118 protein-coding genes and 3 tRNA genes (1 of these 121 cut by a window edge) are annotated in these 113,335 nt (G+C 48.8%); 66 read left to right on the top strand and 55 right to left on the bottom strand.

Annotated elements, in window-relative coordinates; all coding sequences use genetic code 11:
* The 9 genes from gspL to Q8K39_RS16855 form a co-directional block, all read left to right on the top strand.
* Positions 1-1,085, top strand: partial view of a type II secretion system protein GspL gene (gene gspL / locus Q8K39_RS16895; RefSeq protein ID WP_305261982.1) — the 3' portion only. 163 nt of this gene lie to the left of the window's left edge; 1,085 of the gene's 1,248 nt are visible here — the last part of the coding sequence; its start codon lies beyond the left edge, outside the window; it ends in the stop codon at positions 1,083-1,085.
* On the top strand, positions 1,085-1,585 hold the full coding sequence (gene gspM, locus Q8K39_RS16890) for a type II secretion system protein GspM (RefSeq protein ID WP_305261980.1): 501 nt from the start codon (positions 1,085-1,087) through the stop codon (positions 1,583-1,585). Before gspL ends, gspM begins: the two co-directional genes overlap by 1 nt.
* 15 nt (positions 1,586-1,600) lie before the next feature.
* Positions 1,601-2,380 (top strand): type II secretion system protein N, encoded by a 780-nt coding sequence (gene gspN / locus Q8K39_RS16885; protein WP_305261978.1) that lies wholly within the window; start codon positions 1,601-1,603, stop codon positions 2,378-2,380.
* Positions 2,377-4,545 carry a type II secretion system secretin GspD gene (gene gspD / locus Q8K39_RS16880; protein WP_305261976.1) on the top strand — a complete coding sequence of 723 codons (2,169 nt, stop codon included), beginning with the start codon at positions 2,377-2,379 and terminating at the stop codon, positions 4,543-4,545. Before gspN ends, gspD begins: the two co-directional genes overlap by 4 nt.
* A gap of 3 nt (positions 4,546-4,548) precedes the next feature.
* Positions 4,549-5,979, top strand: coding sequence for a type II secretion system ATPase GspE (gspE, locus tag Q8K39_RS16875; protein ID WP_305261974.1), 1,431 nt, complete (start codon positions 4,549-4,551; stop codon positions 5,977-5,979).
* Between the two features lie 4 nt (positions 5,980-5,983).
* Positions 5,984-7,204, top strand: a complete 1,221-nt coding sequence (gspF, locus tag Q8K39_RS16870; RefSeq protein ID WP_186954632.1) for a type II secretion system inner membrane protein GspF — start codon at positions 5,984-5,986, stop codon at positions 7,202-7,204.
* Positions 7,205-7,215: 11 nt separating this feature from the next.
* On the top strand, positions 7,216-7,812 hold the full coding sequence (locus tag Q8K39_RS16865; RefSeq protein ID WP_305261971.1) for a type II secretion system protein N: 597 nt from the start codon (positions 7,216-7,218) through the stop codon (positions 7,810-7,812).
* Between the two features lie 191 nt (positions 7,813-8,003).
* Positions 8,004-8,636 (top strand): uracil-DNA glycosylase, encoded by a 633-nt coding sequence (locus tag Q8K39_RS16860; RefSeq protein WP_370868630.1) that lies wholly within the window; start codon positions 8,004-8,006, stop codon positions 8,634-8,636.
* 99 nt (positions 8,637-8,735) lie between these two features.
* On the top strand, positions 8,736-9,986 hold the full coding sequence (locus Q8K39_RS16855) for an HD-GYP domain-containing protein (RefSeq protein WP_305261967.1): 1,251 nt from the start codon (positions 8,736-8,738) through the stop codon (positions 9,984-9,986).
* A 68-nt stretch (positions 9,987-10,054) separates the two neighbouring features.
* Here the strand turns inward: Q8K39_RS16855 and Q8K39_RS16850 are convergent, their stop codons facing one another.
* On the bottom strand, positions 10,055-11,035 hold the full coding sequence (locus Q8K39_RS16850) for an NADPH:quinone oxidoreductase family protein (RefSeq protein WP_305261965.1): 981 nt from the start codon (positions 11,033-11,035) through the stop codon (positions 10,055-10,057).
* A gap of 105 nt (positions 11,036-11,140) precedes the next feature.
* Here Q8K39_RS16850 and surE point away from each other — a divergent pair, with 105 nt between their 5' ends.
* From surE to Q8K39_RS16745, 21 genes are all read left to right on the top strand, one after another.
* Positions 11,141-11,878, top strand: a complete 738-nt coding sequence (gene surE / locus Q8K39_RS16845) for a 5'/3'-nucleotidase SurE (protein ID WP_305261963.1) — start codon at positions 11,141-11,143, stop codon at positions 11,876-11,878.
* Positions 11,875-12,738, top strand: coding sequence for a protein-L-isoaspartate(D-aspartate) O-methyltransferase (locus Q8K39_RS16840; RefSeq protein ID WP_305261961.1), 864 nt, complete (start codon positions 11,875-11,877; stop codon positions 12,736-12,738). Before surE ends, Q8K39_RS16840 begins: the two co-directional genes overlap by 4 nt.
* Positions 12,739-12,782: 44 nt before the next feature.
* Entirely contained in the window at positions 12,783-13,721 is a 939-nt protein-coding gene (locus Q8K39_RS16835; RefSeq protein ID WP_305261959.1) for a peptidoglycan DD-metalloendopeptidase family protein, read from the top strand.
* Positions 13,722-13,930: 209 nt separating this feature from the next.
* Entirely contained in the window at positions 13,931-14,944 is a 1,014-nt protein-coding gene (gene rpoS / locus Q8K39_RS16830) for an RNA polymerase sigma factor RpoS (protein ID WP_186954719.1), read from the top strand.
* A 118-nt stretch (positions 14,945-15,062) separates the two neighbouring features.
* Positions 15,063-16,397 (top strand): 23S rRNA (uracil(1939)-C(5))-methyltransferase RlmD, encoded by a 1,335-nt coding sequence (rlmD, locus tag Q8K39_RS16825; protein ID WP_305261957.1) that lies wholly within the window; start codon positions 15,063-15,065, stop codon positions 16,395-16,397.
* A gap of 224 nt (positions 16,398-16,621) precedes the next feature.
* Complete coding sequence (gene ndk / locus Q8K39_RS16820; RefSeq protein WP_110253161.1) at positions 16,622-17,047, top strand: nucleoside-diphosphate kinase; 426 nt, start codon at positions 16,622-16,624, stop codon at positions 17,045-17,047.
* Positions 17,048-17,133: 86 nt separating this feature from the next.
* Entirely contained in the window at positions 17,134-18,294 is a 1,161-nt protein-coding gene (rlmN, locus tag Q8K39_RS16815) for a 23S rRNA (adenine(2503)-C(2))-methyltransferase RlmN (protein WP_110254185.1), read from the top strand.
* Positions 18,291-19,097, top strand: coding sequence for a type IV pilus biogenesis/stability protein PilW (pilW, locus tag Q8K39_RS16810; RefSeq protein WP_305261955.1), 807 nt, complete (start codon positions 18,291-18,293; stop codon positions 19,095-19,097). The genes rlmN and pilW overlap by 4 nt, the downstream gene beginning before the upstream one ends.
* On the top strand, positions 19,090-20,103 hold the full coding sequence (locus Q8K39_RS16805) for a RodZ domain-containing protein (protein ID WP_305261953.1): 1,014 nt from the start codon (positions 19,090-19,092) through the stop codon (positions 20,101-20,103). Before pilW ends, Q8K39_RS16805 begins: the two co-directional genes overlap by 8 nt.
* 2 nt (positions 20,104-20,105) lie before the next feature.
* Positions 20,106-21,383 carry a flavodoxin-dependent (E)-4-hydroxy-3-methylbut-2-enyl-diphosphate synthase gene (ispG, locus tag Q8K39_RS16800; protein WP_305261951.1) on the top strand — a complete coding sequence of 426 codons (1,278 nt, stop codon included), beginning with the start codon at positions 20,106-20,108 and terminating at the stop codon, positions 21,381-21,383.
* Between the two features lie 14 nt (positions 21,384-21,397).
* A complete protein-coding gene (hisS, locus tag Q8K39_RS16795) occupies positions 21,398-22,756 on the top strand; it encodes a histidine--tRNA ligase (RefSeq protein ID WP_305261949.1) in 1,359 nt (452 codons plus the stop codon).
* Between the two features lie 42 nt (positions 22,757-22,798).
* The gene (locus Q8K39_RS16790) at positions 22,799-23,455 is read left to right on the top strand and encodes a tetratricopeptide repeat protein (protein WP_305261947.1); all 657 of its coding nucleotides are present in this window, start codon (positions 22,799-22,801) and stop codon (positions 23,453-23,455) included.
* 12 nt (positions 23,456-23,467) lie between these two features.
* On the top strand, positions 23,468-24,628 hold the full coding sequence (gene bamB / locus Q8K39_RS16785; protein ID WP_305261946.1) for an outer membrane protein assembly factor BamB: 1,161 nt from the start codon (positions 23,468-23,470) through the stop codon (positions 24,626-24,628).
* Positions 24,629-24,633: 5 nt separating this feature from the next.
* Positions 24,634-25,977, top strand: a complete 1,344-nt coding sequence (gene der, locus Q8K39_RS16780; RefSeq protein ID WP_186954646.1) for a ribosome biogenesis GTPase Der — start codon at positions 24,634-24,636, stop codon at positions 25,975-25,977.
* Positions 25,978-26,159: 182 nt separating this feature from the next.
* Positions 26,160-26,396: an RNA chaperone Hfq gene (hfq, locus tag Q8K39_RS16775; RefSeq protein WP_186946602.1), complete on the top strand. Its 237-nt coding sequence runs from the start codon at positions 26,160-26,162 to the stop codon at positions 26,394-26,396.
* A 34-nt stretch (positions 26,397-26,430) separates the two neighbouring features.
* Entirely contained in the window at positions 26,431-27,558 is a 1,128-nt protein-coding gene (hflX, locus tag Q8K39_RS16770; protein WP_305261941.1) for a GTPase HflX, read from the top strand.
* Positions 27,559-27,589: 31 nt separating this feature from the next.
* On the top strand, positions 27,590-28,864 hold the full coding sequence (gene hflK / locus Q8K39_RS16765; protein ID WP_186954648.1) for an FtsH protease activity modulator HflK: 1,275 nt from the start codon (positions 27,590-27,592) through the stop codon (positions 28,862-28,864).
* Positions 28,864-29,766 (top strand): protease modulator HflC, encoded by a 903-nt coding sequence (gene hflC / locus Q8K39_RS16760; protein ID WP_186954649.1) that lies wholly within the window; start codon positions 28,864-28,866, stop codon positions 29,764-29,766. The genes hflK and hflC overlap by 1 nt, the downstream gene beginning before the upstream one ends.
* A 114-nt stretch (positions 29,767-29,880) precedes the next feature.
* Positions 29,881-31,032 (top strand): ATP phosphoribosyltransferase regulatory subunit, encoded by a 1,152-nt coding sequence (locus Q8K39_RS16755; protein ID WP_305261937.1) that lies wholly within the window; start codon positions 29,881-29,883, stop codon positions 31,030-31,032.
* A 3-nt stretch (positions 31,033-31,035) separates the two neighbouring features.
* Positions 31,036-32,349, top strand: coding sequence for an adenylosuccinate synthase (locus tag Q8K39_RS16750; RefSeq protein ID WP_186954651.1), 1,314 nt, complete (start codon positions 31,036-31,038; stop codon positions 32,347-32,349).
* Between the two features lie 24 nt (positions 32,350-32,373).
* Positions 32,374-32,907, top strand: a complete 534-nt coding sequence (locus tag Q8K39_RS16745; protein WP_305262052.1) for a phosphoribosyltransferase — start codon at positions 32,374-32,376, stop codon at positions 32,905-32,907.
* A gap of 236 nt (positions 32,908-33,143) precedes the next feature.
* On the opposite strand, the gene Q8K39_RS16740 is transcribed toward Q8K39_RS16745, so the two are convergent.
* Together Q8K39_RS16740 and Q8K39_RS16735 are read right to left on the bottom strand one after the other, a co-directional pair.
* Positions 33,144-33,228: transfer RNA gene (locus Q8K39_RS16740), tRNA-Leu, on the bottom strand.
* Positions 33,229-33,431: 203 nt separating this feature from the next.
* Positions 33,432-33,516: transfer RNA gene (locus tag Q8K39_RS16735), tRNA-Leu, on the bottom strand.
* Positions 33,517-33,675: 159 nt separating this feature from the next.
* On the opposite strand from Q8K39_RS16735, the gene rnr reads away from it, so the two are divergent.
* From rnr to cysE, 3 genes are all read left to right on the top strand, one after another.
* The gene (gene rnr, locus Q8K39_RS16730; RefSeq protein WP_305261935.1) at positions 33,676-36,171 is read left to right on the top strand and encodes a ribonuclease R; all 2,496 of its coding nucleotides are present in this window, start codon (positions 33,676-33,678) and stop codon (positions 36,169-36,171) included.
* Between the two features lie 35 nt (positions 36,172-36,206).
* Positions 36,207-36,938: a 23S rRNA (guanosine(2251)-2'-O)-methyltransferase RlmB gene (gene rlmB, locus Q8K39_RS16725; protein WP_186954653.1), complete on the top strand. Its 732-nt coding sequence runs from the start codon at positions 36,207-36,209 to the stop codon at positions 36,936-36,938.
* A gap of 103 nt (positions 36,939-37,041) precedes the next feature.
* Positions 37,042-37,788, top strand: coding sequence for a serine O-acetyltransferase (cysE, locus tag Q8K39_RS16720; protein WP_186954654.1), 747 nt, complete (start codon positions 37,042-37,044; stop codon positions 37,786-37,788).
* A gap of 42 nt (positions 37,789-37,830) precedes the next feature.
* Here the strand turns inward: cysE and Q8K39_RS16715 are convergent, their stop codons facing one another.
* From Q8K39_RS16715 to fliF, 14 genes are all read right to left on the bottom strand, one after another.
* Positions 37,831-39,375, bottom strand: a complete 1,545-nt coding sequence (locus Q8K39_RS16715; protein WP_305261934.1) for an NAD(P)H-hydrate dehydratase — start codon at positions 39,373-39,375, stop codon at positions 37,831-37,833.
* Between the two features lie 3 nt (positions 39,376-39,378).
* Positions 39,379-40,182, bottom strand: a complete 804-nt coding sequence (fliR, locus tag Q8K39_RS16710) for a flagellar biosynthetic protein FliR (RefSeq protein WP_305261933.1) — start codon at positions 40,180-40,182, stop codon at positions 39,379-39,381.
* A 21-nt stretch (positions 40,183-40,203) separates the two neighbouring features.
* A complete protein-coding gene (gene fliQ / locus Q8K39_RS16705; RefSeq protein ID WP_162041086.1) occupies positions 40,204-40,473 on the bottom strand; it encodes a flagellar biosynthesis protein FliQ in 270 nt (89 codons plus the stop codon).
* An 8-nt stretch (positions 40,474-40,481) separates the two neighbouring features.
* Positions 40,482-41,186 carry a flagellar type III secretion system pore protein FliP gene (gene fliP / locus Q8K39_RS16700; protein ID WP_186954657.1) on the bottom strand — a complete coding sequence of 235 codons (705 nt, stop codon included), beginning with the start codon at positions 41,184-41,186 and terminating at the stop codon, positions 40,482-40,484.
* A 72-nt stretch (positions 41,187-41,258) separates the two neighbouring features.
* Entirely contained in the window at positions 41,259-41,699 is a 441-nt protein-coding gene (gene fliO, locus Q8K39_RS16695) for a flagellar biosynthetic protein FliO (protein WP_305261932.1), read from the bottom strand.
* Positions 41,696-42,121 carry a flagellar motor switch protein FliN gene (gene fliN, locus Q8K39_RS16690; protein WP_186954659.1) on the bottom strand — a complete coding sequence of 142 codons (426 nt, stop codon included), beginning with the start codon at positions 42,119-42,121 and terminating at the stop codon, positions 41,696-41,698. Before fliN ends, fliO begins: the two co-directional genes overlap by 4 nt.
* Positions 42,114-43,115, bottom strand: coding sequence for a flagellar motor switch protein FliM (fliM, locus tag Q8K39_RS16685; RefSeq protein WP_110253184.1), 1,002 nt, complete (start codon positions 43,113-43,115; stop codon positions 42,114-42,116). Before fliM ends, fliN begins: the two co-directional genes overlap by 8 nt.
* A gap of 4 nt (positions 43,116-43,119) precedes the next feature.
* Positions 43,120-43,626 (bottom strand): flagellar basal body-associated protein FliL, encoded by a 507-nt coding sequence (gene fliL / locus Q8K39_RS16680; RefSeq protein ID WP_186954660.1) that lies wholly within the window; start codon positions 43,624-43,626, stop codon positions 43,120-43,122.
* A 345-nt stretch (positions 43,627-43,971) separates the two neighbouring features.
* Positions 43,972-45,558 (bottom strand): flagellar hook-length control protein FliK, encoded by a 1,587-nt coding sequence (locus tag Q8K39_RS16675; RefSeq protein ID WP_305261930.1) that lies wholly within the window; start codon positions 45,556-45,558, stop codon positions 43,972-43,974.
* Between the two features lie 20 nt (positions 45,559-45,578).
* Positions 45,579-46,019 carry a flagellar export protein FliJ gene (gene fliJ, locus Q8K39_RS16670; protein WP_186954662.1) on the bottom strand — a complete coding sequence of 147 codons (441 nt, stop codon included), beginning with the start codon at positions 46,017-46,019 and terminating at the stop codon, positions 45,579-45,581.
* 32 nt (positions 46,020-46,051) lie between these two features.
* Entirely contained in the window at positions 46,052-47,446 is a 1,395-nt protein-coding gene (fliI, locus tag Q8K39_RS16665) for a flagellar protein export ATPase FliI (protein WP_268978065.1), read from the bottom strand.
* Positions 47,446-48,126 carry a flagellar assembly protein FliH gene (locus Q8K39_RS16660; RefSeq protein ID WP_305261927.1) on the bottom strand — a complete coding sequence of 227 codons (681 nt, stop codon included), beginning with the start codon at positions 48,124-48,126 and terminating at the stop codon, positions 47,446-47,448. Before Q8K39_RS16660 ends, fliI begins: the two co-directional genes overlap by 1 nt.
* Positions 48,119-49,114: a flagellar motor switch protein FliG gene (fliG, locus tag Q8K39_RS16655; RefSeq protein ID WP_186954664.1), complete on the bottom strand. Its 996-nt coding sequence runs from the start codon at positions 49,112-49,114 to the stop codon at positions 48,119-48,121. The genes Q8K39_RS16660 and fliG overlap by 8 nt, the downstream gene beginning before the upstream one ends.
* A complete protein-coding gene (fliF, locus tag Q8K39_RS16650) occupies positions 49,107-50,798 on the bottom strand; it encodes a flagellar basal-body MS-ring/collar protein FliF (protein ID WP_186954665.1) in 1,692 nt (563 codons plus the stop codon). The genes fliG and fliF overlap by 8 nt, the downstream gene beginning before the upstream one ends.
* Positions 50,799-50,998: 200 nt before the next feature.
* Between fliF and fliE the strand changes: the two genes are divergently transcribed.
* On the top strand, positions 50,999-51,349 hold the full coding sequence (gene fliE, locus Q8K39_RS16645; RefSeq protein ID WP_186954666.1) for a flagellar hook-basal body complex protein FliE: 351 nt from the start codon (positions 50,999-51,001) through the stop codon (positions 51,347-51,349).
* Positions 51,350-51,441: 92 nt separating this feature from the next.
* Here the strand turns inward: fliE and Q8K39_RS16640 are convergent, their stop codons facing one another.
* The 8 genes from Q8K39_RS16640 to Q8K39_RS16605 form a co-directional block, all read right to left on the bottom strand.
* Positions 51,442-52,203, bottom strand: a complete 762-nt coding sequence (locus Q8K39_RS16640) for a flagellar brake protein (RefSeq protein ID WP_186954667.1) — start codon at positions 52,201-52,203, stop codon at positions 51,442-51,444.
* A 38-nt stretch (positions 52,204-52,241) separates the two neighbouring features.
* The gene (locus Q8K39_RS16635; protein WP_186954668.1) at positions 52,242-52,553 is read right to left on the bottom strand and encodes an EscU/YscU/HrcU family type III secretion system export apparatus switch protein; all 312 of its coding nucleotides are present in this window, start codon (positions 52,551-52,553) and stop codon (positions 52,242-52,244) included.
* Positions 52,540-53,886, bottom strand: a complete 1,347-nt coding sequence (locus Q8K39_RS16630) for a flagellar hook-length control protein FliK (RefSeq protein ID WP_305261922.1) — start codon at positions 53,884-53,886, stop codon at positions 52,540-52,542. The genes Q8K39_RS16635 and Q8K39_RS16630 overlap by 14 nt, the downstream gene beginning before the upstream one ends.
* Positions 53,887-53,891: 5 nt before the next feature.
* Positions 53,892-54,227, bottom strand: coding sequence for a flagellar protein FliT (locus Q8K39_RS16625; RefSeq protein ID WP_186954670.1), 336 nt, complete (start codon positions 54,225-54,227; stop codon positions 53,892-53,894).
* Between the two features lie 6 nt (positions 54,228-54,233).
* On the bottom strand, positions 54,234-54,704 hold the full coding sequence (gene fliS, locus Q8K39_RS16620; RefSeq protein ID WP_305261920.1) for a flagellar export chaperone FliS: 471 nt from the start codon (positions 54,702-54,704) through the stop codon (positions 54,234-54,236).
* A gap of 46 nt (positions 54,705-54,750) precedes the next feature.
* A complete protein-coding gene (fliD, locus tag Q8K39_RS16615; protein WP_305261918.1) occupies positions 54,751-56,763 on the bottom strand; it encodes a flagellar filament capping protein FliD in 2,013 nt (670 codons plus the stop codon).
* Between the two features lie 107 nt (positions 56,764-56,870).
* Positions 56,871-57,248, bottom strand: a complete 378-nt coding sequence (locus Q8K39_RS16610; RefSeq protein ID WP_305261916.1) for a flagellar protein FlaG — start codon at positions 57,246-57,248, stop codon at positions 56,871-56,873.
* 88 nt (positions 57,249-57,336) lie between these two features.
* Complete coding sequence (locus tag Q8K39_RS16605) at positions 57,337-59,157, bottom strand: flagellin (protein ID WP_186954673.1); 1,821 nt, start codon at positions 59,155-59,157, stop codon at positions 57,337-57,339.
* A gap of 337 nt (positions 59,158-59,494) precedes the next feature.
* On the opposite strand from Q8K39_RS16605, the gene Q8K39_RS16600 reads away from it, so the two are divergent.
* From Q8K39_RS16600 to Q8K39_RS16585, 4 genes are all read left to right on the top strand, one after another.
* Entirely contained in the window at positions 59,495-62,068 is a 2,574-nt protein-coding gene (locus Q8K39_RS16600) for a tetratricopeptide repeat protein (RefSeq protein WP_370868629.1), read from the top strand.
* A 41-nt stretch (positions 62,069-62,109) separates the two neighbouring features.
* On the top strand, positions 62,110-63,228 hold the full coding sequence (locus Q8K39_RS16595; protein ID WP_305261913.1) for a DegT/DnrJ/EryC1/StrS aminotransferase family protein: 1,119 nt from the start codon (positions 62,110-62,112) through the stop codon (positions 63,226-63,228).
* Positions 63,229-63,343: 115 nt separating this feature from the next.
* Complete coding sequence (locus Q8K39_RS16590; protein ID WP_305261911.1) at positions 63,344-64,027, top strand: WbqC family protein; 684 nt, start codon at positions 63,344-63,346, stop codon at positions 64,025-64,027.
* Positions 64,028-64,040: 13 nt separating this feature from the next.
* Positions 64,041-65,003 (top strand): hypothetical protein, encoded by a 963-nt coding sequence (locus Q8K39_RS16585; protein ID WP_305261909.1) that lies wholly within the window; start codon positions 64,041-64,043, stop codon positions 65,001-65,003.
* Here the strand turns inward: Q8K39_RS16585 and Q8K39_RS16580 are convergent.
* From Q8K39_RS16580 to Q8K39_RS16570, 3 genes are read right to left on the bottom strand one after another with little or no spacing between them, the layout of a single operon-like run.
* Positions 64,992-66,101: an FkbM family methyltransferase gene (locus tag Q8K39_RS16580; RefSeq protein ID WP_305261908.1), complete on the bottom strand. Its 1,110-nt coding sequence runs from the start codon at positions 66,099-66,101 to the stop codon at positions 64,992-64,994. The two genes, Q8K39_RS16585 and Q8K39_RS16580, sit on opposite strands and share 12 nt — an antisense overlap.
* Positions 66,098-67,054, bottom strand: coding sequence for a hypothetical protein (locus tag Q8K39_RS16575; protein ID WP_305261906.1), 957 nt, complete (start codon positions 67,052-67,054; stop codon positions 66,098-66,100). The genes Q8K39_RS16580 and Q8K39_RS16575 overlap by 4 nt, the downstream gene beginning before the upstream one ends.
* A gap of 4 nt (positions 67,055-67,058) precedes the next feature.
* Complete coding sequence (locus Q8K39_RS16570) at positions 67,059-67,784, bottom strand: transferase (protein ID WP_305261904.1); 726 nt, start codon at positions 67,782-67,784, stop codon at positions 67,059-67,061.
* Between the two features lie 285 nt (positions 67,785-68,069).
* On the opposite strand from Q8K39_RS16570, the gene Q8K39_RS16565 reads away from it, so the two are divergent.
* From Q8K39_RS16565 to Q8K39_RS16525, 9 genes are all read left to right on the top strand, one after another.
* Positions 68,070-69,086 (top strand): class I SAM-dependent methyltransferase, encoded by a 1,017-nt coding sequence (locus tag Q8K39_RS16565; RefSeq protein ID WP_305261902.1) that lies wholly within the window; start codon positions 68,070-68,072, stop codon positions 69,084-69,086.
* Positions 69,087-69,099: 13 nt separating this feature from the next.
* Positions 69,100-70,185 (top strand): class I SAM-dependent methyltransferase, encoded by a 1,086-nt coding sequence (locus Q8K39_RS16560; protein WP_305261900.1) that lies wholly within the window; start codon positions 69,100-69,102, stop codon positions 70,183-70,185.
* An 8-nt stretch (positions 70,186-70,193) separates the two neighbouring features.
* On the top strand, positions 70,194-70,457 hold the full coding sequence (locus tag Q8K39_RS16555; RefSeq protein WP_305261898.1) for an acyl carrier protein: 264 nt from the start codon (positions 70,194-70,196) through the stop codon (positions 70,455-70,457).
* Positions 70,454-71,206 (top strand): SDR family NAD(P)-dependent oxidoreductase, encoded by a 753-nt coding sequence (locus tag Q8K39_RS16550; protein WP_305261896.1) that lies wholly within the window; start codon positions 70,454-70,456, stop codon positions 71,204-71,206. Before Q8K39_RS16555 ends, Q8K39_RS16550 begins: the two co-directional genes overlap by 4 nt.
* Before the next feature lie 18 nt (positions 71,207-71,224).
* The gene (locus Q8K39_RS16545) at positions 71,225-72,766 is read left to right on the top strand and encodes an AMP-binding protein (protein ID WP_305261894.1); all 1,542 of its coding nucleotides are present in this window, start codon (positions 71,225-71,227) and stop codon (positions 72,764-72,766) included.
* Positions 72,767-72,841: 75 nt separating this feature from the next.
* Positions 72,842-73,612 carry a glucose-1-phosphate cytidylyltransferase gene (gene rfbF, locus Q8K39_RS16540; RefSeq protein WP_186954685.1) on the top strand — a complete coding sequence of 257 codons (771 nt, stop codon included), beginning with the start codon at positions 72,842-72,844 and terminating at the stop codon, positions 73,610-73,612.
* Positions 73,576-74,661: a CDP-glucose 4,6-dehydratase gene (gene rfbG, locus Q8K39_RS16535; RefSeq protein WP_370868628.1), complete on the top strand. Its 1,086-nt coding sequence runs from the start codon at positions 73,576-73,578 to the stop codon at positions 74,659-74,661. The genes rfbF and rfbG overlap by 37 nt, the downstream gene beginning before the upstream one ends.
* A 30-nt stretch (positions 74,662-74,691) precedes the next feature.
* Entirely contained in the window at positions 74,692-75,255 is a 564-nt protein-coding gene (locus Q8K39_RS16530; RefSeq protein WP_305261892.1) for a dTDP-4-dehydrorhamnose 3,5-epimerase family protein, read from the top strand.
* Positions 75,252-76,478 (top strand): class I SAM-dependent methyltransferase, encoded by a 1,227-nt coding sequence (locus tag Q8K39_RS16525; RefSeq protein WP_305261890.1) that lies wholly within the window; start codon positions 75,252-75,254, stop codon positions 76,476-76,478. The genes Q8K39_RS16530 and Q8K39_RS16525 overlap by 4 nt, the downstream gene beginning before the upstream one ends.
* A 12-nt stretch (positions 76,479-76,490) precedes the next feature.
* On the opposite strand, the gene Q8K39_RS16520 is transcribed toward Q8K39_RS16525, so the two are convergent.
* Together Q8K39_RS16520 and Q8K39_RS16515 are read right to left on the bottom strand one after the other, a co-directional pair.
* Entirely contained in the window at positions 76,491-78,146 is a 1,656-nt protein-coding gene (locus Q8K39_RS16520; RefSeq protein WP_305261888.1) for a GGDEF domain-containing protein, read from the bottom strand.
* Positions 78,147-78,204: 58 nt separating this feature from the next.
* Complete coding sequence (locus Q8K39_RS16515; protein WP_186954689.1) at positions 78,205-78,852, bottom strand: response regulator transcription factor; 648 nt, start codon at positions 78,850-78,852, stop codon at positions 78,205-78,207.
* A gap of 166 nt (positions 78,853-79,018) precedes the next feature.
* Between Q8K39_RS16515 and greB the strand changes: the two genes are divergently transcribed.
* Both greB and Q8K39_RS16505 read left to right on the top strand, forming a co-directional pair.
* Positions 79,019-79,567 carry a transcription elongation factor GreB gene (gene greB, locus Q8K39_RS16510; RefSeq protein ID WP_305261885.1) on the top strand — a complete coding sequence of 183 codons (549 nt, stop codon included), beginning with the start codon at positions 79,019-79,021 and terminating at the stop codon, positions 79,565-79,567.
* Between the two features lie 25 nt (positions 79,568-79,592).
* Complete coding sequence (locus Q8K39_RS16505; protein ID WP_305261883.1) at positions 79,593-80,945, top strand: DUF3422 family protein; 1,353 nt, start codon at positions 79,593-79,595, stop codon at positions 80,943-80,945.
* Between the two features lie 9 nt (positions 80,946-80,954).
* Here Q8K39_RS16505 and Q8K39_RS16500 read toward each other — a convergent pair whose 3' ends face one another.
* The 4 genes from Q8K39_RS16500 to Q8K39_RS16485 form a co-directional block, all read right to left on the bottom strand.
* Complete coding sequence (locus Q8K39_RS16500; protein WP_230413792.1) at positions 80,955-83,057, bottom strand: bifunctional (p)ppGpp synthetase/guanosine-3',5'-bis(diphosphate) 3'-pyrophosphohydrolase; 2,103 nt, start codon at positions 83,055-83,057, stop codon at positions 80,955-80,957.
* Between the two features lie 264 nt (positions 83,058-83,321).
* A complete protein-coding gene (rpoZ, locus tag Q8K39_RS16495) occupies positions 83,322-83,525 on the bottom strand; it encodes a DNA-directed RNA polymerase subunit omega (protein WP_186954693.1) in 204 nt (67 codons plus the stop codon).
* 45 nt (positions 83,526-83,570) lie between these two features.
* The gene (gmk, locus tag Q8K39_RS16490; protein WP_305261881.1) at positions 83,571-84,215 is read right to left on the bottom strand and encodes a guanylate kinase; all 645 of its coding nucleotides are present in this window, start codon (positions 84,213-84,215) and stop codon (positions 83,571-83,573) included.
* A gap of 126 nt (positions 84,216-84,341) precedes the next feature.
* A complete protein-coding gene (locus Q8K39_RS16485) occupies positions 84,342-85,244 on the bottom strand; it encodes a YicC/YloC family endoribonuclease (RefSeq protein WP_305262045.1) in 903 nt (300 codons plus the stop codon).
* Positions 85,245-85,386: 142 nt separating this feature from the next.
* On the opposite strand from Q8K39_RS16485, the gene Q8K39_RS16480 reads away from it, so the two are divergent.
* From Q8K39_RS16480 to Q8K39_RS16445, 8 genes are all read left to right on the top strand, one after another.
* Positions 85,387-86,400 (top strand): serine/threonine-protein kinase, encoded by a 1,014-nt coding sequence (locus Q8K39_RS16480; RefSeq protein ID WP_305261879.1) that lies wholly within the window; start codon positions 85,387-85,389, stop codon positions 86,398-86,400.
* Between the two features lie 91 nt (positions 86,401-86,491).
* Positions 86,492-87,427 carry a PP2C family serine/threonine-protein phosphatase gene (locus tag Q8K39_RS16475; RefSeq protein ID WP_186954696.1) on the top strand — a complete coding sequence of 312 codons (936 nt, stop codon included), beginning with the start codon at positions 86,492-86,494 and terminating at the stop codon, positions 87,425-87,427.
* A gap of 3 nt (positions 87,428-87,430) precedes the next feature.
* Entirely contained in the window at positions 87,431-88,168 is a 738-nt protein-coding gene (gene rph, locus Q8K39_RS16470; protein ID WP_186954697.1) for a ribonuclease PH, read from the top strand.
* 26 nt (positions 88,169-88,194) lie between these two features.
* Positions 88,195-88,785, top strand: coding sequence for an RdgB/HAM1 family non-canonical purine NTP pyrophosphatase (rdgB, locus tag Q8K39_RS16465; RefSeq protein WP_305261876.1), 591 nt, complete (start codon positions 88,195-88,197; stop codon positions 88,783-88,785).
* Entirely contained in the window at positions 88,782-90,041 is a 1,260-nt protein-coding gene (gene hemW, locus Q8K39_RS16460) for a radical SAM family heme chaperone HemW (RefSeq protein ID WP_305261874.1), read from the top strand. The genes rdgB and hemW overlap by 4 nt, the downstream gene beginning before the upstream one ends.
* A gap of 336 nt (positions 90,042-90,377) precedes the next feature.
* The gene (locus Q8K39_RS16455; RefSeq protein ID WP_305261872.1) at positions 90,378-91,505 is read left to right on the top strand and encodes an EAL and HDOD domain-containing protein; all 1,128 of its coding nucleotides are present in this window, start codon (positions 90,378-90,380) and stop codon (positions 91,503-91,505) included.
* The gene (locus Q8K39_RS16450; protein ID WP_305261869.1) at positions 91,506-93,524 is read left to right on the top strand and encodes a bifunctional diguanylate cyclase/phosphodiesterase; all 2,019 of its coding nucleotides are present in this window, start codon (positions 91,506-91,508) and stop codon (positions 93,522-93,524) included.
* A gap of 41 nt (positions 93,525-93,565) precedes the next feature.
* Positions 93,566-93,655, top strand: a tRNA-Ser gene (locus tag Q8K39_RS16445).
* Between the two features lie 129 nt (positions 93,656-93,784).
* Here the strand turns inward: Q8K39_RS16445 and Q8K39_RS16440 are convergent.
* The 16 genes from Q8K39_RS16440 to Q8K39_RS16365 all read right to left on the bottom strand — a co-directional run bounded on the left by Q8K39_RS16440 (position 93,785) and on the right by Q8K39_RS16365 (position 101,341).
* Entirely contained in the window at positions 93,785-94,843 is a 1,059-nt protein-coding gene (locus Q8K39_RS16440; RefSeq protein ID WP_305261867.1) for a tyrosine-type recombinase/integrase, read from the bottom strand.
* Positions 94,844-94,849: 6 nt separating this feature from the next.
* On the bottom strand, positions 94,850-95,101 hold the full coding sequence (locus tag Q8K39_RS16435; RefSeq protein ID WP_305261865.1) for a DUF4224 domain-containing protein: 252 nt from the start codon (positions 95,099-95,101) through the stop codon (positions 94,850-94,852).
* 17 nt (positions 95,102-95,118) lie between these two features.
* The gene (locus Q8K39_RS16430; protein WP_305261863.1) at positions 95,119-96,108 is read right to left on the bottom strand and encodes a phosphoadenosine phosphosulfate reductase family protein; all 990 of its coding nucleotides are present in this window, start codon (positions 96,106-96,108) and stop codon (positions 95,119-95,121) included.
* Positions 96,109-96,127: 19 nt separating this feature from the next.
* Positions 96,128-96,316 carry a hypothetical protein gene (locus Q8K39_RS16425; protein WP_305261861.1) on the bottom strand — a complete coding sequence of 63 codons (189 nt, stop codon included), beginning with the start codon at positions 96,314-96,316 and terminating at the stop codon, positions 96,128-96,130.
* A gap of 1 nt (position 96,317) precedes the next feature.
* Positions 96,318-96,473: a hypothetical protein gene (locus Q8K39_RS16420; RefSeq protein ID WP_305261859.1), complete on the bottom strand. Its 156-nt coding sequence runs from the start codon at positions 96,471-96,473 to the stop codon at positions 96,318-96,320.
* A complete protein-coding gene (locus tag Q8K39_RS16415; protein WP_305261857.1) occupies positions 96,470-96,616 on the bottom strand; it encodes a hypothetical protein in 147 nt (48 codons plus the stop codon). The genes Q8K39_RS16420 and Q8K39_RS16415 overlap by 4 nt, the downstream gene beginning before the upstream one ends.
* 18 nt (positions 96,617-96,634) lie before the next feature.
* Complete coding sequence (locus Q8K39_RS16410) at positions 96,635-99,313, bottom strand: toprim domain-containing protein (protein ID WP_305261855.1); 2,679 nt, start codon at positions 99,311-99,313, stop codon at positions 96,635-96,637.
* Positions 99,313-99,558, bottom strand: a complete 246-nt coding sequence (locus Q8K39_RS16405) for a hypothetical protein (RefSeq protein ID WP_305261854.1) — start codon at positions 99,556-99,558, stop codon at positions 99,313-99,315. Before Q8K39_RS16405 ends, Q8K39_RS16410 begins: the two co-directional genes overlap by 1 nt.
* A 6-nt stretch (positions 99,559-99,564) precedes the next feature.
* Positions 99,565-99,828 carry a hypothetical protein gene (locus Q8K39_RS16400; RefSeq protein ID WP_305261853.1) on the bottom strand — a complete coding sequence of 88 codons (264 nt, stop codon included), beginning with the start codon at positions 99,826-99,828 and terminating at the stop codon, positions 99,565-99,567.
* On the bottom strand, positions 99,825-100,016 hold the full coding sequence (locus Q8K39_RS16395) for a hypothetical protein (protein WP_305261852.1): 192 nt from the start codon (positions 100,014-100,016) through the stop codon (positions 99,825-99,827). Before Q8K39_RS16395 ends, Q8K39_RS16400 begins: the two co-directional genes overlap by 4 nt.
* Entirely contained in the window at positions 100,003-100,173 is a 171-nt protein-coding gene (locus tag Q8K39_RS16390) for a hypothetical protein (protein ID WP_186957257.1), read from the bottom strand. Before Q8K39_RS16390 ends, Q8K39_RS16395 begins: the two co-directional genes overlap by 14 nt.
* A 2-nt stretch (positions 100,174-100,175) precedes the next feature.
* The gene (locus Q8K39_RS16385; RefSeq protein WP_186957116.1) at positions 100,176-100,331 is read right to left on the bottom strand and encodes a hypothetical protein; all 156 of its coding nucleotides are present in this window, start codon (positions 100,329-100,331) and stop codon (positions 100,176-100,178) included.
* A gap of 98 nt (positions 100,332-100,429) precedes the next feature.
* A complete protein-coding gene (locus Q8K39_RS16380; protein ID WP_305261851.1) occupies positions 100,430-100,690 on the bottom strand; it encodes an ogr/Delta-like zinc finger family protein in 261 nt (86 codons plus the stop codon).
* Complete coding sequence (locus Q8K39_RS16375; RefSeq protein WP_305261849.1) at positions 100,681-100,890, bottom strand: hypothetical protein; 210 nt, start codon at positions 100,888-100,890, stop codon at positions 100,681-100,683. Before Q8K39_RS16375 ends, Q8K39_RS16380 begins: the two co-directional genes overlap by 10 nt.
* A 50-nt stretch (positions 100,891-100,940) precedes the next feature.
* A complete protein-coding gene (locus Q8K39_RS16370; protein ID WP_305261848.1) occupies positions 100,941-101,132 on the bottom strand; it encodes a hypothetical protein in 192 nt (63 codons plus the stop codon).
* Positions 101,133-101,143: 11 nt separating this feature from the next.
* Entirely contained in the window at positions 101,144-101,341 is a 198-nt protein-coding gene (locus Q8K39_RS16365; RefSeq protein ID WP_305261846.1) for a hypothetical protein, read from the bottom strand.
* Between the two features lie 72 nt (positions 101,342-101,413).
* On the opposite strand from Q8K39_RS16365, the gene Q8K39_RS16360 reads away from it, so the two are divergent.
* The 9 genes from Q8K39_RS16360 to Q8K39_RS16320 all read left to right on the top strand — a co-directional run bounded on the left by Q8K39_RS16360 (position 101,414) and on the right by Q8K39_RS16320 (position 107,520).
* Positions 101,414-101,836, top strand: coding sequence for a helix-turn-helix domain-containing protein (locus Q8K39_RS16360; RefSeq protein ID WP_305261844.1), 423 nt, complete (start codon positions 101,414-101,416; stop codon positions 101,834-101,836).
* Between the two features lie 92 nt (positions 101,837-101,928).
* Positions 101,929-102,354 carry a hypothetical protein gene (locus Q8K39_RS16355; protein ID WP_305261842.1) on the top strand — a complete coding sequence of 142 codons (426 nt, stop codon included), beginning with the start codon at positions 101,929-101,931 and terminating at the stop codon, positions 102,352-102,354.
* 3 nt (positions 102,355-102,357) lie between these two features.
* Positions 102,358-102,765 carry a hypothetical protein gene (locus Q8K39_RS16350; RefSeq protein WP_305261840.1) on the top strand — a complete coding sequence of 136 codons (408 nt, stop codon included), beginning with the start codon at positions 102,358-102,360 and terminating at the stop codon, positions 102,763-102,765.
* Between the two features lie 233 nt (positions 102,766-102,998).
* A complete protein-coding gene (locus Q8K39_RS16345) occupies positions 102,999-103,376 on the top strand; it encodes a hypothetical protein (protein WP_305261838.1) in 378 nt (125 codons plus the stop codon).
* Between the two features lie 106 nt (positions 103,377-103,482).
* Positions 103,483-103,950: a hypothetical protein gene (locus Q8K39_RS16340; RefSeq protein ID WP_305261836.1), complete on the top strand. Its 468-nt coding sequence runs from the start codon at positions 103,483-103,485 to the stop codon at positions 103,948-103,950.
* Positions 103,951-104,062: 112 nt separating this feature from the next.
* Positions 104,063-104,758: a hypothetical protein gene (locus tag Q8K39_RS16335; protein ID WP_305261834.1), complete on the top strand. Its 696-nt coding sequence runs from the start codon at positions 104,063-104,065 to the stop codon at positions 104,756-104,758.
* A 171-nt stretch (positions 104,759-104,929) separates the two neighbouring features.
* Positions 104,930-105,565: a DUF4303 domain-containing protein gene (locus Q8K39_RS16330; protein WP_305261832.1), complete on the top strand. Its 636-nt coding sequence runs from the start codon at positions 104,930-104,932 to the stop codon at positions 105,563-105,565.
* A 94-nt stretch (positions 105,566-105,659) separates the two neighbouring features.
* Positions 105,660-106,241, top strand: coding sequence for a hypothetical protein (locus tag Q8K39_RS16325; RefSeq protein ID WP_305261830.1), 582 nt, complete (start codon positions 105,660-105,662; stop codon positions 106,239-106,241).
* A 445-nt stretch (positions 106,242-106,686) separates the two neighbouring features.
* Entirely contained in the window at positions 106,687-107,520 is an 834-nt protein-coding gene (locus tag Q8K39_RS16320; RefSeq protein ID WP_305261828.1) for an immunity 49 family protein, read from the top strand.
* A gap of 109 nt (positions 107,521-107,629) precedes the next feature.
* Here Q8K39_RS16320 and Q8K39_RS16315 read toward each other — a convergent pair whose 3' ends face one another.
* From Q8K39_RS16315 to Q8K39_RS16295, 5 genes are all read right to left on the bottom strand, one after another.
* Entirely contained in the window at positions 107,630-108,073 is a 444-nt protein-coding gene (locus Q8K39_RS16315; RefSeq protein WP_305261826.1) for an SMI1/KNR4 family protein, read from the bottom strand.
* Positions 108,074-108,180: 107 nt separating this feature from the next.
* The gene (locus Q8K39_RS16310) at positions 108,181-108,867 is read right to left on the bottom strand and encodes a hypothetical protein (protein ID WP_305261824.1); all 687 of its coding nucleotides are present in this window, start codon (positions 108,865-108,867) and stop codon (positions 108,181-108,183) included.
* Between the two features lie 70 nt (positions 108,868-108,937).
* Positions 108,938-109,966: a contractile injection system protein, VgrG/Pvc8 family gene (locus tag Q8K39_RS16305; protein WP_305261822.1), complete on the bottom strand. Its 1,029-nt coding sequence runs from the start codon at positions 109,964-109,966 to the stop codon at positions 108,938-108,940.
* Positions 109,963-110,418, bottom strand: coding sequence for a phage tail protein (locus Q8K39_RS16300; protein ID WP_305261820.1), 456 nt, complete (start codon positions 110,416-110,418; stop codon positions 109,963-109,965). The genes Q8K39_RS16305 and Q8K39_RS16300 overlap by 4 nt, the downstream gene beginning before the upstream one ends.
* Before the next feature lie 15 nt (positions 110,419-110,433).
* A complete protein-coding gene (locus tag Q8K39_RS16295) occupies positions 110,434-113,295 on the bottom strand; it encodes a hypothetical protein (protein WP_305261818.1) in 2,862 nt (953 codons plus the stop codon).
* Positions 113,296-113,335 lie beyond the last annotated feature (40 nt).

The following is a 113,335-nucleotide window of genomic DNA, read 5'->3' as shown; positions in this document are numbered from 1 at the left end:
CCAAGCAGGTAGCTTTCATTCTGGCTGCTAGCGATACCAGTTTGCTGACAACTAAAGTGCCGCCCATGTCGGCCGCCAAACTGAAGCAGGCTTTACCCAATTTGCTGGAAGATCAGCTGATTTCTGATCCCGCTGATCTGGTATTGGTCAGTAGCGATGTCCTCAATGGTGAAATTACTGTCGCTGTCACAGATAAATCCTGGCTGGAAGGACTGGCAAAACGGGTAAAAGACTGGCCACTGAAAAAATTCTCTGCCTACCCGGCACAATTGGCACTTGCTTTCGATGTGTCAAACCAGACCGCCTCGGCCCTGATCGATGAAAACGATGAGGGCTTGGAGTTAAGCCTGCGTGATGGCGTCCAGCATGGCCTGGGTTTAAGCCTGGAAAATACCAGTGTGGCAGCAGCCTTGTCAATGTTGGCGCAACTCAGCACCAATCCCAAAATTGCTGCCTATGTTCCTGCAAGTACAGTGGAAGCTTGTCAGCAGGCTTTGAAAACCGACGATCTCGAAGACAAGATAACTGTCATGTCTGTGAGCTGGATCAACAGAGTGGCGGGCGTCAGCCCGGCAACACCTGATTTGATGACCGGGGTTGCCGCTGAGCATATGAGCGGTTTTGATTGGGCCAAGTGGCGATGGCCATTGCGTTTGGGAGTAGGCTTGTTGGTCGTTAATTTGCTGGCACTGAATCTGGAATGGTTCAGTATGAAGCGTGAAGAAAAAGAACAGAAAAATGCGCTGAATCAGGTGTTCAGGAATACCTATCCAAAAGAGACGGTCATTTCTGACCCACTCAAGCAAATGCAGCAAAAGGTCAATATCGCCAAGCGTGCTGCTGGACAATTTGCAGTCAATGATTTTGCCGTCATGGTAGCGCAGTTTTCACAGGTATGGGACAGGGCAGGCGTGCCGGGCGGCATTGCTTCCATCGAATATAAGGACAGATCACTGTTCGTCAGGACGAAACCCAATGTACAAATTCCCATGGATGCCCTGCGTTCTGCGCTGGCAGAGCAATCCATGAAAATCAGCACCTCGACAGATGGGGCTTTGCGTATTACCACCGGAGGTAAGAACTGATGTTCAGCGCAATCAAAGAGCAGTTTAATTTATTCTGGCAAGGCCGCATTGAGCGCGAACGCAAAATGCTGGTGATTTGCGCCTTATTTATCATGGCCGCCATCACTTACGGTTTTTTTCTGTCTCCGGCCCTGAGCGGTCGAAAGCAGTTAAGCGAGTCCCTGCCAAATTTGAATCAGCAATTGGCAGAAATTAACGAGCTGAGTAAACAACAAACTGGTTTGACGGCAAATTTGTCTGAGTTCATCCCCCCTGTAAGCCGCGAGCAAGTTGAGGCTGTGTTGGGCAGGCGCGCTATCAAGGCGCAGACTGTCGCTGTCAGCGATGATTTGGTGCGCTTGCAAATTCCAGCGGCGGCCTATGCCAATTTGATGGAGAGCCTGGTGGAGATGCAAAAGGCATCCAGATTGACAGTGGAAGAAGCCAAACTCGTCGCCTTGCTGGAAAATGGCCAGGTGAGTGCGACTTTGACGTTGAGACAACAAAGAAATGCTCCCTGAGTCCAGGATCGAACGATGTTAATTTCAAAACGTCTGACATGGATTTTTGCTGCGATCTTGAGCGTTATCGTCACTGTGGTCATGTTTTTACCTGCCAGTTGGTTGGGTTTGGTGGTGGAGAAACAAAGCCAGGGCAGATTGAGCCTGGGTGATGTGCAAGGCAGTTTTTGGCAGGGGTCGGCATTTATTGGTGTGGCTGCTGGCAAGACTGGCCCGGTGACGCCCTTGTTTCCCGGGCGTTTTCAATGGCGAATTTCACCCATGCTGATGCTGGGGCAAATCAAGGCAGAATTGGAGAATCCCGCGGCCTTATCTGCACCTGTCAAGATTGCCGGAAACTTCAGTCAGTGGCAAGTCAGTCCATCGGTGTTGCTATTGCCGCCAGAGCGTCTGGAAGGGTTGGGAGCGCCATTGAATACTATAGGACCGACAGGCTCGTTGCATTTGTCCTGGAATGAGTTGCTTTTTTCGCGCAAGAATGCGCAACTGAGTATGACTGGGCATATGCAACTGGAAATGGCAGAAATGGCTTCGCGCCTGTCACCGATCAAGCCTTTGGGAAGTTACCAGATGGCTTTTGATTTGCGTGGAACAGATGCAGACATGCAGTTGTTAACGATGAAAGGCCCGATGATGCTGGCAGGAAGTGGAAAAATGACGAATGGTCGTTTCCAGTTTTCAGGCAAGGCATGGGCAGAAGCAGGACAAGAAGCAAGGCTGGCAAATTTATTGAATTTGCTTGGGCAGCGTCGTAATGACGGTGAAAAAGATGTAATTGCGTTAGAGTTCAAATGAAAACATTTCCATTAAAGCACAGGGTCGCCATGACAAGAAATTCGCTACGCCAACCTATCCAGCAATTGTCTGCATTGACTGGTGCAGCACTATTGACTGCGGGCTTTCTATTGGCACCCATGGCCATGGCTCAGGATCCGTCGAAGAATACGGTAGACATCAACCTGGTGGGTGCAGATATAGAATCGGCCATCAAGGCGATAGGTCACTATACGGGTGTGACTTTCATCATCGACCCCAGAGTCAAGGGGCAGATCAATCTGGTGTCAGAGACGCCGCTGACAAAGGATCAGGCTTTTAAATTGCTGACTTCCACTTTGCGGCTGCAAGGCTTTTCTGTTGTGACTGCAGATGGTTATTCCAAGGTAGTGCCAGAGTCAGATGCCAAGCTACAACCTGGTCCGACTCAAAATGCGGGATCTGCCAGATCGGAATCAGCCAAGGGTGACCAGGTCATCACGCAGATTTATAAATTGAATTATGAGTCTTCTGCGAATATTGTGACCATCTTGCGTCCCCTTATTTCACCCAATAATACGATTAATGGCAACCCCGGCAATAACACCGTGGTGATCACCGATTACGCCGATAACATCAAGCGTCTGAACAAGATCATCGCGGCACTGGATGTGCCAGCCACGACCGATATGGATGTCATCCTGGTCAAACATGCAATCGCTTCCGATATCACTGCCATGGTTTCCAAAGTGATCGATGCAGGCGCTAGTGGTGCTGATCCTACCAAGCCTGTATTGTTGGCTGACCCCCGTTCAAATGCCATACTGGTGCGTGCATCTTCAGTTGCCAAAGCAAACCAGATCAAGTCTCTGATTGCCAAACTCGATCAGCCAACATCGCAGCCTGGCAATGTGCATGTGGTTTATTTGAAGAACGCCGAGGCTGAGAAGCTGGCGCAAACCTTGCGGTCCATCGTTACGGGCGATACATCTTCCTCACGTGGTTCCAGCAGCAATATTTCTAATGCTGGCAGTGCTGCCAATGGTACGAACAGTCCGGTAGCTGCAAACACGTCTGGAGGCACACAGAGCAGCATGCCTTCGTTCAGCAATAGCAGCACTGGCAATAGTTCTGGCGGCGGTGGTGCTGCTGGTTACATCCAGTCTGATGCGGCCACGAATACGCTCATTATCACTGCCAGCGAACCCGTCTATCGCAATCTTCGTGCAGTGATTGAACAGCTTGATGCGCGCCGTGCCCAGGTCTATGTAGAGGCACTGATCGTGGAGATGAGTGCCGATAAGTCAAACGAACTGGGTGTGCAATGGATGGGTTTGTCAGGTGACAGCACCAGTAATTACCGCATAGGTGGCGGCACTTCATTCTCTACCAAGGGAAATAATTTGCTTAATCTAGCCGCTGGCAATGCCGCCACGGCAGGTTCTGTACTGCCAGGCGCTGGCTTGTCACTGGGTATTTTCAAACAGATCAATGGGCAATTGGGGCTAGGTGCGTTAGCACGGGTGTTGCAGACAGATGGCAATGCCAATGTCTTGTCGATACCAAATATAGTCACCCTGGATAATGAAGAGGCAAACATCATTGTTGGTAAAAATGTGCCTTTGATTACTGGTCAATTCACAACCGGCTCTGGTGGCTCGGCAGGTGTCAATCCGTTCCAGACCATAGAACGCAAACAGGTAGGTTTAAAGCTGAAGATCAAGCCGCAAATTTCTGAAGGTGGAACAGTCAAACTGGCTATTTATCAGGAAGTATCAAGTGTGGATGATACAACCAATGTCGCAGGTATTATTACCAAGGAGCGTTCCATCACGACTAATGTACTGGTGGATGACGGCCAGATTATTGCCTTGGGTGGCTTGATTGAAGATAGTACAACTGATGGCGGCGAAAAAGTCACTGGCCTGGGTGATTTGCCAATTATCGGCAACCTGTTCAAGTACCAGACCAGCAAGCGTTCCAAGACCAATCTGATGGTGTTTTTGCGTCCCACAGTGATACGCAATGCTGAACAAAGCAATAATATTTCCGTAGATCGCTATGATTACATGCGCACGCAGATAGTGCCCTCTAAAGATGGCGCTACTGATAATTTGCTGCCATATTCGGAAAAAGGAAGACTGTTGACCACCCCCCTGGTAATCTCGCCAGAAAAGGCAGCAACCTCAGGCAAGGAAGGCAAATAAGCCATGCTTGATCATCGTTTATTGCCTTATGGTTTTGCCAGAGATTTCTCTGTGCTGGCGGTGAGGGATAATGCCGTTGTCAATGGCGTTGTTGAAATCCAGATTTCGAAGATGACACCATCAGCAGCGATATCTGAAGTCGGGCGCAAGTTTGGTAAAGTCAAACTACAGATGCTGCCACATGCTGAATTGGCAGAGGCAATTGCCAAGGCCTACGCTGGTTCTGGTGGAGATGCAGCCGATGTAGTGGGTGAGGTGGAGTCTGATCTTGATCTGGCCAAGCTCATGCTGGATATGCCCGCTATTGAGGACTTGCTTGAATCAGCTGATGATGCACCCGTGATACGCATGATCAATGCACTGCTCACACAGGCATTGCGCGATGGCGCGTCGGACATCCATATTGAACCGTTTGAACAGATTTCTGTAGTACGCTTTCGCGTTGATGGTGCTTTGCGCGATGTCGTGCGTCCCAAGAAAGCCATACACGCATCCCTGATCTCGCGTATCAAAATCATGGCGCAACTGGATATCGCAGAGAAACGCTTGCCACAAGATGGACGTATTACCTTGCGCATAGGTGGCAAGCCCGTTGATGTGCGGGTCTCGACTTTACCAACAGGGCACGGCGAGCGCGCTGTGCTGCGCTTGCTTGATAAGGAAGCGGGGCGTTTGGACCTGGGGCATTTGGGTATGAGTACCGATGTGCTGACTCAATTCGACAAGTTGATTGCGCAACCGCACGGCATCGTGCTGGTGACGGGTCCAACGGGTTCTGGCAAGACCACGACCTTGTATGCGGCCCTGTCGCGGGTAAATGCCGGTACCACCAATATTTTGACAGTAGAAGATCCTATTGAATACGAGCTGGCTGGCGTTGGTCAGACGCAGGTCAATGCAAAAATAGAAATGACCTTCGCCAAAGCCTTGCGCGCAATTTTGCGGCAGGATCCTGATGTCATCATGATAGGTGAGATACGTGATCTGGAAACAGCGCAAATTGCAGTGCAGGCCTCACTGACAGGCCATCTGGTACTGGCGACGCTGCATACCAATGACTCTGCCGCAGCAGTTACACGCTTGCTGGATATGGGTATAGAACCCTTTCTGTTGTCTTCATCATTGCTGGGTGTCGTGGCGCAGCGGCTGGTACGTAAACTCTGTATTCACTGCCGTGTTGAAAAAGAAGGTACATGGCATGCAGTCGGTTGTGAACATTGTGGTCATACCGGTTATCAGGGACGTGTAGGTGTCTATGAGTTATTGCAAACTACCGATGCCATCCGTGCCCAGATACATCATGAGGCAGCCGAAGCAGAAATACGTATTGCGGCACAGGCAGACGGCATGAAAACCATGCGTGAAGACGGTCAGCGCTGGCTGAAAACTGGTGTGACTACACCAGAAGAGTTACTGCGCGTGACGAAGGAATAGAGGCATGCCAGCATTTCGATATGAGGCGGTTGATATTGCAGGTCATACCAGCAAAGGTGTGTTGAATGCAGACAGTGCCAGGTCGGCACGCAGTGATTTGCGTGCTCAGGGACTGGTGCCGGTCAGCGTTGAGTCTATCGCCAACCAGATGGATGCGGGTGGTAAGCGCAAGGCAGTCTTTTTTGGCGATCGTTTGTCAACAGTGGAAATCGCCTTATTTACACGACAGCTATCGAGCCTGCTGGAAGCGGGCCTTCCTCTGGAACAATCCTTGTCAGCCTTGCTGGAGCAGGCGGAGCGAACTTATGTACGCGACCTGGTTGGGTCAATACGTTCAGAAGTCATGGCCGGTAACTCACTATCTGATGCGCTGAAGCAACACCCCAACGACTTTGCTGACATTTATTGTGCGCTGGTGTCGTCGGGCGAGCATATCGGTCATTTGTCGCGTGTTTTGTCGCGGCTGGCAGATTACATAGAAAGACGTAATGCGCTGGTGCAAAAAGTCAGGCTGGCGTTTACCTATCCGGCGATTGTGACCGTGGTGGCTTTTGCGATTGTGATTTTCCTGCTGACTTACGTGGTGCCGCAAATAGTTTCCGTGTTTGCCAACACCAAGCAGAAATTGCCTTTCCTGACATTGGTGATGCTTGCTATCTCTGACTTTGTGCGAGCCTATGGCTGGATTGTGGCTTTGCTAGCAGTTGCTGCTTTTTCTCTGTGGCGGCTGGCGTTGCGTAATCCTGACTTTAAGATGCGTTGGCACCGGTGGCTGTTGAGTGCGCCCTTGTATGGCAAATTTGAACGTAGCCTGAATACAGCCAGGTTTGCCAGTACTCTGGCGATTACCACAGGATCTGGCGTACCCATCTTGCAGGCATTGCAAACCAGTCGCGAAACTCTCTCGAACGTTGCCATGCGCGCCCAGGTGGAAGAAGCAACGGCCAGCGTCAGGGAGGGTGTCAGTCTGGCGCGTGCCTTGTCAGCTCACAAGCATTTCCCTCCCATGTTAATACACATGATACGCGCAGGTGAGGTAACAGGTGAACTGCCTGCCATGCTGGAACGTGCCTCAAATACGCAAGAGCAGGATCTTGAGCGAAGGGCTCTCACCATGGCTGGTTTGCTGGAGCCTGTATTGATATTGACCATGGGCATCGTCGTCTTGCTCATCGTATTGGCTGTGTTGATGCCTATTATAGAAATAAATCAGTTGGTACGCTAAAAAGGATAAAAATGAAACGCTTACCTGTCCTTGTGACTTTTCTCATGTTTGTCGCACTTTGTGCGTCCCTGAGCTATTGGGGTTTGCGGCTGTTCAAGCCACAGGCCAGGGCAGTCGCTGCTGTTTTTCAGCAAGGCAGTTATGAGCCTGGAGCCGGGCAGTGGGGTGGCATATTTGGCGCCAGCCAGGTCATGCAAGCCAGTGCAACTAACTACCAGTTAAAAGGTATCGTCCTGGCGAAAAGAACTGAACAGAGTCTTGCTATCATCAGTGCCAATGGCAAGCCAGCATTGGCAGTTGCAATGAATAAGGAAGTTGCACCCGGTGTGATCCTGAAGGAAGTGCATGATCAATATGTCATGGTGTCCGAATCGGGTGCCATGCGCCGGGTAGATTTGCCACAGTTGCCCGAGTTGAGTCGTGGATCAGTGCAAATCCCGTCTTTGAATCCATCAGGTACGGTGCCGCCACAAGTCTCACCTGTTGCTTTTCCACCACCAAAACGTAATGATATTCCTGGTGGTCCTGTGAGTAGCCCAGCGCCGCCAATGGTGACCCCGGGTATGCCAACGGCTTCGCTGCCAGCAACCATGCCGGGTGGTCAGTAAAGATGGCGTGGCAAAACGATAGTCCTGAAGATGTGCTTCTCTCAATTGACAGGGCGCATCCGTCATGGCGACCTGTCTTGAAGGCTGGATTGCAACAAGTGCACGCAGCCAATCCGAGTTATTTTTCAGGCTTAAAGAACTCTGTCTGCCTGCCAAATCAAGCTAGATTATTTGCTGCATTTTCCATGCCCATGGATGAAGTGCGTTACATCTTGATGGGTGAGGGACCTTACCCCCGTTCTGAAAGCGCAACGGGTTACTGTTTTATGGATGGTGCGGTAAAAAGTTTGTGGTCGGAAGAAGAAGGTGGTGGCTTGTCAAAAAAAGTAAACCGCGCGACCTCTCTACGCAATTTCATGAAAATGCTACTGGTTGCGTCCGGCCATTTGCAGGAGGAAGCAACAGCTGGGCAGGCTATGGTTGCAGTTGCCAATCAGGCCCGCCAGCCAGGCAGTGGTTTCATACAGACTTTGGATGAATTGCAACAAAATCTGGCTGCTCAGGGATTTTTGCTGCTGAATGCCAGCCTGATTTTTCGTGAAGATACAGCCCCAGCAAAAGACGCCAAAGCATGGCAGCCATTTTTGCAAACAGTGTTATCTGCGTTATATCATCACCAGCTCGCACACATGAAGTCCCCTGCCGTGTTAGTCTTGTGGGGGAAAATAGCTGAACAAATACGGCCGCTGCCTGAAACTAAGCCGTATGAACAAATTTGTGCAGAGCATCCTTATAATTTAAGTTTCATTGCTAATCGTGTTATGCAGGGTTTATTTCGCCCAATGGAACTTTTGAAAAAATTGCCTGATAGAAAAATTTTGTAAGATACTGCTTTAAATTCTGGCTTGCTGAGCAGCTTTGTAGAATAATTGTCTGGCAGATCTCTCAGATCTGTTCACCTTATTCATAACCACATCCTGCCTATGTTGAAGAAAATTGAAATTACTCAGCTGAGGGTTGGCATGTATGTACAGGAGCTGTGTAGTTCGTGGATAGACACACCTTTCTGGCAAAAGTCTTTCATGTTGTCAGAAGCGGAAGAATTAAAGAAGATTCAAGCAACCCGTATTCGCCATGCCTGGATTGATGTCAGCAAGGGCCTGGATGTATTAGGTGAGCCTGATGTAAAACTTCAAGCTAAACCAGATCCTGAGCCTGTACCCGAGCCAGTTCCCGAAACTGTACCAGCACCTGCACCACGTCAAATTGCAGCTGTTTCCATGGATGATGAGCTGGGGCGTGCCTCTGCCATTGTCAGTAAATCCAAGCAGGCAGTGTTCTCCATGTTTAATGAAGCGCGCATGGGCAAGGCGGTTGATGTTGACAATGCGCAATCTATGGTGGAAGAAATTGCCGACTCCGTGATGCGCAATCCGGGTGCGTTAATCGGCCTGGCCAGATTGAAGACCAAGGATGACTACACCTATATGCATTCGGTCGCCGTATGCGCACTGATGGTGGCCTTGGCAAAGCAGCTAGGTTTGTCTGAGGAAGAAGCGAGAGAGGCCGGTCTGGCAGGATTGTTGCATGACATAGGTAAGATGATGGTGGCTGCCGACATCTTGAACAAGCCTGGCAAACTTACCGATGCTGAATTCGTCTCTGTCAAGGAGCATCCAGCTGCGGGCTATAAATTACTGAAAGATGCTAAGGGCATTAGTGCCGTTGCCCTTGATGTTTGCCTGCACCACCACGAAAAAATCGATGGTTCTGGTTACCCAAATCGTTTGAAGGGGGATGAAATCAGTTTGTATGCCCGCATGGGTGCAGTTTGTGACGTGTATGATGCCATAACTTCTGATCGTCCCTACAAGCAAGGCTGGTGTCCGGCAGAATCATTGCGCAAGATGGCAGAATGGAGTAAGGGGCATTTCGATGAAAAAATATTCCAGGCTTTTGTCAAAAGTATAGGTATTTTCCCTGTCGGTACCCTGGTCAGGCTGGAGTCTGGTCGTTTGGCTGTCGTGGTTGAGCAACAAGTGGGCAAGTCCCTGTTGCTTCCTAAAGTCAGAGTGTTTTTTTCTGTTAAATCCATGGCGTATGTTGCGCCTGAGCTCATCGATTTATCCAGGGCAGGCATGAATGACAAGATAGCTACACGTGAAGATGCAGCCAAATGGGGTATCAAGGATATTAACCGCTATTGGCTAGGTGAAGCAGCAAACAATCGCTAGCTGCTTCCCTGGCTTTGTTGTTAAGTATGACGCCCGCACAATTACGAGGTGTATGGCTATATGGAAAGTTACTTCTCGGGTTGTATGACGATTTTGCCCGTGACTTTGCGTGCTGCCAAATCATTAAGCGCTGTTGGCGTGTCTTTAAGCGCATACCGGCCAGAGATGTGCGGCGTGATTTTACCTTCATGCAGCCAGCCCATCAGTTCACGCATGGCAGCCAGGTTGGCTTTGGGCTCACGCTTGGCAAATTCACCCCAGAATACCCCAACCAGAGAAGCACCTTTGAGCAGAGTCAGGTTCAATGGCAGCTTAGGTATTTCACCATTGGCAAAGCCCACGACCAGATAACGACCCCGCCAGCCTATTGAGCGGAAGGCTGGCTCTGCATATATCCCACCCACAGGGTCGTAAATAACGTCCGGCCCTTTGCCATCTGTTGCGGCCTTGATGGCTTCACGCAAATCCTGATTGCTGTAATTGATGGTGGCATCGGCACCATGTTGTTTGCAAACTTCCAGCTTTTCATCAGTAGAGGCAGCTGCAATCACGCGTGCGCCCAGGGCTTTGCCAATTTCTATGGCTGCCAGGCCTACACCGCCCGCAGCGCCCAGCACCAGCATGGTTTCGCCAGCTTTTAATTGAGCGCGATCGACAACTGCATGGTGGGATGTGCCGTAAGTCAGGGTGATCGCTGCTGCAACATCAAAGTCCATGCCCGGTGGCATCGGCATGACGGCATTGGCAGGAGCAACTACTTGTTGTGCAAATGCACCATTGCCAATAAAAGCAATCACCTTGTCGCCGACTTTGACATGGCTGACATCTTCACCAACCGCGTACACGATTCCGGATAATTCACTGCCGGGGGTAAATGGTAATTCAGGCTTGAACTGGTATTTGTTTTGTATGATCAACACATCCGGGAAGTTGACGCCAGCCGCCTTGACATTGATGGCAACCTGGCCGAGGGCTGGTACCAGATCTGGTAAGTCTACTATCGCCAAAGTGTCTGGCAATCCCCACTCCTTGCAAACAACAGCTTTCATCTTGATGTCTCCATAAAATAGTACGACCGTTTGATTTTGTGATTATGCCGTAAAAATCTGTTCTCTGTAGAAATTTATATTTCAGCATCAGGTAGAATACAAAACATGAAAATTCTGATCAGTAATGATGATGGCTATCTGGCTCCAGGAATCGTGGCGCTGGCTGAGGCCATGGCGTCGATTGCCGAAATAACTGTGGTGGCACCTGATAGCAATCGCTCAGGCGCATCGAATGCTTTGACGCTGGACCGGCCTTTGAGTGTGCAGCGTGCCAGCAACGGGTTTTACTTTGTCAATGGTACACCTTCTGACTGTGTGCATATTGCCCTGACAGCCATCATGAAAGAGAAGCCTGATCTTATCGTCTCCGGCATCAATCAAGGGCAAAACATGGGCGACGATACCTTGTATTCCGGTACTGTTGCTGCTGCGACCGAGGGATATTTGTTTGGCATACCAGCAATTGCTTTTTCTCAAACTGAAAAGGGCTGGGCGCATCTCGATGCGGCAGCGCATGTCGCACTGGAAATGGTCAAGCGAGGTTTTCCTGAGCTTGTCAGGCCTTTTTTGCTGAATGTAAATATTCCAAATTTGCCGTTTGATCAAATTCTGGGAGTGCGCAAGTCGCGTCTGGGCAAGCGCCATACTTCCGAGCCTGTGATACACATGATAGACCCGCATGGCAGGGATATCTACTGGATAGGCCCTCCAGGGGCTGCAAGAGATGCCGGTTCCGGTACGGATTTTGATGCAACCACCAGGCATTTTGTGTCAGTGACCCCCCTACAGGTAGATTTGACCAATACCCGGCAATTGGCTGACTTGGATATGGATTTTGCATGACGGCCAAAGACAAACGTTTTCCTTTATCTTTGTCTTCTGTGGTCAATCAAAAAGACAAAACAAGTAACGGTACCAACAGGCCTACTGCCATGCCACAAACAGCGATGCGCAATGCAGCCCATCACATGAATGGTGTTGCTGCGGCGAAGCTGGCCAAGTCGCAAGAGTTGCATCTGCCTCAAGGCGCTGTTTCAGGTAGTTTGTCGCCATCCTTGTTGTCCGGTCCATTGGTTTCAGAAGGAGTAAGACGGGCGATGGTGGCACGTGTGGCGCAACAAGGTGTCAAGGACACCACTGTGCTGGCTGCCTTGCAGGCGGTGCCCCGGCATCTTTTTCTGGAGTCTGGCATGGCCAGCCAGGCGTATGTTGATGTCTCTCTTCCTATTGGGCATCATCAAACCATTTCGCAGCCATATATCGTTGCCCGCATGCTTGAGATTATGCGTAATGGTGGCAAACTTGAACGCGTACTTGAAATCGGTACTGGTTGTGGTTATCAGGCGGCCGTGCTTTCTGTCATTGCAAAAGAAGTCTATTCAATTGAGCGTATCAAGGCTTTGCATGAACTGGCAAAAAATAATCTGCGCCCTATGCGTATCGCTAATATCAGGCTGCATTATGGAGATGGTATGCTAGGTTTGCCTGATCAGGCACCGTTTGACGGTATCATACTGGCTGCAGCAGGAATGGAAGTGCCGCAAGCCTTGCTGAAACAATTGCGGGTGGGAGGCAGACTGGTTGCTCCGGTCGGTGGACGCAGCCAGGTTCTGCAACTCATTGAGCGGGTATCGACCTATGATTGGAATAGTTCAGTGCTGGAACATTGCCATTTTGTTCCTTTGCATTCTGGCGTAATTTAAGTTTATTCTCAAAGACAATGAACTTGATGGATTAAAAAAAAGAAATGAAGAAAATACAGCACATATTACAAACTGGTTTTGCAGTAACCGTACTGGCAGGCTTGACAGCCTGTAGCACCAACTTGCCGAACAGGGCGCCAGTAGTGGAGCGTGGGGTCGAGTCCCGGCCGGTTGAAACTGTTACCACCGAAGTGGCCAAGCCAGTTATCAAAGCAGCAGACAGTATACGTGGCACTTATGTCGTCAAGCGAGGTGATGGTTTGTACAGGATCGCGCTTGACCATGGTCAGAGCTATAGCGATCTGGTGGCTTGGAATGATTTAAAAAATCCGAATGACATCAAAGTGGGGCAGGTATTGCGTGTCGCTCCTCCGGATGGCAGTCAACCAGCACAAACTTCGAGTATTGCCTCCAATGCTGGGATAGAGGTTAGGCCATTGGCAGTCAACCCTGCAACCAACAAAACTTTGCCGCGTGGCGACAAACGCCCGTTTTCTGACGCCAATCTTGCTGAGTTGCAAAAGGGTGATGTTGTAGTAGCGGCCGCCGTGCCAGCCAGTAAAACAGAAACTATCACTCCAGTTAAAGTAGTAGAGTCGGCACCGACAGAATCTGAGACGGTTGAATGGATGTGGCCAGTAGACGGTAAAGTCCTCGCAACATTTGACGATGTTAAGAATAAAGGCTTCGACATCGGCGGCAAGTTGGGGCAGGATATATTGGCGGCAGGATCTGGCAAGGTCATGTATGCCGGTAGCGGCATCCGTGGATATGGTAATCTTGTTATCATTAAACACACCAGTAATTTGTTGTCTGCTTACGCGCATAACAAGGCCATTTTGGTAAAAGAAGGGCAGTCGATTAGCAAGGGGCAAAAAATTGCTGAGATGGGAAATTCGGATAGTGATACAGTGAAACTGCATTTTGAAATCAGGGTGCAGGGTAAGCCAGTTGATCCTGCCAGATATTTGCCTGCGCGCTAAGTATATTGACAGTGTGCAATGCGGTGTCGGTTCTGGTTTGTGCTGAAGGTTTGAGGGTAAGAGTAGTGTTGGTGAATTGATATTGGCGTTTTCAAAAACAATTTGTTCAGACTGAAATAAATACCGGACTCGTGAACTAAGCTCAGACTATGCAAAACACTTTAAGCACATATAAGCTGGAAAGCTCTTCCATCAGCGATGAGTCGGATATGTCTGCGGATGCGTCAGGTGAAGATGTGCACTCATCTTCTGATATTGGAGATGCGGCAGACTTGGCTGATGAAGCCAATGATCTGGCTCAGGAGGGGCAGGACGAGCAGGGTGAGGACCCGGCAGCACTTGTTGTTGCCCCCATAGATGAGTTAAAAAATGTATTGGCGGCAGAATTGTCCACCGATACCACTCAGTATTATCTGAACCAGATAGGTACGCGGCCCTTATTTGCTTTGGCTGAAGAACTACATTACGCCACATTGGCCAAGCAGGGTAATTTTGAAGCCAGACAAAAGATGATAGAACACAACCTGCGGTTGGTTGTGTCGATTGCCAAACACTATATTAATCGCGGCGTTGCCTTGCTTGATATGATAGAAGAGGGCAATCTCGGCTTGATGCATGCGATAGATAAATTCGAACCCGAACGCGGCTTCCGTTTTTCAACTTACGCAACCTGGTGGATACGCCAGAGTATAGAGCGCGCTATCATGAATCAGGCTAGGACCATACGCTTGCCGGTGCATATGGTGCGTGAATTGAATCAGATTTTAAGAGCCAAGTACCATCTTGAATCGCAAAGGCGTGATGGCAGGGATGCTGCGCTGGAAGATATTGCCTTGCTGGTCGACAGGCCAGTGGATGAGGTGCAGGATATTCTGACCTTGTCCGAGCACGCAACTTCGCTCGATACGCCACTGGATAATGATCCTCAATCCAGTCTCATGGATATGTTGCCTGGTGACAGCGACGATGCGCCTGACATACGCGCGGAGCAGCATGAAATGACCATCCTGGTCAGGGATTGGTTGTCAAAGTTGCCTGACAAGCAACGTATTGTTATAGTTCGCCGTTTTGGTCTCGATAATGATGATCCGGCAACCTTGGAAACCCTGGCAGATGAAATGGGGATAACCCGTGAGCGTGTGCGTCAGATACAGCAGGAGGCGCTGATCAAACTCAAGCGTTCGTTCGCTTCACGTGGCGTAGGGCGTGATTCTGTGCTTTAAGGCATATTCGCTCGTCAATTCGCATATTTCTTGGGTTGCGCATCCGCGCATCTCTTATAATTCCGTCTTTTAAATCTCAATTCCTATCGGCGCGATATGTCTCGCGCCGCCAATTTCCATGAATACAATAGAAATTCGCTCTTTAGATATGGACGCGCGTGGCGTCGGTAATTTGCAAAATGAAGATGGCACTGCAGGCAAGGTGGTCTTTGTCGATGGCGCGCTGCCGGGTGAATTGGTGGAATTCAGTACCTACAAAAAAAAGGCAAGTTGGGAGGCTGCGACCATGATGAGCCTGGTGCGCGAGTCTTCACAAAGGGTGGAGCCTAAGTGTGAATTTTTTGGCACCTGCGGCGGTTGCTCCATGCAGCACTTGGATGCCAGTGCCCAAGTGGCCATGAAGCAGCGTGTGCTGGAAGATAACCTCTGGCACATCAGTAAGGTCAAGTCCGAAATCATGCTGCGCCCCATCATCGGGCCGACCTGGGGTTATCGCTACCGTGCCCGCCTGTCAGTGCGTCACGTCATTAAAAAAGGCACAGTACTGGTCGGTTTCCATGAGAAAAAATCGCGTTATGTCGCGAATATGGAAACCTGTGAAATTTTGCCAGCACATGTCTCCGCCATGCTCATGCCCTTGCGAGGTCTGGTTGCATCTTTGTCTATCGTTGAGGCTTTGCCGCAGATCGAGTTGGCTATAGGTGAAGGTGTGACTGCCATGGTCTTGCGCATTATGGCGCCATTGACCGAGGATGATGAAATTAAATTGAAGGCATTTGCAGATCAGTATCAGGTCCAGTGGTGGTTGCAAACCAAGGGGCCGGAGACTGCCACGCCTTACTATCCTGCGACCAGTGAATTGCATTATCTATTGCCAGAATTTGGCGTAAAAATGCCTTTCAAGCCCACTGATTTTACCCAAGTAAATCATCATATTAACCGCGTACTGGTGGCGCGTGCCTTACGTATGCTGGATGTGCAAAAAGATGAGCGTATTGCTGATCTGTTCTGCGGTCTGGGTAACTTCACTCTGCCTATCGCCACACTTGCGAAAGAAGTGGTAGGTATAGAGGGTAGTGATGCCCTGACTGAGCGAGCACTGGAAAATGCCAAACATAATGGACTGGCTGATAAAATTTCATTTAGTACGCGCAATTTGTTTGAGATAACTGCGCAAGACTTCGTGAAGTTGGGTAAATTTGACCGCTTTTTGATCGATCCGCCACGTGACGGTGCCATGGCTGTGTGTCAGGCGTTGATTGATTTGGGTGAAATTGCACCTGATTTAAAACCCAAGCGTTTGGTCTATGTCTCATGCAGTCCGTCAACTCTGGCAAGGGATGCAGGCATGCTGATCAACCAGGCTGGTTACCGCCTTAGTAGTGCCGGCGTCATCAATATGTTTCCACATACGTCTCATGTGGAATCCATGGCAGTTTTTGATCTGATCTAGATTTTTTGCAGTGGCAAATCGAGCGTCATTGCTGGCAATTGGCAGTGGATTTGCCTTAATGCAATGAAATCCTTGTTTCAGATATTAAAAGCGCAATTGCTTCAGTCTGCGATCAATTGTATTTCTTGAAAGACATATCTGGGATGGTGGTTTCGTGGTAAAATCTAAGGTTAGATGAATTCTCGAAATTTTTCTTAACCCTTTCTTTTTATTGGAGTTTTTAGATGGCTATCGAACGTACATTGTCTATTATTAAGCCTGACGCAGTTGCAAAAAACGTCATCGGTCAAATTTACAGCCGCTTTGAAGGCGCTGGCCTGAAAGTAGTTGCTGCCCGTATGGCGCAGTTGTCCCGTGCTGAAGCTGAAGGCTTCTATGCTGTTCATAGTGCGCGTCCTTTCTTCAAGGATCTGGTTGACTTCATGATTTCCGGTCCTGTAATGATCCAGGTTCTGGAAGGTGAGGGCGCAATTTTGAAAAACCGTGACCTGATGGGCGCGACAGATCCTAAGAAGGCAGACGCTGGTACTATCCGCGCTGATTTCGCTGACTCTATCGATGCTAACGCTGTTCACGGTTCTGATGCTCCAGAAACAGCTGCTGTGGAAATCGCTTACTACTTCCCAGCGTTGAACGTTTATTCCCGTTAATTCAGACTTTGTCTGCATGTAACAGAATAAAGAATTAAGATATGCACCTCATACAGTCTGGTGCTGTATGAGGTGCGAAAGAGAAGATCATGACGGTACTCACAAATTTATTGGATCTGGATCCAGCGCAGCTCGTCGCATATTGCGGTGACTTGGGTGAGAAGCCGTTTCGTGCCAAGCAATTGCAACGCTGGATACATCAGTTTGGTGCTAGTTCGTTTGATGAAATGACAGACCTCGCGAAATCCCTGCGCGAGAAGCTCGCAACGCGAGCGATGATTGCCGCTCCCGCCGTGATCAGTGACCATACTTCTACAGATGGCACCAGAAAGTGGCTGGTTGATGTCGGCCAGGGTAATGCGGTAGAAACTGTATTTATCCCTGAAGAAAATCGCGGTACCCTTTGTATTTCTACTCAGGCTGGCTGTGCAGTGAATTGCCGCTTTTGTTCTACCGGCAAGCAGGGCTTTAACCGCAACCTGAGTGTGGGCGAAATTATAGGCCAGCTCTGGATGGCGGAATTTGAATTGCGCAAGACCAAAGGTATTGCTCCTGGCCCCAAGGGTGAGCGTCAGATCACCAACGTGGTCATGATGGGTATGGGGGAGCCTTTGCTGAATTTTGAACCAACCGTGACCGCTTTGCGTCTCATGCTTGATGACAATGCCTATGGTTTGTCGCGCCGTCGTGTGACGCTGTCTACCAGTGGTGTTGTCCCCATGATAGACAAGCTGTCGCAGGAGTGTCCTGTGGCGTTGGCAGTATCTCTGCATGCATCGAATGATGCTTTGCGAGACAGCCTGATCCCACTGAACAAGAAGCACCCACTGAAAGAGTTGATGGCGGCTTGCAAGCGCTATCTGGAATTTGCGCCTCGCGACTTTGTCACGTTTGAATATTGCATGCTGGATGGCGTCAATGACACTGATGCCCATGCGCGGGAATTGATAGAGCTGGTGCGGGACGTGCCGTGCAAGTTTAATTTGATTCCTTTTAATCCCTTCCCTGAATCTGGTCTGAAACGCTCAGCCAATCCGCGTATCAAGGCCTTTGCTCAGATTTTGCTGGATGCTGGCTTGGTGACAACCACGCGTAAAACTCGTGGTGATGATATAGATGCCGCCTGTGGGCAATTGGCAGGGGAAGTGCAGGACAGAACGCGTGTGCAAGAACGCATGCAAAAGATGGCGGAATATCAAAAGAAGTTTGGTGAAAATTTTGGCAAGATCGTGGAGATCACTCAGTGAAAATTTCTCAAATGCGTCAATACTTTTTGCGGGGTATGCTGCTGGCATTGGCATTAACCCTTTCCGCCTGTGCAAACAAGCGTCTGGAAGGTGAGCGGCAAGAGGAAAATGTTTCTGTCGAAAAGCAAGAAGCTCAAAAACGTGCTGCCATACGCATGCAGTTGGCGATAGGTTATTACCAGCAGGGGCAGCAAAAAGTAGCTCTGGAAGAAATTCGCCAGGCATTGCTAATTTCTTCTGATCTGGTTGATGCTTACAGTTTACGTGCGCTGATTTTTATGGATATGGGTGAAAAGCAATTGGCTGAAGATAATTTTCTCCATGCTTTAAAGCTCGCGCCGGGCAATAATGACATAGGAAATAACTATGGGCGTTTCTTGTGTTTGAATGGGCGTGAAAGTCAGGGACTAGTTTACCTGGATAAGGCAATCAAAGATCCCAACTACGTCACGCCAGGTAAAGCACTGAATAATGCTGGCCTGTGTAGTTTGCGCATGAAGGATTCGATGGGTGCTGAACGTTACTTCATGCAAGGTTTGCGTGAGGAGCCTGCCAATCCTGCAATTAATGCCAACCTCGCAAAGATCCTCTATGAGCGCGGTGAGTATAAGCAAGCGCAGTTTTACATGAGTCGCGTATTGAAGTTTGATGTGTTGGCTGCTGATGTTTTATGGTTGGCAATCAAAATTGAAAGGAAGTTGGGGGATGAGGCTGCTGTGAGTAATTTGGGTACCCAATTACGCCGCCGTCACCCTAACTCTAAAGAATTGTCTCAGTATCAACGTGGAGTTTTTGATGAGTGAAGCGGGAGCGAATTTACCTGTTGAACCCTTGCCTTCGGAGATGTCTGAGCACAAGACGGTATTGTGTGTTGTGCAGACTGCTGGTTCACAATTATCTGCTGCACGTAGTCAAATGGGGCTGAGTTTGCAGCAGGTTGCTGATCAGCTCAAACTATCTCAGCGTCAAATCAGCGCGCTGGAGAATAATCAGTTTGATGATTTGCCAAAAATGGTGATCGTGCGTGGTTTTGTGCGGTCGTATGCAAAACTCCTTAAGCTAGACCCTGCACCTATCATTAGTTGTTTGCCTGCAGAGGTGGGCTTGTCAGGGTTGGTGACAGATATGCGCCCAACTTTGGCCACGCCTTTTATGGAGTCGCGCACACCATTTCTTGGGCGGCAAGACAGCAATAACCGCAAATATCTTATTGGTGCAGGTTTGTTGGCAGCATGTGCTCTGATTTTCCTGGTAGTGCAAAAACTGGAGCAGAGCGACTATTTTAAAAATCTTCTGACTTCGCAAACTTCGGGAAAGTCAGTGGAAGTAGCGTCAGAAAAAATGCTTGAGAATGCAGAGCCGACACAAGTTAACACTGTCGTTGTAAAACCAGTTGCACCAGTGCTGCCTACTGTAGTGGCGACGGTCAATGATTTTAAGCCAGAGGCGCGTGATCAGGTCGCTAGTCAGTCTCAAGTGACGGAGAATGAGCAATCGGCTTCCAATGCAGTCATTGCTCCGCAAACTGTTGTGCCTCTGGTTCCATCGGTAACTCCGGTTGCGGATTCTGCTAATAACCAGTTGAAGTTGAAATTCAGGCAGGATTCCTGGATACAGGTCAAGCGTGAAAACGGCAGTATTGTGACCTCTCATTTGGCGAAGGCGGGTACTGAAGAAGTATTTGACATGAAAGAAGCCTTGCAATTGAGGATAGGTAATGCTGGTGGCGTGGATGGCTGGTTGCGCGGTAAGTCCATGGAAATAGCGCCCGGCAAGGATAGTAATGTCATTAATATGAATGTGAAGTAAAGATGACGGATTTTTTATCGGAAATCGGTTCTGGTCCCAAGCTGAGACGCGCATCCCGTTCTGCCAAGGTGGTATATGGCACCCGTGAAGTTCTTGTGGGTGGTGGTGCTCCTGTTGTCGTGCAATCCATGACGAACACCGATACTGCAGACGTGATTGGTACGGCAATACAGATCAAGGAACTGGCGAGAGCCGGTTCCGAGCTGGTGCGCATCACTGTCAATAATGCGGAAGCGGCGGCGGCTGTGCCAGCAATACGTGAGCAGCTGGACAGAATGGGCATAGAAGTGCCGCTGGTAGGTGATTTTCACTACAACGGCCATACACTGTTAAATGATTTTCCAGATTGCGCCAGGGCGTTATCCAAGTACAGAATTAATCCGGGTAATGTAGGGCAGGGCGCAAAACGTGATACTCAGTTTGCCCAAATGATAGAAATGGCCTGTCGCTACGATAAGCCGGTACGCATAGGTGTTAACTGGGGGAGTCTGGATCAGGCGTTGCTGGCACGCATCATGGATGATAATGCCAGGCGTCCGACTCCCTGGAGTGTGCAGGCGGTCATGTATCAGGCTCTGATCACCTCTGCCATTGAGAGTGCGCAAAAAGCCGAAGAACTGGGTCTGGCAGGTGACAAAATTATATTGTCTTGCAAAGTATCTGGCGTACAAGATTTGATCGCGGTTTACCGCGAACTGGCAGCGCGTTGCGATTATCCCTTGCATCTTGGTTTGACCGAAGCAGGTATGGGTAGTAAGGGCATTGTTGCCTCGACAGCGGCATTGTCCGTGCTGATGCAGGAAGGCATAGGCGACACCATACGCATATCCCTGACGCCAGAGCCAGGCGGTGATCGCTGCAAAGAGGTCATCGTTGGGCAGGAAATTTTGCAAACCATGGGCTTGCGAAAGTTCACTCCTATGGTGATCGCCTGCCCGGGCTGTGGCAGAACAACCTCAACGGTATTCCAGGAGCTGGCAGACGATATCCAGAGCTTCTTGCGCAATCAGATGCCAGTCTGGAAAAGCCAATACCCAGGCGTTGAGAATATGAACGTCGCCGTCATGGGCTGCATCGTCAATGGTCCTGGTGAATCCAAGCATGCCAATATTGGTATCAGTTTACCCGGAACGGGAGAGTCACCCGCTGCCCCGGTCTTTATTGATGGCGCCAAGGCGCTTACCTTGCGTGGCGATCGTATCGCAGAAGAGTTTCAGGACATCGTGCTGGAATATGTCAAGAGTCACTATGCACCAGTGCATGGCGTAATAAATAATTAAATCAGGTAGCAAGCATGTCGGAAATAAAAAAAGCAGAAAAAATAGCCGGTGTGAAAGGGATGAATGACCTTTTGCCGGATGACGCCCCGTTATGGGAGTTGTTTGAAAATACTGTGCAATCCGTATTGAAGAGTTATGGTTTCCAGCAAGTCCGTACTCCTATTGTTGAGCCTACCAATCTGTTTGCGCGTGGTTTGGGTGAGGTAACGGATGTCGTCGAAAAGGAAATGTATTCCTTTGAAGATTCCATGAATGGCGACAAGCTGACTTTGCGCCCGGAAGGCACTGCTGGAGTAGTGCGTTCTGCGATAGAACATAATCTTATCTATGATGGTCCAAGGCGCTTGTGGTACACCGGCCCTATGTTCCGTCACGAGAAGCCGCAGCGTGGCCGTTATCGTCAATTTCATCAGGTGGGTGCAGAAGCGTTGGGTTTTACTGGTCCTGATATCGACGCAGAACTAATCATGATGTGCCAGCGCTTCTGGGATGATCTGGGTTTGGATAATGTGCGCCTGGAATTGAATTCTATTGGTGATGCAGAAGAAAGAAATCAGCACAAGGCTGCACTGATCACTTATTTTGAACAACATCAGGACATTCTTGATGCCGAAGCAAAAAGACGTTTGCTGAGTAATCCTCTGCGTATTCTGGACACCAAGAATCCTGCAATGCAAGAGATGGTGAATGCTGCGCCTAAATTGCTGGATTACCTGGGGGCTGAATCCCTTGCGCACTTTGAGGGTGTGCAAAAGATTTTGCGTCATAACAGCATTCCATTCACCATCAATCCACGTCTGGTGCGCGGTCTTGATTACTACAATCGTACCGTGTTTGAATGGGTGACGGATGATTTGGGCTCTCAGGGCACGGTGTGTGCTGGCGGTCGTTATGATGCTTTGTTTGGTATTTTCGGCGGCAAGCCAACACCTGCATGTGGTTTTGCCATGGGTATAGAACGGTTGCTGGAATTGATGAAAGCCAATGGCGACGTACATCAACCCGCAATGTGTGATGTCTATCTAGTGCATCAGGGTGTAGAAGCGCAAATGCAAGCCATGGTCTTAAGTGAGCGTTTGCGTGATGCTGGTCTGGATGTTGTGTTACATTGCGCAACTGCCAATGGTGTAGGTAGCTTCAAGTCACAGATGAAGAAGGCAGATGGTAGTGGTGCTGCCTATGCTGTCATCATTGGTGAGGATGAGGCGAACGATAATACAGTGAGTATCAAGGAGTTGCGTGCTGGTGACGCTGAAAATAATCAGGTCAATGTCCCCTTTGATACAGCAGTGGATTACCTGGTAGATCAAATCGCTGGTAGCGCTGAGTCGGATTGCTGCGATGATCCAGACCACCATCACGTACACCATTAATTCATTTTGATTAAATTAATAGAATAGATAGACGAAGACGCTATGGCATACAATTTAGAAGAACAAGAGCAACTGGATAACCTCAAGTCGCTTTGGAAAAAGTACGGCAACCTGGCAACATGGGGTTTGATCATTATCCTGGGTGGCTATGCGGGTTGGAATGCTTGGACTTCGCGTCAAACAGGGCAGTCTGTGCAGGCATCGCAATTGTATGAAGAAATGCAAAAATTCATTGTTGCTAAAGATAGTGCCAAAGTACAGGCAGTTGCAGAAGATTTGAAAACCAAATTTGCATCTACCTCCTATGCGCCCATGGCAGCATTGCTTGCTGCCAAAAGTGCTTTTGAAGCCAATGATCTGAAACTGGCTAAATCCCAGTTGCAATGGGTCGCTGATACTTCCAAGGCAGAAGAGTACAAGGCCTTGGCCAGGATTCGACTGGCGGGTGTAGCTCTCGACGAGAAAGCCTACGAAGAGGGTATGAAGCAATTGTCAGGCACTTTCCCTGCTCAGTTTGAAGCGGATGTGTTGGATGCCAAGGGCGATATTTATGTAGCCCAAAACAAAATCGACGACGCACGGACTGCATACAAGGCAGCTTTGGAAAAAATGTCGGAAAAAAGTCCGGGTCGTCAGGCTTTGCAGATGAAGCTGGATGTGATCGGTGGTGCGACAGATACTAAAGTTGTTAGTAAATAAGGGGAATCATACATGCAATTTTCTGCCAAGCTACTCGTCGTATCGTCTGCATTTATCGTTTTGACAGGCTGTTCCACACTGTCGTCACTCAATCCTTTTTCTTCAAAAGCTGACGCAAAAAACCAGCCTGCTGTCTTGACGGACATCAAGGCAACAATGGCGATCAAATCTAGTTGGACTGTGGCGATTGGTACGGCAGGCAATTATGCTTTCTCGCCCGCAGCGTACGCACAAAATGTCTACGTGGCTGCTGCTGATGGTACGGTAGCACGTATAGAGGTGGCCACTGGTCGTACAGTTTGGCGTATCAATGCAGGCTCGCGCCTGACTGCTGGTGTCGGAGTTGATGCCACATCGGTTGTTGTTGCAGGTGAGAAGGGTCAGGTTTTTGCTTTTGATCTGGATGGTAAATTGCGCTGGAAGGTGCAGAGTACGAATGAGATATTGTCCGCCCCAGCCGTTGGTCAGGGTCTGGCGGTAGTGCGCAGCATAGACAACAAGGTCAGCGCTTATGACTTGGCAAGTGGTGATCGTAAATGGTCGGTGGAGCGCCCACTGCCGCCTTTGACTCTACGTTTGGCGCCTGGCATAGTAATGAATGGTCAGCAGGCAATTGTTGCCTTGCCTGGTGGTCGCATGGCTGCTCTGGCATTGACCAATGGCGGTTTACGCTGGGAGGCAACAGTAGGTGAGCCTAAAGGTGCAACTGAGCTGGAACGGGTTGCCGATGTCTCCGGTGTGCCTGTCATTATGGGTAATGACATTTGTGCCAGTTCTTATCAGGGCAGGGTTGCGTGCTTTGATGTGGGTTCAGGAGCCTTGCGCTGGGGCAAGGCATTGTCCAGCGAAGTAGGTGTAAGTGTTGACGAGCGTTTCGTTTTTGCCGCCGATGTCGCTGGTGCCGTCAATGCCTATGCGCGTAACGGTGGCGCCAGTGCGTGGCGCAATGATAAACTCGCTTATCGCCGCTTGTCGGCACCAATTTCATACGATCGCGCAGTAGCGGTTGGTGATTTCGCAGGTTATGTCCACTTCCTCTCAAGGGAAGATGGTTCTTTCATCGGACGTGTTACTACCGATGGTAGTCAGATTTTAGCAGCGCCTTTGGTGGTCGATGCTAAACTGATCGTTCAAACAAAATCAGGATCAGTGGTTGCTCTTGCAACCGAGTAATAATAATGAAGCCGGTTATCGCACTTATAGGCCGACCTAATGTCGGCAAATCCACGCTGTTCAATCGGCTCACCCGTTCACGCGATGCTTTAGTCGCAGATTTACCTGGCTTGACCAGGGACAGGCATTACGGCGAAGGCCGTGTTGGTGAACGCCCCTTTTTGGTGATTGATACAGGTGGTTTCGAACCTGTTGCCAAAGAAGGCATCATGCATGAAATGGCTAAGCAGACTAAACAGGCTGTGGCAGAGGCAGATGTAGTTGTTTTTATAGTCGATGGCCGTCAGGGTCTGACGCCACATGACAAAACCATTACGGATTTCTTGCGCAAATCAGGCCGTTCCGTCATGTTGGTCGTAAATAAAGCTGAAGGTATGAAATATACCTCAGTCACTGCAGATTTTTACGAGTTGGGCCTGGGTGATCCTTATGTGATCTCTGCTGCCCACGGTGATGGCGTAACGGATTTGGTCGAAGAAATGGTCGACATCGCCTTTGCACAGCGTCCGCCAGAAACAGAAGAGCCAGAGTCCAATGTTCGAGGCATCAAGATTGCCATCGTTGGTCGTCCGAATGTCGGTAAGTCGACTTTAGTGAATACCTTGCTGGGTGAAGAAAGAGTAATTGCCTTCGATATGCCTGGTACTACCCGTGACTCCATAGAAATACCATTTGAGCGCGATGGTGTGCACTACTCACTGATCGATACCGCAGGTATTCGTCGTCGTGGCAAGGTGTTTGAAGCGATAGAAAAATTTTCCGTTGTGAAGACCCTGCAGTCTGTGTCAGAAGCCAATGTTGTCTTGCTGCTACTGGATGCTCAACAAGATATTTCTGAGCAGGATGCCCATATTGCCGGTTTTATTCTGGAATCAGGGCGTGCGCTGGTTGTCGGCGTGAATAAATGGGATGGCTTGCAAAGCGACAGGCGCGATGAAATCAAGCTGGATATTGAGCGTAAGCTGAATTTCCTGACTTTTGCAAAATTTCATTTTATCTCTGCACTGAAATCAACAGGTATAGCTCCCTTGATGAAGTCCATTGATGCGGCTTATGCTGCAGCAATGGCTAACTTATCGACGCCTAAACTGACGCGCGCTCTGATCGAAGCGGTAGAGCATCAACAACCCAAGCGCAAGGGGTCGATACGTCCCAAGCTGCGTTACGCCCATCAAGGCGGACAAAATCCACCTATCATTGTTATCCATGGTAATGCGCTGGAAGCTGTGGGTGATGTTTATAAGCGTTATCTGGAAAAACATTTCCGCGAGACTTTCTCATTGACGGGAACTCCTTTGAGAATAGAAATGCGCTCAGGCAAGAATCCTTTCGACAAGTCGTCAAAGTAATTGGCTGGCAAGTATTAAAAAGTAAAAACAGCTTGGTTCATCTTCTTTTGCAGTGAAATTTAAGCAAGGATATGCAATTAAAGTGAAAATAGATTACATTACTTTGTAATCAACTTCTGGGAATACTTGTATTTTAATAAGTAGTCCCCAACTCCTAATCACAACAACACAATGGAGCTGTTATGAGCAATAAAGGGCAATTATTACAAGACCCATTTCTGAACGCCTTGCGTAAAGAACACATTCCTGTATCAATTTATCTGGTCAATGGCATCAAATTGCAAGGACACATCGAATCTTTCGATCAGTACGTCGTTTTGCTCCGTAATACCGTTACGCAAATGGTATACAAGCATGCAATTTCTACCGTTGTGCCAGCACGTGCAGTAAGCATTAACACTGAATCAGAGGCTGAGTAATTTTTTGAGTGCTGAATTTGGAAAACAGTCGACCATGCGCGCAGCGTTGGTTGGCGTTGATTTTGGCAAGGACGACTTTGCAGCCAGCCTGGAAGAGCTGTCTTTGCTCGCGCAATCTGCGGGGGCAGAGCCGGTTACAACTATTACTTGTAAACGCTCCAGTCCCGATGCTGCTCTTTTTGTAGGTAGTGGCAAGGCGGATGAAATTGCCCATGCTGTCGCCGATGAAGCGCTTGAAATCGTCATATTTAATCATGCACTTTCTCCGGCGCAGCAAAGAAATCTGGAGCGTCACTTGAAGGTGAGGGTGGTGGATAGAACCAGCTTGATACTGGATATTTTCGCCCAGCGCGCCCACAGTCATGAGGGTAAGGTGCAGGTTGAGTTGGCTCAGTTGCAGCATCTGGCAACAAGACTGATACGAGGCTGGACGCATCTGGAAAGGCAAAAGGGTGGTATCGGCTTGCGTGGTCCGGGTGAAACGCAGCTAGAAACTGACCGTCGTTTATTGGGTGAGCGTGTCAAAATGCTCAAGCAAAAGCTTGAGAAATTACATAAGCAACGGGAAACCCAGAGGCGTTCACGTGGACGTAGCAATACCTTATCGATTTCGCTGGTCGGCTATACCAATGCGGGCAAATCCAGTTTGTTCAATACGCTGACCAAGGCTGGCGCCTATGCCGCCAATCAGTTATTTGCAACATTGGATACGACTTCACGTCGCTTGTATCTCGGCGATGCCGGAAATGTCGTGATTTCTGATACGGTTGGCTTTATACGTGAATTGCCGCATCAATTGGTGGCTGCATTTAGAGCAACTTTGGAAGAAACGATACATGCAGACTTGTTATTGCATGTAGTGGACGCAAATAGTCCAGTGCGTTTTGACCAGATTCAGCAGGTCAACCATGTATTGAAGGAAATTGGTGCAGACCATATTCCACAGATGCTGGTGTGGAATAAGATAGACCTGGCAGGCTTGGAACCTTCGGTTGAAGTAGATGAGTGTGATAAAATTCAACGGGTTTTTTTGAGCGCTCGTTCCGGGGCAGGTATAGGTTTATTGCGCGAATCCATAGCAGAATTCGCTTTGGCAAAAAAAGCCGGTATTGCGCAATTGGCAATCCCGGAATTGATTGATGCCCGCTTTGATCTTCAGTAGTCCAACCCACTATTCATTGGATAGCGACAGAATGCTTGTTTCACTTCTCAAAAGAATTGGTTTAACCATGTCTATAAACGACCCGCAATGGGGGCGTGGTTCGCAAAATAATAACCAAAATAACAATAAGCCAGATAATAAAAAACCGCCTGAAGGTCCACCCGACCTAGATCAGTTGTGGAAGGACTTTACCCAAAAGTTAGGGCGTTTGCTTGGGCAAAATGGCGGTGATAACGGAGGCAATGGTGGTAATTTTTCACCAGACTCAGCAGGTGCTAAAATTGGCGCCTCGCTGATTGCTGCCGTAATAGCTCTGGTCTGGTTGTCCAGTGGTTTTTTCATAGTGCAGGAAGGTCAGACTGCCGTCATCACGACGTTTGGTAAATTCAGTCATCAGACTACAGCGGGTTTTAACTGGCGCTGGCCTTACCCAATACAGGGCCACGAGATAGTCAATCTATCTCAAGTCAGGACAGTAGAGATCGGTTATAAAAAGGGTTCCAAAGAACGTGAATCCCTGATGCTGACAGATGATGAAAATATCGTCGATATTCAATTTGCGGTTCAATATACATTGAATAATGCTGCTGACTGGCTATACAACAATCGCGATCAGGAAGAGATGATACGTCAGGTAGCCGAGGCAGTTGTGCGTGAAATTGTTGGTAAAAGCACTATGGATTTTGTTTTGTATGAAGGGCGCGAAAAAATAGCGCTTGACGTCAATGCTGGAATGCAAAAGATCCTCGATGCTTATCGCTCAGGTGTGCAAGTGGCACAGGTTACTATGCAAAATGTACAGGCGCCAGAGCAAGTTCAGGCTGTCTTTGAAGATGCGCAAAAAGCCAAGCAAGATAAAGAACGCCTGAAAAATGAAGGCATTGCCTACGCTAATGATGTGATTCCAAAAGCACGTGGTGAAGCTTCACGCATGATCCAGGAGGCAGAAGGTTATAAGGCCAGTATTGTGGCTAATGCACAGGGTAATGCATCACGTTTCCAGCAAGTGTTGGCCGAATATCAAAAAGCGCCTGCAATTACCAGAGACAGGATATATCTGGAAACCATGCAGCAAATATTCGCCAATACCAGCAAGTTGATGATGGACACCAAGACAGGCAATAACATGATTTATCTGCCGCTGGATAAAATGATTAATCAGGGAGATCAATCTGCGGTAAAGGCTGCTGCGCCAGCGCAAGTTGCTATACCTGCTGCGGACCAGATCCCCACAGTGGAAATGCGCTATGGCAAGGATGGAAGATCAAAAGATAATCGTGACACACGCGAAAGGGAGGGCAGATAATGAATAAGTTAGCCACCCTTATCATTGCACTTTGTGCAGTAATTCTAGTTGCATACTCGACTATTTTTGTCGTTGACCAGCGTTCGCACGCGATTGTATTTGCCCTGGGTGAAGTCAAGTCCGTGATTAGTGAACCAGGTTTGCATTTTAAGTTGCCACCGCCATTTCAAAACGTCTTGTTTTTGGATAAACGTATTCTGACTATTGATACCGATTCCGCCGACCGTTTTGTGACTTCTGAGAAAAAAAATATTCTGGTTGATTCTTATGTGAAATGGCGCATCAAGGATCCGCGTCTATACTTTGTCAGTTTCAATGGTGAAGAGCGCAGGGCGCAAAACAGAATGTCTCAAATCATCAAGGCTGCGTTGAATGATGAAATTACCAAACGTAAAGTAGGCGAAGTTATTTCGACTCAACGCGGTAAGGTCATGGACGCTATCAAGAAAAAAGTGTCTGACGAAACCAAGAACATAGGTGTTGAGATTATTGATGTACGCCTCAAGCGCGTTGATTATGTCGAGCAGATCAATACTTCGGTTTATGATCGTATGAAAGCTGAGCGTACCCGTGAGGCAAATGGCTTGCGTTCTACCGGTGCGGCCGAGTCCGAAGAGATTCGAGCGGATGCGGATAAGCAGAGGCTGGTTATCAAGGCTGAAGCTAACCGTGATGCGCAAAAGATACGCGGTGCGGGTGATGCGGAAGCATCGCAGATTTATGCTCAAGCCTTTAGTCAGAATCCAGAGTTTTACAAGTTTTATCGTAGTATGGAAGCGTATTCTGCCTCATTCAAGGGTAAGAATGATATTTTGATCGTGGATCCAAATTCTGAATTCTTTAAGTATTTCAAAAGCCCGTCTTCAATTGGTGGTGCTGCTCCTGCTGTAAAGACCAAGTAATACTCTGCTACATGTAGTAATAGTAGCGACAAACAGCGATCTGCACAATTTTTGTGCAGATCGCTGTTTGTCGGATAGACTAAACCAATTTCTTGTTTTTTTTGATTGTTCTTCATGCCAAATTGGCTTTTACCTGAAAATATTGCTGACATCTTGCCCTCGGAAGCGCGCAAGATAGAAGAGCTGCGCCGTGTATTGCTGGACAATTTTAGACTGTATGGTTACGAGCTGGTCATGCCGCCCATGCTGGAATACATAGAATCCTTGCTGACTGGCGCCGGTCAGGATATGGATTTGCGTACTTTCAAGCTGGTGGATCAACTCTCTGGCCGTACCATGGGGCTGCGTGCTGATATGACCACGCAAGTAGCCCGTATTGATGCGCACTTGTTGAACCGCCGTACGGTTACCCGTCTTTGCTATGCAGGCAGTGTCTTGCATACCAAACCGTCTGGCTTGCATGCCACGCGCGAGCCTTTGCAAATTGGTGCCGAGATTTATGGCCATGCTGGTCTGGAGGCTGATGCCGAGATCCAGGAATTGGTACTGGCTTGTCTGGCACTGGCGCACGTCAAAGATGTTAGGCTGGATATGTGCCATGTCGGCGTTTTGCGTGCCTTATTGGCTGCTGACCCATTGGCCAAGGCCGAAGAAAATGCACTATATGCCTTGCTGGAAGCAAAAGACTTGCCTAGCATAGACAAATTGAGCCAGAATTTTTCACCTGAAGTGCGTGCTGCATTGATGGCTTTGCCTGGTCTGTATGGCGATATCTCGATTATTCAAAAGGCGCGTGCCGTATTGCCTGCATTCACAGGCATACAAACCGCACTGGATGAGCTTGAGCATTTGGTGCGTCTGACAGGCACGGCCCATGTCACGATAGACCTCGCTGATTTGCGTGGCTACCACTATCATAGTGGGGTGATGTTCAATGTATTTGTTCCTGGTTTACCAAATGCGGTTGCACGTGGTGGGCGCTATGACCATGTGGGTGAGGCTTTTGGTCGTTCACGCCCGGCAACAGGATTTTCTCTGGATCTGCGTGAACTGGCACGTCTGCTGCCTTCCGCCGAGAGAAAAGACGCAATCCGTGCCCCTTGGGGTAGTGATCCTGCTTTGCGCGAGAAAATCACAACATTGCGTGGCGAGGGCGAAATCGTGATCCAAAGTCTGCCAGGGCACGAGAATGAACAAGACGAATTTGATTGCAATCGCGCACTCATTTTCGATGCAGGTAAATGGATTCTTCAAAATGTAGGTTGAGTGATGACACAAACTAAAATTGCAAAAAACGTAGTCGTAATCGGCACCCAGTGGGGCGATGAAGGCAAAGGAAAAATCGTTGACTGGTTGACGGACCACGCTCAGGGCGTCGTGCGTTTTCAAGGTGGACACAATGCCGGCCATACGCTGGTCATCGGTGGTCAGAAAACTGCCTTGCAACTGATACCATCCGGCATTATGCGTGCTGGCACGGCGTGCTACATCGGTAACGGCGTGGTGTTGTCCGTGCCTGACCTTTTGCGCGAAATCGACAAGCTACAGGCAAATGGTGTGGAAGTCGCTTCACGCCTGAAAATTTCAGAAGCTTGCCCTGTCATTTTGCCTTATCACACTGCGCTTGATGCGGCTCGTGAAATTGCCCGTGGCGCTGCCAAGATTGGCACTACAGGTAAGGGTATAGGCCCGGCTTATGAAGACAAAGTTGCTCGTCGCGCCATACGCGTCGCTGATTTACTCAACGAAGAGCGTTTTGCGGAAAAACTGCGTGATAATCTGGATTACCACAATTTTGTGTTGACCAATTATCTGAAAGCGCCAGCGGTGGAGTTCCAAAAAACGCTGGATGACACGCTGGCCAATGTACCGCGTATCCGTCCTATGGTGGCAGATGTTTCGAGTGCACTGTACGCAGCGCACAAAGCGGGTGCCAGCCTGTTATTTGAAGGTGCGCAAGGCAGTTTGCTGGATGTGGATCATGGTACTTATCCCTTCGTTACATCCAGTAATTGTGTGGCTGGCAATGCGGCGGCAGGTTCTGGCGTTGGCCCAAATATGTTGCATTACATCCTGGGCATCACCAAGGCTTACACAACCCGCGTAGGTTCTGGCCCATTCCCGTCTGAATTGCCAACTGATGCAGGCGTAGGCAAGCATTTGGCCAGTGTTGGCCATGAATTTGGTACAGTCACTGGCCGTGCCCGTCGTTGTGGCTGGTTTGATGCCGCCTTGTTGAAGCGTTCCGTACAAATCAATGGTGTTTCTGGCATGTGCCTGACCAAGCTTGATGTACTGGATGGCCTGGAAACATTGAAGCTGTGCACGGGTTACAAGATTGATGGCAAGGTCGTGGATATCTTTCCGGTTGGTGCTGAAGAAGCGGCACGCTGCGAAGCTATTTATGAAGAAATGCCAGGCTGGTCTGAAAGCACTGTTGGCGCACAAAGCATGGATGCTCTGCCAGTCAATGCCCGCAATTACATCATGCGAATTCAGGAGCTGGTTGGTGTTCCTGTCGATATGGTCTCTACCGGACCAGATCGCGAAGAAACCATCGTGTTAAGGCACCCGTTTATCTAAGAAGGAAAAATAAAAAATATGAATATGCCTGCATCTACAGACAAGGACTTATGGGTTTCCTGGGAAGCCTATCATCGTTCCATCGAGCAGCTTGCATTGAAAGTGCATGAGTCTGGCTGGAAGTTTGATCAAGTTTTGTGTCTTGCTCGTGGTGGCTTGCGCCCTGGTGATATTTTCTCCAGAATTTTTGATGTGCCTCTGGCGATTTTGTCGACCAGTTCATATCGTGAAGAGTCGGGCACAGTGCAGGGCACTCTGGATATAGGAAAGTATATTTCCATGACCAAGGGCGCGCTGCAAGGTAAGGTCCTGGTAGTGGATGATCTGGTGGACTCTGGTGTTACCCTGGAAAAAGTGCTCGTGCATTTGCGCGAGAATTTCCCAGCCGTGACGGAAGTAAAGTCAGCCGTTATCTGGTACAAGGCATGTTCATCAGTGGCTCCAGATTATTATCTGGATTACCTGGCGAACAATCCATGGATACATCAGCCTTTTGAAGAGTACGACAGTATCAGGCCGCATCAACTGAATGCCTGGTTGAAAAAGGGCGCTGTATAAATTGGCAAATAAAAAACGGAAGCAATTTGCTTCCGTTTTTTATTTGCGTAGACAAGGCATTACTCAAGTAATGAATATGCGCAGTAAGATATGGGCGCGTACCTTGCAGGAGGATACCGGCACACAGGCTTAATATGGAAATATTACCGAAGATATCGAGAGGGAGAAGTGCTTGAAGAAGCGAATTCAGGAATTGAAAAAGCCCGCTGATTTTCATCAGCGGGCTCTCAAACTTGTGGTGCCCACGGAGGGACTCGAACCCCCACACCCGAAGGCACATGGACCTGAACCATGCGCGTCTACCAATTCCGCCACGTGGGCAACGGAAGGCGTAATTATAGGGTATTTGCCTGGCTTTGGGGAAATATTTTGGAGAAAATTTTACACGAGGGCGCGGATCGGGAGTAGGTCGCCAGCATCATGGGTAGGAAGTGCGGAAGGAAGGGGATTTCTTGCTTATACTTACAAAGCAAATAGTGGAATTGAAAAAGCCCGCTGATTTTCATCAGCGGGCTCTCAAATTTTGGTGCCCACGGAGGGACTCGAACCCCCACACCCGAAGGCACATGGACCTGAACCATGCGCGTCTACCAATTCCGCCACGTGGGCAACGGAGAACAACATTATAAATTAATTGAAGCATTTGTCAAGGTGAGTCACCTGAGCAATACAAGAATTGTTAGGCGAAAAAGGTTAGCTACAGTAAACTATGGCCTGATAAGATTTTGGCGTAAGCCAAATTAACTTTTTTAAGAAAAAATACAAAATTTGAACAAGCATTCATACCCCATCCCCAGTCGCGAAGAGATACTGGGTGTTCTACGTACTAACACGGCAAAAATGACAACGTCTGCGATTGCAGAGGTGTTGTCAGTGAAACCTGAGGAGTTAGATGGCATGACACGACGATTAAACGCGATGGAAAGAGATGGGCAAGTCAAAGTAGATAAAGGTGGAAATTATTCCATCGCCAATCAAGATAATTTCATCAGCGGCAAAGTCAGCAGTCATCGCGAAGGATATGGTTTCCTCATCCCTGATGATGGCAGTGAAGACCTGTTTCTGCCAGAGCGCGAAATGCAAAAGGTCTTGCATGGCGACCGTGTCATGGCACGCGTGGTTGGTACTGACAGACGTGGCCGGCTAGAAGGCGGCATTCTTGAAATACTCGACAGAGCCAATACCCATGTCATCGGGCGCTTGCTAAATGAAAACGGGGTATGGATAGTGGCGCCTGAAGATAAACGCTTCAGCCAGGATATTTTGCTCACCGGTGCACCAGGTAAAGCCAAGGCTGGTCAGGTTGTTAGCGTCGAGTTGACCGAGCAGCCAACCCGCTATGCGCAACCAGTTGGTAAAATTGTCGAGATATTGGGTGATGTCGATGATCCAGGTATGGAAATCGAAATCGCTGTCAGAAAATTTGGTGTGCCGCATGAATTTTCTGAGGCAGTTAAAAAGGCTGCGGTCAAGTTACCTTCAGAAGTCAGAGATAGTGATCTCACAGACCGCGTGGATCTGCGTGATATCCCATTGGTGACGATTGATGGTGAAGACGCCCGCGATTTTGATGATGCAGTTTACTGTGAACCAGTCAAGATAGGTCGTAGCAAAGGTCACAGGCTCATCGTTGCGATTGCCGATGTCAGTCACTATGTCAATCCTAATGATGCTCTTGATGAGGAGGCTCTGCTGCGCAGCACGTCTGTATACTTCCCGCGCCGGGTAATACCGATGCTGCCGGAGCGCCTCTCAAATGGACTTTGCTCACTTAATCCTGATGTCGATCGACTGACGCTGGTTTGCGATATGGTGATTACTCAGGATGGAGAAGTCACGGCTTACCAGTTTTATCCGGCTGTCATCCATTCTGCAGCTCGCTTCACGTATACTGAAGTGGCGGCCATATTGGGTAACACCAAAGGCCCTGAGGCTGCCAAGCGCCAGACATTGGTGCCTCATCTTTTGCATCTGTATGAGGTCTTCCAGTCTTTATTGAAAGCCCGCCAGGTTCGTGGCGCTATCGACTTTGAAACGACAGAAACCTATATCGTTTGCAATCCTGCAGGCAAAATAGAAAAGATATTGCCGCGTACACGCAATGATGCGCATAAGCTGATTGAAGAGTGCATGCTGGCAGCCAATGTCTGCGCAGCAAATTTACTCGAAACTTATAAGCACCCAGGAACTTACCGCATCCATGCTGGCCCGACCAAAGAGAAACTGACTCAGGTTAGAAATTTCCTGAAGCAGGTGGGTTTGTTCCTTGGTGGCGGCGACAAACCTGCTGCATCGGACTATGCAGAGCTGATGAATAAAATTAAAGGCCGACCAGATGCGCCGCTCTTGCAAACCATGTTGCTACGCTCCATGCAACAGGCGGTTTACAGTCCAGATAATATTGGTCACTTCGGTTTGTCTTACGATGCCTATGCCCATTTCACTAGTCCGATACGCCGATATCCTGATTTGCTGACTCATAGGGCCATCAAAGCAATTTTGCAAGGTCGCAAGTATGAACCCAAGGGCATAGACTTGACGCTTTTGAATAGTTCAGTATCGAATGCGACAAGAAAACAGCAGATCGCTGACAAGGCCGCTGGCAAGAAGAAGGAAGAAAAAGAACAGACTATCTGGGATGCTCTGGGTGTCCATTGTTCTGCCAACGAGCGCCGGGCTGATGAAGCTTCGCGTGATGTCGAAGCCTGGCTCAAGTGTTACTTCATTCGCAATAAGGTAGGTGAAGAATTCACCGGCATGATTACTGGTGTGACCCAGTTTGGTATTTTTGTCCAGCTTGATGAGATCTTTATCGAAGGTCTGGTGCACGTGACTGAGTTGGGTGCCGATTACTTCCAATACGACGAGGCGCGCCATGAATTGCGTGGCGAACGTACTGGCAAGCGTTATCAGTTGACCGACAAAATCACGGTGCAAGTCAGCCGGGTTGACCTGGATGCACGCAAGATAGATCTGGCCATAGTCCAGGCCGTATCGCCACGCTCTGCAGGATTGGCAGATACTCGTGGTGCTGCTGCAAATGAAAAAAATCGCAAGGGTGTTGCCAGCTCTAAAAAAGCGCTGCTTGCCCCTGAAGAAAAAGTGGCTTCCACTTTTGGCAGAGGTGGTAAAACAGTTCCTGCCCAAAAAGTAAAAGAAGAAAATGTTTCTGGTGGGCGTCGCCAGAAATCCTCACCCGCTGTCGCTAGCGCCAAGAAAAAAGCGCCTGCTGCTGCAGGTAAGTCAGCGAAGAAAAGACGCTAGTACCTCAAAGAAAAGCATGTAAAGAAAAGAATGAAATGAAAAGTAAAATGATTTTTGGTTTCCACGCGGTGACCTCCCGGATCCGTCATGAAGCCTCCTCCGTCGAAGAAATCTATGTAGATTCTTCGCGCGTTGATGGCCGTATGAAAGACCTGTTGCAAGCGGCAAAAGCTGCTGGTGTGCGCATCATCCCGGCGGATGATCAGCGACTGAGCAATATTGTTGGTACGCGCCGCCATCAAGGTGTAGTGGCCAAAGCCAGTGAGTTGTCATTGGCACGTAACCTCGATGAATTGCTGGATGCGATTGATGGCCCACCTTTACTGCTGGTGCTGGACGGTATTACTGATCCGCATAATCTGGGTGCCTGCCTGCGTGTGGCAGACGGTGCCGGTGCTCATGCGGTTATCGCTCCCAAGGACAGGGCTGTGGGCTTGAATGCCACTGCCGCCAAGGTTGCCAGTGGTGCTGCTGAAACAGTGCCATACATTACCGTCACCAATCTGGCGCGTACCCTGCGTGAGTTGAAAGAGCGTGATATCTGGCTGGTCGGTACGACCGATGATGTCGAAAAAAATATCTATGATGTGGATTTCAAATCCGGCTGCGCCCTGGTTATGGGTTCGGAAGGTGAGGGCATGCGCCGCCTGACTCGCGAAACCTGCGATGTGTTGGTCAGTGTCCCCATGTTCGGTTCTGTCGAAAGCCTGAATGTCTCCGTGGCTTCAGGTGTTTGTCTCTACGAAGCACGTCGCCAGCGCCTGTAAGGCCATCGTGCCAGATAGTGCCCGGCGATTTTGAGCGCCGGGCGCAGCGTTTGCAGAAATACGCTACTATCTTATTCCCTTCCGTCATATCCATATAAATTTCATGTTTAACAGCCTGAGAGAAGATATAGCCAGCATTATTAAGAAAGATCCTGCCGCCCGTAATGCGTGGGAGGTGATCACTTGTTATCCTGGTTTTCAAGCTATCCTCATGCACGGTTGGGCGCAATGGTGCTGGAAACGTGGGCTGAAGTGGTTGGGGCGTTTTATTTCTCATATTGCCCGTGTACTGACTGGTATAGAAATCCATCCAGGTGCAACGATAGGCCGAAGGGTATTTATTGACCATGGATTTGGTGTGGTTATTGGTGAGACTGCAGAAATTGGCGATGATTGCACGATCTACCAGGGAGTGACTCTGGGCGGGACTTCTTTGTCGCGCGGTGCCAAGCGCCATCCTACTCTTGAAGCAGGTGTCATTGTTGGTGCTGGGGCCAAGGTGCTGGGTGGCTTTACCATTGGTGCCGGTGCCAAGATAGGCTCCAACTCTGTGGTACTCAAGCCTGTGCCTGCCGGTGGTACTGCAGTTGGCAATCCTGCTCACGTCATCAAAAAAGAAGTGGCTTCTGCAGATTCAGAAACTGCGCATCTGTTCACGGCCTATGGTGTGACCCAAAATAGTGATGACCCAATCTCCAAAGTCTTGCATAAGCTGATCGATCACGCTGCTGCACAGCAAGAGCAGATAGAAAAACTGTCTGCAGCATTGGCGCATTCAGGCATCGCCTGTGATGCGACATCAGAAGTAGAAAAATTGATTCCAGAGCAGATTAATAGTCTGGTTGATTGAGCCTCAAGCTGAACCTTATTTTAGCCTTGAGCCTGTCGCGATTTAATGGCAGGCTTTAGTCTGATAGACCAACTGATTAATAATGGATCTGATCTCTGGCAGTAACTCGCTGGCGGTCAGGCCTATAGGCCCTGTTCCGCGTGCGACCAGTGCGTCGGCTGCATGGCCATGTACCCAAGTGGCGATTCTCGCCGCATCTATGCTGCTGCATGCCTGTGCCAGCAAGGCACCTGCTATACCTGCCAATACATCACCGGTGCCACCGCTTGCCAGCGCGGGATTGCCAGTCGTATTGATGAGCAAATCTCCATCTGGATGACAAATGACACTGCCAGAACCCTTTAGTATGACAACGGCGTTGAATTGCCTTGCCAATGCTTGAGCAGCTTGCAGTCGATTACTTTGGATGTCTGCCACTTTCTTGTTGAGTAATCTAGCCGCCTCCAGTGGATGTGGCGTGAGTATGCATGAGTTATTTCTATTGCTTAGCATTGCCTGCAACTTCGTGTCTGCAGCGATCAGATTCAAGGCATCGGCATCAATGATCAATGCCTTTGCAGTTAGAATCGCGCCAGTGAGTAAGCCATAGGCACTGGTCGATGTTCCCAGGCCTGGGCCTATGACAACCGTGGTATTTGTCAGTGCAATTTCCCCGATCTTGCGAAACATGATTTCAGGATGCAGACTGTCGTACGCTGGTGCTTCTGCCAGCATGCCGCAGTAAATCCGTCCTGCACCAGAATACTGAGCTGCCCTGGCAGCAAGTATGGCTGCTCCTGCCATTCCCTTGGCACCACCAAGTATCGCGACATCGCCAAAACTACCTTTGTGACTGTTTTGTTGGCGCGGTGCCATGGCGTGTAACAGGGAAGTGCGCTCATTCAAATGGCAGTGGCATTCTGGAAAGAAATTTTCAGAAATATCCAATTTATTGACGGTGACATGACCAGCATAATCTTTGCCTGATGCCGTATGCAAGCCGATTTTATTGGCGATATACGTTATAGTGTGACTGGCTTGAATAACAGCACTGCTAGTGCTTGCAGGCTGTCCGGTATCAGCATTCAAGCCACTAGGCACATCAATCGCCAGAACAGGAATTGCCAGTTCAGCGGCTAGCTGATTGACGAATTCGATGAGCCTGGCAATATCAGCTTCAGGGGCTCGTTTCAAACCTATCCCGAATAAGCCATCAATGACCATGCTCCAGTTTTGTTGCGGGCCATGGAGTAGTGCGTCTAATTCTACAAATTCCAGACCTGCATTCTTGGCTCTTTGCAGCGCTGCTTGCGCATCTTGAGAGTAATTCTCAAGTTCTCCGCACATGATACAAACTACTTTATATCCCTGTCTGGACAATTGATTCCCGGCTTCATAAGCATCCCCCCCATTATTGCCGGGCCCTGCCAAAATAAGTAGAGGGTCTTGCTTGATTGCGCCTATTTTGATTGCCAGTCCGGCAGCCGCCTGCCCGGCTTTTTGCATGAGCGTGACTTCACCCTGATGGGCCAATGCGCGGGTTTCTATATCTCGTATTTGTTCTACGCTATACAGTCTGGCTTCATGTGTCAATGTCTGAAGCGACATGATTTATCTCTTTACCGGGATGGGTATTGACGCAGGCTGCCCCAGTGATTGCATCATTTCTATGCCACTCTGAAACAGATTTTGTAGGGGGATGAGTAGGTAGGGCATTATCAGTGCCAACATCAAGAAACCTACACCTATGGTAATTGGAAAGCCGATACCAAATATATTCAGTTGTGGTGCTGCACGCGTCAATATCCCCAGGGCGACATTGGTTACCAGCAGGGCTGCGACGATAGGTAAGGATAGGTGCATACCGACACTGAAAATCTGCTCACCCCAGATGGCCAGTTTTTGATAATTGAGGCCTGATTGATAGGTGGTCGCAATCGGGATGGTATGAAAACTTTCGACCAAGGCCTCCAGCATGGAGAGATGCACGTTCAACGTCAGCATGAGCAATGTGGCTGTCAGTACCAGGAATTGTGCAATGGCAGAAGAGCGCCCCTGAGTTTGCGGATCAAAAAAAGTAGCGAAACCCAGGCCCATGGTAAGACCTGAAATCTCGCCAGCCATTTCTATAGCCGAAAAGATCACTCGCATGACAAAACCCATCCCCAAACCGATGATGAGCTGCTGCGCCAGCACCAGGATGCCGTTCAACGAAATTGGATCGAGATCAGACATAGCAGGTAACGTAGGTGCGACGATGAGAGACAGCACCACGCCCAGGATGATTTTGATACGCACTGGTACAGAATTATTTCCAAACGGTGGTGCCACTGCAATCAATCCCAAAATCCTGGTCAAGGGCCAGATGAAGGAATTGATCAGCGCAATCAGCTCATTGCTGGAATAGGAAATCATTGGTAGACGACGGCATGCAAATCAGGCCGCCATGGTGGCTATGCTGGAAAACATTTGGCGCATATAGTCCATCAGGACAGAAAGCATCCACGGCCCGGCAATAATGAGGGTGACAAAGATACCTATCAGCTTGGGGATGAAGGACAAGGTTGTTTCATTGATCTGAGTTGCCGCCTGAAAAATACTGACGATAAGACCTATACCCAACGCCACCAGTAATAAGGGTGCGGAGACCATCAAGGTGACTTCCATGGCCTGGCGGCCCAGTGTCATTACGCTATCGGGTGTCATGGTGGTCCTTAGTAAAAACTTTGCGCAAGTGAGCCTATCAACAGTTGCCAGCCATCTACCAGCACAAACAGCATGAGCTTGAAGGGGAGCGACACAATCGCAGGTGAAACCATCATCATACCCATGGACATCAGCACACTGGCGACTACCATATCTATGATGAGAAAGGGAATGAAAATGGCGAAACTGATCTGAAAAGCAGTTTTTAATTCACTGGTAATAAAAGCTGGTATCAAAATCCGCAAGGACACCTCTTCTGGCCCCTGCAACTGGGGAGAATTGGACAATTTTACGTAAAGGGCAAGATCAGTTTGCCGGGTTTGCTTCATCATGAATTGTTTCAGGGGAGTTGCCCCTTTATCCATGGCGTCTTGCATTGTGATTTTATTTTCAGTAAACGGTTGATAGGCATCAACGTAAATTTTGTCAAAAACCGGCCCCATGACAAACAAGGTCAGAAACAGGGATAAGCCCACCAGTACCTGATTCGGTGGCGCCGATTGTGTGCCCAGCGCTTGCCTGAGTAGAGACAAAACGATAATGATCCGGGTAAAGCTGGTCATCATCAACAGGGCCGCTGGCAAGAAACTAAGTGCCGTCAGAAATAACAGCGTTTGTATGCTGAGAGAATAGTTCTGTCCGCCACCGGGTGCTGGTGTGCTGGTGATTGCTTGCAGGCCACCATTGGCTTGGGCTATGGCCGCTTCAGGCATAGCGAGTCCACATAGCAAAAGGGGCAACCATAAAAGTGGCAGATGAGAGCGCAAAATATTCATGCAATGTATTTAGCTGTTGTCAGATCGCTCGGTCGTTCGCTTATCTAGTGTGCGCTTGAGCCAGGTAGAAAAAGGGTCGCTTGCGGCTGTTTGCGCTGACTGATTCAGCAATTCGTCTTGTTTTGGCATGCTACCGAGCTTATTGATATTGTTTGCAGTTACTCCCAGGATCAGCCACTGATCGCCGACTTCAACCACCATTACCCGCTCGCGATTACCGACATTGATACCGCCGATGATCTTGACCGGGATTTTATTGCCGGCGTTCATGGGCCCCAGACGACGCATTAGCCAGGCGGCCACAAAAACCAGTCCCAACACGAACAGCAGTGCAGTAGCAATTTGCAATAAACCACCACTTGGCGATATAGGGGCAGGTTCGGCTGCAAATGTCGCATTGCTCAGCAAAACGATCAACGCCAATGCAAGATAACGCACTTGCTTCCTCATTTGTTGAGCTTGCGTATACGTTCGGCAGGCGTGACGATATCGGTCAAACGTATACCAAACTTGTCGTTAACCACCACCACTTCGCCTTGTGCAATAAGGCAGCCATTGACCAATACGTCCATAGGTTCACCCGCCAGGCCGTCAAGTTCGACAACAGAACCCTGTGCCAGTTGTAGCAGGTTTTTGATGGCGATCTTGGTACGGCCCAGTTCGACAGTCAGTTGTACTGGGATGTCCAGAATGAAGTCGATGTCATTATGAGTTTCAGTCGTTGTACCCTTGCCGCTGAATTCCTTGAAAATAGCAGCGCTGGCAGGCGGTGCTTCAGCTTTTTCTGCTGCGGCGGCTTCTGCTCTTTCCTGCTCTGCAATTGCTGCACCCCAGTCGTCTTCACTGATGGGGGATTCGCCGTTATCATCCATGATTTTCTCCTTGTGCTACTTCCTGTACGCTGGAACTGATCAACTTTTCCACACGCAAGGCATACTGTCCGTTAAATACACCGTATTTGCACTCCATCACGGGAGTGCCATCAACTTTTGCAGAAATAATTTCTGGAATGGAAAGAGGGATGATATCGCCTTCTTTCATATTCAGTATATCGCCCAGAGTGACACGTGTGGTCCCCAGATCGGCAACTATTTCGACTTCTGCAATTTGTATCTGTTGCGTCATCAGACGCACCCAGCGTTTATCCACTTCCAGGGTTTCCCCCTGCAGGCTACTGGTGAGGATGTCGCGTATGGGTTCTATGGTGGAGTAGGGCATGCATAAATGCATTTCACCACTGACTGGTCCTAGTTCTATCGTGAATGTGGTGGAAACCACGACCTCATTCGGTGTCGCAATATTGGCAAACTGGGTGTTCATTTCTGAACGTATATATTCAAATTCTATGGGGTAAACTGGCTCCCATGATTTGGAATAAGTCTCAAAAATGATTTCAAGGATGCGGTGAATGATACGCTGTTCAGTCTGAGTAAAATCACGACCTTCAACACGGGTATGAAAACGACCATCACCACCAAAAAGATTATCCACCAGCAAGAACACCAGGCCAGGGTCAAGCACAATCAATGAGGTGCCACGCAAGGGCTTCATGTGAACCAGATTAAGATTGGTTGGCACCACCAGATTACGGATGAATTCGCTGTATTTCGATACTCTGACAGTTCCAACTGACACTTCGGCACTGCGACGCAGGAAGTTGAATAAGCCTATGCGCAACAGTCGGGCAAAACGCTCATTGATAATTTCCAGTGTCGGCATGCGGCCACGGACGATACGTTCTTGCGTAGCAAGATTGTAGGGCCTGACACCAGAGGTATCCTCCAGTGATTGTGAATCGTCCTGATCCCCAGTGACGCCCTTTAAGAGAGCATCAACTTCTTCCTGGGAGAGAAAATTATCTGACATTGATTTATTGAACTACAAAAGACGTGAAGAAGACACTACTGATTTTTTGCGGATCACCTTTGGCCGTGAAAGGCAGAGCAACTTTCTCTATGATTTCACTCACCAATTTTTCCTTGCCTTCAGACGACAAAATTTCAGTCGCATCCTTGCTGGACAACAGCAATAACAGGCGGCTGCGTACTTGCGGCATATTAGCCTTGATGAGAGTAACCTGTTCTTCGTCCTGTACCTGCAGCGTCATGCTGATTTGCAAGTATTTGTCGCCATTATCTGACTGAAGATTGACCGTAAATGGGTCCAGTGCAAGGAAGACGGGCGCTTTTGCAGGTTCAGTTTTAGTTTCTTTATCTTTTGGCGTAGAGCTTTTCTTGGATAGAAAAAAAGCAGCGCCACCGCCTGCAGCGACCAATAGGAATACGACCGCAGCGATGATGATCAAGAGTTTCTTCTTTGATTTTCCTGCTACCGGTGCATCACCTGCATCTGCTGCTTTGGCTGGTGCTTTCGCCATGGTTTTCCTCTCTGTAGGCATTGAATGCCATGATTTTTAAGTATTATGCTTGATAGCTGGAATGTAATATCCAAGAAAAAGAGGGCGTATTTCAGCTTATCTCTACTAATTGCAAAGTGAAGTGATCTTGCTTTGCTGCATGGACTAGCCTTTCATGGCCATTCTACATGTATGTACAGGCTTTTTTCCAGAGACTAGCGACCTATCATGCTAGTGACAGGTAAAAGTTATGTGTCAGATAGTGAAATCGACAGGTATTGCAATCGCGACTGGCGGCGTGCATGGTCGCGATTGTAGTTGGGCGAGGTATGAAGTGAGGAGTCTTAGCAGCAACTGACACGTGTTTCAGGCGAAAGTATCTACCAGACCGTTATTTGATTGTATCCTGACGGGGTTGGTAGCTGCTGGGCTAATGGTATTATCAGTAAGACCTCTGGTGGTTCTGGAAGGATTCATGTCTCTGGCTTGTTGTTGGGTGAAATTTTGCCCCTGGCCAGGCGCCTGCGAATTGACAGAAAAACCTGTCAGTTGAACCCCGGCATCACTAAGCATCTGCTTCAAACGGGGTAAGGCAGCTTCCAGTGCCTCCCTGACTTCAGGTTGGGCTGAGCTAAAGCTTGCATTGGCTTGATCATTGCTGACACTAAGCACGACTTGTAAAGGCCCGAGATCAGGTGGATTCAATGTTAATTCTGCTGATTGCAAACCTGAACCTACCATCCAGACAACTTTTTGACCTACTGCCTTGTCCCAGCCATTGCTACCTACTCGTGGCGCGATTTGTTCTGCAGCAATCACCGCCGCATTGAATTGTGTGCTGTTGACGTTATTTGCTGCGACAACTGGAGGGGCAATGACTTGCTGACTGTCTTTGCCGGAAGGTGTGGCTTTTATTTCAGCCATGCGTTCAGCAAGGACATCTTTTGCCAGTGCAATATCGTTTGTAAATGCTTTGGGCGTGTCAGTTGCTAAGGTTTGTGGGCGTGTATCACCACTCTTGTCGTTGACAGTTTTACCCACGTCGAGATTGTTGAGCTTGACCGCATTGAGTTTCTCTTCGGCAGTGTCAATCTGGTCAGTTTTGGCTGACGTGCTAGTAGCACCTTTTGTGAGGCTCTGATTGACTGATATCAATACAGTTGGAGGCGATGCGGTCAAATTACTTGCGCCATTATTTTCTGTCGCAATCGTAGATGCTACGGTGCTCAAGCCATTTTCAGACAATTTCCCCATTGATTTGTCGTCGATTTTTACGGCCATAATTTGTGCAGCAATGGCGGCTACTCCAGACTTACTCGCGTCTTCTGCCTGACTTTGTTGAGTAATTGATGTGAGCTGACTAGATGCTTGTGGGGCTACCGGAATCAGCGCATTAGTTTCTGCCTGTGTCAATGTAGCAAGGGGGTTTTCACCGGGTAGTTTGGCTATTGCGGCTACATCTGTATTGGACATGCTGTTCAGGCTTTCAGCTTTAACAGCATCCAAGCCAGGGGACATATTGGTTTTGTTTACATCCGCTACAACTGGAGGGGTTGCCAGGTTACCTACCAGGGCTAGGATTTGAGCGCTAAGATCATCTTCTTTCATCGTGTCAAGTTCATCATCCTTGACAGTTGTGCCATCGGTCGTGGAACTATCGGTTTTCTCTGTTTTGCCAGTGGCAGGGGCGCTATTGTCATTGTTTGCCATTTTGTTGGCAGAGTTGCTATTGCTATTGCTATTGTTATTGTTGACGTTGTTATTATTCTTGGCTGGAGTGGGTGTTTTATTGACAGGGCGAGTGACATCCATCTCCGGCTTTTTTGTGCTGGAGATCTCTTTATTGAGCACTTGATTGAAACTGACTTCGGGAGTGGCTGATGAAGCATTTTTGCCCGCTTTGACGCCTGTACCCTGTTTATCTATCGCTGTGAGTATGTTATTCGCTTGCATTTGAGGTACCTGTCAATAAATTAGCGCTTATAGAAGAGGGCGCGAGCTGCCATTTCGTCTGTTTGCTTCTGATCTCGTTTTGCTTCTTTTTTTTGTAGTGCCGTTTGTGCGCGGTTTTGCAAGGTGTCATAGGAAAGGCGTTTTTTTTCGCTGGCTTGCCATTCGGTTTTTGCCATGGTGATACGATGTGCTGCATCCATGACGACTTGCCTTTGCCCGTCTATAGCTGTATCAAGTTTTGCCAGGAAGGACAGAAAATTCGTATATTGCGACACGCTCAGACCTTTTGCTGCACCATCCTGCAATCTTTGTGCATAGTCGTTTCGGTATTGCTGTAATAAATTCAGTTTTTTTTCGGTATCTTCATGCGCACGTATGGCCCTACCCAGAAGTTTGGCGGCATCGTCAACTTCTTTTTCTGTCATTTCTATCAGTGTGGTAATCGGTGATTTCAACGCCATGATGAATTAAGTATAGTCGCTGATCAGGTTTTCTATCCGTTGAATAGAGCCTGAAGTTGCCCCAAGCTTTCAGGAATGCTGCATTTTTCAGTGATGTCTTGTTGTAAAAATGAAACTATTCTTCCATTCAGGCGGATTGCTTCATCCAGTAATGGATCGGAACCGGGAGAATATGCACCAACGCTAATCAAATCGCGACTGCGTTCGTAACGAGAATACAATTGTTTCAGTTTTCTAGCCAGGGCCTGGTGTTCTGGCGTGGTGATGCTATGCATGGCGCGGCTGATCGACTGTTCTATGTCAATGGCAGGGTAGTGACCACTTTCTGCCAAAGCTCTGTTCAGAACGATATGGCCATCGAGAATGGCCCTGGCAGCATCTGCGATTGGATCTTGCTGATCATCACCCTCAGTCAGGACAGTATAAAATGCAGTAATTGAACCACCACCAGATTTACCATTACCAGCTCTTTCCACTAATATAGGCAGCTTGGCAAACACAGATGGTGGGTAACCTTTGGTGGCAGGCGGCTCGCCAATGGCCAGGGCAATTTCCCTTTGCGCCATGGCATAACGCGTCAGCGAATCCATGATCAGTAATACGCTACGGCCCTGATCCCTGAAGTATTCTGCAATGGTGGTCGCATAGGCCGCTCCTTGCAAGCGCATCAGGGGTGGGGCATCAGCAGGGGCAGCAACCACGACAGAACGGGCCAGGCCTTCAGTGCCGAGAATTTGCTCAATAAATTCTTTAACTTCACGCCCCCGCTCACCAATCAGGCCAACCACAATAATGTCTGCAGCGGTATAGCGCGCCATCATGCCCAGTAAGACACTTTTGCCTACGCCTGAACCGGCGAACAGACCCAGGCGCTGGCCCTTGCCTACGCTCAGCATGCTGTTGATGGCACGGACACCCACATCCAGAGTCTCAACGATGGGGGCGCGTTCCAGCGGGTTATAAATACGCGCACCTAAAGGGGCTGACTCATGGGTGCCCAGCGGGCCAAGAGTATCGAGTGGGCGACCATTGCCGTCCAGAACACGTCCCAATAGCTCATAGCCTACTGGCAAATGACGGCTTCTGTCACTGGGGCGACGGCGTGGGTGATTGGCGATTTCATGGGCTTCTGGTTCGGCCGGGAAAACCGGCGCTCCTGGTGTGACACCATCCAGATCACTGTGTGGCATCAGGAATAGTCTGTCGCCATCGAAGCCAACTACTTCGGCGTCTATTTTCGCGCCGCTTTGCAAATGGATGGTGCAGGCACTGCCTACTGGCAAGCGTAAGCCTACAGCTTCCATGACCAGGCCAGTGACACGGGTCACTCTGCCGGACATGGATGTGGTTTGCACATGGGAAATCTGCTCTCGGCTCAGCTTGAGTTTGGATTTCCAGTCGTCGATGAAGGTGTCCTGCATGAGCATCAATCTGCAGTCTTGTTACTGATTTGCATGCTATCCAGTAGCTTTTTCCAGCGTGTTGAGTAACTGGCATCGACCAGATTATGCTGGGTTTCAAGCTTGCAACCACCGCGTTCTATTTGGGTATCAGGCACAATACGCCAGCCATCAGCACTCAGTGTTTCACCTAATTGATTTTTTACCATCGCCACATCTTCCGGGTTCAGCATGATTTGCGCAGGCTGCTGCACATTTGCCAATTGAGCGATTGCATCTTCAACGATAGGTAGTATCGCGCTTGGGTCAGTATCGAGCTTTGCTTTCAGCATGGCTTGTGCAATGTCCAGCGCCAGATGCATAAGTTCATTGCCCATTTGTTGTGATGCAGTATGCAATTGTTCGGAAAATGCGACAGCTATTTGTTGTAATGATTGTATTTCTACCTGTACCTTTTCCATGGTTTCTGCATAAGCAGTTTCTTGTCCATCTTTCAGACCACGTTCATAGGCCTCTTTGTAGCCAGCTGCAAATCCTTCCTGCTTTGCAGCTTCGCGAACAATTTCTGTTTCCTTGTGCTGCTGGGCCGCCACTTGGGCGCTTGCGGCCCTGATTTCTTCGACCTGGGCGGGACGACTGTCACCAAATGAAGCCATTTCCCAGCGTTGGAAAGCAGTCATGTCGCCACCACGCATGGCATTAGACATATGCGTCCTCGCCTTTGGCACCTAACATAATCTGGCCTTCATCTGCCAGGCGTCTGACGATGAGCAGTATTTGTTTTTGCTGTGCTTCCACTTCGGACAAGCGTACCGGCCCCTTGGAATCCAGGTCTTCGCGCATCATTTCAGCAGCGCGCTGCGACATATTTTTGAAGATTTTTTCGCGCATGTCCTGATTTGCGCCCTTGAGTGCGACGATCAGGGAATCAGACTGCACTTCCCTCAGCAATAACTGTATGCCTTTGTCATCGATTTCCAGAATGTTATCGAAGACAAACATCTCATCCATGATTTTTTCCGCCATGTCGCCATCATATTTACGCAGATTATCCATCACGGAGGCTTCGTTTTCTCCGCTCATAAAGTTCAGGATTTCTGCCGCTGCGCGTACACCGCCTATGGATTTTTTCTTCAGGCTTTCATTGCCTGTCAGCAGTTTGGTCAACACATCATTCAGTTCGCGCAAGGCAGTAGGCTGGATACCGTCCAGTGTGGCAATCCGCAGGACGATGTCATTGCGCAGGCGCTCTGTAAATTGATTCAGAATTTCACAGGCCTGATCACTTTCCAGATGGACCAATATGGTGGCAATAATTTGCGGATGTTCATTCTTAATCAGTTCAGCAACTGAAGGGGAATCCATCCATTTCAGGCTTTCTATACCGCTGGCATCCTTGCCGCCAAGGATGCGATTTAACAACGAGGCTGCCTTGTCATCGCCCAGGGCTTTGGTCAGTACGTTGCGTATATATTCATCAGAATCCAGGCCAACCGACGAGCTCAAATCAGCTGCAGACTTGAATTCCTCCAGCACTTTAGCGATGGATTCATGAGGGATGGCTCCGATCGCTGCCATAGCAGCACCGATTTTTTGCACTTCGCGCGGGCCAAGATACTTCATGACCTCTGCAGCGCCGTCTTCACCCAGTGCCAACATCAGGGTGGCGGCTTTTTGGACTCCATCATCACTCATTGCTGACCCATGCCTTTACTACGTTAGCCACAATACGTGGATCGTCTTTTGCCAATTGTTTTGCCATTTCCAAATTCGTTTCATAGCTTGAACCGTGACGGGTGTTTTGTAGTTCTGCTTCTCTCGACAGATTCACAATGGCAGCATCTTCCTCCTCTTTCTCTACTTCCTCTTGCTCTCGTTTTTCAGCTTCCAGTGCTTCCAGAGTTTCTTTGTCTTTCCCCATTATTTTAAGTAACATGGGTTTGAGGAATCCAAAAAACAAGTAAGCCAGGACGATAGCAACGCCTATATATTTGGCGACTTCCTTCGCCATTTGCAAGACATCCGGCTGTTTCCAAAGCGGTAAGTCCACTATAGGCTCTTTTTCAGGGCTGGCAAAGGGACTATTGACGACATTCAATGTATCACCCCTGTCCTTGTTGAAACCCATGGCTTCCCGGGTCAAATCGGTAATCTGGGTTTTTTCTATGTCTGTCAAAGGGCGGGTCGTGGTTTTGCCATTTTTATCAGTTTCGGTTCTGTAATTGATGACAACAGCGACAGAAAGACGCTTGACGCCGCCCATGGGTTGTTGAGTGTAGCGAATGGTCTTGTCGACTTCAAAGTTCATAGTCGAATCTTTTTGCATCAGGCCTGCGTTAGAAGCGGCGCTTTGCGTATTGGCTGCACCGCTGGCGACGATGGGCGCAGTGGCAGGCACAGGGGGTTGATTGCTCAAAGCCCCAGGTATGCCTGATGGATTGGTTCCCTTATTATAGGACTCACTGGTTTGCTGGCTGCGGATGGCTGAAGCCTCAGGTGGTGAATTTGGCTTGTAGCTTTCTGCCGCCTGCTCTGTACGGGAAAAATCGATATCTGCAGTTGCCTCGGCGCGGACATTTGCAGCACCAACAATAGGTGAAATAATCGATTCTATGCGCTTGATAATGCTTTGTTGATATTCTTGCACATACTTGAGCTGTGAAGGATCAAGCGTGTTGTTTGCCATTTGCTTACTGGGATCAGAAAGCAAATTACCATTCTGATCAATAATGGCCACATTTTTTGCTGACAACTCCGGCACACTGCTGGCTACCAGGTGAATAATGGCGCTGACCTGTTGTTGATCCAGTATGCGGCTGGGATAGAGGTTCAACAAGACCGAGGCGGTTGGTTTTTGCTGGTCACGGATGAAAACTTGTGACTTTGGGATGGCCAGATGCACGCGTGCGGTCTGCACCGCCGATACGGCCTGAATCGAGCGTGCCAGCTCACCTTCCAGTGCGCGCTGGAAGTTGACTTGTTCCAAAAACTGGGAAATGCCCAGTTTTTGATTTTCCATGAGTTCGAATCCAACATTGCCGCCCTTGGGCAAGCCCTGGGCCGCCAGTTTCAGACGCACATCATGAACCTGATTGGCAGGAACCAAAATGGCACTGCCGCCATCAGAATATTTGTAAGGGATGTTTAATTGTTGTAATGAGGCAACAATGGCGCCACCATCCCTGTCATTGAAGTTGGAAAACAAGACTTTGTAGTCAGGAGTCTGGCTCCACAGCCACACGCCAACCATGATGGCAATCGTGATGGCAGCACCTACTGACAACATGATGTTGCGGGTGACCGGGGTTTGTGGCAAGCCAAATAGGCCCGGAAGGGCTGGTCCAGGTGGGGCAATTGCTATATTTTCTGCGGTTGCCATAATTCACCTTGTACGATTAATGTGTCTGTGGATTGCATTCTTGCTATTCCAGATATGGTTTTTTCCTTGTAGCGATTGTCCACTTAAATACCAAAATCAAACTTGGGAAAAACGATGTTTTTACTGCTCTTTTCGAAGTTCCGGTTTGCCTTGCGACTGTTAATGTAGCAATTGTGAAAGTCCATATTAGAGGTGATCAGATGAAAATGGGAGGCATAGACGCCAGTCGCATCGAAGCCATGGTTGCGCAGTTAAAGGCGACAGCGGCCAAAATGGAGGCGAGTGCTGGCCTGGGTGTGAGCCAGACAGAAAATCCAGCGCCTGGCAAGCTGGACTTTTCGGAAGCTTTGAAGGCTTCTCTGGATAGTGTGAATCAGGCGCAAGCAAAATCACAGCAACTAGGGCAGAAATTTGCCATGGGGGATGATAAGGTTAGCTTATCTGATGTCATGATTTCCATGCAAAAATCCAGTATCGCATTCCAGACGACAGTGCAGGTGAGGAACAAGCTGGTGTCGGCCTATCACGACATCATGAATATGCAGATTTGATTCATTGGGGCGAGCGGAGGAAAGCTTTGGTTCGGTAAAACCAATGGTATGAAACGAAAGCCCGATTGCTTGAAGATCGGGCTTTTGTGTTTTCAGCGTATGCCAGTCAGCTTGGCATTGCGCTCTCGTTCCAGCTTCATGATGTAGCGCTGTATGCTGGCTAGTACACTATTTGACATGTTGATGAATTGGCAGCCAAGGCGGCGATTCGACTTGCCGTTCAACAAAACCAGGTCTTGAGAGTTCCTGACCTGTAAAACAACATCTACCAGACCTATGGTGGGCAATTCAAGTTTGCAATGCTCATAGATGACCCCCATAGTGCTGTCGAGCACTTTTTTTTCATCCAGAATGGCAATTCCTCCGCAACTGATGTCAACCAGGGCCAGTTTCAAGGTTTCTTGCCTGTCATCTAGTTGTACAGGAATCATTGCCCGTATGGGATTTGATAGTGGTGTATTGATACGATAATATTCGCGTCTTTGCAGACGTATCATATTCGCTGGTATTGCGAACTGCAGAGCAGGGCGATCTTCAAAGGCGATACGTTCCAGATTTGATGAGGAAAACTGTATGCTGATTCTATCCAGCAGCCCCTCAAATGACACCCTCGGTGCGTCAATAATGCGTTGATTGGCCAGTTGACCCGGTGCACTATCGATAATCACCATATTACTGCTGTCATCGACGTCAAGTATGGACGTGATAAAGACTTCTGACCCGCTATTGATCAACATGCTGATCAATTGCTTGCTTTCTTTGAGGCCGCGCAATAATCCTATGATTTCCCTGCGGGAATCAACTTGAAAAGGGCTCTGATTTTCCGTACCCAGACTCGGAGGTGTGGATGGCATATTTTTATAATCACATTCAAAAATTGGGGCTGTTCAACTTATTCGTGCCCTGAAGTCTCCGACATTGTTTCAGACTTTTCCGTATCAATATGGTAAAGCCAAGCGAGTAGTTCTGCAACTGCCCGATACAAGGCAGGAGGAATATCACGGTCAAGATCGACTTTCATCAGCAATGAAACCAATTCTTTGGACTGATGTACATGTACCCCGTGTTCTTTGGCTCTGGCAATGATTTCCTCGGCAATCAGGCCCTTACCTTTGGCAACAACTTTTGGCGCAGCATCCCCTGTCTGGTAGGCCAATGCAACAGCATTTTGTGCAGGTTTAAAGGGCGGCTCAGCTGCGCTCATTTTTATTTACCACAAAAGACATGAGTGGCGCGCCGGCAATCTGCATGGCAGTAGCCAGTTCGCCAGCATGGTTCTTCAAGGCAGATACGGTATTACTTTGCTCAGCCCGCAGGGATAGGCCCAGAACATTCGATTGCAGATTGATAATGGCTGTAACTGGTCCTAAATTGGGCAGGTCAAAACGAACCACCGATTGCCAATTTGTAGCATCCTCCATTTCTTGTGGATTGTGCTTGCTCTGGCTTTCTTTTTTTATTTCCCATTCGATTTTTTGTCCCGGGAAAAGCTCCCCTTGCCATCGTACAATGTTTTGCTCCAGAACATTTAATTGCTGATGAATTATTTGTCCCATTTCCTTGTTGATGGTGGTGAGCGTAGTACTTTGATTGCCTGGGACGCTGTCTGTCTGACTTCTGGCTCCAATATGTGACTGTGGCTCAGCTTTGATATCAGCGATGGGACGCTTGCCTTGTGCCCATTCTGCAACATGCGATTCATAAAACAGGCCGCTGGTGCTGATTTGCTGTTGTAGTTTGACAGCGGTTGTTGCGGTATCTTTTAATTCGACAGGTGTAGCCATGATTGGAGTCGGGCTGGCAATGTTGGCTTTGTCAGCCTGGGCTGGTGCTGTTTGCAGAATTTGTGTGATGAGCTTGCCTGTACTGCTTAAGGAAGTGGGAGTGCTACTCAGGCGATCTGGTAAGGTGTCGGCAGCATTGGTATTGGCGAGATTATTTTTTGCAGTGATTTCTGTTGGCCGGGCAGTGGCAATTTGCTGTGATCCAAGTTTCCCTGGGCTCAGGCCTGTTTCATCGGCGTTTTGCTGGCCAACGTCTTGCGTTGACAAATTGACGATGCTTGAGGCATTGGTTTGCTTGTTGCCTTCCGCCAGGATTTTGGCCGAACCTGGTATTGGCTGCGTAGCGGTGGCGACTTCCTCAGATGCCGGGCCAAGATATGTGCTTAAATTTGGGGGCTGACGCCTGTCTGTGCCAGCCGCATAATTTTGCGGGAGAGGGGCAGGGAAGTGAGCGTCTCCATCATGCTCCAGCAGGAATGTGGGGCGGGGTTCAGTGGAAATCAGGCGCAAAGGAATCTGGTCGCCTGTTTTGCTACCTTCTGGCAACATCATTTTGGCAGTGATTCCTGCCACCCTGACGGTGAAGCTGCCGTCCATTAATTTGGATAGAATCTCACCCTTAAGTAATTGCCCGGTGACAAGCTGGGCAAGTTTTGGTGTTATGTCCTGCTTGGTTCCACTAACAGGAATTGCAGCGGCTGGTGCCTCGATATTGGCAACTGGTTTGGGCAAAATATCGAGTCGGGTAGCCATAAAAATCAGGCCGTATTACCTGCACCATAAGCATTGGATAATTTTCTACTGGTACTGGAGTTTTTCATCAAATCAGATAGCTCTGCCATCCAGGGTTCGGTGATGTCGCGAATTTCCTTGTCATCTGCCAGGATTTTTTTGATGATGCGTACTTTCTTGTCCCGCATCTCAGCAGGCAGGTCGAAAGGGATTTCACTCTCACGTATGATTTGTACGCGACTGGAGCAATCATTCTCCAGTTGTTCCAATAATTCCCAGTTGCCTGAACGTGCGGCTTCCAGCATGTTGCTCGTTATGTTGGCAACATTTTCGTACAATGAGATTAATTCGAGACTATTCATCTTGATTCAAGCCTCAACAAAGTTGGCAGGACGAGGGGATAATGGGTCAATACTAAGTTTTGGGGCTTCATTGACGACTTCTTTTGTAGGGGAGATGGCTTCCCAGGAGGTCTTTAAATCACGCAATAAATTCTGTACTTCAGTGAGCATGACTACACTGTTTTCCAGATTGGCTTGCAATAGCCTGGCAGTCATGTACTCATACAGCGAGTCAAGGCTGACAGCGATTTCGCCGCCTGCTTTTTTATCCAGGCTGGCACGCAAGCCATTTTCTATAATGGCAATGGCCTTGGAGATTGCTTGTCCTTTAGATGCTACTTCACCTGTGCCCAAGTGATGCACGGCATTTGATATGGCAACAATTGCCCCGTCAAACAGCATGACTATCAATTTGTGTGGACTGGCGGCGACTACGCCAGTCTCAATGCCAACTTTTGCATAGGCATTGGCGCCGCGTGCTTGTGAAGAGCCAAACATAATCTCGTTTCCTTATATTTTCTTGCGTGCATAACAAATGATTGGATTACTTATTACTACCGGTTAATGCTGCCAATTGCTGAGTTAAGAAGGTGCTGGTGTTGTTGAGGCCGCTTACTATCCTGTCGAGGGCAGTAAATTGCGCCCTATAACGTGCTTCTACATCAAATAATCGACTATTCAAAGTAATGCGCTGTTTGCCTATTTCTTTGATGCTGGCGGTTACTCCAGAGGTCGTGCTAGTGATTGTCCCTGAACTGCCTGTGAATCCACTGATCAAACTACTTAACTGGGTGGCATAACCAACTGAAAAATTGACGGTGCCCCGTGCACCAAGTGACCCGCCTGCAATCAATAGTTTGAGACCCTCTGCAGGGCTTCCTGCCGCTCCTGTTAATGATTGGCCGTTGCCTGTTGCCGTGATGCCGTTCAAGGTCCCTGCGACATCCTTGCCAACACTGCCTGTTACTACTGTGCCAGTAAGCGACGCAACACCAGTTCCAGTATTGCTGGCGATGTTAATAGCCGAGGTAGATCCGTATTTGTTTGATTCCAGTGCCAAAACGCCACCAACCACGCTGGCTTTTGCTGTTGCGCCTACGGCGGTAAAGGCGGAAGTGCTATTGATTGATGTTTGAACTAAGGTTGCCAGCTCTGTCGCAGTGTAGCTACCTGCCGCCAGGCTGACATCTGCAACAACTCCATCTAGCGTGACGCTGATCTTGGTATTGGGGTCGATGGTTGTTGACGGTGGTAGCGTCAAATCACCCGTAAGGCTGGATTTGGTGGCGATTTGTGTAATGGCCAGTTCATAACTGCCAGCTTTGGTGGCAGAAGATGAACCAGTAATATTTGCCAGGCTGTCAGTGGCGGAGCCTAGTGAGGCGAACAAACCGCCAACATCACTAAATTTGGTTGCAAGTGCCGTGGATAATTTGGAAGCATCAAGTGAAATGGAACCATCTTTTTGAAAGCTGACACCAATTTGTGACAAAGTCGTCAATCCGCCGCCCAAACCATTTACAGACGACGACAAAGTTTTTCTGATTTGGTTTTGTATGCTTTGCGTGGTTGAGTCACCTAAAAGCAAGCCCCCTTTCTTGGTATTGGGATCATAAGATGTCAGGCTTTTTATGGTCGTATTGAGATCATTGTAGGCTTTAACGAAACTATTTACGCCAGCCGTAATGCCAGTCGTATTTGCGGAAACCGATATAGAGGTTGTGCCAACCTTGGATACGGTCAAAGATACCCCCTGCATGGCACCCAGAACAGTATTGGATGCGCTGGAAATGGCAATGCCATTCACGGTCAGGTTAGCGTTTTGGGCTGTGCTGACTTCAGTAAAGTTTTGTGTCGCGGTTGGATCGTATGCCAGCAGGGATGTTACTGCGGCATCTCCACCTGAAGATGTTATTTTGAGGCTGGATGCTGCCCCAGTCTTACTTGAATTAAGTACCAAATGGTAGGGCGTGGCACTGCCATCACCGACTATGGAGGCAGAAACGCCAACATTTGCTGCATTGATCGCATCACGAATCCCTTGCAAGGAATTGTTTGTGCTATTGATTTTTACAGTGCCAACGGTTTGATTGGCATCTTGCTGGAATGTGGTTCCGGGTGGATATATGCCGCTAACAGCCGTTCCGGTAATGGTGCCGAAAGCGAAGCTGATAGTGGTTTCTGTGCCTGTGCCTATTGCGTCAGTAGAGCTAACCTGTCCCGCACTTGATATACCTTGAGCTTGTGCCAGTTTGCTGATTGCAACACTATAGCTACCAGCAGTTGCTGCACTATTAGCTGTCGCAAAGGCGATAGTGGAATCGCCAGCACTTGCGTTCAGTGATTGAAAAGTTGATGGTGTATTAAGTGATGTCAATGCATTCTGAAATGCACTGACCGCACCGTTAAGAGATCCATAGGCGGATAGTTTGGCCTGGTAGCTCGCTTCTTTTTTTGCGAGCGATGTCAAGGGCTGGCTCTCCACCTGCATTAGCTTGGAGACGATATCGTTCACATTGAGATTTGAACCAATGCCTGTTGATTGAATTCCTGCCACGTGATTCCCCTTTTGTTAGTGGTACTTTACTTTATTAACGGCAAGGGTAAATCAGACTTTAGAAGGGAATTTACCTGCTTGTTTTCAATATAGACATAAATTTAATCTTATGCGGTCTGTTTTATCAGGAGACCCTGCAATTTATCCAGCGACTTGGCAATTTCTAGCGCTTCTTCGGTAGGAATTTGCCTGATAACCTGCTTGGTTTGCTGATCAACGATCTTGACCACCACTTCTTTGGCGTCGTTATCTACGCTGAATTCCAGGTTTTGAGAGCTCACTTGAACAGATTTATTAATTTCGGCAACAGCCTTATTAATTTCATCCGCAGAGGCGGCTTTGGGGCTTTGACTGGTGGCTCTGACCGGATTGGCAGTCTGCAGCGGCGCGGCGCTTTGCGCGATCTGAGGAGCGGTCGTCGCGGTGCTCAACCGATCTGAAACAGGTGCTCCTGACGATGAACTGGTAATCGATAGGACGTCCATGATGTTTCCTTAAAGTAAAATTCCCCTGATCATAAAATTGACCAGGGGACCACTCATTTTCAATGAAAAACTAAACTTATTTCATTGATTAGCCACGCAGCAGAGCCAAGACGCCTTGTGGTAACGCGTTCGCCTGAGCCAAGATTGCTGTACCAGCTTGTTGCAATACTTGACCACGTGTCAATGTTGCTGTTTCTTGAGCAAAGTCAGCATCACGGATACGGCTACGGGAAGCTGTCAAGTTCTCAGAAGTTGTATTCAAGCTGCTAACTGCTGAGGAGAAACGGTTTTGGTAAGCACCCAAAGAAGCACGTGAACTATTGACAGAAGCCAAGGCTGCATCGATAGTAGTCAGAGCCGCTGTGGCACCAGCCGCTGTAGTCAGGTCTAGTGATGAAACACCTGCACCAACCGTTGCAGTTGCTGAAGTGGCGCCAGCAGTCAAGCCGGCTGCTGTTGCACCTGCACCAGCAACTGTCGTTGTTGTAGCTGCCAAGCCAGTATTTGCCAGTGTTGCTGTACCTTTTACAGTAAAGGTGTAGCCAGCATTTTGCGAACTTGTCAATGTCAGTACGCCAGCAGCGTTAGATGCAGTAATGCCGGTTTCTCTAGTTTTTTGGTTAATTGCATCGCGAATGGCATCGCCTTGCAATGTTGCTGTAGCACCACCAGTAATTGCGCCAATGTCCACACCATTGATCTGAATGTCGCCAGCAGAGATATTGGAGTTAGTACCTGTGATGGTCGTACCAGTTGTTGCTGCACCTGTTCCGCCGTTCGCCAACACGATACCGGCAGAGCTGGTAGATGTCAGTTTGACAGTACCTGCTGTAGTTGTAGTTGCAGCAGCTGTGCCGATTGCTGTTGCAGCACCAGTAGTTGCACTACCCAGGCCAGTAACAGTTGCTGCCAAGCCAGTGGATGCATTGGTTTTGGAAACAGTAATGTTTCTGCCGTCAGCTGCTGTCAGAGCAACTGCACCTGTAGTAGTGTCAAATGCTGCAGTTACGCCAGTTTGTGAGGATTTTGCATTGATTGCGGCTGTAACTTGAGCACCACGTTCCGCAGCAGTGCCTGCAGCAGCAAGTGCCCCGATATCAACGCCGTTGATCAGAACATCGCCAGCAACGATGGCAGTAGCAAAACCAGTTGCAGCAGTGCCGCTGGTCGTTGTTGCCTGAGCTGTTGCTGTTACGCCAGTGGTACCGTTTGAAGCGTTGATTGCGGCAGCTTTGGCAATCGCACTACCTTTGCTATCAGCATAAGATACGCCGTCGCCGCTGGTTGCACCAATGTTGAAACCGTTGATCACCAGATCACCAGACTGGAAGCCGCCTACACCATTCACACCACCAGAGATATTGGTGGCATAGCTTGAGCTGGCACCAACACCCAGGCTGGATGATTTAGCACTGGCGATGGAAGAAATGGCAATTTGGTCATTTGATGTTGCATTTGCACCAACTTGGAAAGTTTGTGCTGTGAAGCTACCGTCCAGCAGATTCACGCCGTTAAAGTTGGAAGAGCTGGCAACACGGTTGATCTCAGAGATCAGTTGTGAAGCTTCGTTGTTCAGCGCAGCGCGGTCGCTGGCGCTATTGGACGCGTTAGCCGATTGAACCGCCAGATCACGGATACGTTGCAAGTTGGAGCCAATTTGTGTCAAATCGCCCTCAGCGGTTTGCGCAAGAGAGATACCGTCATTCGCATTACGAACAGCTTGATTCAAGCCGCCGATTTGTGAAGACAGACGTTCGGAAATCGCCAGGCCAGCCGCATCGTCTTTAGCACTATTAATGCGCAGACCAGAAGACAGACGTTGCAAGGAAGTGTTCAGGGACGACTGAGATGTAGTCAGATTGCGCTGAGCATTCAAAGACGAGATATTGGTATTAATAAATGAAGCCATGTTAGTTCTCCTTACCCAAGTTATGTAAATATGGCCGGTGGCCTTAAACTTTGGTCTGTGCTACCAATAATATTGGACCGCCGTTGCAATCAGGTATCGGACGCTTATTTCAAAAGTTTAATGGGTTGCTCAAAGTAAATATTTTATTTTGAGGGTAAAGTTGCTCTCAATACTCCGTTAAACGGCAGCATTTCAAAATACTTGAGACCATATATACGTTTATTTTCGGCTTTGACTTAACATTTTTTTGCTATTGTCGATGGTGAAAATTACTCTTTTTTATCTACATTAGAAATAATGGGGTGCAGTATTCGACCCGTTTTATTAAGGTTTTACTATGAGTCAATCCGCATTCCCCGCCGAGACGAATGAAAAAAATGCACAAATGACAGCGAAGGAGGCATTTGAGCAAGCCATACAGCAATTGTTGCATTTAGCGCAAGCAGCAACGGCAGCCGGAGATGTGCCTCATGCAATAGCGAACTACAAATTAATTTTGGACAATGCGCCAGAGCGGCCAGATGCAAATTTTGGGCTGGGGAAATTACTGGCTGTATCAGATTCTCCTGATACAGCGCTCATTTATCTGGAAACCGCAATCCAAGGGGCGCCACAGTGCGAAGAATACTGGGAGGCCTATATAGCAGTGCTGAATTTATTTGGCGATACAGAAATAGTACGTCAGGCCATGGAGTTGCGCGCAACGGTCTTTCATTCTGCCGTACCTGCACAAAAAGAACAGGAAGCGCTTGCCCTTGTTGAGCTTGCTCCTCCTGCGAAAGAAAGCACACAAGCCAAAACCTCTGCTGCGGCTACCGCTGCAGAAATGAGCAAACTGTCTTCATTATATGATAGGGGCAATTTTCAGGATGTAGAGCGTCTTGCACGCAAGCTGATACAGAAAAATGCTCCCAATGGCATTGTCTGGCGATTTTTGGGATTGGCTTTATTGAACTCGTCTCGCTTCGACGATGCTGAGCAAGCCATGTTGAAATCGCTGGAGCTATTGCCGGATGATGCCGTGGCGCACTTTAATTTTGCACTGGTGTCCGGCAAGAATAACAAGTTAACCATAGCCGAAGCCCATTACAGGAAGGCTCTGGAAATCGATGACAAGATGCTGGCTGCTTATAATAATTTGGCTAACCTGTTGCGGGTAGCGGGAAAGTTGATTGAGTCAGAAAGCTTTGTGCGCAAGTTGTTGGTACTTGCCCCCGATTTTGCCTTTGCCCACATTAATCTGGTCGGGATATTGCGGCAAAGAAAAATGCTTCCCCAGGCCCTGGAACTGGCGAAGCAGGCTGTGTCAAGATTTCCTGCCATGGCGGAGGCGCATCATGCTCTTGGTTCTGTCTTGTCGTTGATGGGTCAGGATGATCAAGCTTTGCCTTATTTGTTGCGCGCCATAGAGTTAAATCCCAAATTAGCCGACGCCTATAATAATGTAGGCAGTATTTACCTGGATAAAAAAGATTTTGTAGTTGCCAGGCCGTATTTTGAAAAAGCGCTAGAGAACGATCCCAAATTAAGTAATGCCCATCGCTGTCTTGGGCAAATCAGCATCTCGCTGGATTCTGAAATTGACATGGCAGAGCAACATTTTCGTCGCGCCATTCAGTATGGAAAGAACGAGAGCGAGGCTAATACTTGTCTGCTATTTTGTTTAAGTGAAACTGGCAAGCTAAACCCGCAGGAGTTATTTCAGGAGCATTTAAATTACAGTGCGAGATTTGAGTCTCCCTTGATACCAGGTTGGCCCAAGCATGCCAATGTGAAACAAAAAGACCGTGTGTTGAGAGTCGGCTTTGTATCTGGAGATTTTCATAATCACGCGGTGGCCACTTTTGCTATTCCCGTTCTTGACTATTTGTCCCGCTTTGCTACGTTGGACTTATATGCTTACGATAACAATGATGTCGAGGATGAAGTAAGCAAAGAGTTACGTACTTATTTCAAGCATTGGCGAAAAATACACAAAAGTGATGATGAGAACGTCGTTGGGCAAATTCTGGGCGACCAGATAGACATTCTGTGCGACCTGTCCGGACATACCGCAAAAAACAGGCTGATGGTGTTTGCGCATAAGCCAGCCCCCATTCAATTTAGCTGGATTGGCTATCCGGGAACGACCGGCTTGCAGGCCATGGATTACTACATAGGTGACCAGTTCTACCTGCCACCTGGTCAATTCGATCATTTGTTTACTGAAAAAATTGCCAATTTGCCTTGCGCAGCACCGTTCTTGCCCAGCCCCTTGGCACCAGAAGTACAAGCACTGCCAGCAATGAGCAAGGGCTATATCAGCTTTGGCAGCTTTAATCGCTTGAGTAAAATCAATACCCAGACCCTGGACGCGTGGTCTCAACTGCTTTCAGTGGTGGAGAATTCAAGAATTCTGATCGGGGCTATGCCCACCGGATTTGATACGTCCGCTCTCATTTCAGCCTTTGCAGCAAATGGAATATCTTTTGAACGCATTAGTTTTTATGGACGGACCAGTGTTGAGGAATATCTGAATCTCTACAACAAAATAGATATTTGCCTGGATTCATTCCCATTCAATGGCGGAACCACGACGCATCATGGCCTGTGGATGGGGGTGCCGACTTTATCTATAGATGGAAATTTGTTAGCATCCAGAAGTGCTGCAGCGATTTTAGGACAGGTCGGTATGCAGGGTTTCCTGGCTAAGGATGTAGACGATTTTGTGGTGAGAGGTAAATACTGGTGTGATAATCTGGACAAGCTATCTGAAGTCAGAATGTCGCTGAGATCAGTTTGTCAGGATTCCATTAAATGCAAGCCAGAATTAATTGCCACTGCCTTACATCAGGCGATGCGCAAGATGTGGGCTAATTGGTGTGATGGTGAGAGGCCCGAAGCTTTCTCAATAAACAAGTCCAATCTTTAATGAATTAAAGCAGTTCTGGCGCACCCTTCCTGGAAAAGAATATGAAAAAAACGGACGGTAGTTCATCTATTTATGTCACGCAGCCAGTGCTGCCAGCTTTGGAAGAGTTCATGCCCTATCTGGAAAAGATCTGGGCAAATAAAATTCTGACGAATAGTGGCCCATTTCATCATGAGCTGGAACAGGCGCTTTGCGATTATCTAGGGGTAAAGCATCTCTGCTTGTTTGCCAATGCCACCATCGCCTTGATTACGGCGCTGCAATCCCTGCGTATCAATGGCGAGGTAATTACCACACCATATTCTTTTGTCGCAACTGCGCATTCGCTTTTATGGAATGGCATCAAACCGGTATTTGTTGACATTGATCCTGTCACTTTCAATCTGGATGCAGAAAAAATCGAAGCGGCTATCACACCGCAAACATCGGCCATCATGCCTGTCCATTGTTATGGCCGGCCTTGCGATGTTGACCGCATACAAAAAATTGCCGACAACTATGGACTAAAGCTGATTTACGACGCTGCCCATGCCTTTGGTGTGCAATATCATGGCAACAGCCTGCTCAATTTTGGCGATTTGTCGATACTGAGTTTTCATGCAACCAAGGTCTTCAATACCTTTGAGGGGGGCGCAATTGTCTGCCCTGATGCCAAAACCAAGCAGCACATCGATCATCTCAAGAACTTTGGATTTGTTGACGAAGTCACCGTAGTAGCACCGGGTATCAATGGAAAAATGAGCGAATTCAATGCTGCACTGGGTTTGCTGCAACTGAAAGGGATCGATGCGGTGCTGGATGCGCGCCAAAAAATCGCCGCACAGTATCGCTCCAGACTGGGAAATGTCACCGGTATCACTTGTGTGAAAGATATTGCAGACAGCAAGCCCAATCACTCTTATTTTCCTATTCTTGTGGAAGCTGACTATGGCATGTCGCGAGATGCCTTGTTCCAGAAACTGCGTGAGCATGAGATCTATGCACGCCGCTATTTCTATCCACTGATTAGTGACTTCCCCATGTACCGCGGCCTGGCTTCAGCTTCACATCAAAATTTGCCAGTTGCCCGGGACATCGCCAGCAAGGTCATTTGTTTACCGATTTATCCAGGATTGAGCGAAACAGAAGTGGACAGGATTGCTGATCTGGTTTCGCATTGATACTGGACTGGTGTGCTGAAGAGATGTTGAAAAATAAATGTTAGCGACAAATGCAATGAGCTTAAATAATAGACCACACGTGGTGCCTGAATCAGCTCAAAAAAAAGTTGCGATCATGCAGCCATATTTTTTTCCTTACATCGCTTACTTTCAATTGATCTCGGCGGTCGATATATTTGTTATTTACGACAATATCAAGTATACAAAAAAAGGCTGGATTAACAGGAATCGTATTTTGCAGGACGGTAGCGATAAACTGATTTCTTTGCCGCTGAAAACCGCATCGGATTATCTGGACGTTGTCGAGCGGGAGTTGGCAGATGGTTTTGATGCAAAAAAACTGCTCAATCAAATCAGGGCAGCTTATTTGCATGCGCCTTACTTTACGCAGGTTTTCCCCTTGATGGAAGTGATATTGCACTACCATGAGCATAATCTGTTCAGGTTCTTACATCACTCTATTGTGAAAATTTGTAGCTACCTGAATATATCGACAAAAATATTACCGTCCTCCAAACTGAATATTGATCATGAATTGAAAAGTCAGGAAAAAGTTCTGGCGATATGCCAGAGCGTAGGCGCTACGCATTATGTGAACGCGATCGGCGGCCAGGAATTGTATTCCAAAGCGGATTTTTTATCACGCAATATTGCTTTGCATTTCATTCAGTCAGAGTTGCGCGTATATCAACAATTTGGGGCAGAGTTCGTACCCTGGCTGTCTATCATTGATCTGATGATGTTCAATTCGGTCGATGAAATCAGCGATGATTTGAAAAATGGCTACACCTTGCTATGAAAGCGCTAATTGCATGATGAAATGGGAAAAGTTGGGGCAAATATTTGACCCCACTGAGCATCAGCTACCCAATAATTGTCAGTCTTTTGCACAAGCACCGCAAGTGCTATTGTTTGGGGATTTTGCCCGTATTTATTTTTCTACACGTAGACTCGATGAAAACAATGGCAAATATCTGAGCCATGTCGCTTACGTAGATATGGCGTTGAATTTCAAGGATGTCCTTGCTGTTTCCACCCATGAAGTGATTTCACTGGGAAAGCCGGGCTGTTTTGACGAACACGGTATTTTCCCTTTGAATGTTATGCGCCATGCAGGCCAGATCTATGGCTATATAGGTGGCGTCAACCGGCGTAGTTCGGTACCGGTAGATAGTGCCATAGGCATAGCTCTCAGTTATGATGAGGGGAAGACCTTCCAGCGGCTGGGTGATGGCCCGGTTTTGTCAGCTTCTTTGCACGAACCCTGTCTGATTGCTGACCCCTTTGTGCAAGTGTATGGTGGACATTTTCATATGTGGTATATCTTCGGCAAAGGCTGGCAGCATTTTGATGCGCAAGCCGAACACGACAGGGTGTACAAGATTGGTCATGCAATTTCTGCAGATGGCATAGACTGGAAAAAAAATGACGGGCGAGAGATCATCGCATCCAGATTAGGTCCAGATGAATGCCAGGCACTGCCAACTGTCATAGAAATAGCTGGCGTTTACCATATGTTTTTTTGTTATCGTGAAGCCAGTGATTTTCGTCATAATCGCGAACGCTCTTATCGCATTGGTCATGCCAGTTCTACAGATTTGCAGAACTGGCAGCGTGACGATAATGAACTGAGCCTGGGTTTATCTGATGCTGGCTGGGATTCGGGCATGACTTGCTATCCGCACGTGTTTGCCTGCCAGGGCCAGATTTACTTGCTCTATAACGGCAATGAATTTGGCCGCCATGGCTTCGGATTAGCCAGATTACTGATGTAGATCAAAAATCCCATACAGGATCAGCATCATGGACATGTAATTGCGCTGCCGCAGGTATAGTTTCATGTCTGGCGCAATCTCCTTGAGCAAGATGGGCAGGCGGTAAAAGTCTTCTTTCTTGTGTAGCCGGACGACGATATTTGGCCTGTACTTGTAAATACTCAGGCGTGCGCCGCTCAGTGCATTATATTCAGCGCCATTAATGTCAAGTTTGATAAGGCTGACCCCGCTGCCCAATTGCTGCAAAATCGCATCTATCTTGTCCACCTGGATTTTGCTAGCTCCAGTCTCACTGATTTCATTATCGATGTGCATGGCTTTGGTCGTGAAGCGCAATACGGTTTTCTCATGCCAGGCACCGACTTTAATGGCTGTTACTCTGGGGATATGCAGATCAGCCACGGTTTGTTGTAATTCCAAAAAATTCTTATCGCCCGGTTCCAGCGATATGATTTTGTCATAAGCGCCATGTTTGATCTCGTGAAATTCCTTGATGGTGTCACCAGTAAAACCGCCCACATCAAGAAAACTTTCATGATCGCCAGGTGAAAATTCCGAGCTGGGGAAATAGAGATTATCCAGCCTGACCCAGGGAGCAATATTAGCGAGATTTTCACTGATCTTGGTGTTGATGGCAGCGACATAGGTTTGCCGGGATAATTCATCTTCAAACAAACCATATGCCTCGTCAAAATTATCGCTATTTTGTATGACAAATTGCCTGTCCATGAACGCCTGCGGCATATTCAAATAGTCAGGAATATCAATCACATGGATATCACTGGCACCAAGTCGCCTGAGTTTTTCAAGCATGGGCGGGTAATTGGTAATGCCGACGATAATGTGGCAGTTTCCTAATTGCGCTGTGTAATCCTCGGTACTGACGACGGACAGATCGGCAAATGCCTGCTGCGCCAGATATTCTGCATCTACCATTGCTGCCTGGATTTTGATGTCATTCAATTCAAGAAAGCGCTTCAGTACATAGGCATAGACACCTGCGCCATAGATGATGACGGGCTTGCTACTGGCTTTTAGCTGAGCCAGTAATACTCTTTGCTGATTTGGTTCATCCAGCAATTTCTCAATGATAGTCATGGTTCATCTTCCGAAATCAGTTCTGCAACACCAAAACCTTCCTTGCCGAAGGAATTGCCACAATAGAACATGAAAATGCGGCCATCGATTTCCTTGATGTTCGGGTAGCAAATCATTTGCGCATCCCAGCCGCTGTCCGAGGTGGATATGCCAGCTTGTGCATCTCCTCTTATCCAGGTTTTCAGATCGGTCGAAGAAGCATAGCCCATACGGTAAGCGCCACCCGAAGTGGATGGATGGCGCCAGGCGAAAACGGCATGCCATTTACCATTCAGGAAAAAGGGCGAAAAAATATCCTGGCATTCATCTTCACTCAGGCGTGGAACCACGGGCTGGCCATCATGCTGCCAATTGATACCATCTGAGGATGTTGCCAGTGCTACCTGGTAGACGGGTTCATGCTTTCCTTCAGTAAATAACCATTTTTTGCCACTCAGATACCACATATACCATTCATCCCCAACTTTCAAGACGCTGGGGCCGGTGACAAAATAAGCTTCTTTAAGGCTCAATCCCAGGACGGGACCCTGGCCCAGTTTGCCAAAGCTGGTGCCGCCATCTTTGCTGGTCGCCAAGCCGATAGCCAGGGTGTACGGGACAGAAGACATCCGCGTCCAGCCTGTGTAATAGGCATGAATACTATCACCCGTTTTGATAAAGCTGCTGGGCATGATGCCAAATTCGTCGAATGCGCCAGAGCCGCCCAAAGCTAGTAATGGAGATTCTGCAATCGCTACGACTTTTGACAAGTCACGACGGTCAAGATCGACATAACCGGGATAGGACACATATTTTAGGTCGGAGTCTGGCCTGGGCCGGGATGCGATGAAAACCCGGACGGTGCTTTCATTCAAAATGAAGGCGGTCGGGCATTGTGCATATTCTTGCATCCATGGACGCGGCTGGCTGGCGCAGGGATTGAATATCTGACCCAGTTTTTTCCATTTCAGCATGCCATTAATCCTTTTTTTGCCCGTTTCCCATGGCGGGCAAGGACGTCATCCTGAGGAAAGTAGGGCTGTCGAGCCTGAATTTTTCTGTGCCTGCAGCGATGAATACACTTTTGTCTGCAGTGTTTTTCAGTATCAGGCTTGCTCCACCTAGCAGGTTATCAGCACCAACCGTGATTTCACCACCTAAAGTCGCGTTTAGGCCGACGAAGCAGCGCTCTCCCAGAGTCGTGCTGCCACCTATGGTGACACCGGCGGCAATCCAGCAATCGTCCTTGATGGTGGAGTGATGCCCAATCAGTGAATTGTTCCAGATAAAGACATCATTACCTATGCTGGCACCAGGCTGTATGCCGACACCGTCAAGAATGACGCAATTTTCACCTATATCAAGCCAGTGCCCATGATCTGCTTTGGGGCTGACATAACTGACCAAGTGATATCCACGGGCTTTAGCCTCAGCACATTTCTGCTGACGGCTGGCATTCAGATTTTGATAACCCATCGCAATAATCAGATCTACCGTCTCTGGTGGATATGTTTTTTCCAGGTCTTCAAATGCGATGACAGGCAAGCCTTGATGCGTACCCTTGTCTATGCTTGCCTGATCCAGCCACTGTCTGTCGCAAGCAAATGCCAGAACCTGGAAGCTCTGATCACGTACTATGTGTTGATAGACGACATCAGAAATTTTGCCTAAACCAAAAATCACTATGGGTTTCATGTTTTTCATAAGAGAGCCTGCTGGTCTTCAGGTCGATTTCGAGAGATTTTCTCACTATACTGTATAAGCTTTTTATTATCTTTTGATTGCATAAAAGAATGATTTGAAACTGCGCTATTTTCTGCTCAGGCTGGTCATTTCCCTCAAAATCGTTGTTATAAAACATCTGGATAGGCTTGCAGCGCTTGATTATGAGAAATAAGTGGGTCTTCCCCTTGAATTCGGGGCTAAGAAATTGCTTAAATGCACATACACTGTGGCATAAGCCTATTTAACACTACACTTGGAGCGAATATGCGTTTTGGCGAAGAGAATTTCTATGTTGATCCCATCACACTGGAGCCCCTGGTTTTGTCAAATGAGGTCAAGGATGAGACTGGAATAGTGTCGGGTACACTGAGCAGCGCCTCAGGCAATCGTTTTGATATCGTCAATGGCGTCCCCAATTTTGTCTACCCCTTTGAATTGCCTGTGGCAGATAAAAAAGCCTTGCAGCAATATGAAGACAGGGCAGATGCGTATGACCGTTTCTTGCCTCTGACTTTCAGTACCTATGGTGAAGACGAGCAAGTGGTACGTAATGCCATGGTCGACAAGCTCAATCTCACGCCTGACAGTATCGTGCTGGAAACTGGCGCAGGTACGGGGCGTGATTCTGAGATCATCGCTAAAAGGCTGGGGCCGGATGGCAAATTGTATATCCAGGACCTGTCACCTTCATTTTTGAACAAGAATCTTGAGCGCATGCATGGCGTGGATAGCCATGTCGAACCTGCTCTCGCCAACGGCTACTATCTGCCGTTTGCCGATAACAGCTTTGATGCCTGTTTCCATTTTGGCGGCATCAATGCATTTGGTGATATCAAGCGGGCCTTTTCTGAAATGGCCAGGGTCACCAAACCTGGGGGCAAGGTGGTGGTTGGTGATGAAAGCATGCCGCCCTGGCTGAGAGAAACCGAGTTTGGCAAGATATTGATGAATTCAAATCCTGAATTTGTCTACACACTGCCGCTGGACAAGTTGCCAGTCGAAGCGCGCAAAACCCGCCTGGAATGGATCATAGGCGGGGTATTTTATTTGATCGACTTTGTCGTGGGAGAAGGCGAACCAGGCGCTGACCTTGATTTCGACATCCCCGGTGCACGTGGCGGCACTCACAGAACCCGTCTGTATGGACAACTTGAAGGCGTGAGCGCAGAAGCCAAACGTATGGCTTATGAGGCGCGCGCAAAAACTGGCAAAAGCATGCATCAATGGCTGGACGAAGTAGTGCGCGAAGCAGCCAGGCGCGACCTAGGTCGGAAAGACTGAACGGACCCCGGCCATGGACAATGCTAAACAAGGCGATGTGACTCTGATATTCCCGGCAGTAGACCAGTCGGCACTGGATTATCTGACTGCAGCACAGCACCGTGCAGAAAGCACCTTGTGTGCAGCCTCGGTAAAGAGTGATCTGCTGGCCAGTCATGGCGCTGATGTATTGCATTTGCCCTCAATTTACGCTGTGGACTTTAGCCATCACTTCCTGAATTTGCTGCAAACTTATGCTGTGCGGCGATTGTATAGCCCAGTGTCCAGTGTCTATGACTTCATGCAGCGTTTTATCCATACCCATCAACTGCAAATAGAAATGGTCGGACAATCACCGATACGGCAACAGGTGCAGCAGCACCGACAGTTGATGGTACGAGCCAATCGCTTATTGGAATTTGTCGAATTGTGTGCAGCTGGAAACCAGGCTTTATCTTTAATCGAAGTGGCTGGGGTGTTGCGGCAGGTGAGCTTGATTTATGGCGAATCCAATGACGACAAGCTGGCTGCACTGATGGGGATTGCCTCTACCGTTGTGGACGGCGATGTCATAGAGATAGGTTCCTTGATGGGACGCTCTGCTTTTGTCTTGTCTTACCTGGCAATGAAATACAATATAGGCCCACTCTTGACTGTGGACCCCTGGGGGCGGGAGCAGGCAATACAAACCGACTCGACTACCTCATTCCAGGCACTGGTAGATGACTGGGATTTCAAGGTTTTGAGTGAGGGCTTTTATGTCAATATGGTGCCATTTAACCGGGGCCAGCATGCGCATTTGCAATTGCCATCGGTCACCGCCTTTACAGAATATGCAAACAAGAGAGATTTTTCATCACCATCCAATGCACCAGTCAATTTTTCAGGAAAGATTTCGCTGATACATATAGATGGTAACCATGACTTTGCGCGAGTACAAGAAGATTGCGCGCATTGGCTAACTTTATTAAAGCCTGGTGCGTGGCTGATACTCGATGATTACATCTGGGCACACGGTGATGGCCCGTACCGTATTGGCAACCAGTTATTGGTGGATAGAGCAAAAGACATCGCTTTATCATTCGTCTGTGGCAAGGCCTTATTTGTACAATTTAATTGATGCTTTCCGTGGCATTAAATTTCGCAGCAAAAGTAAAAATAGATATGACGATAGAAAAAATATTCTCTGAAGTTTTCGGTATGCCAGAATCCAGCATTGTCGATACCTTGATATTGACCGAGATAGGGAGTTGGGATTCTCTGGCGCACATGATTTTGATCACTCGCCTTGAGGATACTTACCAGGTCCAGTTTAGCGGTGACCAGATTGCCGACATGAAGTCAGTTGGTGATGCGCGTAAAGCCTTGCTGGCGCAAGGTGCAAATATATGAAGGTTACAGGCACCAATGTACTTGTTACAGGCGGTGGGCGTGGTATAGGCCGGTATCTGGTTGAACAGCTTGATGAGGCAGGTGCCAATGTATTTGTGCTTGAATACGATGAAAACCTATGTGAGGAATTGAATCAGCTTGCTTCTGGCCGTGTTCGCGCCGTGCAGTGTGATGTGGCGAATGCTGATGCCGTTGATATCGCCATACAGACAGTGACAGAAACGGGCTTTGATATTGATGTCCTCATCAATAATGCAGGCATTATTCATAGTGAACCGCTGGTGAATATGCTGTCACGGACCGAGCGTACGCATTCACGCGATAATTGGCGCAAAGTCATGGCGACAGATCTTGATTCTGTATTTTTTGTGACTAGCCGTGTGGTCGACCACATGCTGGCCAAGCGCAAAAAAGGTGTGGTGATTTCCATTAGTTCTATTGCTGCCAATGGCAACGCTGGTCAGTCGGCCTATTCTGCTGCCAAGGCAGGGGTCAATGCGCTGACGCATACCTGGGCCAAGGAATTGGGGCCGTTGGGCCTGCGCTTTATCGCAATTGCTCCTGGATTTATCGATACACCGTCCACCCGTGCAGCATTAAGCGAAACCATGCTGGCGAAATTGCAACAGCAAGTGCCTTTGCGGCGTCTTGGTGGCATGCAAGCTGTTTCTCAAGCAGTCCACTACGCAATAGAAAACGATTACCTGACAGGCAGCATACTTGAAGTAGATGGCGGCCTGGTGCTTTAATTTGTCCTTGCTTGGCATATGACTTATATCTCAAATCTGGCTCTGGCTTTTAATGACATAGCCTGTCGCTTTGCTAACAGGCGAGCACTGTATTATGCGGCCGCTGACGAGGCGATCAGCTATCGCAGTCTGAACGACAAGGCTGAACAACTGGCGCGCGCTCTTCATGCGCAAGGCTTGCGGCAGGGGCAGGTAGTAGCCTTGTTCAATGACAAGTCAGCCGATGCATTTGCCTGCATGCTGGCTTGCTTGCGACTGGGTTTGATTTATACCAATCTTGACCCCGCCAGCCCCTGGGAACGTTTGCGCAAAATCCTGCGCACTTGCGAACCAGCATTGTTGGTCAACAGTTTTTCGGATTTGCCATTCACTGATGCGCAATTTGAGGAAGTCAACGTCCGACACATAAGCCTGGCTGAATTGCAGGTGTCTGCCAGGGATGGTGAACTGCCTGACTGCCGGACAGTGTCGGGCAGCTCACCTGCCTATATCATGTTCACCTCAGGTTCCACCGGCTCGCCCAAAGGCGCTGTGATGTCTCACGCAAATCTATTGTGGTTCATACAGTGGGCGCGGGACAGGTTCAATGTGACTGAGCAGGACGTGCTGACCAATGTGAATCCCAGCTATTTTGATAATTCCGTTTTCGATTTTTATATCGCTTTGTTTTCCGGCGCAACCTTGCTGCCATTCACGGTAAAGCAAGTGCATGACACCCGTGCACTGGTGCGCTTGCTGAATCAGTCGGCTTGTACTATCTGGTTTTCTGTACCATCCATGCTGGTGTATTTATTGACGACGCGTGCTTTGAGCAAAACTGATTTGCCCAATATACGAAAAATCATTTTCGGTGGAGAGGGTTTCCCGAAGCCCAAACTTAAGCAACTGTTTGATCTGTTTGCTGACCGGGCCGAGCTGGAAAATGTGTATGGTCCGACCGAATGTACTTGCATCTGTTCTGCTTATCAGGTCCAGGCTACAGATTTTGATGATATGAACGGTCTTGCCCCTTTGGGTAAGCTGGCTCAAAATTTTGATTACGAGATATTGGCGTTGGATGAACAAAATCCAGACAAAGGCGAATTGTTCTTGCGCGGGCCTCAAGTTGGTCTGGCTTATTACGCTGATGTCCAGCGTAGTGAGCTGGCCTTCGTGCAAAACCCTTTGCATACACGCTATACCGATGTGGGTTACCGTACTGGTGACATCGTCATGCGCGATGCTGAAGGTAATTTGCATTTCCAGGGCAGGGCAGATTTCCAGATCAAGCACATGGGATATCGCATAGAACTCGAAGAGATCGAAGCTGCAATCAATACTCTGGGCGAAGTGACTGAATGTGCAGTGATTTACAAAAAATTTGATAACGGCCTGGGGCAGATCATTGCCTATGCCGCCGTCAATGTAAAGAGCCAGTCAGCGGATCTGCTTGTCAGGGTTGCCGCTATAGTGCCTGCCTATATGGTGCCCAGACATCTGTGCTTTCTGGATAGCTTGCCAAAAAATGCCAATGGCAAAATTGACAGAGTAAAGTTGAGTGAATTTGAAGTCAAAAATTGAGATTCTTGCGTCCTTACGGGGTCTGGAGCAGACCTGTCGTAAAATGTCGGAAATTTATAGTAAGGAGCAATACGCATGAAAGCGGTAATTCTGGCTGGTGGACTGGGAACGCGGATTTCTGAAGAAACCCATCTCAAACCCAAGCCCATGGTAGAAATAGGCGGGCGTCCCATACTCTGGCATATCATGAAGTCGTATTCTGCTCACGGCGTGAATGACTTTGTGATTTGTTGCGGCTATAAGGGCTATCTGATTAAAGAGTATTTCGCCAACTATTTTCTGCACATGTCGGACGTGACCATAGACATGCAAAAGAACCACATGGAAGTTCATGAGCGCCATGCCGAACCCTGGAAAGTCACCCTGGTAGATACTGGCGAAGAGACCATGACGGGCGGGCGACTCAAAAGAGTCGCACCTTATATTCAGGACGAAGAAGCGTTTTGTTTTACCTACGGTGATGGTGTATCGGATGTGGATATTACAGCATCAATCAATTTCCACCGCAATCATGGCAAACTCGCTACCGTTACGGCAGTTTTGCCGCCGGGCCGATATGGGGTATTGCAGCGTAATGGTGACGAAGTCCTGGGTTTCGTTGAAAAACCCAGGGGCGATGGAGGCTGGATTAATGGTGGATTCTTTGTCTTGTCACCCAAGGTGCTTGATCTTATTGATCACGATGGTATCACTTGGGAGCAGGGACCTTTGACTGAACTGGCGAGCGGACAGCAATTAATGGCATTTGAACATGCCGGATTCTGGCAGCCCATGGATACTTTGCGCGAGAAAAACCTGCTGGAAGAATTGTGGCAATCCGGCAGTGCGCCCTGGCGGAAATGGTAGACCGTATGCAGATGGACACCGATTTTTGGCGTGGCCGCAGGGTATTGCTGACGGGTCATACTGGTTTTAAAGGCGCCTGGTTATCTTTCTTGCTCAAAAATCTTGGCGCAGAGCTGACAGGATTATCCCTAGCACCAAATACTACGCCCAGCCTGTTTGCTGCATTGAAGCTGGATCAGGAGATGCGCAGCCATATTGGCGACATCAGGGATGCTGCCCTGGTCAGGCAGGTTGTGCAAGCTTGTCAGCCCGAGGTGGTTCTGCATCTGGCTGCACAAGCCCTGGTCAGGCCGAGTTACCGTGAACCACTGGCAACATTCGCGACCAATATCATGGGTAGTGCCCATGTATTGGAGGCTTTACGCGGACAGGACAGTGCCAGGGTCGCCGTGATGGTGACAACGGATAAAGTTTACCGCAATCTTGAGCAACCAGATCCCTATCCTGAAACTGCAGAATTGGGTGGCCATGATCCTTATAGCGCCAGCAAGGCGGCTTCAGAATTGTTGATTGCCAGCTATCGCGATTCATTTTTGGCAGAACAAGGATTGACGGTGGCTGTTGCCCGGGCTGGCAATGTGATTGGCGGTGGCGACTGGTCTGAGGACAGGCTGCTGCCAGACGCGATACGCGCATGGGAAAGTGGTCAGACTCTGCAAGTACGGCGACCACAATCAGTGCGCCCCTGGCAGCATGTGCTGGAGCCTTTGGCTGCCTATCTGTCACTGGCGCAAGCCGGGTATCAAAATGCCCATCTAGCCCAGGCCTGGAATTTTGGCCCCGATGGTGCTGCAACAGTGCGTGAAGTGGTGGACTTGGCCAGGCAAGAGTTTGGCCGTGGCGATGTCGATTTTGCCGTCAATGTTGAAGGTGTACACGAGGCTGGATTATTGTCACTCGATGCCAGCAAGGCCAGGGAACAATTATCTATAGAGCCGCGCTGGGATTTATCCGTAGCGGTATCGCGCAGTGTGCGCTGGTATGCAGACTTTTTGGCCGGCACGTCTGCACATGAACTGTGTCAGCGCGACATTGATGCTTACTTTTGAAGCTAATGCAAAGATTTTTGATGAAATACCATGTCTGAACGCTTCGACTTAATACCAACGCCACTCGCAGACTTGCATGTCTTGAAACGCAAACCTTTGGGTGATGAACGTGGTTATCTGGAACGCATGTTTTGCGCCGATGAGTTGGCGCAATTCGGATGGGTGCAAGCCATTAGACAAATTAATCGTACCTTGACCGTAAAAAAAGGCACGTTCCGTGGCTTGCATATGCAGCGCTCCCCCTATGCCGAGATGAAGCTGATTACCTGCCTCAAAGGTGAGGTATGGGATGTAGCTGTTGATGTTAGAAAAAATTCACTTACTTTCTTGCAATGGTATGCTGTCATCTTGTCGGCAGAAAATAAGTGCAGTTACTTGTTACCTGAAGGCTTTGCGCATGGATTTCAAACTCTTACCGACGATGTTGAAATGATGTACTGCCATAGTCAACGCTATATGCCTACACATGAGCTGGGCTTGAACATATTGGATGAGAAATTGAGAATCAATCTGCCTTTGGCAATATCTGAAATATCCGGGAAAGATCGTGCCTTCCCTATGCTTGACAATGAGTTTGATGGAGTAAGCGTATGAAATGCCGGCATTGTGATCATGAGCTGACAAAACCGTTTCTTGATCTTGGTAGTGCGCCACCTTCAAATGCTTATTTGCGCACCGATACGCTGGAGAATCCGGAAGTCTGGCTACCTTTGAAGTTGATGGTTTGCGATGCTTGCTGGCTGGCTCAGACTCTGGATTTTACTGGTCGCGAAAACCTGTTTGATGCAGATTATGCATACTTCAGTTCGTTTTCTTCAAGCTGGTTGAAGCATGCTGAGCAATTCGTGGTAGCCATGCGACAAGAATTGGCTTTGAACGAACATAGCCTGGTAGTAGAAGTGGCTGCCAATGATGGTTACCTATTGCAGTATGTGAAAGCAGCAGGCATTCCTTGTTTAGGAGTGGAGCCTACCACCAGTACGGCCAACGCTGCACGTGCCAAGGGCATTCCTGTCATTGAAAATTTTTTTGGTACCAATCTCGCGCAAGAGTTAAAGGCAAATCAGCAATCTGCTGATCTCACCGTTGCCAATAATGTGCTGGCACATGTACCTGATATTAATGACTTTGTTGCTGGCTTTTCAGCCTTGCTTAAGCCTCAGGGGGTGGCGAGTTTTGAATTTCCGCATTTACTGAATATGGTGCAGGAGAATCAATTCGATACGGCCTACCACGAGCATTACTCTTACCTTTCTTTGCATGCAGTTCAGGCTATTTTTGAAAAAAATGGTCTGCAGGTTTTTGATGTGCAGGAATGGCCTACTCATGGCGGCAGCTTGCGTGTTCTTGCGCAGCGTAGCGATACAGGACTGCGCAACCAGAGCGATAGCGTCGTCGCCATGCTGAAAAAAGAGAGCGCGGCAGGAATTACAGATGTCTCTTTTTATCAAAGCGCGCAAAAACAGGCGGAAAAAGCCAAATTTGAACTGCTGGAATTTTTATTGAATTGCAAGAAGGAGGAGAAGACGGTGGTGGGCTACGGAGCAGCAGCAAAGGGTAACACTTTGCTCAATTTTTCCGGCATCAGACCCGACCTTTTAACCTATGTTGTCGACATTAATGTTCATAAGCAAGGCAAATATATGCCGGGTAGCCGTATACCTATTTTGACTGACGCTGAAATTGCTGCAGACAAGCCGGACTATGTCTTGATCTTGCCTTGGAATTTACGCCAGGAAATCGAGGGGCAATTAAGCTATATCCGAGCATGGGGTGGAAAGTTTGTTACTGCCATCCCCACGCTGTCTATTTTTTAGTTGCCGGTGGACTTAGCTGGCCTTGATAACCCGGTTTTTCCCGGATTGCTTGGCTTCATACATGGCTTTGTCCGCACGTTTGATGGTGGCATCCTGAGCTTCGTGCGGATTGCGCAAGGCGACGCCAGCACTAAATGTGATGAATAGTCTTTGCTCGTTTGCTGTAAAGAAATGCTTGGTTAGTTCTCTCTGTACACGCATCATTGCCTGGGCCGCTTCATCTAGTTGCGTCTCGGGCATAATGATGACAAATTCCTCGCCGCCATAACGGGCCACTACGTCAATGGACCTCAAAGTTTGCTTGACGATGCGCACCAGATGCACCAGGGCTTCATCACCCGCTGCATGGCCATGGGTGTCATTGAGCTTCTTGAAATTATCCAGATCCAGCAGAGCGACGCATAGTGGAGTATTGCGACGGTCTGCACGATCGGCTTCGCGTTCAAATACGTCATCCATGCCACGGCGGTTCAAGCTGCCAGTGAGCTGATCTTCCCTGACCAGTTCGCTCATATGGGCAAGCTTGTTTTCCAGTTCCTTGATGCGCGCTTCTGCTTCGCTGACTTCTTTTTGTGCGGCGACTATCATGTCGCGTGAACGCAGGGTTTCTGACTGTACCTCTTTGGTTTCACTGAGTATGCTGGCAATCAAGGCACTGACTTCAGAGACCTCCTTGGCAGAGCTCAATTGCTGTGAATAAGCTCCCATTTTGTTCTGATAAGCACCAGTGCTATCTGCCATGGCATTTAATCTGTCGATAAACGCTGTCATCATGTTTTTGACAGAGGTTTTCGATTCGGCAATGCTGTTTTTCAGTACGCCTTGTTTGTAGATGACATCCTTCAGGCTACGCGTGGCTTCTTGCAGTGCGCGGTGATCAATCGGACCAGCAATCAAATTTTGTACGACTTCAATTTGGCCACGCAGCCAGTTATCATTGTCCAGCAAATCATGGATATTGGTCAGCAGCAGATCAAACAAGCGTAGCAGCAATTCCTGCTGTTCGGCACTATCCCCGCTTTGTAATTCAATTTGAAAGCATAATTGCTTGAGGCGGCCAGCAATTTGGTTAAGTTCCGCTTCATTGACTGCTGTTTTCACCGACATGCCCAGGCTTTCTGATTCACCAGCAAGCTGCGGTGTCGGCTTCAGCAAAGAAGTGAGGGCGAGAGTCAAAGTCCGGTACAGCAGATCCTTGAGTATGCGCAGGCGTGGGTCTTCAACCGGACCATCATCAACCAGGGAGATATTTTTACTGCTGACAGGCGCGGGCACTGGATCGTCAACCAGGCTGATATTGTTGCTCGGTGCTACTGGCGGTGCCGTAATACGCTCTGCCAGTAGTGTCAACCCGCGGCCATAGTCTTGCCAGTTGCCAGTCTTGATCGCGCGGCTGAAGCGTTGACCAAAGCTGGACATGTCACCAGTCGAAAGTTGTAGATTGTTGGCAAAATTGGCCAGTAAAATTTCTGCTTCTGAAATTTGTGGTGTTGTTTCTGGTGGAGGCGTGGCCTCTACCGGCGCGTCCGGGACGCCAGCGATGTCATTATAAAGCTTGCGATAGGCTTCTGGCGTTGGCGCAATTCTCTGTATCGCCAATTGTCGGAATGTCTCGCGTGCAATGTCAGTAGGGCTTTTGAATTGCGTATTATTTGGAGTTTTTGACATTTTGCTTTGCCAATGACCTTGCTAACAAGAGTATTGCTGACGACATCAATGTTGCCGTTTAATCTACAAGCTGATTTTTAATGGCGTAGTGCGTTAATTCAGCATTGTGCCGCAATTTCATCTTCAATAGAATTCTGGAGCGGTATTCGCTGATGGTTTTTACAGAAAGTGACAATTCTTTTGCAATATCGCTGACAGACTTTCCCGATGCGATCAAGGTCATGGTCTGGAACTCACGGTCAGACAGGGTTTTGTGCAGCGCATCTTCATGTTCTTGATTCAGGTTATTGGCCAGTTCTTGCGCAAGTTGCGTGCTGATGTATTTCAATCCGCGGGCTACCTGGCGTATGGCGTCCAAAATCTGCGTACTGCTGCATTGCTTGTTCAGAAAGCCAGAAGCACCTGCCTTCAGCGCACGTACGGCATATTGATCTTCTCTGTGTATAGAAAACATAAGTATAGCTAAACCCGGCTTCTCAGATTTGATTTGCTTTAATACTTCAATGCCGTTTTTGTCTGGCAAGGCAATATCGAGAAGCATGACTTCGAAATCGAGTTGGCGGCTCAGACGTATTGCTTCTAATCCAGCCTCTGCTTCTGCAATAACGGCGATATCTGTTGTGGTTGAGATAATGCTTTTTATCCCCTCCCTGACGACGGCATGATCATCGACGATGAGTACATTAATTGATGCTTTTTCTGTCATGCAAAATCCATTTTCTTAATCAGTCGACCTGACATTAGCTAGCAAGCTATCAATAGTGGTATTGAACGCTAATGGCAAGCACAGTATTCGTCTATTTTATAAGCTAAGTGTGGGCTTTCGGTGCCACAAAGAAAATTATTTTGGTCAACTCCATTACAATGTAGAAATGAGCAAAGCATTTATCAAAGAACCAGATTCTGACGACGAAGAGGAATTCGGCGCGCCAGCTATTCCTGCCGGTGTTAAAAACTATATGACGCCCCAGGGGCATCAGCGCATGAAGGATGAGTTTTTGCAACTCATGGATGTAGAGCGTCCAGAGGTCGTTAACATCGTCCACTGGGCCGCCTCTAATGGCGACCGTTCAGAAAATGGGGACTATATCTACGGTAAGAAGCGCTTGCGCGAGATCGACAGGCGCATCCGTTTTTTGACCAAGCGCCTTGATCTTGCAGAAGTATTTGACCCGCGCATACACCATGGGTCTGAGCAGATTTATTTTGGGGCTACTGTCACTTATGAAAATCAGCATGGTGAAATGCATACCGTCACTATTGTTGGCGTAGATGAATTTGATCCCCTGCAAGGCAAGATCAGCTGGATTTCCCCTGTCGCCAGAGCACTCATCAAGGCCAGGGTTGACGATACAGTGACGCTGCGGACGCCAGGAGGAATCGAGGAGTTGACCATACTTGAGGTCAATTATCCGGCATAAGATTTCTAATTTCCCGATTAATCCCATGTCCATTGCTTATTCCAAACTCAATCATCCCTTGCGCGTGCCGCTGGCGGCAGAAGTCCATTCCAGACCCTCGTTGCGGCTGCATGCCCCTGAGACATTAACACATCTGGCCATTTTTGCCCGGAGCGATGCCCATCTCGGTGGTGATAATCTGCTGACGCAGCAAGTCATACTGGGTGATTTTTGCCGGCACTTTGCCGTCGCCAGTCCCTCAGGGGATGCCAAGTATTTTTTCCATGATTTTGGTCGTTTCCGCCTTAAATGGGAATGCCATACAGAATTTGCCACCTATACCTTTGTAGAAAACCAGGCCGAGCAGCAAAACGAGGTCTCGCCAGAAATCGAGTTGGCGCAGGTGTTTGCGAATGCACCAATTCGTCATTTGCCGCAACAATGGTTGTTTGAGTTGCAAGAAAAAGTCATGGTGGCGACCCATGTGGCACTTATTCCTGCCGCACAGGCATTTAATCCTCCTTTGCCGGTAAAGCAGATATTTGAGGGTGGAGTGGTGGTGGGGTGTGAAGTTTTGAGTCGTGGCGAAGTATGGACTGATTTCCTGATCCAGGCTGACGGTTTCAGCCGCTTCGTCGTCAAGGACAATGGCTTTCTGGATCAGCAAGCCGGTCGTACTGTGCAGCGACTACTGGAGATAGAAACATATCGAATGATGGCCTTGCTGGGCCTGCCGCATGCGCAAAATGCTTCTCCCGTGTTGAATGACATAGAAAGTGAACTGGTTACCCTGACTGCAGCCATGACCATGACAGCTAATTGTCACGGTGAGGTTAATTCCACCGATGCTGAGCAAAGCTTGTTGCGGCAAATTATAGACCTGGCCGCCCGTACTGAAAAACTGGCTCTGGAAAACAGTTATCGTTTTGCTGCATCCAAGGCTTATTTCAAGCTGGTGCAGTCACGCATAGCCGAGTTGCGCGAATTCAGGATAGAAGGGGTGCCTACCATAGGTGAATTCATGGACCGGCGCCTGGCCCCCGCCATGAATACCTGTGAAGCTATCGTACGTCGTCAGGAGACGCTGGCAGAGCGTATCGCCAATACCAATGATTTGTTGCGCACCAGAGTGGGCATCGTTCAGGAACAGCAAAACCGCAAGATACTGCAAAGCATGAACGCCCGCGCTGGCCAGCAATTGCGCTTGCAGCAAGCGGTAGAGGGCTTGTCGGTCGTGGCGATCAGTTATTACGTGACAGGTTTGGTCTATTATGCAGGCAAGGGTCTCAAGGCCATGGATCTGCCCATCAATCCGGATATTCTGGCTGGCTTATCGCTGCCGGTGATTGCCGGTGCGGTCTGGTGGGGTTTGCGCAAAATGCACAAGACCATACACTAGCAGCCTTCTTTAACCGTGCTCTCGGACTATCCGCGTAACACCAGTCAAATGCTTGATGTTGCGCATGATTTTCGCCAGGTGAGTGCGGTCTTCTATCTGTATCGTGAAGTGAATATTGGTCATGTCATTGGCATCGCCGTCTTCCATGTTGACATGGCTGATATTCGCGTCTGATTCGCCAATTTCTGCGGCGATGCGGGCGAGGGCGCCGCGTTCATTCGTCACTGTCACAGCAATGCGGCAATCGAAGCGACGGTTGAGGTCTTCACCCCAGTTCACGTCGATCCAGCGGTCTGGCTCCTTGATATGCAGGCGCTTGGCGTGCTCACAGTCATCCGTATGTACGACCAGGCCCTGATCGCGCTTGAGCTGGCCGACGATGCCATCGCCAGGTATGGGTAGGCAACATGCTGCCAATTGCACGGACAAGCCTTCACTGCCATAAATGATGACTGGATCGCGCTTGTTGCTGATCTTGTCGCCATATTGCTGGAAAGGGATGGATGGTGAATCATCTTCCACCAGGTCGAGGATATGCCTGGCTACCAGTGCAGCCATCCGTTTTCCTATACCGATGTCGGTATGGATTTCATCCAGAGACTTGGCGCTGGATTCATTGAGCAATTTATCGACCAGGCTCTCTGGCAAATCTGGATTCAGATTCACCGACACTAGTGCTTGTGCCAGCAATTGTTTGCCCAATTCTGTTGATTCGTTCAGGTTGATCGTGCGCAGGTAATGGCGTATTGCTGACCTGGCCTTGCCTGTGCGCACATAAGTCAGCCAGTTTGGTGTCGGGCGCGAATTAGGGGAAGTGATGATCTCGACGATATCGCCATTTTTCAATTCAGAGCGCAAAGGTACTGGCTCATGATTGATGCGAGTGGCAATCGCCTGGTCACCAATATCTGTATGGATGGTGTAAGCAAAGTCCAAAGCTGTTGCTCCGCGTGGCAGGGCAATAATTTTGGATTTTGGTGTGAAGACGTACACAGAATCGGGGAATAGGTCAATCTTGACATGTTCCAGAAACTCGGCAGAATCACCAGTCTGTTTTTGTATGTCCAGCAAAGACTGCAGCCAGGCGTGAGTCCGCTGTTGCAAATCAGTCAGGCTGCCTTCTTCATTCTTGTACAACCAGTGTGCTGCGACGCCAGATTCAGCCACATGGTGCATATCACGCGTGCGTATCTGGAATTCCACTGGCGTACCATAAGGGCCAATCAATGTGGTGTGCAGGGATTGGTAACCATTGGTCTTGGGTATGGCAATATAATCCTTGAATTTGCCCGGCATGGGTTTGTACAAGGCATGCAAACTACCCAGGGCATAATAACTGTCACGAAAATCGCCGACCACGATGCGGAAGCCATACACATCCAGCACCTGGGAAAAACTCAGGTGCTTGTCATGCATTTTGCGGTAAATGCCGTACAGGGTTTTTTCGCGGCCATATACTTCTGCTTTCAGGCCAGCTTCTGCCAGCGCGGTCTTTACCGCGTCCATGATCTTGTTAACGACTTCTCGACGATTGCCTCGGGCAGCTTTAACTGCTTTAGACAGCGTACGGTAACGCATGGGGTAAAGGTGCGAAAACGCCAGATCCTGCAACTCGCGATAGATATTATTCAGGCCCAGCCTATGTGCTATAGGCACATACACGTCCATGGTCTCGCGTGAGATGCGGCGCTTCTTTTCTGACGACATGAAATCGAGGGTGCGCATATTGTGCAGCCGGTCTGCCAGTTTTACCAAAATCACGCGCACGTCTCTCGCCATGGCGAGCAACATCTTGCGGAAATTTTCTGCCTGGGCTTCTATCTGGCTCTGGAATTCTATCTTTTCCAGTTTGGAGAGGCCGTCGACCAGTGTGGCAACAGGTGCGCCGAAGCGTTCGATCAACTCGTCTTTTTTAACATCCTGATCTTCCATCACGTCATGCAAAAGAGCGGCCATGATGGCTTGCACATCCAGCTTCCATTCTGCGCAGATTTCAGCCACAGCGATGGGGTGGGAAATATATGGTTCACCAGATTTGCGTACCTGACCCAGATGCATTTCATCAGAGAAGCGATAGGCTTCCTTGACCAATTTTAGTTCACTGGCCGACATGTACTCGCTGACGCGATTAGTCAATGCAGTAATCGAAGCGACGCCGGTATTCGCTGACGACGCACGAACACTGTCTATCTCATCCAGATGGGAGTTGTGCTTATTGATAGCATTGGCTGGGCTGCGTATAGCAGCCAGCGCGACTGAACCTGAATCGGCCGGTTTGTTTTCCAGAGATGAATAACTATCATTGAGGTTCATTCTGTGATTCCCGACCGGATAAAGGCTTTTAGAGGTAGCGGTTAAGAATGCAGATGCAGTATCTTACATTGGCACTTTTTTCAGCATTTCTATGCCAACTTTACCTTCCGCGATTTCACGCAGGGCGATGACGGTGGGTTTGTCCTTGGAGTCAACCTTGGGTGTATGGCCTTGTAGCAATTGGCGTGCGCGGTAAGTGGCGCACAGTGTCAACTGGAAGCGGTTAGGGATTTGTTTCAGTGCATCTTCAATAGTAATACGTGCCATGTTTTTTCCTCGATACAAACTAGATAACTAAATTGGATTTGCGAATCAATTCGCATTGGCGTGAATGCCAAGTTGGGCAAACAGCTCATGGTGGCGTGTTGCCTGTTGTGCAAATCGGCAGCGTGTTGCCTTCACGATTGCATTCAATTCTGACAAGGCTGTTGCAAAGTCTTGATTAATAATAACATATTCGAACTCTGGGGAGTGGGCCATTTCACCGCCGGCAGCCAAAATCCGCTTAGTGATGACATGCGGCTCGTCCTGGCCTCGCTTTCTCAAACGTTCTTCCAGTGCTGGAATGGAGGGCGGCAAGATGAAGATGCCAACTGCTCCAGGAAATTGTTTTCTGACTTGTTGCGCACCTTGCCAGTCTATCTCCAGTAGAACATCTGTACCCGAACGCATCTGTTCTTCAATGATAATACGTGAAGTGCCATAGTAGTTGCCATGCACCTCAGCTGACTCCAGAAATTCTCCCTGAGCCTTGCGCACCAGAAAATCTTCTGGTGTCGTGAAATGGTATTCGCGACCATTTTGTTCACCAGGGCGTGGCGGACGGGTGGTGTAGGAAATCGATAATTTGATGGCAGGTTCCTGCGCCAGCAAGGCATTTACCAGGGTGGACTTGCCAGCACCAGAGGGGGCGGCCACCACAAACAGACTGCCGGCAGTCGAATTATTGGTTTGCATGAGATTCCTCCAGTGTGGTTATTGAGTTTATTTACAAGGCAAAGGGACGAGCATATTTACAGCCCGTTTTTATCTCGAAACATTTCCCAAGAAAAAGAGTGCGCGAGTATAAGCAAATGCGCCTGTTTATTCAAGGTTTTGTACTTGTTCGCGCATTTGTTCTATAAATAGCTTCAATTCCATGGAAGCATCAGACAATTCCTTGGATGCTGCTTTGGAGCCTAAAGTGTTCGCTTCACGATTCAGTTCCTGCATCATGAAGTCCAGTCTTTTACCGACTTGGCCGCCTTTTTTCAGGATATGCCTGGTTTCTGTCAGGTGGGCAGACAGGCGCGCCAGTTCTTCCGCAACATCCACGCGAATGCCATACATGGTCACTTCCTGGCGTATGCGGTCCAAAGCTTCTTCACGCGTAATAGTCTGGCCAGCATTGCTGCCGCCTGATTGTAGGGCCAGCCCCAGTGCCTCCTCCAGCCTGGTAGTGGCTTTTTGCTGGAATTGCTGGACGATCTGCGGCATCAACGGCGTGATTCGGGTGACGATTTCTTCCATGGCCGCAATGCGGCTCAGCAGTACTTGTTCCAGTGCTGCTCCTTCACGTTCACGGCTAACAATAAATGCTTCAAGCGTCTTGTTGATAGTGTCATTAATGGCAGTCTGCAAGAATTCAGCATTGATTTCGCTTTCTTCTATAACGCCAGGCCAGCGCAGGATCTCATTCGTGCTCAGCGGAGCGGCATCAGGAAACTGCGGCTTGAGGCCAGCCTGAAAACTGGAAAGCTGCTCAAGTAAAGTTGTATTAAGACTCTTATTGTGTGTTTCTGTCAGTTTTTTGCCAAAGCTGAAGCGACACTCCACTTTGCCGCGCGCCAGCTTGCGCGTTATCGCTTCGCGAAACTGTGATTCAATCGAACGAAACTCGTCATTAATGCGAAATTGTAGGTCTAAAAAGCGAGAATTGACGCTTTTGATCTCAATAGTGATGGTGCCAGCATCGGTTTCATTAGTGCTGGTGGCATAACCTGTCATGCTAAAAATGCTCAAGGTATTTCCTTAAAAAAGCGCGAACTGTGGATTAGATTGGCAAAATTGCGCATTAGACACTAGGATATTCTTTACAAATACCGCAATAATCAACACAATCCGTTTTGTATAGTGAATTGGAAGATTGATGGCCGCACAAAATAACGCACCTCTGCCAGATGGACTGGAAATCGCCGGATATCGCATTGTAAAGAAAATTGCGTCCGGTGGCTTTAGTATTGTATATCTGGCTTCTGATGAAGATGGCAACGCAGTTGCAATTAAAGAATATTTGCCAAGTTCCCTGGCATTACGCCAACAGGGCGAGCTGGTTCCGGCTATTTCCAATGAAAACCTGCCGATTTATCGGATAGGTTTGAAGTGTTTCTTTGAAGAGGGGCGTGCACTGGCACGTATCTCTCACCCTAATGTGGTCAGTGTTATCAATTTTTTCAGGGCCAATGAGACCGTCTACATGGTCATGGCTTATGAATCTGGCCGCTCACTGCAAGAACATATCCTGCGCCGTCGCGACAAAGGTGAAAAGCCGTTGGTGTCAGAACGATTCATTCGTCGTATGTTCAACCAGGTCATGAACGGTTTGCGTGAAGTGCATACCAATAAATTGCTGCATCTGGACCTGAAGCCTGCGAATATCTATCTGCGTTTGGACGGCACACCGATCTTGCTGGATTTTGGCGCAGCCCGTCAAACCCTGAAAACCGACATCCCCAAGCTCTACCCAATGTATACTCCTGGTTTTGCCGCGCCAGAGTTGTATCTGAAGAATGGCAATCTTGGTCCCTGGACTGATATATACAGCATTGGTGCCTCGATTTTTGCCTGTATGGTTGGTGCGCCACCACAACCCTCAGATCAGCGCAAGACCAGCGACAAGATGGAAGGGCATTATCGCAAGCTGGAAGGTTTATACTCCACAGAACTGATCGAGGTCGTACGCTGGTGCCTGCAACTTGATCCACTGGAGCGGCCGCAAAGTGTATTTGCCTTGCAAAAAGCCCTGGCTATTCAGGCGCAGCCACAGCGCGAATTGACTTTCATGGAGAAAATGACATTGAAATTCAAGACCTTGATTGGCAGTGGCAAAAGAAAGAAAGTAGAAAGCGACCATACCACAATACAGGAAAGTACCCTGAATTGAATTCCGCTTTTGGCCAAAACCCTGGGTAAACTATATTGGTTTATCCTTTGTTTTGTTTATATTAATAGTTTTCATAAGTTTTTAAAATCTCATGCGTTTTTCCGTTTATCAAGAAAGTCATATTGGTGGCCGCAAGGTTAACCAGGATCGGATGGGGTATAGCTTTACCCGCGATTCGATTTTGCTTTTGCTGGCGGACGGCATGGGTGGTCATATCATGGGCGAAATGGCCGCTGCCATCGCCATGCAAACCATAGGCAATTTGTTCCAGCAACAGGCTCACCCTATGATAGGACGGCCGGAGCGCTTCATGGAAGACAGCTTCCTGGCTGCCCATCAAGAGATACATCGTTACCGCGCCATCAATAATTTGCCGGAAACACCGCGTACCACCATCGTTGCCTGCCTCATACAAAATGGCTATGCCTATTGGGCGCATTGTGGTGATTCACGCTTGTACTGGATGCGCCAGGGGCAGATTTTATTGCGTACCAAGGACCACTCCCGTCTGGAAACTCTGATTGCCCAAGGCAAAGTCGATCCTGCAGAAAGACATACCCATCCTGACCGCAACAAGTTGTTCAACTGCCTGGGCGCTCCCAACGCACCTATCGTTGAATTATCGCGTCGTGCTGTTTTGCAGCCTGGCGATTTGTTATTGCTATGTTCTGATGGCCTGTGGTCAGTCTTGCCTGACCATATGCTGGCCCAGCGCCTGCATGATCACACCATTGTGCGTGCGGTGCCCGAGTTGATACGCTCAGCTGTCGATATCGCAGGCAAGCAAAGCGATAACGTCACAGCCCTTGCCATGATGTGGGAAGGCGATGATCGCATGGATAATTCCACCATCATCTCTACCAATACTTTACCTATCGGCTCTGTTACCACTACCATACAGGCACCAATCGATGCTGAAATGGAAGTCACAGACGGCGATGTTTTCAATGATGCGGAAATTGAAAAAGCCATAGCAGAAATTCGCAACGCGATACACAAATCATCACGCATCACTTCTAAGAATTAAATCATGTCAAACTCATTTCGCCCTAGTGGGCGCGCACCGGACGCACTGCGTCCGGTGGTTATCAGCCGCCATTTTACCAAGCATGCCGAAGGTTCTGTCCTCATCGAATTTGGTGATACCAGAGTCATATGTACAGCCAGTATCGAAGATAAAGTCCCAGGTTTCCTAAAAGGCAAAGGACAAGGCTGGATGACTGCAGAATATGGCATGTTGCCACGCTCCACTCATAGCCGCATGGATAGGGAGGCTGCCAAGGGCAAGCAATCTGGCCGCACGCAAGAGATCCAGCGTCTGATAGGGCGCTCCCTGCGTTCTGCCTTTGATCTTGAAGCCTTTGGCGAGCGCACGCTGCATATTGATTGCGATGTCATTCAGGCTGATGGTGGCACCCGTACAGCATCCATCACTGGTGCCATGGTTGCCGCATACGATGCGTTTTCCAAACTGGTAGAACGTGAACTCATCCCGCGTGTACCACTCAGGCATTTTGTGGCGGCGATATCGGTGGGCGTATATCAATCGCATCCTGTGCTGGATCTTGATTATCCTGAAGATTCACAATGTGACACCGACATGAATGTCGTCATGACAGAGCACGGCCACTTTGTGGAAGTGCAGGGGACGGCGGAAGGTGAAGCGTTTGACCGCATGACAATGAATACCTTGCTCAATCTGGCGCACGACGGCATCACTGACTTGATCGCCTTGCAAAAAGAAGTATTGGGTTTGCAGGTAAGCTGATTGTAAGTATAAACATAAGTACAAGCATGAGTAAAAACCAGAAAATAGTCCTGGCTTCGAATAATCAGGGCAAACTCAAAGAGTTTTACCAGATATTGTCCCCGCTGGGGATAGACCTCAGGGCACAGTCTGAATTTCAGGTACCTGAGGCTGAGGAACCATATCCCAGTTTCGTGGAAAATGCCCTGACCAAGGCCAGACATGCATCCCGCCTGACAGGCTTGCCAGCACTGGCCGATGACTCCGGCATCTGCGTCAATGCCTTGCAAGGCTCGCCGGGCGTGCTTTCTGCCCGCTTTGCAGGTGAGCCCAAGTCTGATTTGCGCAACAATCAAAAACTCATCGCAGATTTGGCTGGCGTAGCAGACAAGTCGGCCTATTATTATTGTGTGCTGGTTTTTGTGCGCTCAGAATTCGACCCGCAGCCAGTGATTGCCGATGGCATCTGGGCTGGTGAAATTATCGCAGATGCCCGTGGTGAAAACGGCTTTGGCTATGATGCACACTTTTTCATTCCCAGTTTGAACAAGACTGTGGCTGAACTCGCAGCAGCAGAAAAGAATCAATTGTCGCACCGTGGGCAAGCCTTGCGCGCCCTTGTTGAAAAACTGAAATGATACCCATCAAGCCCATAGCGGCAAGCCAGCCTGTACAAAAAAAATCACCGGACTTATCGAATATCCCCGGTGATGTGGCCAGCCAGTATCTTGCACCAGGTAGTCTGAACCTGACCCAGTTGCCGCCGCTATCGCTGTATATCCATTTCCCCTGGTGCGTGCGCAAATGTCCTTATTGCGATTTCAATTCGCATGAAGTCAAAGGCAGTTTCGACGAGTCAGCTTACCTGGATGCCATGCGCGCTGATCTTGAAGCTGCCTTGCCATTGATCTGGGGTCGCAAGATATACACCATTTTCATTGGTGGCGGCACACCCAGTCTGATGTCGGCGGCAGGTCTGGACAGGTTGCTTTCTGACGTGCGAACGCTGTTGCCACTTGATGGCAACGCAGAAATCACCATGGAAGCCAATCCCGGTACTTTTGAAGCAGAAAAATTTCGCTCTTACCTTCAAAGCGGCATCAACCGCTTATCGATAGGTATACAAAGCTTCAACTCCAAACACTTGGCTGCTTTGGGTCGTATCCATGACGGTGTCGAGGCGCGTCGCGCCATAGAAATTGCACAGGCGAATTTTGATAACTTCAATCTGGACTTGATGTTTGCTTTGCCAGGCCAGACGCTGGATGAAGTAAGAGAGGATGTGGAAACAGCGATCTCTTTCGCACCGCCGCATCTGTCGCTATACCACCTGACGCTGGAGCCAAATACCTATTTCGCCAAGTTCCCCCCAGCCATACCCGATGATGACCTGAGTGCAGAAATGCAGGATATTATTCATGGTCGCATGGCGGCAGCAGGCTATGGCAATTATGAAGTCTCTGCTTACGCACAAGCGGGCAGGGCATCAAAACATAATCTGAATTACTGGAACTTTGGTGATTACCTCGGCATAGGTGCTGGTGCGCATTCAAAAATCTCCTTCCCACATCGTGTGATACGCCAGGCGCGCTATAAGCAACCCAGGGCCTATATGGATGCAGTTGCAAGTGGTAATTGCGTGCAAGAGTCGCTTGAAATCCCAACGGATGAAATGGGTTTTGAATTCATGTTGAATGCACTGCGCTTGCAGCAGGGTTTCAAGGTCAACCTGTTCCAGGAACGCACAGGCATGTTGCTCAACACAATAGAAAAAGAACTATTGATTGCAGAGCATAAAGGCTTGCTTTATCGCGATCATGAAATTATTTGTCCTACGCCATTGGGCAAGCAATTTTTAAATGACCTGCAACAAATTTTCCTTGGTGGCGACTAAGTCAAGCACCTGCATTAATCGAGAGGCATAACATATTTGCTACTTGTCTTATTGGTGAAATCTAAAATATCTTCTATGCTGATAGGTAGCTAGCAGTGTTTGCAAGATCTGCTGCAAAATCACCAGTACAGCAATTTAGCGCCCATTTTCTGATAATTGTGTCAGATAGCTTCAAAAAGTATCAAAAAACCTCACCTGCCGCTTTAAATTGTGTTGCAATTGGTTAATTCCCAAACTAATATCTGTACCAATTTTTGTAACAATTTAAGTACGTTTTTTATGATACTGGCCCGTGGAATTGGCACTTTTTTGCCTGTAATGAATAGCAAGCAACAATTGCTTGCCCTACAAGCTGATTTTGGCACTTTGCCTGTCAGTGAAGCGATTGGCATCCTCCAGTTTTTGCAAGAAAAAGAAATTTTCTCCAAACTCATTGGCATTTCAGTTTTGATCAGGGTTCCAGATCCAGTTCTTGTGCCGGCAGACATTGATACGCGCTTGCCATTGGCGCGCGTACTGTTCTCTGTGCCCTCCAGATCGGCAGACGATAAAGATAGACAGTCCAGGCTCAAGTATTTCAGCTCTCATGGGGCACGTATCGTTATTGATGATATTGAGACCAATGCCATTTGGGAAGGCGCAAGTAAAATTAGTGTTGACTGTAGTAAGGGTATTCCAGCGCATGTCAAACCCTTGATGATACGTCTGCAAGGTGGCAATCATATAGCGCAAAACTTGCCAAATTCAGCTTTGCTGGCGCAAGCTGATGAAGCTGGCTTTAAATGGTTCTCAGGCGATTATGCATTTAATCCACCTGTCCACAACAAGGCCGCAGATGCAACAGCCAGAACCCGCCTGCTCAAGCTGTTGGGTTTGGTTGCTCGCGATGCCGAATCGCGAGAGTTGGAAGAACTATTCAAGCAGGATGCGACACTCTCATTCATGCTCTTCAAGCTGGTCAGTTCCGCTGCCTTTGCACAAACCGTGCGCGTATCCAGCTTTGGTCAGGCCATTAATTTGCTAGGGCGCAGGCAATTGCAAAGATGGCTGCAATTATTGTTGTACGCCCGCCAGCAAGATCACCATGGTGGGTTAAATCCTTTAATGCCACGCGCTGCTTTTCGCGCCAGCCTGATGGAAGCAATTTGCCTTAAACGTAGCGGCAGTAAAGATGAACTGGATTGTGCCTTCATGGTCGGCATGTTTTCCTTGTTGGATAAATTGTTTGGCAATCCTTTGATTGAAGTCTTGCAACCACTGAACCTGAATTCTGAAGTGTTGAGCGCTTTGCTGCAAAAGACAGGTGCCTTGGGCAAGAGCCTGGATCTGGTCGAGAAGGCTGACCGGCCATACAAGGACTTTACTCCTGGCTTGATTGAAGAACTTGGCTTGAGTGCCGACGATTATTATGAATGCGTGATCACCGCCTATGCGTGGGTTAATCAGGTTTGTCAGGACATGTAGATGACCAGACTGCCTGCGATAGATGAACTGGAAGTCGGTGCCAGCCTTGGCGAGGCAGTCTTGTGCCTGCAAGGTGAAGAGCTGGACGCCGCGTTAAATCGCATAGTCAAAGAAGTTTTCCATGGTGCTGATGCTGCATTCAAACACGGGAAGATCGATGCGCAAAAAGCACGCGACGACGTGTTATGCATGACATCGCCTGAAACCTATTACATATTGTCCGGAAAAAAAGGGCACATCAACGAAGCCGACCTCGCAAAATTAAATACACTTGCCAGCCTCACGGCCAAGTTATTTTCCAGACGTGCCCAACTTGACCAGGAAATGCAGGCATCTGCCCAGGCCCAATGGCAACAGACCCAGATCATCGATCAAATTCATGAATCTATTGTGACCATGGATCTGGCAGGCTTTATCCTGAGCTGGAACCGTGGTGCAGAAAAGCTGTTTGGCTATGCTGCGCAAGAAGTGATAGGTAAGAACATCCTGTTTCTGTATGACGGTGAAGATGAAACTGGCATGCAAATGTATGACAGTTTCCTCGAGCACGGCGGCCGTGAAATGGAAGTGCGCCGCAAGAAAAAATCAGGTGAGGTTTTCTGGGCCAGCCTCAATCTTTCTCCCTTGTGTGATGCCCAGGGTTTGCCCATAGGCATCATAGGCTACCTCAGCGATATCACTGCACGCAAAGAAGCAGAACAAAAGATTAATCACCTGGCTTATTACGATGGCCTCACCAACTTGCCCAACCGCAGTCTGTTCCGCCAACTGGTTGATAATGCGCTACTGCATTCACAAAGAAATAACACCAGTGCCGCCATCATCTTCCTGGACCTGAACCGCTTCAAACTCATCAACGACACCCTGGGCCACGATATTGGCAATGAATTGCTAAGCCAGGTCGCCGCCAGGTTTTTGCTTACCTTGCGCGAGAACGACATCGTTGCCCGTTTAGGTAGCGACGAGTTTGCCATTGCCGTGCTAGACATCAACCAGCATTTTCATGCCAGCCTGGTGGTACAAAAACTCTTGCACACCCTGAATGATGCCTTCATCGTCTCTGGACATGAGTTGCGCGTCGGTGCCAGCATAGGTATCAGCGTCTTCCCCCAAGATGGTAACGACGCCAATGTCTTGCTGCAAAAAGCCGACATTGCCATGTACAAGGCCAAGCGTAGTGCTGGCAATGTATCCGGCAGCTTTGTTTTTTACAGCGACAGCATGAACCAGAGTATCGCTGGCAGGCTGTATCTTGAATCCAGCATCCGCAAGGCCCTGGAAAACCAAGAATTCTATTTACAGTACCAACCCAAAGTTGATATACAAAGCGGCAAAATCATCGGTGCTGAAGCCTTACTGCGCTGGCAACACCCGGAAAAAGGCTTGATCTCCCCGGCAGAATTCATCCCCGTCGCAGAAGAAACCGGCCTGATCCTGCAAATAGATGCCTGGGTACTGGAAACCGCCTGTGCCCAGGCCAGGGAATGGCAAGACAGCGGCATAGCGCCATTCCGCATCGCAGTCAATGTCACAGCAAGAGAGTTCACCAACAGCCTGCCGATGCGCATTAAGGAAGCATTGCAACGCTATCAGATTTCACCTCAATGGCTGGAATTGGAAATCACCGAAAGCATGCTCATGCACAGCACGCAGAGCGTGATTGCCATCATGGAGCAAATCACCGCCCAGAACGTCATCCTGGCGCTCGATGATTTTGGCACCGGCTATTCCAGCCTGTCCTACCTAAAGCGATTCCCGATAGACACGCTTAAGATAGATCGTTCCTTCATCCTCAACATCCCGAGGGACCAGAACGACTGCGCCATCGCCAGCGCCATTATCATGTTGGCCAAGCAGCTCAAGCACAAAGTCATCGCCGAAGGCGTAGAAACCCGCGAACAACTGGCTTTTCTCATCAACGCCGGTTGCGACGAAGTGCAGGGCTACCTCTATTCCCGCCCCGTCAGCCCCCAGCAATTGATTGCTTTGCTGGATAAAAACTTCCATTTCGACATTTGAGCCTTGCTCATGCCCGTCACTCAGGTTATACTATCAGGCTCGGAAGCTTGGCAGAGCGGTTGAATGCACCAGTCTTGAAAACTGGCGAGGTGTTATAGCCTTCGTGAGTTCGAATCTCACAGCTTCCGCCAACGAATACGAAAAAGCCCTTGATAATCAAGGGCTTTTTTATTTTCAGCGACTGGGAAGAGGGCGCTTTGAATGCGAAATTTCGCAGGCTCATTTAACAAAATGCGGAAAGCCTTTCCGCAACTACCCACTTATCTAGTCGGTTTGACCGACTCGCCAATACGTCGATACACAGTTTCAGTTATCTGTTTGTCACTATGCCCCAATAATTTGCTGGCATCGTGCAAATCTGATATCTCGCTGGCCGCTTTGGGGCGAATGTCCCTAAACTGGAATTGCATAATCGTGCTGGCCATATCCTCGTCACCCGCAAACCTTGCGTTTTCCGCCGCAGCAGATCGGGCGCGCTCAAAGCGCAGGCGCAAGGTCCATTTGTTCAACGGCTGATCCTGCATCGTTGTGATAATGTTCGATTTATTGATGCGGTGAGGGCGGCTCAAGATCCTGTCCAAAACTTTACCTAGCTCAGAGCGTATACCGTCCTGCTCCAGCACAATGCGCAAAAACTTCTTCGTCTTGCCTTGTTTAACCAGCAAGGCTCCATCCTGTATATCTGCCACCTTCATTTTCAACACATCACCTGGCCGTTGACCGGTCAGATAAGCCAGGTCCATTGCGTCTTTCAACTCGTCGCATGCAAGCGAATACACCGCGTCCCAAATTTTCTTCGATGCATAAAAATCCCGTGGTTCCTCCTTATTCTTGCGTACACCCCTGCAAGGATTCTCACGCGACGTATAACCCCATTCCCGCGCAGTGTTAAAAATATGCGACAACAACGCCAGCTCTCGGTTTGCCCTGATCTTGGCTGACCGGGTATCTCGATACATCGCAATCATCTGCGGCGTAATCGCATCAATTGGTGCCGTATCAAACACGGACCGCAGCTGCTTGATCGAGTCCATATTATCTTTTTGCGTACTACGCGCCTTGCCCGGCAAAATATGTCGGATATACCGGTCAAACACATGGCTCATCAAACTCGTATCCAATGGTGCAGTAACACATTCCAATTCAGCCCACTTACGTTTTGCCTCGTTCAAATCTCTACCTAGCGGAATTTCCTTACGCTTTCCATCTTCAGTGCGCGCATTGTAGTAATAGCCCACCCAATCTTTGCCCCCCTTTGTAGGGCGAACACGCATCAGCATGCGTGGCGGAAGATCTCTTGCACTCTTTTTAGGTCTCATACTAACTCACGATAATTTAGAAAAATCAGGCACCCATGGCGCTGCAGGCGCAAAACTGGCAGGATTCACGCCCGCCAGCTTCAAGCGGGCATACAAGCGGCCCACGACTGGTTCCCCGTTACGTTTCAAGTGATATACCCAGCCATTATTTACCAGCCACGTCACCTGGTCGTGCCGGCGCGGGCAGCCGGTGATACTTGCCAGCTCATCGCTGGTCAAGGTCTCCGACTCTACTTTTGTTTCAAAAATTGAGCTCATATTCGGTTTTATATTGGTTATTCGCAAAGGCCGTAAGCGGACGAGCAAGCGGTCGGCTCGTCCAGATCTGCCAACAAGGAAAACTGCCTACCACCTCGGCTTGTTTTGGCCCATTCAACGACAGATAAAATCGTCGATGCCTGGCCCTTGTGTCCCTGGGTACCAAGGTGAAAAAATGAGACAGGCGAACGCGGCCGACAGACTTCAGAAACTAGCGCCTCCCATTTGGCAATGCGCTCTATGTGTTCTGGGAACCGCTTTGCAATAGCGTGCAACTCTGCTTTGCTGCAATTGATGCAGGGCATACAGCCAACCCGCGTCATACCTTGCTTGTATAGAGGGTTTGGCTCAATACCAGCCAATTCATGCGCTAAAAACACATCACGCACGTTCCAGCGCAGTATCGGCCTGTAGTTGAAAAGGCCTCCGCCAACGACTTCAAACGATTTCACGCATGCGCCAGTTCCCTGCAGGCGCGCCCGCCTTGATTGGCTTTCATCAATGCGTACACCTTGCCAAGACCAGACCGCATGTTCATCGTCAATGACATTCATGCAGTATTCGGTTAAAGGGATCGTTTTCAGATACTCGGTGCAAAATTGACGTTTTCTAGAGGGAAAACCACCCTTTAGCATGCACATATCAAGATAAGGGTTCCCGGTGGTGTAAAGCAGCTCTAATGCCCGTGCTGCGGCCTCTGGCGTCCAGTTGTATTTAAACTTGCGCTTCCCATAAATTGCAGACTCTGGTTCGCCTGCAGCAATGCGGGCCAGGTTGGCACGCTTAACAGCAAATTCGTCTGAAAAATCGGCGCGCACGACATCTACCTTAATATTCAACGCCGCCGGAAGGTAAGACAGCGCATATTTATATGTTTCTTCGTGTTCGTTTCCAGTGTCAGCAAAAACAAACCGGCAATTTGCTATGCCGTGCTGCTCGATGGCGAGTATTGCCGTCGCTGTACTATCTTTGCCGCCAGAAATTGAAACCACATGAATTATTGACATTTGTATTTTTCCGTAGTGATCAGCGAGGCGCAAAGCCATTATCAGCAAGCCCATCAGCCACCTTCAACGCACCTTCTTGCATCAAATAGGCTTCGTCGATATTGGCAGCAAGCTGCTTAAATTCAGAAAACCCGATACGCTTAAAAAATTGCGCCAATGCCTGGGCCTGATCCGCATTCATGTACGAAGTAATTTTCACCGTTCTCATTTCACTGTACCCCTACGTTTTCATTCACGATTACTTCCACTGTTTCAGTATCGATACCCAACAACCGGGCAACTTCATCAAAGCGGGCCGCGTTGGCCTTGCCTGGTGCATAGGTGATGGCGAACACCTGCAAAATACGATGTTTAGGCACAATCATTTGTCACCTCGCCACGGTTTGACTGTGACGCCACAGGCACCGAAAAAGTCATAGGCAGCGCCAAAGACAGCGCAGGCGTCCTGTGCAATGGCGATGTATTCATACTTGCTGGTGATCGTTCTTACAAAGACTTGAAAGCTCATATTTCGTCCTTTCTTTGGTTATTTTTCAGTCTGGAAAATCCAGCATTTCACTGATGTGGAAGGGGTGGCCATAGGCGATTGCGTGCTGCGGATCACGCTGTTGACAACCCGGTTTGTTTCTACAAATTTGCGTCGGCTGCTGGTCTTCAGCACCTTTTTCAAGTCCCGCAAAAGGGGCACTTGCTGACGTTTCTCTGTTGCTACCTGCATGAAGTGATTTAAATTAACGGCAATGAAGCCAGGGTCACGCGAATGATTCAAAATCGACATATCCCCGTTATCCAGATAATCAAACGCCTCCCAGAATTCCTGCACCAGCACATGGTCACTATTGATAACCTGCTGACGTTCCTCGGCCATGGTCACGATCTGGGCTTTTAAGGCGGCCTGCTGCGATTCAGGCAGCTTTACCACCAGAGCCAGCGCATCAGCCAGGGCCAGCATTTGCGCGTGGGTTTCTACCAGGCGCGGCATCTTGATATTCTTGTTTTGGCGTAGCTCTTTCAGGTACAAGGGCGTATTCGCGCCCACCAGCTCCATGATGGCCTTCTCGCGCTTGGTGGCGGCTAGAATGAAGCCCGACACCTGTTCCACAGACATATACTTCAGCTTGTCCGCTGCCTCTCCAGACGCGGCCGTCTGCGTCGAACGGTCAAAATACAAATGCACAATGCGCGACAAAATCGCCTCAGACGCATTCACCGGGTTGTTTTGCGATATCACGATAGATCCACGGAAAGGCGGCTCGTATGTCTCATTGCCACCCGTCGCCATGCCCCTGGCACGCATGCTGCGGCCGTTATAGGCCGTCTTCAGCTCATCCCAATCAAATGACTTCACATGGCTTTTGTCTTCCCCCATGCGTTCACGGTCAGATTCAATCAACACCACCGGCAGGCAAGACACTTGCCCAAAATTACGCGCCCGCGCCGCCAGGCTAGACTTTGCCGGGTCGAAACCTTCGTAGCCATTACGGCCAAACAGCTTCCACAAAAATTCAATCAAGGTTGATTTACCGGCCCCAGCTTCGCCCACTACCTCAAGGAAAGGGTAAGACGATTGTTTAGACCTGATCTGCTCCGCAAAAAGCGATCCAAACCAGAATGTCAGCGCCACCAGGCCTTTGGCACCAAAGGCCGTCCAGATCAGGTCAAGCCAGTCTGTACGGTATTCATGACGGTCGCGGTTAATGGTCAGGTTGACAGACTTATTCAATGACTTGATCGACAGCTTGCCGATATCAAAGAAATCCTCGCTGTTCACCTCATTCAATACGCCGTCTTTCATCGCCACATCGCCCAGCACATAACAACCATGCTCAAGGCTGTAGCCGATGTAATCGATGGTATCCACGCGCTTGATGTTGTAAAGCTGGTCCGCAAGAATCCGCTTTAACTGGTTGCTGCTGCCGTTATACATAGCGCCCCCAGCCATGCCCAGCAAACGCTTATTAAACTCCGCAGAGCATGCAATTTGAGACGCAGTAAACGTGTTCTTCACCGGCTTGCCATCATGCGGGAATGACACGCGGAAGTAATACCAGCTCTCGTTAGTGATCAGGTTTTCCTGAAAATACAGCGCCCTGGGCAAACAATTGGCAATTTCATAGACCGTGCTCGATGTCACCAGCGCCTGGTCGCGCAAGGCATACTCTGACAAGGTTTTTGAATCCTCGCTGTTGTCCTGCTGCTCCCTGGCCTTGTTGTAGCGTTCCAGATCGAGGCGAAACCAAAATAGCCGGTTCCCAAAATCAAAATAAAACTCAGTCTGGCCACCGTCATGCTTGTAGCGCAGCAAAGCTTTTTCCTCGGCGGATTTCGCCAGCAGCAAGTCACCGTGATAGCGGTATTCCTCGATATCCTTCTCAGTCAGTGCATCACGCTGGTGCGCATCATTCCAATCCAGCTTATTCTTGCCGTCCTGCGGTATCTGTGCCGCCGCACACTCCCAGCCTGCGGCCCTGGCTTTGTCTACATGCTTCTTGGTATAGCTGCGCCCGGCATTGTCGCCGTCCAGCGCCCAAACAAGACGGCAATCCATGTTGCCACGCGAGGCGGCCAGGTTACGCAATGCCTCCTCTGGGTAGTTATTGCAACTACCCAGGGCAACTGCAGGGATATCATGGTGCATCAGTGCCAGCGCATCAAAAACGCCTTCTACCAGCCATATTTCCGTTTTGTCTTGAATGACAACCGGGTCAGGCTTCCACCACAGGCCGTAATACTTGGAACCGTACTTAAAGTGCGCCTTCTTCTTGCCAAAGCGGTAAGGCTGATCAATGATCCTTTCCCAATAGCCATTCCCAAAAGGAAAGCGCACCGTCGCGCTGCCTATCTTCAGCTCCTGGTCAAAGTAATACTCCTGCGTATACATCCCCTGAACCTTCGCCAGCGCAAAGCCCCGGCCATGTTGCATATACGCATCTGCCGCCGCGTTCGGGTTTGGCTTTTCTGGTGTGGGCTTGTAACGCTCAGACCAGTTATCAAACAGATCCGGGTACAGCTCTTTGACGTGTCTAGTCTCACCGCAATTGTTCAGGCGGCCGCAGCGAATCACCCAGGGGTGCTCTGCATTGATATACAGCTCTTTTTTCTGGCATGCCGGGCAAATGCCCCCGCGCAGCATGCCGTTTTGTTCTGGCTTGAACTTGAATTCAACCAGGCGCTGCAGGATTTCGTGACGAAGCGATTCATCCATTACGCGCCCGCCTTGCTGTTCGCTGAATCCAAGTTTTGAATTACGGACTTAACTCCAAACATAAGCGCGCACAGACCGCCCCAAAGCTCTGCTTGTTCGGGATCATATCCATTAACCTTATCCATCATTTCTTGCAGCATTTCTTTTAAGGGCTGCAGCTCGCTGGGGTACATGTAGGCGGTCAAGAACACAATGGGCTGCTGTTCGCGGTCTGACAGGTTTATAGTGGTAGGTGTGGTATTCATAATCATTCAATCAAAATCACCGCTTGCACGGCGTTTAAAGTCGTTTACTGGCTGCTTGCCGGGCTGTGCCTGGTCTTTTTGTTTTGCTGCAGGCCTGCCAAACAAGTGCGCTGGTACCCGGCCGCGCCAGCAATGCGCCACCATGGCTAGACTGTGGCGCATCAATGGCGGCAACTGCTCAAAAGGGACTGTGATACGCAGGGCGGCATGTACCTTGCGCAGTTCGTCGTCTGTGGTCGCTGGAATAGGCATGATTTTTTGTGACGTCACGAAAATTTGTGCTGCTCGTTAATCAACAACTGGCGGCCTTCTTCCAGCAAGCGCACGTTGCGCGAATACTCTTGCTCTGCCTCGATGTCTTCCAGACGTTCGGCAACGCCGCGCAAACGTTCGTTCTCCACAACCCCCAGGCTGATGGCGCCCAGCAGCGCCACATAGACTTCATCAGGCAATCTCATGACGCTGTCCCCTTAGAAAGTTGAATTTCTGTTCCCGCTGACGGTCGCGGTATTCCTTGGCGCGCTGCGCTGCAGTCTTGGCATTTACCTTGCGAGGGCGGCCACGGCCAGGCTTGTTGAAAATGTCGCGGGTAAAATCATCACCAGGCTGTTTCATGATCACCACTCCCCAGCCATGCCGCCTAAGTCGTGGATCATTTCGCCGATAAGCGCCTGGCTATACAGGCGGCAAATCTGCGGGCCGTTGTTCAAAGCCTTCAACTCCTTGCGTATGGCCCTGGCAAGGACAAAACGGGATGCAAATGTCAAACGCATGTTCACCTCCAAAAATTTGGGCAAAAAAGTCCCTCACGCCTGAAAACAGGCATGTTGGCAACGACTAAAATGATTAAATGAGTGCGGCTAGATCAGCGTCATGCAGCAGTCAGGTTTAATGACAACTGATTCAAGGCAGACGCCCTGACGTGTCTTGATATCGGTATCTTCACGTCATAGTTAGGTACGGCAGACAGCGATAAAGTGCGCAGCACTTCCAGTCCGGCGATAAATACATGGCCGCAATCCACGTTATTGCAGCGATAAGTAATTTCTTTAAACATCGGTGACAAGGTACGGCTCTTGATAGCGCGTACACGGTTTGAGCAGTGGGGGCATGGCATACCGATTACTCGCATTCCGTTGTCCTTTCAAAATCTTCTGGTGAAACTAAATTCATGGCACGGCCGCTGCCTGTCAATCTCTGCATGCCCATGCGTAAAAACCGCTTGGCTAAAAATTCAGCCGTTTCATCAAGGTCGCGCAGCCCCCATTGAACACGCACTTTTTCAAGTATTTCTAATTCAGCGTCCGTGAAATCGGTATGGAGTGAAGGCATCTTCTTGTTTCGTCTACTTCAAAATGGCCTGATGGTGTCTGTCAAAGTAATTACTTTGTAGATAAGATTTGTGGGACTTGCTCGCCCAGCAAAGCGATGGCTTCGCGCAAGACCAGATCACGCATAAATGCCGCAGGTTGATCGCCCTGATAAGCGGCCATGGCTTTGATTAACTCAAACTCATAGTCATCAAAGCGGATCATCATTTTATTGGTCTTGATGCGTCGTTTATCTGCGTACATGGCGGCCTCGCTTATTTGGATTGGGCAAGTTCACGTTCGTAGTCTGCCAGGCCGCGCAAAAACAACATGCGTGCAAAAGCAGAACGAGAACGCACTTCAAGGGCAGCGTATTTGTCTGTCTTTGCCATTTCGTCGGCAGACAAGCGCAAAGCAAGAGGAACAGCCAAAGGAATTTTTGGTGCACGACTAGCAATAGAGGGCAGGCTCATAATGTATTATTAAGTGTAGTTACGGGGTAGTGCAAATATAGTATGCAAAAGCATACAAGTTAACAACTAAATATGCAAAACAATACATTCGGTGAAAGACTGAGGGCAGAGCGCAAGCGTCTGAATATGAATCAAGACGATTTCGCAGCCGTTGGTGGTGTAAAAAAACTGGCTCAAGTCACTTATGAGCAGGACAAGCGTTTTCCGGACGCTGGCTATCTCATCGCGGTTGCCGCGATTGGCGTTGACACTGAATATGTCTTGTCCGGAAAGATCAATGCAGAAGCCTTAAACAAAGACGAGCAGGAATTGGTAGAAGGTTTTCGCAGTTTGGATGCTCGAGGCAAGGCAGGCGTTCTAGGCATGATCAGCGGCATGAGTGCCCCCCAGGCAATCGGTGGTGCAACCATACACGGCAAAGTCGGCCAGCAGATCGTCGGCGACATCACTGGCCCCAACACCGTCAATATGTCCGGGAAAAAGTCAAAGAAGTAGTCGCCGATAACAGCCAAATTGTTGAAATAGAAGCGAGTGTCGGCCAGGCATTCTTAGGCCATTTAAACGAAGCACCAAGACTATCAACCTACATGCACATCAACGTAGGCTCAGAGACCGAGCCAACAAAACTGCAAATACAAACAGAAAGCGAAAGGGCAGACCTCATAGTCACCGCGCCCCTGGCGATTCACAACACGATTTGCCACAAACGAATAGAACCAGAATGCACACAATGCCAGGCACATGCACACAGACAAAGCAGGCTCAAACGATACGCCACTTGCCTGGCAATAGCCGCCTCACTGGCCCTATGCGCAGCCATGGCCGCAACAGTCCTGCCAGCCACATCAAAACATGATGAGCCAGGCCAGACGCAAGACCATTGCTATAACGACGGCAATCCATATTCAGTCGGCAGCATAGAGAAAATGGATGATGGGCAGTTCAGAGAATGTGTGGCAGTGTCGAATCAGGCGTCGCAGTGGCAGGCGTTGAATCGATACATGTTGCATTAGTTAATGCCTAAGGAATTTATTGTGAGTTTAACAGCGTATCTATTAGTAGCTGAGTCGGTTCCTTATGAAGAGTTAAAAACTTTTATGCTCAAGTTAGGGGGGGGGGAATTCCGTGCAATATCTGAAGGTTATAAATTCCTTGTGCCGTTTGAAGAGGGGTATGCAATCCTATATGTAGAACCCGATTATGTTCCCCAAATAGATGATGACGACGATCAGGAAGAATGGAATCTAATTCGAAAAAAATTAGGTTCTGATCCTAAAATGCTTATTGAAATTGAACTTTCCCAGGAAAGTGTGCCGTCAGCCTACTACCAAATGGCTTTTGATTTTTGCCAGAAATGGCATTCAGTGTTTCAAAATGTTGCTGAGGATATCCTCACTTGCGAAGAAATTGAAGGAAGAATTTAAGTAGCAAGACCGGGGTCACAAGACCGGGGTCAGGTCTGACATTCATACATTTTTTAATCAAGTACAAAGATTCATATGGAGCGGGGTCAGGTCTGACATTCATACATTTCCAACCCGGCTGGCGATTAGGAACGGGGTCAGGTCTGATATTCATACATTTCCAAGCCAGTTGGGAGGTGAGGGGTCAGGTCTGACATTCATACATTTTTTGCGAATCTCTAAGGGGGAGATGCATGCATCTAAAAATTGAAATGCCTAAAAATCTTGTGGCCGAAGAATTAGTGCTGCAAAAAAATATACCTTGCTATTGCCGCATTGCCAGGGAATTTGAAATTATATTTCAAAGCCCTTTACCGGAGGCGCGTGGTTTAGTGCTGGAATGGGATAGAAAGCTGCTTGAAGAAAGGGCTCTCGCAGGCGGCGGGGGCGATTACACGCATGCCGCTAACGGCATGATTTCTATTGAAGAGGTCGGTACTAATTTGTACAAAATTCACGACCTAGCCTTTTTTTATACAGAGTTTGGATGGTGCCAAATATTGCTCAATGGCGAATATGCTACTCCTGGGAAGTTCTGGGACGATGACGAGGAAGACACGATTGGAAGGTAGCGTGCCAGGCGAGAGATGGATACTGGGTCAGGTCTGACATTCATACATTTCCAACCCGGCGGGCGATTACGCGCCGGTAATTGTCCCTACACGCTTTGGAGGAGTAATGGTGAACAGCGATGCGTCTAAAGTTGAAGGCGGATTGAAGCGATTAATGCAAATTGAATTCGAACGATCTGACTACGATCAAGAGTTAGCCGCGAATTTGGCCTGCGAATATATTCGACGGGTGGCCGTGATGTCGGAACAGGAGCAGATAGCTCTGCCATCGCCATTTTTCGATCCACTCACCATCTTGTCAATTGACGGACATGCTGCAAAGCATGCCATGTTGGAATTTCAGTCGACTGCAGGTGCTCAGGTGAAAAATGCCTACTTGCGCAGGACCTGTGAGTGTTTCTTACAATGGTGCGAAGGGATTGATGCGGGAAAAGTCATTGCTATTCAGTACGCGGAACTTTTCGAGCCACTAATCAGACTTATCGAACTTGGCGGATCATTTGGTTTTCATCATGGCGATTTGGTGGTTGGTACGAGTGCAGTTCCGTTGCGTGACTGGAAGCGCTTGGGGTGAGGGGGCAAGACGAGGGGCGGGGTCAGGTCTGATATTCATACATTTTTATCCTTTCGCACGATTTCCTTCCGTTAAGCGTAGATAAACTGCCTACTAAATTGGAGCGGCATGAATGATTTTTAGAGAACAACTCACCTATGCAGAGTTACCAATCCAATTGTCTGGACTGTTTGACGAATCTGATTTTTTAGCAGCCTATGACTGCGCTGAAAACGGTTCAGTGTTGGTTTGGATTATAAATAGAGAATTGGGCAAGCAACAAGAAATTGAGTATTCATTATCCTTGTCTCGTGTCTTATCGGTTGACGAGCGTGAAAAAGCACTTCCCGCGTCAGAAGAGGTGTTTGTTGAAGGCGTGCCATATAGAGTAATCAAAAGCGCTATTCTTGAGCAAGGCACTAATGTGCGTTACGAGGTCTACAGTGTTTTCTCGACAGATCTAAATGAGAAAATCGTCGAGTGCGACCAAATGTTTGCTTCACCCACATTAGAAGATATTGCTGATGTTGTTCGTCCAGCTGTTGAGCGTGAATTATTGCCAAGCTCATACGCGCAATGGCTATTGGACGATCGTGTCAATTATTGGGTTGCGATGTTGTATCGCGTAAGGCGTCAAACGGCAGAGACAGGTGCTTTAGAAGACGATATTTTTGGGATTGGTCTGATCAATAAAATGAAGAAAATTGATACAGATGTAAGTTCAATACTCACGCCTATATTAAAAAGACTTGCAATAATGGAGTCGATTAGCCCAGTCGAATTAATTAATTCGTTTAACAGAAGAACCGGTCTCAGTATTTCGCCATAAGGTGTGAGCGGGGCGAGGGGGCAGGTCTGACATTCATACATTTCCAACCCGGCGGGCGATTACGCGCCGCGCAAAGCTAGGGGTCAGGTCTGACATTCATACATTTTCGACACTGGATAAAGTAATAAATGCCCAGAATTAATGGGTTGAAATAACGAAAGGCATAAAACGATGAAAACGAGTGATTTTGAAATCTCAATCTCGGAAAAAATGCTGACTGCGTGCAGAGCATGCATTCCACTCATAAAGGAAGAATTAGTTCAAGAATCAATTTATGCGTTTACGATTTTCTGCGATTCAGGATTTACCCATATGGGTATTGCCGTATCAACTAGGGAAAGTGTTGCTCGGAAAATCAATAGCAATGTTGATGTAGGAGTTCCAGATAATGTGTTTCTAATGAATGCTTCAGAATGGGATTATTTGGCAATTCATAATGAATTATTTGAAGAAGTTGGTGTTTTGATAGATGAGTTTTATGATCGATATTACGACCAGGATTTTGATGATGCGCAGTTTTTAGGTAAGGGTTCTGATTTTATCGATCAATTCGCATGCGACTTATTTATGCGGATAATAGTAGATGTAATTAAGCATTTGAAAGCTGCTAGTGATTTAAGCGATAGTCCTTTTGAGTCAGATTTGTTGCTAGGGATTCAATTTACTGATCCAGAAATGGATGAACTCGATTATATTAAGTCTGTCTCACATGAAGTTAATTCACGTAGCTGGCATGACCAAGTCGAAAATAATTACAAATATTTTGAGGATTTAACAGCGACGAGAGAGGCAAGGGGGCATTTCTGATATTCATATATTTCCAACCCGGCGGATGTTCCACGCGAAGCGACAAAAGTTCGACTTCGAGACGCGTCAAGTGTGCAAAATAGGATATGAGTTGATGACAAAAATTGGTGATCTTTTCAATGAATTTTTGGCGCTTTGCGACCAAAGCCGCCCCGGCTATCGTGAAAGCTTAGGGCGTGGTCTGCCTAGGTTAGAAGTAGAACATAGACTAAAAACAATTTTCAAATCAGCAGTTGATATACCTGAACTTGTTCTAGAAATATATTGCCAAGTCGATGGCACTTTGAGAAATGTAGCTGACCAAAAACTCATGGATTTTATTCCGGGCTATCGCCTGATTCATTTAAATGAACTTGAAGAGGAATTTCAGAAATTAATAGCAATTGTTGGGTCATCTCAAGTTCATAATTTTCCGCTCCTTGCGAATCATTCTAGTGATTCTGTTTGTATCGAAAGTAGATCTGGAAATAACGAAAATAGCATTAGCAGTTTTCTACATGACGACCCTCAGTTTGAGTTGATGCATTTAAATGCAGAAGATTTTTTGAAAACTGTCATTGCATTTTACAGAGAGAATGTATATTTTTTGGACCCAGATGGGTTCCTTGATTATGACCTTGATAAACAAGGGCTTGTTGGTGAGCGATTAAACAATGGAATTTCATATTGGCAATAGAGCAGGCGCTGAGAGTCAGGTCTGACATTCATACATTTCCAACCCGGCGGGCTATTACGCGCTGCTAATCGCCTCTACGCGGGCTACCAAATTTCAAATAAGGGCTAGGCATTGTCATGACGCATATATACCAATGGTTCTCGTTTCCCGATGAGTTTTCTGTTGCCTGCGCGAAGTGTAAAGGACATGCAATTTGCACAAATGCACCGATTGTCAGAGGAATTCAGGATGGAGCCAGCATTAGGTACGAGACCATCGGTGAACCGGGTATCTTTGAAGGAGACATTTCTTGTCTCAATTGTGGCTTCTCAGCAGGGCTCGGGGTCACAGCAGGGCTCGGGGTCAGGTCTGACATTCATACATTTCCAACCCGGCAGGGCTCGGGGTCAGGTCTGACATTCATACATTTCCAACCCGGCGGGCGATTACAGAAAGGTTTGTGTACATGCAAGTTGAACGACATTCGATAGATAGTGCCTACATGAAGGGCATCGTGGAAAGGGCAAATCATGCCTTTGAAGACTTGCCTCAGTTCGTAGATGGTTCCAGGCGAACACCAAGAAATCTAGGAACCCTGGCGAATGAAGCAATTGCTGCCGCAGCATTTGAACATGTAATCGATCCAACGTCGCAACGAATAGCAGGCGCATTGCGTCTGGCTGCAGAGGCAAGAAGTGCCCTCTTTGCAACTGCATTGAACCCCCAGGGCCCGGTTGTGGCGCGACTTGGTGAGGGGGAGCCGGTGATCTATAAATCTGCCCCTGATGAAAGTTCTGTATATATAGGTGCTTGGCTAGACGGTTTTTTTCTTAACGTCATTTGTGGCGATGTGGATGCAATCAAGCTGCTATGTCAGGTTCCGAATGAACTTTTTCTCCGTACATCAACGAGGGGGAGTGAGTATCTGTATCATTACAAAGATGCTCTTTGTGCCTACGTGAACGGGACAGAAGGGGTGGTCGAGGGAATACTGGCAGCGTTAAGAGCAACCGATCCAGATAGGCCAGACATACATGATCGTTCCGGTACCTTGTTATTGGATGTGCCGCAGTTAGAAATTTTCATGTACTTGATTTCTGAAAATCCTAAATTTGAAGAAACATTGAATCTGGCGTTGGAAAAGCATCGAGATTATTGGTCGAGCACACAGCAGAGTCAACGAAATTTCCGTGGCTTCATTTCTATTCCATTAACTGGTCTCGCAGCACTTGGCAGAAATAGGGACATTAAATTTGATGTCGCATCGCCATACTTGCCAATGGATTTGGTTTTACTTTGAGAGCCGCTGGGTCAGGTCTGACATTCATACATTTCCAACCCGGCGGGCGATTACGCGCTGCTAATCTTCCATAAGCGGGCTGAATAGGACAATAGCAAGGACGACAGGATCATTCCTCATAGAAATGAGGATTAAGCAAAAGTTTCTCCACAAAATCTTCAATGTCATTTGCTATTGGTTCGCTCTCTCCGATATGCCTATAAACAAATTCTGAATTACTAGAACTTGGTCGAAAAACTAAAAATCTAAATGATCCGCAGTCAAAAAAAGGTACATCGCCAGGCAAAAATTCTTCAGGAGGAGAAAATTCAGAAGTACCATTATATAAATCGACCATGTCCAACGGATGTACGAATAAATTCCGAATGTCTGATCTATCTTCTACACCAAACCATCCATACCCAACGCTTTGATAAAACCTCTTCAAACTGGATGGTAATTTAAACCCAAATTCTGCTTCAGCTGCATTTATGTCAGCTACATCAACCGACATAAATCGCTTACTTCCAACACTCGAACCAATATATTTCTGCAATTTATCAAATATAGACATCAAATGTTTCCTCTGCACTCAGCGCGGGGACTGGTCTGACATTCATACATTTCCAACCCGGCGGGCGATTACGCGCTGCTAATCGTCCCCACGCGGGCTCGCACAAATCATAAATTTGCGTTGCCCCAACAAATAATCAAATCGCGGAACTCGGCCTTTCTTTCCACGTGGTTAGACAATAAATTCAAAATATCCGCTATCTCAGATGCCTCGAAGCCACCGCTATTAAGCTGACACCAAGCTAGATCAAAGCGGCCGCAGTTAATATGATTCCGAATTTCGTTTAATCCTGAAGGTGGTAACCACCACTCAGGTTTTCCCAATTTTTCGCCATTCTTGAGTACCGAAGGTAGGTTCTCTTTGAAAATATCTAAATTCGCTAATCCAGATACATCTTCACATTCTTCAAAAATGGCCTCAACTTCATTAGATCCACAAAACCCGATTGATTCAGCAAATTGACCAACTTCATCTAGATCCGGGACATTGCATAGAGAATCAAAGACCAACCATGCCTTTAGCTGGGACAAATTCTTAGCTATTTCAATAGCGGAAGTCTCGCCAGAAAAATATTCAATGAATGTATCAGGTTGATCGCCAAACCAATGTCTGGCAATTCCGATATATCCTGGCCAACTGCCTTCACTCCACAATGGAATTAGAACTGGGGGGAATCCAAAACTTAAATCAGCCGGAGCCTTAAAAGTAAATTCAGCGACGGCAACCCCACCTTTGGCAATATTCTGTATTTCTTTTGAAAAGCCATGTTTAGACAAAAAATCTAAGTAGTTCAAGTGCACTCCGAAATTACAAGATAATGGTGGTAAGGGTATTAGGTGATAATCTTATCATCATTGGTTTGATTCACCGACAGCCCCCCGCATCCTTTTCCTCCTGCCCCTTCCTCGTCTCCATCTCCAATTGCGTAGTAAACCCCTGCGCCGAAACGCTGTGCGTGGTTTTGACGATGATCCAGTCCGTATCTCCGATAGGCGCTTTTAGGCTTGGGATGGTGACGCCCATCATGGGGGTAATGTCTGGCCTGCCCAGCGCAAGGGTAAATTGCAGAGTTGCCTTGCCGCGCTTTACCCGGTTCATTTCTGCCTTTGCTGCTTGCTCTGCTGCCTCTTGATTGGGGTAGGTGTGGCGCAGGCGTTTTGGGTTGTCGTCTTCGCCTATCAGTTCGCTTTTTTCCTTGGCGTCGTTGGGGTCGTGCCATTGGGCGCGTACGCCGCTGTAGGCGTCGCGGCTGGCGGTGTGGTAGCGGTGTTTGTCGCCGTCGCGGCGTTCCAGGGTGATGGTGGGTAGGCTTTCGCCTTTGCTGTTGCTGCCCTCGTCAATAGGTAAGAACAACAGGGCGTCTTTTTTGACGGTGGCCACGGCATCAAACCGCTTGCCCAGCCGGTTCAAGAAATTAATGTCTGATTCATTGGTCTGGTCTATGTGGTCAATGACTTTGCCTTGCAGGTTTTGGCTTACCTTGGGCGTTAAGTCGTTGTCCTTGGCAATCTGGCCCACGATATCGGCCACAGTCTTTTTGTCAAAGCTGCGGTCTTTGCGGGTGCGTACTGGCTTTGCCATCTCTGCACTACGGGCGCGCAGGACCAGCATGTCTGGCGCGCCTTCGTGTTCCACTTCATCCACCACGAAAGTGCCTTTGTCTACCATGCCAGCGCCGTTGCCACCCCTATGCCAGCCTAGCTGCAAAGTGATCTTGACGCCTTTGCGTGGAATCGCCACACGGCCGTCGCTGTCGTCTATGGTGATGTTGAGTTCATCAACGGCGTTTTCTCTGGCCTCGGTCAGTGTCAGGCTGACCAGGCGCGGATATATCTTGCTGGTGATGTCTTGGCCGTCCAGGGTGATGGCAAAGGCGGGTTTGTTGTGGCTCATTCTAAATCTACCTCTTCCCATTCAATGACATCATCGCCCAGATCCGGGCCGCCTGTGTGCGGGTCTACCTGGTCACCCAGGTCAACACGCTTTAAGCTGAGTGAGAAATCTATCCTCTGCGGCATGCCATCATCCAAAAAGGTGTTTTTGCCCTTGGTTAAATTAGTGATCAGAAATTGCCCGTATATGCGCCCGGTACCTTCCACCAACACATAGGCGTCCCCAGCGTCCCCCATTTCTTCCAGATCATCCAAAGACGCCGGGTCACCGGCAAAGGCCGGGGCCATCCAGCCAGACAAGGTGATGGTGTTATCACCTGGGCCTAAAAACTGGTGCGCGTCACGTTCGCCCACGCGGCTGGTGTTGGGGTGCTTCCATTCGATTTGTTGCTGGAATTCTTGGTACGCGGCCGTGGACAGGCTGAATACAAACTGGCCTAAACTCATCATCATGGTGCGTCGTCCTTCTTACGATTCATCATAGTCATGCATGGCAGACCGGCGCTGCTGTGCCTGCTGCCGCTCACGCCTGTCCAGTTCGGCGGCCACGGCCTTGGCAATGGCTTGCGGGTCTGCGCCTGCAGGCGGGTTAATCACAATCTGGATATTGCTGGCAGCGGGTGCCTGGTTACTGCTTGCGCTGGCCGTGCTGTTGCCTTGCGCCTGCACTGGTGGGCGTCGGTCAAACTTGATCGGCTCGGCCAGGCGTGGCGGTTCTTGCCTTTGTGCAGCAAACTGCACCAGGGCGGCTTGCTGCGGGTTGAATGGCACCGGGGGCAGTTGAGCAAATGCGGGCGTCATGGTCGCGCTTAGTGCCATGCCTGCACCCATGGCGGTCATTTGCCTGGTAACGCCATTCAGCTTGTCCAGCGGCAGCGCCTGGGCTTTTTCTATACCGATAGACAAGCCTTGCATGGTGAATTGCCCCAGCTCCGCAAAGACCACGCTCGGCGAATGAATGCCGAGCTTTTCCTTAAACCAGGACACAACATTGTCTGCCATGGTGCTGATGGTATCGCGCACGGTGCCAGCGGCGCTGGTGATGCCATTCACCAGGCCTTGCATCATGTTGCTGCCAAACTCGCTAAATTTGGCGGGTAAGTCGATGGTGAAATAGCCATACACTGCCGCCATCATGCTGCGGAATTTCTCTACCGGGTGCCAGCCTTCTATAAACGCGCTCAGTGCAGCGATGCCGCTGTTAAAGCTGGTTTTGATCGATGCCCACAAACCACTAAAGAAGGCACTCACTTGCGCCCAATTGCGATAGATCAGGTAAGCCGCTGCAGCTATGGCCGTAATCGCCAGGCCTATGGGGTTAAGCAGAAAGAAGCGTAGCACCACGCCAAGTAAGCGCATTAACCACATAAAGCCACTGCCCACAGCACGCAAAACAGGGCCAAGGCCGCGCAGCCAGACGCCTATGCGGGCAATAAAGGGGCCGATTCTGGCGAATGCCGCGCCCAGCCGCGCCAGTGTGCCAGCCATGAACGCCCCTCTAATGCCCAGCATGGCAAAGCCAAAGCGTAGCAGTGCCAGCGGGCCTATGATGGTGGCGAGGGCAATGGTTAGCGTACCCATGACGAGTAAGCCAACGGCCAGGCCAGCAAACGTAATAGTAAGCACCTTTGCCGCTGTCTCGTGCCGGTTAAAAAATGCTGTCAATGACTGAATGGCAGAGGTGAGCATTTCAAGGCCACGGTTCACGATGGGCAATATATGCTCGCCAAGTTGCTGCTCCAGGGTATTGCGGCGTGCAATTAAATCAGCATATTTACCATTAACAACCTGACCAGACTCTTGATACAAAGGCTCAACACCGAATGCGCCTTTGGCAGCTTTGCGGTGCTTTTCGATATTGTTGCGTTCCAAGTACCAGGAGCTGTACAAATTAGCCGCCGTACTCTTTGAGAACATGGTGGCAATTTTTTGCATGACCTGGTTGTCTGTCATGCCAGGTTTTTTGATTTTTGGTATGACATCTTCCATCAAATACTGGAAAGGGTCAGCGGTGTACTTTTCTGATGCGCGTAGTGCATCGGGCATCAGTTTGGTGATATGTCCGGTTGTGCCGTATTTGATTGACTCAGGCTTGATCAAGCCTGCCTTCATTAGTTCTTCTGCAGTTTGTTGAGTCGTGCGACCTGCTGCCCAGTTGTTGTACGCACTCATCAAGCCCGTACCAGTACGAAAGCCACCCATCTCTTGTACGCTGTGCAGCATTCCAAAAAAGAAGCTTTCGTCAGATAATTGTTTGGCGGCCACACCACCCGTTTTAATCATGTTCAGTAATTCTTCAGGCTTGACCAGTCCACCAGAGGCAACATAAGCCTTGGTGGAAAAATCCAGCACGCGCTTAAAGGTGTCCATGTCTTTCAAGGCACCGCGCAGCTCGGCCACTTTGATCAAGTCCATAAACATTTGCTCTGCGGCCTCGCCATGGCCTTCGCCAGCGCCTTTCTTTTGCATTACCCCCTCGATACCAAACTTCATTTTAGCCAGCATAGGGGTGATTTCCTGGGCGTGGTGAAAGTCGCGCAAGATAGACTGCGCCTCTGTCAGCAATTTCAGATTGTCTAATGTGCTGCTGCCCATGATGTTCATCCCTTTGGCAAACTGCACACCTTCTTGCACCATGTGTTCACCTATGCCCAGGGCACGCAGACGCGAGGTTTGCTGTTGAAATTGCGCTGCCTGGTCTATGCTTTTAATGACTGGGATACCCATGGTGCCACCTGCAACGGTCATACCCAGGCCATTGCCGGTCATATTGCCCGCCATTGAGCGGGTACCGTCCATACGTTGACGGGCTGCTGCAACCTGTTGCTGTCGTCGTGCCAGTGCTGCAAGCTGCTGTTGCTGGGCGACGATTTGCGCAGAGGTGGCGGCCATGTTATTGCGCAAGCTACGTTCATGGGCGCTGAGTTGCTGGGTGCTGATGCCTGCCGCATGCAGGCTGCTGCGCAATACCTGCAATTGCTGGCTTTCACGCTGTAGCTGTTCCTTGATCAGCCTGGCCGCTCTGGTGGCGCGGTCAAACTCCCGCGTCATGGCGCGGGTGGGGTGTTGGGTGTTGCGCATTTGCTCGGCCAGGGCTTTGACCTTTTGCTGGGCGGCACCCAGCCGCCCGGAGGATTCGCGCAAGCTGGCAGACATGCGCCTGAAGCCGGTAATGTTTTTCTGTTGCGCGTCCATTTCCTTGAGACGGTCGCGCAAGGCCTTTAAAGCCTTGCCGCTGGCCGACGACTGGGCCATGATGCGCTTCAAGGGCGCGGTGACGCGCTCTATCATGTTAAAGATTACCTGCAGCTTCAGGTCACGTGCTGACATAATTACTCCGCTGAGTTTCTCACTCTGGCGCGTTCACGCC

Origin of the sequence: Undibacterium sp., from assembly GCF_030683615.1 — a bacterium.
Lineage (GTDB): Bacteria > Pseudomonadota > Gammaproteobacteria > Burkholderiales > Burkholderiaceae_D > Undibacterium > Undibacterium umbellatum.
Note: the sequence above shows the minus strand (reverse complement) of the source record. Positions and strands in the feature narration are given on the sequence as shown.

Excerpts from the sequence above, each read along its gene's own strand:
- hfq (WP_186946602.1), top strand. The coding sequence starts at position 26,160 with ATGAGCAATAAAGGGCAATTATTACAAGACCCATTTCTGAACGCCTTG.
- Q8K39_RS16750 (WP_186954651.1), top strand. The coding sequence starts at position 31,036 with ATGACACAAACTAAAATTGCAAAAAACGTAGTCGTAATCGGCACCCAG.
- Q8K39_RS16410 (WP_305261855.1), bottom strand. The coding sequence starts at position 99,313 with ATGGATGAATCGCTTCGTCACGAAATCCTGCAGCGCCTGGTTGAATTC.
- Q8K39_RS16355 (WP_305261842.1), top strand. The coding sequence starts at position 101,929 with ATGCACATCAACGTAGGCTCAGAGACCGAGCCAACAAAACTGCAAATA.
- Q8K39_RS16305 (WP_305261822.1), bottom strand. The coding sequence starts at position 109,966 with ATGAGCCACAACAAACCCGCCTTTGCCATCACCCTGGACGGCCAAGAC.
- Q8K39_RS16860 (WP_370868630.1), top strand. The coding sequence starts at position 8,004 with ATGGATGAAGTGCGTTACATCTTGATGGGTGAGGGACCTTACCCCCGT.
- Q8K39_RS16340 (WP_305261836.1), top strand. The coding sequence starts at position 103,483 with ATGGTGAACAGCGATGCGTCTAAAGTTGAAGGCGGATTGAAGCGATTA.
- Q8K39_RS16480 (WP_305261879.1), top strand. The coding sequence starts at position 85,387 with ATGGCCGCACAAAATAACGCACCTCTGCCAGATGGACTGGAAATCGCC.
- greB (WP_305261885.1), top strand. The coding sequence starts at position 79,019 with ATGAGCAAAGCATTTATCAAAGAACCAGATTCTGACGACGAAGAGGAA.
- Q8K39_RS16405 (WP_305261854.1), bottom strand. The coding sequence starts at position 99,558 with ATGAATACCACACCTACCACTATAAACCTGTCAGACCGCGAACAGCAG.
- Q8K39_RS16575 (WP_305261906.1), bottom strand. The coding sequence starts at position 67,054 with ATGCTGAAATGGAAAAAACTGGGTCAGATATTCAATCCCTGCGCCAGC.
- rfbF (WP_186954685.1), top strand. The coding sequence starts at position 72,842 with ATGAAAGCGGTAATTCTGGCTGGTGGACTGGGAACGCGGATTTCTGAA.
- Q8K39_RS16515 (WP_186954689.1), bottom strand. The coding sequence starts at position 78,852 with ATGACAGAAAAAGCATCAATTAATGTACTCATCGTCGATGATCATGCC.
- Q8K39_RS16625 (WP_186954670.1), bottom strand. The coding sequence starts at position 54,227 with ATGAATAGTCTCGAATTAATCTCATTGTACGAAAATGTTGCCAACATA.
- rlmB (WP_186954653.1), top strand. The coding sequence starts at position 36,207 with ATGAAAAGTAAAATGATTTTTGGTTTCCACGCGGTGACCTCCCGGATC.
- Q8K39_RS16840 (WP_305261961.1), top strand. The coding sequence starts at position 11,875 with ATGACGGCCAAAGACAAACGTTTTCCTTTATCTTTGTCTTCTGTGGTC.
- fliO (WP_305261932.1), bottom strand. The coding sequence starts at position 41,699 with ATGAGGAAGCAAGTGCGTTATCTTGCATTGGCGTTGATCGTTTTGCTG.
- Q8K39_RS16520 (WP_305261888.1), bottom strand. The coding sequence starts at position 78,146 with ATGTCAAAAACTCCAAATAATACGCAATTCAAAAGCCCTACTGACATT.
- Q8K39_RS16745 (WP_305262052.1), top strand. The coding sequence starts at position 32,374 with ATGCCTGCATCTACAGACAAGGACTTATGGGTTTCCTGGGAAGCCTAT.
- fliP (WP_186954657.1), bottom strand. The coding sequence starts at position 41,186 with ATGCCTGAAGCGGCCATAGCCCAAGCCAATGGTGGCCTGCAAGCAATC.
- Q8K39_RS16755 (WP_305261937.1), top strand. The coding sequence starts at position 29,881 with ATGCCAAATTGGCTTTTACCTGAAAATATTGCTGACATCTTGCCCTCG.
- Q8K39_RS16415 (WP_305261857.1), bottom strand. The coding sequence starts at position 96,616 with ATGAGCTTTCAAGTCTTTGTAAGAACGATCACCAGCAAGTATGAATAC.
- Q8K39_RS16675 (WP_305261930.1), bottom strand. The coding sequence starts at position 45,558 with ATGCAAGCGAATAACATACTCACAGCGATAGATAAACAGGGTACAGGC.
- fliF (WP_186954665.1), bottom strand. The coding sequence starts at position 50,798 with ATGGCAACCGCAGAAAATATAGCAATTGCCCCACCTGGACCAGCCCTT.
- Q8K39_RS16315 (WP_305261826.1), bottom strand. The coding sequence starts at position 108,073 with ATGTCTATATTTGATAAATTGCAGAAATATATTGGTTCGAGTGTTGGA.
- Q8K39_RS16605 (WP_186954673.1), bottom strand. The coding sequence starts at position 59,157 with ATGGCTTCATTTATTAATACCAATATCTCGTCTTTGAATGCTCAGCGC.
- Q8K39_RS16595 (WP_305261913.1), top strand. The coding sequence starts at position 62,110 with ATGAAAAAAACGGACGGTAGTTCATCTATTTATGTCACGCAGCCAGTG.
- fliN (WP_186954659.1), bottom strand. The coding sequence starts at position 42,121 with ATGGATGATAACGGCGAATCCCCCATCAGTGAAGACGACTGGGGTGCA.
- Q8K39_RS16380 (WP_305261851.1), bottom strand. The coding sequence starts at position 100,690 with ATGCGAGTAATCGGTATGCCATGCCCCCACTGCTCAAACCGTGTACGC.
- Q8K39_RS16500 (WP_230413792.1), bottom strand. The coding sequence starts at position 83,057 with ATGTCGGCCAGTGAACTAAAATTGGTCAAGGAAGCCTATCGCTTCTCT.
- der (WP_186954646.1), top strand. The coding sequence starts at position 24,634 with ATGAAGCCGGTTATCGCACTTATAGGCCGACCTAATGTCGGCAAATCC.
- Q8K39_RS16335 (WP_305261834.1), top strand. The coding sequence starts at position 104,063 with ATGATTTTTAGAGAACAACTCACCTATGCAGAGTTACCAATCCAATTG.
- ndk (WP_110253161.1), top strand. The coding sequence starts at position 16,622 with ATGGCTATCGAACGTACATTGTCTATTATTAAGCCTGACGCAGTTGCA.
- Q8K39_RS16365 (WP_305261846.1), bottom strand. The coding sequence starts at position 101,341 with ATGAGCCTGCCCTCTATTGCTAGTCGTGCACCAAAAATTCCTTTGGCT.
- Q8K39_RS16360 (WP_305261844.1), top strand. The coding sequence starts at position 101,414 with ATGCAAAACAATACATTCGGTGAAAGACTGAGGGCAGAGCGCAAGCGT.
- bamB (WP_305261946.1), top strand. The coding sequence starts at position 23,468 with ATGCAATTTTCTGCCAAGCTACTCGTCGTATCGTCTGCATTTATCGTT.
- Q8K39_RS16375 (WP_305261849.1), bottom strand. The coding sequence starts at position 100,890 with ATGCCTTCACTCCATACCGATTTCACGGACGCTGAATTAGAAATACTT.
- Q8K39_RS16300 (WP_305261820.1), bottom strand. The coding sequence starts at position 110,418 with ATGATGATGAGTTTAGGCCAGTTTGTATTCAGCCTGTCCACGGCCGCG.
- Q8K39_RS16320 (WP_305261828.1), top strand. The coding sequence starts at position 106,687 with ATGCAAGTTGAACGACATTCGATAGATAGTGCCTACATGAAGGGCATC.
- Q8K39_RS16590 (WP_305261911.1), top strand. The coding sequence starts at position 63,344 with ATGCAGCCATATTTTTTTCCTTACATCGCTTACTTTCAATTGATCTCG.
- hflK (WP_186954648.1), top strand. The coding sequence starts at position 27,590 with ATGCTTGTTTCACTTCTCAAAAGAATTGGTTTAACCATGTCTATAAAC.
- Q8K39_RS16370 (WP_305261848.1), bottom strand. The coding sequence starts at position 101,132 with ATGTACGCAGATAAACGACGCATCAAGACCAATAAAATGATGATCCGC.
- Q8K39_RS16550 (WP_305261896.1), top strand. The coding sequence starts at position 70,454 with ATGAAGGTTACAGGCACCAATGTACTTGTTACAGGCGGTGGGCGTGGT.
- Q8K39_RS16565 (WP_305261902.1), top strand. The coding sequence starts at position 68,070 with ATGCGTTTTGGCGAAGAGAATTTCTATGTTGATCCCATCACACTGGAG.
- fliG (WP_186954664.1), bottom strand. The coding sequence starts at position 49,114 with ATGAGTGATGATGGAGTCCAAAAAGCCGCCACCCTGATGTTGGCACTG.
- Q8K39_RS16585 (WP_305261909.1), top strand. The coding sequence starts at position 64,041 with ATGATGAAATGGGAAAAGTTGGGGCAAATATTTGACCCCACTGAGCAT.
- Q8K39_RS16865 (WP_305261971.1), top strand. The coding sequence starts at position 7,216 with ATGAAACGCTTACCTGTCCTTGTGACTTTTCTCATGTTTGTCGCACTT.
- hisS (WP_305261949.1), top strand. The coding sequence starts at position 21,398 with ATGTCGGAAATAAAAAAAGCAGAAAAAATAGCCGGTGTGAAAGGGATG.
- Q8K39_RS16295 (WP_305261818.1), bottom strand. The coding sequence starts at position 113,295 with ATGTCAGCACGTGACCTGAAGCTGCAGGTAATCTTTAACATGATAGAG.
- fliR (WP_305261933.1), bottom strand. The coding sequence starts at position 40,182 with ATGATTTCCTATTCCAGCAATGAGCTGATTGCGCTGATCAATTCCTTC.
- Q8K39_RS16545 (WP_305261894.1), top strand. The coding sequence starts at position 71,225 with ATGACTTATATCTCAAATCTGGCTCTGGCTTTTAATGACATAGCCTGT.
- Q8K39_RS16570 (WP_305261904.1), bottom strand. The coding sequence starts at position 67,784 with ATGAAAAACATGAAACCCATAGTGATTTTTGGTTTAGGCAAAATTTCT.
- Q8K39_RS16530 (WP_305261892.1), top strand. The coding sequence starts at position 74,692 with ATGTCTGAACGCTTCGACTTAATACCAACGCCACTCGCAGACTTGCAT.
- gspN (WP_305261978.1), top strand. The coding sequence starts at position 1,601 with ATGTTAATTTCAAAACGTCTGACATGGATTTTTGCTGCGATCTTGAGC.
- gmk (WP_305261881.1), bottom strand. The coding sequence starts at position 84,215 with ATGCAAACCAATAATTCGACTGCCGGCAGTCTGTTTGTGGTGGCCGCC.
- cysE (WP_186954654.1), top strand. The coding sequence starts at position 37,042 with ATGTTTAACAGCCTGAGAGAAGATATAGCCAGCATTATTAAGAAAGAT.
- hemW (WP_305261874.1), top strand. The coding sequence starts at position 88,782 with ATGATACCCATCAAGCCCATAGCGGCAAGCCAGCCTGTACAAAAAAAA.
- Q8K39_RS16475 (WP_186954696.1), top strand. The coding sequence starts at position 86,492 with ATGCGTTTTTCCGTTTATCAAGAAAGTCATATTGGTGGCCGCAAGGTT.
- gspE (WP_305261974.1), top strand. The coding sequence starts at position 4,549 with ATGCTTGATCATCGTTTATTGCCTTATGGTTTTGCCAGAGATTTCTCT.
- hflC (WP_186954649.1), top strand. The coding sequence starts at position 28,864 with ATGAATAAGTTAGCCACCCTTATCATTGCACTTTGTGCAGTAATTCTA.
- Q8K39_RS16435 (WP_305261865.1), bottom strand. The coding sequence starts at position 95,101 with ATGAGCTCAATTTTTGAAACAAAAGTAGAGTCGGAGACCTTGACCAGC.
- Q8K39_RS16385 (WP_186957116.1), bottom strand. The coding sequence starts at position 100,331 with ATGCGTTTGACATTTGCATCCCGTTTTGTCCTTGCCAGGGCCATACGC.
- gspD (WP_305261976.1), top strand. The coding sequence starts at position 2,377 with ATGAAAACATTTCCATTAAAGCACAGGGTCGCCATGACAAGAAATTCG.
- rph (WP_186954697.1), top strand. The coding sequence starts at position 87,431 with ATGTCAAACTCATTTCGCCCTAGTGGGCGCGCACCGGACGCACTGCGT.
- Q8K39_RS16350 (WP_305261840.1), top strand. The coding sequence starts at position 102,358 with ATGCCTAAGGAATTTATTGTGAGTTTAACAGCGTATCTATTAGTAGCT.
- rpoS (WP_186954719.1), top strand. The coding sequence starts at position 13,931 with ATGTCTGCGGATGCGTCAGGTGAAGATGTGCACTCATCTTCTGATATT.
- rpoZ (WP_186954693.1), bottom strand. The coding sequence starts at position 83,525 with ATGGCACGTATTACTATTGAAGATGCACTGAAACAAATCCCTAACCGC.
- Q8K39_RS16430 (WP_305261863.1), bottom strand. The coding sequence starts at position 96,108 with ATGTCAATAATTCATGTGGTTTCAATTTCTGGCGGCAAAGATAGTACA.
- Q8K39_RS16485 (WP_305262045.1), bottom strand. The coding sequence starts at position 85,244 with ATGACAGGTTATGCCACCAGCACTAATGAAACCGATGCTGGCACCATC.
- Q8K39_RS16560 (WP_305261900.1), top strand. The coding sequence starts at position 69,100 with ATGGACAATGCTAAACAAGGCGATGTGACTCTGATATTCCCGGCAGTA.
- Q8K39_RS16805 (WP_305261953.1), top strand. The coding sequence starts at position 19,090 with ATGAGTGAAGCGGGAGCGAATTTACCTGTTGAACCCTTGCCTTCGGAG.
- ispG (WP_305261951.1), top strand. The coding sequence starts at position 20,106 with ATGACGGATTTTTTATCGGAAATCGGTTCTGGTCCCAAGCTGAGACGC.
- Q8K39_RS16835 (WP_305261959.1), top strand. The coding sequence starts at position 12,783 with ATGAAGAAAATACAGCACATATTACAAACTGGTTTTGCAGTAACCGTA.
- gspF (WP_186954632.1), top strand. The coding sequence starts at position 5,984 with ATGCCAGCATTTCGATATGAGGCGGTTGATATTGCAGGTCATACCAGC.
- Q8K39_RS16850 (WP_305261965.1), bottom strand. The coding sequence starts at position 11,035 with ATGAAAGCTGTTGTTTGCAAGGAGTGGGGATTGCCAGACACTTTGGCG.
- Q8K39_RS16630 (WP_305261922.1), bottom strand. The coding sequence starts at position 53,886 with ATGGCTACCCGACTCGATATTTTGCCCAAACCAGTTGCCAATATCGAG.
- Q8K39_RS16395 (WP_305261852.1), bottom strand. The coding sequence starts at position 100,016 with ATGAGATTGCCTGATGAAGTCTATGTGGCGCTGCTGGGCGCCATCAGC.
- Q8K39_RS16525 (WP_305261890.1), top strand. The coding sequence starts at position 75,252 with ATGAAATGCCGGCATTGTGATCATGAGCTGACAAAACCGTTTCTTGAT.
- Q8K39_RS16425 (WP_305261861.1), bottom strand. The coding sequence starts at position 96,316 with ATGAGAACGGTGAAAATTACTTCGTACATGAATGCGGATCAGGCCCAG.
- Q8K39_RS16580 (WP_305261908.1), bottom strand. The coding sequence starts at position 66,101 with ATGACTATCATTGAGAAATTGCTGGATGAACCAAATCAGCAAAGAGTA.
- fliJ (WP_186954662.1), bottom strand. The coding sequence starts at position 46,019 with ATGGCGTTGAAATCACCGATTACCACACTGATAGAAATGACAGAAAAA.
- Q8K39_RS16610 (WP_305261916.1), bottom strand. The coding sequence starts at position 57,248 with ATGGACGTCCTATCGATTACCAGTTCATCGTCAGGAGCACCTGTTTCA.
- Q8K39_RS16715 (WP_305261934.1), bottom strand. The coding sequence starts at position 39,375 with ATGTCGCTTCAGACATTGACACATGAAGCCAGACTGTATAGCGTAGAA.
- fliM (WP_110253184.1), bottom strand. The coding sequence starts at position 43,115 with ATGTCAGATAATTTTCTCTCCCAGGAAGAAGTTGATGCTCTCTTAAAG.
- Q8K39_RS16450 (WP_305261869.1), top strand. The coding sequence starts at position 91,506 with ATGACCAGACTGCCTGCGATAGATGAACTGGAAGTCGGTGCCAGCCTT.
- fliI (WP_268978065.1), bottom strand. The coding sequence starts at position 47,446 with ATGCTCATGCAGGACACCTTCATCGACGACTGGAAATCCAAACTCAAG.
- Q8K39_RS16505 (WP_305261883.1), top strand. The coding sequence starts at position 79,593 with ATGTCCATTGCTTATTCCAAACTCAATCATCCCTTGCGCGTGCCGCTG.
- Q8K39_RS16345 (WP_305261838.1), top strand. The coding sequence starts at position 102,999 with ATGCATCTAAAAATTGAAATGCCTAAAAATCTTGTGGCCGAAGAATTA.
- fliE (WP_186954666.1), top strand. The coding sequence starts at position 50,999 with ATGAAAATGGGAGGCATAGACGCCAGTCGCATCGAAGCCATGGTTGCG.
- Q8K39_RS16440 (WP_305261867.1), bottom strand. The coding sequence starts at position 94,843 with ATGAGACCTAAAAAGAGTGCAAGAGATCTTCCGCCACGCATGCTGATG.
- rdgB (WP_305261876.1), top strand. The coding sequence starts at position 88,195 with ATGAGTAAAAACCAGAAAATAGTCCTGGCTTCGAATAATCAGGGCAAA.
- fliS (WP_305261920.1), bottom strand. The coding sequence starts at position 54,704 with ATGTTTGGCTCTTCACAAGCACGCGGCGCCAATGCCTATGCAAAAGTT.
- Q8K39_RS16420 (WP_305261859.1), bottom strand. The coding sequence starts at position 96,473 with ATGATTGTGCCTAAACATCGTATTTTGCAGGTGTTCGCCATCACCTAT.
- surE (WP_305261963.1), top strand. The coding sequence starts at position 11,141 with ATGAAAATTCTGATCAGTAATGATGATGGCTATCTGGCTCCAGGAATC.
- Q8K39_RS16325 (WP_305261830.1), top strand. The coding sequence starts at position 105,660 with ATGACAAAAATTGGTGATCTTTTCAATGAATTTTTGGCGCTTTGCGAC.
- Q8K39_RS16790 (WP_305261947.1), top strand. The coding sequence starts at position 22,799 with ATGGCATACAATTTAGAAGAACAAGAGCAACTGGATAACCTCAAGTCG.
- gspM (WP_305261980.1), top strand. The coding sequence starts at position 1,085 with ATGTTCAGCGCAATCAAAGAGCAGTTTAATTTATTCTGGCAAGGCCGC.
- fliQ (WP_162041086.1), bottom strand. The coding sequence starts at position 40,473 with ATGACACCCGATAGCGTAATGACACTGGGCCGCCAGGCCATGGAAGTC.
- fliL (WP_186954660.1), bottom strand. The coding sequence starts at position 43,626 with ATGGCGAAAGCACCAGCCAAAGCAGCAGATGCAGGTGATGCACCGGTA.
- Q8K39_RS16600 (WP_370868629.1), top strand. The coding sequence starts at position 59,495 with ATGAGTCAATCCGCATTCCCCGCCGAGACGAATGAAAAAAATGCACAA.
- Q8K39_RS16855 (WP_305261967.1), top strand. The coding sequence starts at position 8,736 with ATGTTGAAGAAAATTGAAATTACTCAGCTGAGGGTTGGCATGTATGTA.
- rlmD (WP_305261957.1), top strand. The coding sequence starts at position 15,063 with ATGAATACAATAGAAATTCGCTCTTTAGATATGGACGCGCGTGGCGTC.
- Q8K39_RS16640 (WP_186954667.1), bottom strand. The coding sequence starts at position 52,203 with ATGCCATCCACACCTCCGAGTCTGGGTACGGAAAATCAGAGCCCTTTT.
- Q8K39_RS16390 (WP_186957257.1), bottom strand. The coding sequence starts at position 100,173 with ATGAAACAGCCTGGTGATGATTTTACCCGCGACATTTTCAACAAGCCT.
- hflX (WP_305261941.1), top strand. The coding sequence starts at position 26,431 with ATGCGCGCAGCGTTGGTTGGCGTTGATTTTGGCAAGGACGACTTTGCA.
- Q8K39_RS16635 (WP_186954668.1), bottom strand. The coding sequence starts at position 52,553 with ATGAGCGCAGCTGAGCCGCCCTTTAAACCTGCACAAAATGCTGTTGCA.
- Q8K39_RS16660 (WP_305261927.1), bottom strand. The coding sequence starts at position 48,126 with ATGTCTAATGCCATGCGTGGTGGCGACATGACTGCTTTCCAACGCTGG.
- Q8K39_RS16330 (WP_305261832.1), top strand. The coding sequence starts at position 104,930 with ATGAAAACGAGTGATTTTGAAATCTCAATCTCGGAAAAAATGCTGACT.